The sequence below is a fragment of the Mycolicibacterium sp. XJ2546 genome (assembly GCF_053483195.1).
This window is the reverse complement of record NZ_JBEFRW010000010.1, coordinates 1-111,290: the sequence shown is the minus strand read 5'-3', so window position 1 is coordinate 111,290 and position 111,290 is coordinate 1. Positions and strand designations below refer to the sequence as shown.

Annotated in this window: 120 protein-coding genes (1 of these 120 running past the window's edge); 51 read left to right on the top strand and 69 right to left on the bottom strand. The window is 67.3% G+C overall.

The annotated features are described in order from the left end of the window. The 7 genes from ABQE44_RS17465 to ABQE44_RS17435 form a co-directional block, all read right to left on the bottom strand. On the bottom strand, positions 1-206 hold the beginning of the coding sequence (locus tag ABQE44_RS17465) for a helix-turn-helix transcriptional regulator (protein WP_448431039.1). It extends 445 nt beyond the left edge of the window; 206 of the gene's 651 nt are visible here — the first part of the coding sequence; it begins with the start codon at positions 204-206; its stop codon lies off the left edge, out of view. A 132-nt stretch (positions 207-338) separates the two neighbouring features. Further along, a complete protein-coding gene (narI, locus tag ABQE44_RS17460; RefSeq protein ID WP_448391262.1) occupies positions 339-1,067 on the bottom strand; it encodes a respiratory nitrate reductase subunit gamma in 729 nt (242 codons plus the stop codon). Between the two features lies 1 nt (position 1,068). After that, positions 1,069-1,749, bottom strand: coding sequence for a nitrate reductase molybdenum cofactor assembly chaperone (narJ, locus tag ABQE44_RS17455; protein WP_448431037.1), 681 nt, complete (start codon positions 1,747-1,749; stop codon positions 1,069-1,071). After that, a complete protein-coding gene (gene narH, locus ABQE44_RS17450; protein WP_448431035.1) occupies positions 1,746-3,407 on the bottom strand; it encodes a nitrate reductase subunit beta in 1,662 nt (553 codons plus the stop codon). The genes narJ and narH overlap by 4 nt, the downstream gene beginning before the upstream one ends. Before the next feature lie 34 nt (positions 3,408-3,441). Continuing rightward, complete coding sequence (locus ABQE44_RS17445; protein ID WP_448431033.1) at positions 3,442-7,140, bottom strand: nitrate reductase subunit alpha; 3,699 nt, start codon at positions 7,138-7,140, stop codon at positions 3,442-3,444. Beyond that, the gene (locus ABQE44_RS17440) at positions 7,137-8,363 is read right to left on the bottom strand and encodes a nitrate/nitrite transporter (RefSeq protein ID WP_448391390.1); all 1,227 of its coding nucleotides are present in this window, start codon (positions 8,361-8,363) and stop codon (positions 7,137-7,139) included. The genes ABQE44_RS17445 and ABQE44_RS17440 overlap by 4 nt, the downstream gene beginning before the upstream one ends. Before the next feature lie 79 nt (positions 8,364-8,442). Further along, positions 8,443-9,516, bottom strand: coding sequence for a tellurite resistance/C4-dicarboxylate transporter family protein (locus tag ABQE44_RS17435; protein WP_448391258.1), 1,074 nt, complete (start codon positions 9,514-9,516; stop codon positions 8,443-8,445). A 129-nt stretch (positions 9,517-9,645) separates the two neighbouring features. On the opposite strand from ABQE44_RS17435, the gene ABQE44_RS17430 reads away from it, so the two are divergent. Further along, positions 9,646-10,713 carry a cytochrome D1 domain-containing protein gene (locus ABQE44_RS17430; RefSeq protein ID WP_448431031.1) on the top strand — a complete coding sequence of 356 codons (1,068 nt, stop codon included), beginning with the start codon at positions 9,646-9,648 and terminating at the stop codon, positions 10,711-10,713. A gap of 12 nt (positions 10,714-10,725) precedes the next feature. Here the strand turns inward: ABQE44_RS17430 and nusB are convergent, their stop codons facing one another. Genes nusB through ABQE44_RS17415 form a run of 3 tightly spaced genes read right to left on the bottom strand, consistent with a single transcriptional unit; the run spans position 10,726 to position 12,907 of the window. After that, positions 10,726-11,244 carry a transcription antitermination factor NusB gene (gene nusB, locus ABQE44_RS17425; protein WP_448431029.1) on the bottom strand — a complete coding sequence of 173 codons (519 nt, stop codon included), beginning with the start codon at positions 11,242-11,244 and terminating at the stop codon, positions 10,726-10,728. Beyond that, entirely contained in the window at positions 11,237-11,800 is a 564-nt protein-coding gene (gene efp / locus ABQE44_RS17420; RefSeq protein ID WP_448391255.1) for an elongation factor P, read from the bottom strand. Before efp ends, nusB begins: the two co-directional genes overlap by 8 nt. An 18-nt stretch (positions 11,801-11,818) precedes the next feature. Continuing rightward, positions 11,819-12,907, bottom strand: coding sequence for an aminopeptidase P family protein (locus tag ABQE44_RS17415; RefSeq protein WP_448391254.1), 1,089 nt, complete (start codon positions 12,905-12,907; stop codon positions 11,819-11,821). Between the two features lie 33 nt (positions 12,908-12,940). Here ABQE44_RS17415 and ABQE44_RS17410 point away from each other — a divergent pair, with 33 nt between their 5' ends. Together ABQE44_RS17410 and ABQE44_RS17405 are read left to right on the top strand one after the other, a co-directional pair. Further along, positions 12,941-13,486: a B-4DMT family transporter gene (locus ABQE44_RS17410; protein ID WP_448391253.1), complete on the top strand. Its 546-nt coding sequence runs from the start codon at positions 12,941-12,943 to the stop codon at positions 13,484-13,486. Positions 13,487-13,508: 22 nt separating this feature from the next. Beyond that, the gene (locus ABQE44_RS17405) at positions 13,509-14,405 is read left to right on the top strand and encodes a hypothetical protein (protein WP_448391252.1); all 897 of its coding nucleotides are present in this window, start codon (positions 13,509-13,511) and stop codon (positions 14,403-14,405) included. Here the strand turns inward: ABQE44_RS17405 and aroQ are convergent. Genes aroQ through aroC form a run of 4 tightly spaced genes read right to left on the bottom strand, consistent with a single transcriptional unit; the run spans position 14,333 to position 17,733 of the window. Next, a complete protein-coding gene (aroQ, locus tag ABQE44_RS17400) occupies positions 14,333-14,797 on the bottom strand; it encodes a type II 3-dehydroquinate dehydratase (RefSeq protein WP_448391251.1) in 465 nt (154 codons plus the stop codon). The genes ABQE44_RS17405 and aroQ overlap by 73 nt on opposite strands. Then, positions 14,794-15,882, bottom strand: coding sequence for a 3-dehydroquinate synthase (aroB, locus tag ABQE44_RS17395; RefSeq protein ID WP_448391250.1), 1,089 nt, complete (start codon positions 15,880-15,882; stop codon positions 14,794-14,796). Before aroB ends, aroQ begins: the two co-directional genes overlap by 4 nt. Beyond that, the gene (locus tag ABQE44_RS17390; RefSeq protein ID WP_448391249.1) at positions 15,875-16,522 is read right to left on the bottom strand and encodes a shikimate kinase; all 648 of its coding nucleotides are present in this window, start codon (positions 16,520-16,522) and stop codon (positions 15,875-15,877) included. The genes aroB and ABQE44_RS17390 overlap by 8 nt, the downstream gene beginning before the upstream one ends. Then, a complete protein-coding gene (gene aroC, locus ABQE44_RS17385) occupies positions 16,522-17,733 on the bottom strand; it encodes a chorismate synthase (protein ID WP_448391248.1) in 1,212 nt (403 codons plus the stop codon). Before aroC ends, ABQE44_RS17390 begins: the two co-directional genes overlap by 1 nt. 118 nt (positions 17,734-17,851) lie before the next feature. On the opposite strand from aroC, the gene ABQE44_RS17380 reads away from it, so the two are divergent. The 5 genes from ABQE44_RS17380 to ABQE44_RS17360 are packed head-to-tail and all read left to right on the top strand — an operon-like array spanning position 17,852 to position 20,204. Beyond that, positions 17,852-18,361: a DUF1097 domain-containing protein gene (locus ABQE44_RS17380; protein WP_448391247.1), complete on the top strand. Its 510-nt coding sequence runs from the start codon at positions 17,852-17,854 to the stop codon at positions 18,359-18,361. After that, positions 18,361-19,098 (top strand): nitrile hydratase subunit beta, encoded by a 738-nt coding sequence (nthB, locus tag ABQE44_RS17375; RefSeq protein ID WP_448431027.1) that lies wholly within the window; start codon positions 18,361-18,363, stop codon positions 19,096-19,098. Before ABQE44_RS17380 ends, nthB begins: the two co-directional genes overlap by 1 nt. Next, entirely contained in the window at positions 19,095-19,715 is a 621-nt protein-coding gene (gene nthA / locus ABQE44_RS17370) for a nitrile hydratase subunit alpha (RefSeq protein WP_448391245.1), read from the top strand. The genes nthB and nthA overlap by 4 nt, the downstream gene beginning before the upstream one ends. Continuing rightward, complete coding sequence (locus ABQE44_RS17365) at positions 19,712-20,002, top strand: nitrile hydratase accessory protein (RefSeq protein ID WP_448391244.1); 291 nt, start codon at positions 19,712-19,714, stop codon at positions 20,000-20,002. The genes nthA and ABQE44_RS17365 overlap by 4 nt, the downstream gene beginning before the upstream one ends. After that, positions 19,995-20,204: a CbtB domain-containing protein gene (locus ABQE44_RS17360; RefSeq protein ID WP_448391243.1), complete on the top strand. Its 210-nt coding sequence runs from the start codon at positions 19,995-19,997 to the stop codon at positions 20,202-20,204. Before ABQE44_RS17365 ends, ABQE44_RS17360 begins: the two co-directional genes overlap by 8 nt. On the opposite strand, the gene ABQE44_RS17355 is transcribed toward ABQE44_RS17360, so the two are convergent. From ABQE44_RS17355 to ABQE44_RS17310, 10 genes are all read right to left on the bottom strand, one after another. Beyond that, entirely contained in the window at positions 20,201-20,803 is a 603-nt protein-coding gene (locus ABQE44_RS17355; RefSeq protein WP_448391242.1) for a TetR/AcrR family transcriptional regulator, read from the bottom strand. The two genes, ABQE44_RS17360 and ABQE44_RS17355, sit on opposite strands and share 4 nt — an antisense overlap. A gap of 20 nt (positions 20,804-20,823) precedes the next feature. Beyond that, positions 20,824-21,300, bottom strand: coding sequence for a nitroreductase/quinone reductase family protein (locus ABQE44_RS17350; protein WP_448391241.1), 477 nt, complete (start codon positions 21,298-21,300; stop codon positions 20,824-20,826). 5 nt (positions 21,301-21,305) lie between these two features. Continuing rightward, entirely contained in the window at positions 21,306-21,797 is a 492-nt protein-coding gene (locus tag ABQE44_RS17345; RefSeq protein WP_448431025.1) for a DUF3237 domain-containing protein, read from the bottom strand. Next, positions 21,794-22,162, bottom strand: a complete 369-nt coding sequence (locus ABQE44_RS17340) for a nuclear transport factor 2 family protein (protein WP_448431023.1) — start codon at positions 22,160-22,162, stop codon at positions 21,794-21,796. The genes ABQE44_RS17345 and ABQE44_RS17340 overlap by 4 nt, the downstream gene beginning before the upstream one ends. A 69-nt stretch (positions 22,163-22,231) precedes the next feature. Then, positions 22,232-22,660 carry a prepilin peptidase gene (locus ABQE44_RS17335; RefSeq protein ID WP_448431021.1) on the bottom strand — a complete coding sequence of 143 codons (429 nt, stop codon included), beginning with the start codon at positions 22,658-22,660 and terminating at the stop codon, positions 22,232-22,234. Positions 22,661-22,763: 103 nt separating this feature from the next. Further along, complete coding sequence (locus tag ABQE44_RS17330; RefSeq protein WP_448431019.1) at positions 22,764-23,588, bottom strand: shikimate dehydrogenase; 825 nt, start codon at positions 23,586-23,588, stop codon at positions 22,764-22,766. Between the two features lie 5 nt (positions 23,589-23,593). Then, positions 23,594-24,838 carry an endolytic transglycosylase MltG gene (locus ABQE44_RS17325; RefSeq protein ID WP_448391236.1) on the bottom strand — a complete coding sequence of 415 codons (1,245 nt, stop codon included), beginning with the start codon at positions 24,836-24,838 and terminating at the stop codon, positions 23,594-23,596. Continuing rightward, complete coding sequence (ruvX, locus tag ABQE44_RS17320) at positions 24,831-25,346, bottom strand: Holliday junction resolvase RuvX (RefSeq protein ID WP_448391235.1); 516 nt, start codon at positions 25,344-25,346, stop codon at positions 24,831-24,833. The genes ABQE44_RS17325 and ruvX overlap by 8 nt, the downstream gene beginning before the upstream one ends. Positions 25,347-25,350: 4 nt before the next feature. Beyond that, positions 25,351-28,044, bottom strand: coding sequence for an alanine--tRNA ligase (gene alaS / locus ABQE44_RS17315; RefSeq protein ID WP_448431017.1), 2,694 nt, complete (start codon positions 28,042-28,044; stop codon positions 25,351-25,353). A gap of 126 nt (positions 28,045-28,170) precedes the next feature. Next, positions 28,171-28,602 carry a secondary thiamine-phosphate synthase enzyme YjbQ gene (locus ABQE44_RS17310; protein WP_448391233.1) on the bottom strand — a complete coding sequence of 144 codons (432 nt, stop codon included), beginning with the start codon at positions 28,600-28,602 and terminating at the stop codon, positions 28,171-28,173. A gap of 94 nt (positions 28,603-28,696) precedes the next feature. Between ABQE44_RS17310 and ABQE44_RS17305 the strand changes: the two genes are divergently transcribed. Beyond that, positions 28,697-29,008 (top strand): GlsB/YeaQ/YmgE family stress response membrane protein, encoded by a 312-nt coding sequence (locus ABQE44_RS17305; protein WP_448391232.1) that lies wholly within the window; start codon positions 28,697-28,699, stop codon positions 29,006-29,008. 195 nt (positions 29,009-29,203) lie between these two features. Here the strand turns inward: ABQE44_RS17305 and ABQE44_RS17300 are convergent, their stop codons facing one another. From ABQE44_RS17300 to ABQE44_RS17290, 3 genes are all read right to left on the bottom strand, one after another. Beyond that, positions 29,204-30,532, bottom strand: coding sequence for a replication-associated recombination protein A (locus ABQE44_RS17300; RefSeq protein ID WP_448391231.1), 1,329 nt, complete (start codon positions 30,530-30,532; stop codon positions 29,204-29,206). Positions 30,533-30,552: 20 nt separating this feature from the next. Beyond that, complete coding sequence (locus ABQE44_RS17295; RefSeq protein WP_448431015.1) at positions 30,553-31,404, bottom strand: DUF3097 domain-containing protein; 852 nt, start codon at positions 31,402-31,404, stop codon at positions 30,553-30,555. Positions 31,405-31,501: 97 nt separating this feature from the next. After that, a complete protein-coding gene (locus ABQE44_RS17290; protein WP_448391229.1) occupies positions 31,502-31,978 on the bottom strand; it encodes a winged helix-turn-helix transcriptional regulator in 477 nt (158 codons plus the stop codon). A 93-nt stretch (positions 31,979-32,071) separates the two neighbouring features. On the opposite strand from ABQE44_RS17290, the gene ABQE44_RS17285 reads away from it, so the two are divergent. Further along, positions 32,072-33,253: a thiolase family protein gene (locus ABQE44_RS17285; RefSeq protein WP_448391228.1), complete on the top strand. Its 1,182-nt coding sequence runs from the start codon at positions 32,072-32,074 to the stop codon at positions 33,251-33,253. A gap of 9 nt (positions 33,254-33,262) precedes the next feature. Here the strand turns inward: ABQE44_RS17285 and ABQE44_RS17280 are convergent, their stop codons facing one another. Continuing rightward, the gene (locus ABQE44_RS17280) at positions 33,263-33,685 is read right to left on the bottom strand and encodes a nitroreductase family deazaflavin-dependent oxidoreductase (protein ID WP_448391227.1); all 423 of its coding nucleotides are present in this window, start codon (positions 33,683-33,685) and stop codon (positions 33,263-33,265) included. Between the two features lie 55 nt (positions 33,686-33,740). Between ABQE44_RS17280 and ABQE44_RS17275 the strand changes: the two genes are divergently transcribed. Next, positions 33,741-34,532, top strand: coding sequence for an SDR family NAD(P)-dependent oxidoreductase (locus tag ABQE44_RS17275; RefSeq protein WP_448391225.1), 792 nt, complete (start codon positions 33,741-33,743; stop codon positions 34,530-34,532). Here the strand turns inward: ABQE44_RS17275 and aspS are convergent. After that, a complete protein-coding gene (gene aspS, locus ABQE44_RS17270; RefSeq protein ID WP_448431013.1) occupies positions 34,529-36,295 on the bottom strand; it encodes an aspartate--tRNA ligase in 1,767 nt (588 codons plus the stop codon). The two genes, ABQE44_RS17275 and aspS, sit on opposite strands and share 4 nt — an antisense overlap. 78 nt (positions 36,296-36,373) lie before the next feature. Between aspS and ABQE44_RS17265 the strand changes: the two genes are divergently transcribed. The 9 genes from ABQE44_RS17265 (at position 36,374) to ABQE44_RS17225 (ending at position 45,988) form a co-directional block, all read left to right on the top strand. After that, positions 36,374-37,261 (top strand): oxidoreductase, encoded by an 888-nt coding sequence (locus tag ABQE44_RS17265; protein WP_448431012.1) that lies wholly within the window; start codon positions 36,374-36,376, stop codon positions 37,259-37,261. A gap of 72 nt (positions 37,262-37,333) precedes the next feature. Next, positions 37,334-38,047 carry an adenylate/guanylate cyclase domain-containing protein gene (locus ABQE44_RS17260; protein WP_448431010.1) on the top strand — a complete coding sequence of 238 codons (714 nt, stop codon included), beginning with the start codon at positions 37,334-37,336 and terminating at the stop codon, positions 38,045-38,047. After that, positions 38,044-40,485 carry an ATP-binding protein gene (locus ABQE44_RS17255; RefSeq protein ID WP_448431008.1) on the top strand — a complete coding sequence of 814 codons (2,442 nt, stop codon included), beginning with the start codon at positions 38,044-38,046 and terminating at the stop codon, positions 40,483-40,485. Before ABQE44_RS17260 ends, ABQE44_RS17255 begins: the two co-directional genes overlap by 4 nt. A gap of 110 nt (positions 40,486-40,595) precedes the next feature. Then, positions 40,596-41,099 carry an SRPBCC family protein gene (locus ABQE44_RS17250; RefSeq protein ID WP_448431006.1) on the top strand — a complete coding sequence of 168 codons (504 nt, stop codon included), beginning with the start codon at positions 40,596-40,598 and terminating at the stop codon, positions 41,097-41,099. A gap of 40 nt (positions 41,100-41,139) precedes the next feature. Further along, the gene (ypfJ, locus tag ABQE44_RS17245; protein WP_448431004.1) at positions 41,140-42,030 is read left to right on the top strand and encodes a KPN_02809 family neutral zinc metallopeptidase; all 891 of its coding nucleotides are present in this window, start codon (positions 41,140-41,142) and stop codon (positions 42,028-42,030) included. Beyond that, complete coding sequence (locus ABQE44_RS17240; protein ID WP_448391218.1) at positions 42,023-43,669, top strand: DUF885 domain-containing protein; 1,647 nt, start codon at positions 42,023-42,025, stop codon at positions 43,667-43,669. The genes ypfJ and ABQE44_RS17240 overlap by 8 nt, the downstream gene beginning before the upstream one ends. A 41-nt stretch (positions 43,670-43,710) precedes the next feature. Continuing rightward, complete coding sequence (locus ABQE44_RS17235) at positions 43,711-44,382, top strand: MBL fold metallo-hydrolase (protein ID WP_448391217.1); 672 nt, start codon at positions 43,711-43,713, stop codon at positions 44,380-44,382. A gap of 16 nt (positions 44,383-44,398) precedes the next feature. Further along, positions 44,399-45,145, top strand: coding sequence for an SDR family oxidoreductase (locus ABQE44_RS17230; protein ID WP_448391216.1), 747 nt, complete (start codon positions 44,399-44,401; stop codon positions 45,143-45,145). Positions 45,146-45,160: 15 nt separating this feature from the next. Next, entirely contained in the window at positions 45,161-45,988 is an 828-nt protein-coding gene (locus ABQE44_RS17225; protein WP_448391214.1) for a mycofactocin-coupled SDR family oxidoreductase, read from the top strand. Positions 45,989-46,070: 82 nt separating this feature from the next. Here ABQE44_RS17225 and ABQE44_RS17220 read toward each other — a convergent pair whose 3' ends face one another. After that, positions 46,071-46,967 carry an acyl-CoA thioesterase gene (locus tag ABQE44_RS17220; protein WP_448431002.1) on the bottom strand — a complete coding sequence of 299 codons (897 nt, stop codon included), beginning with the start codon at positions 46,965-46,967 and terminating at the stop codon, positions 46,071-46,073. 84 nt (positions 46,968-47,051) lie between these two features. On the opposite strand from ABQE44_RS17220, the gene ABQE44_RS17215 reads away from it, so the two are divergent. The 4 genes from ABQE44_RS17215 to ABQE44_RS17200 all read left to right on the top strand — a co-directional run bounded on the left by ABQE44_RS17215 (position 47,052) and on the right by ABQE44_RS17200 (position 51,476). Then, entirely contained in the window at positions 47,052-47,717 is a 666-nt protein-coding gene (locus ABQE44_RS17215; protein WP_448391212.1) for a TetR/AcrR family transcriptional regulator, read from the top strand. Between the two features lie 111 nt (positions 47,718-47,828). Continuing rightward, the gene (locus ABQE44_RS17210) at positions 47,829-49,052 is read left to right on the top strand and encodes an amidohydrolase family protein (RefSeq protein WP_448391211.1); all 1,224 of its coding nucleotides are present in this window, start codon (positions 47,829-47,831) and stop codon (positions 49,050-49,052) included. A gap of 25 nt (positions 49,053-49,077) precedes the next feature. Next, a complete protein-coding gene (locus tag ABQE44_RS17205; RefSeq protein ID WP_448431000.1) occupies positions 49,078-50,223 on the top strand; it encodes an acyl-CoA dehydrogenase family protein in 1,146 nt (381 codons plus the stop codon). Further along, on the top strand, positions 50,220-51,476 hold the full coding sequence (locus ABQE44_RS17200) for an acyl-CoA dehydrogenase family protein (RefSeq protein ID WP_448391209.1): 1,257 nt from the start codon (positions 50,220-50,222) through the stop codon (positions 51,474-51,476). Before ABQE44_RS17205 ends, ABQE44_RS17200 begins: the two co-directional genes overlap by 4 nt. 85 nt (positions 51,477-51,561) lie before the next feature. Here ABQE44_RS17200 and ABQE44_RS17195 read toward each other — a convergent pair whose 3' ends face one another. Further along, a complete protein-coding gene (locus ABQE44_RS17195; RefSeq protein WP_448391208.1) occupies positions 51,562-52,578 on the bottom strand; it encodes an Rv2578c family radical SAM protein in 1,017 nt (338 codons plus the stop codon). A 170-nt stretch (positions 52,579-52,748) separates the two neighbouring features. Between ABQE44_RS17195 and helR the strand changes: the two genes are divergently transcribed. Both helR and ABQE44_RS17185 read left to right on the top strand, forming a co-directional pair. Next, positions 52,749-54,980 (top strand): RNA polymerase recycling motor ATPase HelR, encoded by a 2,232-nt coding sequence (gene helR / locus ABQE44_RS17190; protein ID WP_448430998.1) that lies wholly within the window; start codon positions 52,749-52,751, stop codon positions 54,978-54,980. A 26-nt stretch (positions 54,981-55,006) separates the two neighbouring features. After that, positions 55,007-55,909, top strand: coding sequence for a haloalkane dehalogenase (locus ABQE44_RS17185; protein ID WP_448430996.1), 903 nt, complete (start codon positions 55,007-55,009; stop codon positions 55,907-55,909). 7 nt (positions 55,910-55,916) lie between these two features. Here ABQE44_RS17185 and ABQE44_RS17180 read toward each other — a convergent pair whose 3' ends face one another. After that, a complete protein-coding gene (locus ABQE44_RS17180; RefSeq protein ID WP_448430994.1) occupies positions 55,917-56,339 on the bottom strand; it encodes an Rv2576c family protein in 423 nt (140 codons plus the stop codon). Between the two features lie 138 nt (positions 56,340-56,477). On the opposite strand from ABQE44_RS17180, the gene ABQE44_RS17175 reads away from it, so the two are divergent. Beyond that, positions 56,478-57,023, top strand: a complete 546-nt coding sequence (locus ABQE44_RS17175; protein WP_448391204.1) for a hypothetical protein — start codon at positions 56,478-56,480, stop codon at positions 57,021-57,023. Here ABQE44_RS17175 and ABQE44_RS17170 read toward each other — a convergent pair. The 3 genes from ABQE44_RS17170 to ABQE44_RS17160 all read right to left on the bottom strand — a co-directional run bounded on the left by ABQE44_RS17170 (position 56,980) and on the right by ABQE44_RS17160 (position 59,522). Further along, positions 56,980-57,306 carry a hypothetical protein gene (locus tag ABQE44_RS17170; RefSeq protein ID WP_448430992.1) on the bottom strand — a complete coding sequence of 109 codons (327 nt, stop codon included), beginning with the start codon at positions 57,304-57,306 and terminating at the stop codon, positions 56,980-56,982. The genes ABQE44_RS17175 and ABQE44_RS17170 overlap by 44 nt on opposite strands. A gap of 276 nt (positions 57,307-57,582) precedes the next feature. Next, positions 57,583-58,848 (bottom strand): histidine--tRNA ligase, encoded by a 1,266-nt coding sequence (hisS, locus tag ABQE44_RS17165; protein WP_448430990.1) that lies wholly within the window; start codon positions 58,846-58,848, stop codon positions 57,583-57,585. Further along, a complete protein-coding gene (locus tag ABQE44_RS17160) occupies positions 58,845-59,522 on the bottom strand; it encodes an MBL fold metallo-hydrolase (protein WP_448430988.1) in 678 nt (225 codons plus the stop codon). The genes hisS and ABQE44_RS17160 overlap by 4 nt, the downstream gene beginning before the upstream one ends. 105 nt (positions 59,523-59,627) lie before the next feature. On the opposite strand from ABQE44_RS17160, the gene ABQE44_RS17155 reads away from it, so the two are divergent. Both ABQE44_RS17155 and ABQE44_RS17150 read left to right on the top strand, forming a co-directional pair. Beyond that, complete coding sequence (locus ABQE44_RS17155) at positions 59,628-60,509, top strand: peptidylprolyl isomerase (RefSeq protein WP_448391200.1); 882 nt, start codon at positions 59,628-59,630, stop codon at positions 60,507-60,509. A gap of 12 nt (positions 60,510-60,521) precedes the next feature. Further along, positions 60,522-61,535 (top strand): peptidylprolyl isomerase, encoded by a 1,014-nt coding sequence (locus ABQE44_RS17150; protein WP_448430986.1) that lies wholly within the window; start codon positions 60,522-60,524, stop codon positions 61,533-61,535. Between the two features lie 3 nt (positions 61,536-61,538). Here ABQE44_RS17150 and ABQE44_RS17145 read toward each other — a convergent pair whose 3' ends face one another. Both ABQE44_RS17145 and ABQE44_RS17140 read right to left on the bottom strand, forming a co-directional pair. Next, the gene (locus ABQE44_RS17145; protein WP_448430984.1) at positions 61,539-62,114 is read right to left on the bottom strand and encodes a carboxymuconolactone decarboxylase family protein; all 576 of its coding nucleotides are present in this window, start codon (positions 62,112-62,114) and stop codon (positions 61,539-61,541) included. Continuing rightward, the gene (locus tag ABQE44_RS17140; RefSeq protein ID WP_448391196.1) at positions 62,111-62,425 is read right to left on the bottom strand and encodes a carboxymuconolactone decarboxylase family protein; all 315 of its coding nucleotides are present in this window, start codon (positions 62,423-62,425) and stop codon (positions 62,111-62,113) included. Before ABQE44_RS17140 ends, ABQE44_RS17145 begins: the two co-directional genes overlap by 4 nt. 111 nt (positions 62,426-62,536) lie before the next feature. Here ABQE44_RS17140 and ehuB point away from each other — a divergent pair, with 111 nt between their 5' ends. From ehuB to ehuA, 4 genes are read left to right on the top strand one after another with little or no spacing between them, the layout of a single operon-like run. After that, positions 62,537-63,430, top strand: a complete 894-nt coding sequence (gene ehuB, locus ABQE44_RS17135) for an ectoine/hydroxyectoine ABC transporter substrate-binding protein EhuB (RefSeq protein WP_448391195.1) — start codon at positions 62,537-62,539, stop codon at positions 63,428-63,430. 10 nt (positions 63,431-63,440) lie between these two features. Continuing rightward, a complete protein-coding gene (ehuC, locus tag ABQE44_RS17130; protein ID WP_448391194.1) occupies positions 63,441-64,157 on the top strand; it encodes an ectoine/hydroxyectoine ABC transporter permease subunit EhuC in 717 nt (238 codons plus the stop codon). A 3-nt stretch (positions 64,158-64,160) separates the two neighbouring features. Further along, the gene (gene ehuD / locus ABQE44_RS17125; RefSeq protein WP_448391193.1) at positions 64,161-64,820 is read left to right on the top strand and encodes an ectoine/hydroxyectoine ABC transporter permease subunit EhuD; all 660 of its coding nucleotides are present in this window, start codon (positions 64,161-64,163) and stop codon (positions 64,818-64,820) included. Position 64,821: 1 nt separating this feature from the next. Next, positions 64,822-65,595 carry an ectoine/hydroxyectoine ABC transporter ATP-binding protein EhuA gene (ehuA, locus tag ABQE44_RS17120; RefSeq protein WP_448391388.1) on the top strand — a complete coding sequence of 258 codons (774 nt, stop codon included), beginning with the start codon at positions 64,822-64,824 and terminating at the stop codon, positions 65,593-65,595. Between the two features lie 33 nt (positions 65,596-65,628). On the opposite strand, the gene ABQE44_RS17115 is transcribed toward ehuA, so the two are convergent. The 14 genes from ABQE44_RS17115 to ABQE44_RS17050 form a co-directional block, all read right to left on the bottom strand. Further along, complete coding sequence (locus ABQE44_RS17115; protein WP_448391192.1) at positions 65,629-68,004, bottom strand: RelA/SpoT family protein; 2,376 nt, start codon at positions 68,002-68,004, stop codon at positions 65,629-65,631. 46 nt (positions 68,005-68,050) lie between these two features. Then, a complete protein-coding gene (locus ABQE44_RS17110) occupies positions 68,051-68,590 on the bottom strand; it encodes an adenine phosphoribosyltransferase (protein ID WP_448391191.1) in 540 nt (179 codons plus the stop codon). Further along, positions 68,587-70,236 carry an ABC transporter substrate-binding protein gene (locus ABQE44_RS17105; protein WP_448391190.1) on the bottom strand — a complete coding sequence of 550 codons (1,650 nt, stop codon included), beginning with the start codon at positions 70,234-70,236 and terminating at the stop codon, positions 68,587-68,589. The genes ABQE44_RS17110 and ABQE44_RS17105 overlap by 4 nt, the downstream gene beginning before the upstream one ends. Positions 70,237-70,242: 6 nt before the next feature. Next, entirely contained in the window at positions 70,243-71,508 is a 1,266-nt protein-coding gene (secF, locus tag ABQE44_RS17100) for a protein translocase subunit SecF (protein WP_448391188.1), read from the bottom strand. Positions 71,509-71,511: 3 nt separating this feature from the next. Next, entirely contained in the window at positions 71,512-73,299 is a 1,788-nt protein-coding gene (secD, locus tag ABQE44_RS17095; protein WP_448430982.1) for a protein translocase subunit SecD, read from the bottom strand. A gap of 71 nt (positions 73,300-73,370) precedes the next feature. Then, positions 73,371-73,697, bottom strand: coding sequence for a preprotein translocase subunit YajC (yajC, locus tag ABQE44_RS17090; RefSeq protein WP_448391186.1), 327 nt, complete (start codon positions 73,695-73,697; stop codon positions 73,371-73,373). Positions 73,698-73,982: 285 nt separating this feature from the next. Further along, positions 73,983-74,291, bottom strand: coding sequence for a cytochrome P450 family protein (locus tag ABQE44_RS17085; protein ID WP_448391184.1), 309 nt, complete (start codon positions 74,289-74,291; stop codon positions 73,983-73,985). Positions 74,292-74,507: 216 nt separating this feature from the next. Beyond that, the gene (locus tag ABQE44_RS17080; protein WP_448391183.1) at positions 74,508-75,215 is read right to left on the bottom strand and encodes a hypothetical protein; all 708 of its coding nucleotides are present in this window, start codon (positions 75,213-75,215) and stop codon (positions 74,508-74,510) included. A 311-nt stretch (positions 75,216-75,526) separates the two neighbouring features. Then, entirely contained in the window at positions 75,527-76,438 is a 912-nt protein-coding gene (locus tag ABQE44_RS17075) for an alpha/beta fold hydrolase (RefSeq protein ID WP_448391182.1), read from the bottom strand. Between the two features lie 46 nt (positions 76,439-76,484). After that, positions 76,485-77,123, bottom strand: a complete 639-nt coding sequence (locus ABQE44_RS17070) for a hypothetical protein (RefSeq protein ID WP_448391181.1) — start codon at positions 77,121-77,123, stop codon at positions 76,485-76,487. A 13-nt stretch (positions 77,124-77,136) separates the two neighbouring features. Continuing rightward, a complete protein-coding gene (gene ruvB / locus ABQE44_RS17065; protein WP_448391180.1) occupies positions 77,137-78,201 on the bottom strand; it encodes a Holliday junction branch migration DNA helicase RuvB in 1,065 nt (354 codons plus the stop codon). Next, on the bottom strand, positions 78,198-78,785 hold the full coding sequence (gene ruvA, locus ABQE44_RS17060) for a Holliday junction branch migration protein RuvA (protein WP_448391179.1): 588 nt from the start codon (positions 78,783-78,785) through the stop codon (positions 78,198-78,200). The genes ruvB and ruvA overlap by 4 nt, the downstream gene beginning before the upstream one ends. Further along, the gene (gene ruvC, locus ABQE44_RS17055; RefSeq protein ID WP_448391387.1) at positions 78,782-79,357 is read right to left on the bottom strand and encodes a crossover junction endodeoxyribonuclease RuvC; all 576 of its coding nucleotides are present in this window, start codon (positions 79,355-79,357) and stop codon (positions 78,782-78,784) included. The genes ruvA and ruvC overlap by 4 nt, the downstream gene beginning before the upstream one ends. Positions 79,358-79,440: 83 nt before the next feature. Continuing rightward, on the bottom strand, positions 79,441-80,043 hold the full coding sequence (locus ABQE44_RS17050) for a TetR/AcrR family transcriptional regulator (protein ID WP_448391178.1): 603 nt from the start codon (positions 80,041-80,043) through the stop codon (positions 79,441-79,443). 67 nt (positions 80,044-80,110) lie between these two features. Between ABQE44_RS17050 and ABQE44_RS17045 the strand changes: the two genes are divergently transcribed. Beyond that, positions 80,111-80,974, top strand: a complete 864-nt coding sequence (locus ABQE44_RS17045; RefSeq protein WP_448430980.1) for an alpha/beta fold hydrolase — start codon at positions 80,111-80,113, stop codon at positions 80,972-80,974. 60 nt (positions 80,975-81,034) lie between these two features. Here ABQE44_RS17045 and ABQE44_RS17040 read toward each other — a convergent pair whose 3' ends face one another. Continuing rightward, positions 81,035-81,793: a YebC/PmpR family DNA-binding transcriptional regulator gene (locus ABQE44_RS17040; protein ID WP_448391176.1), complete on the bottom strand. Its 759-nt coding sequence runs from the start codon at positions 81,791-81,793 to the stop codon at positions 81,035-81,037. A gap of 32 nt (positions 81,794-81,825) precedes the next feature. Next, positions 81,826-82,473, bottom strand: a complete 648-nt coding sequence (locus ABQE44_RS17035; RefSeq protein WP_448391174.1) for a TetR/AcrR family transcriptional regulator — start codon at positions 82,471-82,473, stop codon at positions 81,826-81,828. Between the two features lie 61 nt (positions 82,474-82,534). Between ABQE44_RS17035 and ABQE44_RS17030 the strand changes: the two genes are divergently transcribed. Beyond that, complete coding sequence (locus ABQE44_RS17030; RefSeq protein ID WP_448391173.1) at positions 82,535-84,256, top strand: CocE/NonD family hydrolase; 1,722 nt, start codon at positions 82,535-82,537, stop codon at positions 84,254-84,256. Positions 84,257-84,301: 45 nt separating this feature from the next. Further along, entirely contained in the window at positions 84,302-85,513 is a 1,212-nt protein-coding gene (locus tag ABQE44_RS17025; RefSeq protein ID WP_448430978.1) for an acyl-CoA dehydrogenase family protein, read from the top strand. 58 nt (positions 85,514-85,571) lie between these two features. Here ABQE44_RS17025 and pdxT read toward each other — a convergent pair whose 3' ends face one another. The 12 genes from pdxT to ABQE44_RS16965 form a co-directional block, all read right to left on the bottom strand. Beyond that, entirely contained in the window at positions 85,572-86,156 is a 585-nt protein-coding gene (pdxT, locus tag ABQE44_RS17020; RefSeq protein ID WP_448391171.1) for a pyridoxal 5'-phosphate synthase glutaminase subunit PdxT, read from the bottom strand. After that, positions 86,153-86,992 (bottom strand): acyl-CoA thioesterase II, encoded by an 840-nt coding sequence (gene tesB, locus ABQE44_RS17015; RefSeq protein WP_448391169.1) that lies wholly within the window; start codon positions 86,990-86,992, stop codon positions 86,153-86,155. Before tesB ends, pdxT begins: the two co-directional genes overlap by 4 nt. A gap of 9 nt (positions 86,993-87,001) precedes the next feature. Beyond that, the gene (gene pdxS, locus ABQE44_RS17010; RefSeq protein ID WP_448391168.1) at positions 87,002-87,913 is read right to left on the bottom strand and encodes a pyridoxal 5'-phosphate synthase lyase subunit PdxS; all 912 of its coding nucleotides are present in this window, start codon (positions 87,911-87,913) and stop codon (positions 87,002-87,004) included. Between the two features lie 66 nt (positions 87,914-87,979). After that, positions 87,980-89,014 carry an NUDIX hydrolase gene (locus tag ABQE44_RS17005; protein ID WP_448391167.1) on the bottom strand — a complete coding sequence of 345 codons (1,035 nt, stop codon included), beginning with the start codon at positions 89,012-89,014 and terminating at the stop codon, positions 87,980-87,982. 16 nt (positions 89,015-89,030) lie between these two features. Further along, positions 89,031-90,191: a glycosyltransferase family 4 protein gene (locus ABQE44_RS17000; protein ID WP_448430976.1), complete on the bottom strand. Its 1,161-nt coding sequence runs from the start codon at positions 90,189-90,191 to the stop codon at positions 89,031-89,033. After that, entirely contained in the window at positions 90,191-91,123 is a 933-nt protein-coding gene (locus tag ABQE44_RS16995) for a phosphatidylinositol mannoside acyltransferase (RefSeq protein ID WP_448391165.1), read from the bottom strand. Before ABQE44_RS16995 ends, ABQE44_RS17000 begins: the two co-directional genes overlap by 1 nt. Beyond that, on the bottom strand, positions 91,120-91,800 hold the full coding sequence (gene pgsA / locus ABQE44_RS16990) for a phosphatidylinositol phosphate synthase (RefSeq protein ID WP_448391164.1): 681 nt from the start codon (positions 91,798-91,800) through the stop codon (positions 91,120-91,122). The genes ABQE44_RS16995 and pgsA overlap by 4 nt, the downstream gene beginning before the upstream one ends. Continuing rightward, positions 91,797-92,375, bottom strand: a complete 579-nt coding sequence (locus ABQE44_RS16985; protein WP_448391163.1) for an ATP adenylyltransferase — start codon at positions 92,373-92,375, stop codon at positions 91,797-91,799. The genes pgsA and ABQE44_RS16985 overlap by 4 nt, the downstream gene beginning before the upstream one ends. Further along, positions 92,372-94,426, bottom strand: a complete 2,055-nt coding sequence (gene thrS, locus ABQE44_RS16980) for a threonine--tRNA ligase (RefSeq protein ID WP_448430975.1) — start codon at positions 94,424-94,426, stop codon at positions 92,372-92,374. Before thrS ends, ABQE44_RS16985 begins: the two co-directional genes overlap by 4 nt. Before the next feature lie 73 nt (positions 94,427-94,499). Continuing rightward, complete coding sequence (locus tag ABQE44_RS16975) at positions 94,500-94,925, bottom strand: TIGR02611 family protein (protein ID WP_448391161.1); 426 nt, start codon at positions 94,923-94,925, stop codon at positions 94,500-94,502. After that, the gene (locus ABQE44_RS16970) at positions 94,922-95,533 is read right to left on the bottom strand and encodes a PaaI family thioesterase (protein ID WP_448391386.1); all 612 of its coding nucleotides are present in this window, start codon (positions 95,531-95,533) and stop codon (positions 94,922-94,924) included. The genes ABQE44_RS16975 and ABQE44_RS16970 overlap by 4 nt, the downstream gene beginning before the upstream one ends. Positions 95,534-95,563: 30 nt before the next feature. Continuing rightward, a complete protein-coding gene (locus ABQE44_RS16965; RefSeq protein ID WP_448391160.1) occupies positions 95,564-96,433 on the bottom strand; it encodes an aldo/keto reductase in 870 nt (289 codons plus the stop codon). 133 nt (positions 96,434-96,566) lie between these two features. Between ABQE44_RS16965 and ABQE44_RS16960 the strand changes: the two genes are divergently transcribed. The 3 genes from ABQE44_RS16960 (at position 96,567) to ABQE44_RS16950 (ending at position 98,847) form a co-directional block, all read left to right on the top strand. After that, positions 96,567-97,064 carry a DUF1990 domain-containing protein gene (locus ABQE44_RS16960; RefSeq protein WP_448430973.1) on the top strand — a complete coding sequence of 166 codons (498 nt, stop codon included), beginning with the start codon at positions 96,567-96,569 and terminating at the stop codon, positions 97,062-97,064. A 44-nt stretch (positions 97,065-97,108) separates the two neighbouring features. Further along, positions 97,109-97,831: a GAF and ANTAR domain-containing protein gene (locus tag ABQE44_RS16955; protein ID WP_448430971.1), complete on the top strand. Its 723-nt coding sequence runs from the start codon at positions 97,109-97,111 to the stop codon at positions 97,829-97,831. Between the two features lie 140 nt (positions 97,832-97,971). Beyond that, the gene (locus ABQE44_RS16950) at positions 97,972-98,847 is read left to right on the top strand and encodes a L,D-transpeptidase (protein WP_448430969.1); all 876 of its coding nucleotides are present in this window, start codon (positions 97,972-97,974) and stop codon (positions 98,845-98,847) included. Between the two features lie 154 nt (positions 98,848-99,001). On the opposite strand, the gene ABQE44_RS16945 is transcribed toward ABQE44_RS16950, so the two are convergent. Then, the gene (locus ABQE44_RS16945; protein ID WP_448430967.1) at positions 99,002-99,472 is read right to left on the bottom strand and encodes a hypothetical protein; all 471 of its coding nucleotides are present in this window, start codon (positions 99,470-99,472) and stop codon (positions 99,002-99,004) included. 401 nt (positions 99,473-99,873) lie between these two features. On the opposite strand from ABQE44_RS16945, the gene ABQE44_RS16940 reads away from it, so the two are divergent. From ABQE44_RS16940 to ABQE44_RS16910, 7 genes are all read left to right on the top strand, one after another. Further along, a complete protein-coding gene (locus tag ABQE44_RS16940) occupies positions 99,874-100,275 on the top strand; it encodes a phage holin family protein (RefSeq protein ID WP_448391152.1) in 402 nt (133 codons plus the stop codon). Next, positions 100,272-100,571: a DUF3618 domain-containing protein gene (locus ABQE44_RS16935; protein ID WP_448430965.1), complete on the top strand. Its 300-nt coding sequence runs from the start codon at positions 100,272-100,274 to the stop codon at positions 100,569-100,571. The genes ABQE44_RS16940 and ABQE44_RS16935 overlap by 4 nt, the downstream gene beginning before the upstream one ends. Before the next feature lie 491 nt (positions 100,572-101,062). Further along, positions 101,063-102,223 carry a tyrosine-type recombinase/integrase gene (locus ABQE44_RS16930; RefSeq protein WP_448430963.1) on the top strand — a complete coding sequence of 387 codons (1,161 nt, stop codon included), beginning with the start codon at positions 101,063-101,065 and terminating at the stop codon, positions 102,221-102,223. A 149-nt stretch (positions 102,224-102,372) separates the two neighbouring features. Next, the gene (locus ABQE44_RS16925; protein ID WP_448430961.1) at positions 102,373-102,600 is read left to right on the top strand and encodes an excisionase family DNA-binding protein; all 228 of its coding nucleotides are present in this window, start codon (positions 102,373-102,375) and stop codon (positions 102,598-102,600) included. 108 nt (positions 102,601-102,708) lie between these two features. Then, positions 102,709-103,977 (top strand): AAA family ATPase, encoded by a 1,269-nt coding sequence (locus tag ABQE44_RS16920; protein WP_448430959.1) that lies wholly within the window; start codon positions 102,709-102,711, stop codon positions 103,975-103,977. Between the two features lie 740 nt (positions 103,978-104,717). Next, positions 104,718-105,053, top strand: coding sequence for a hypothetical protein (locus ABQE44_RS16915; protein WP_448430957.1), 336 nt, complete (start codon positions 104,718-104,720; stop codon positions 105,051-105,053). Next, on the top strand, positions 105,050-105,397 hold the full coding sequence (locus ABQE44_RS16910; RefSeq protein WP_448430955.1) for a flagellar hook-length control protein: 348 nt from the start codon (positions 105,050-105,052) through the stop codon (positions 105,395-105,397). Before ABQE44_RS16915 ends, ABQE44_RS16910 begins: the two co-directional genes overlap by 4 nt. A 63-nt stretch (positions 105,398-105,460) precedes the next feature. Here ABQE44_RS16910 and ABQE44_RS16905 read toward each other — a convergent pair whose 3' ends face one another. Next, positions 105,461-105,673, bottom strand: coding sequence for a CDGP domain-containing protein (locus ABQE44_RS16905; protein WP_448431121.1), 213 nt, complete (start codon positions 105,671-105,673; stop codon positions 105,461-105,463). Between the two features lie 216 nt (positions 105,674-105,889). Here ABQE44_RS16905 and ABQE44_RS16900 point away from each other — a divergent pair, with 216 nt between their 5' ends. The 3 genes from ABQE44_RS16900 to ABQE44_RS16890 are packed head-to-tail and all read left to right on the top strand — an operon-like array spanning position 105,890 to position 108,032. After that, positions 105,890-106,144: a hypothetical protein gene (locus tag ABQE44_RS16900; protein ID WP_448430953.1), complete on the top strand. Its 255-nt coding sequence runs from the start codon at positions 105,890-105,892 to the stop codon at positions 106,142-106,144. Then, positions 106,141-106,404, top strand: a complete 264-nt coding sequence (locus ABQE44_RS16895; protein WP_448430951.1) for a hypothetical protein — start codon at positions 106,141-106,143, stop codon at positions 106,402-106,404. Before ABQE44_RS16900 ends, ABQE44_RS16895 begins: the two co-directional genes overlap by 4 nt. Beyond that, positions 106,401-108,032: a terminase large subunit domain-containing protein gene (locus ABQE44_RS16890; RefSeq protein WP_448430949.1), complete on the top strand. Its 1,632-nt coding sequence runs from the start codon at positions 106,401-106,403 to the stop codon at positions 108,030-108,032. Before ABQE44_RS16895 ends, ABQE44_RS16890 begins: the two co-directional genes overlap by 4 nt. Before the next feature lie 151 nt (positions 108,033-108,183). Here ABQE44_RS16890 and ABQE44_RS16885 read toward each other — a convergent pair whose 3' ends face one another. Continuing rightward, a complete protein-coding gene (locus ABQE44_RS16885) occupies positions 108,184-108,885 on the bottom strand; it encodes a recombinase family protein (protein ID WP_448430947.1) in 702 nt (233 codons plus the stop codon). Continuing rightward, complete coding sequence (locus ABQE44_RS16880; RefSeq protein WP_448430945.1) at positions 108,882-109,115, bottom strand: hypothetical protein; 234 nt, start codon at positions 109,113-109,115, stop codon at positions 108,882-108,884. The genes ABQE44_RS16885 and ABQE44_RS16880 overlap by 4 nt, the downstream gene beginning before the upstream one ends. Before the next feature lie 585 nt (positions 109,116-109,700). On the opposite strand from ABQE44_RS16880, the gene ABQE44_RS16875 reads away from it, so the two are divergent. Next, positions 109,701-110,411, top strand: a complete 711-nt coding sequence (locus ABQE44_RS16875) for a hypothetical protein (RefSeq protein ID WP_448430943.1) — start codon at positions 109,701-109,703, stop codon at positions 110,409-110,411. Beyond that, positions 110,408-111,223 carry a hypothetical protein gene (locus ABQE44_RS16870; RefSeq protein ID WP_448430941.1) on the top strand — a complete coding sequence of 272 codons (816 nt, stop codon included), beginning with the start codon at positions 110,408-110,410 and terminating at the stop codon, positions 111,221-111,223. The genes ABQE44_RS16875 and ABQE44_RS16870 overlap by 4 nt, the downstream gene beginning before the upstream one ends. The last annotated feature ends 67 nt before the right edge of the window (positions 111,224-111,290 follow it).

Here is a 111,290-nt window from a genome sequence, read left to right as displayed (position 1 = left end):
ACGGCGCGAAACATCGACGGCGGGCGGCCCGGCCCGCGCCGCTCGGGTTCGACCTGTTCGGCGCGGCCGTCGGCGACCAGCGTGTCGAGGTGAAACCGGACCGTGTTGGGGTGCACGTCGAGCTTGTCGGCGATCGCGACGATGCTCATCGGCTCGTCGGTGGCGCGCAGTGTCGCGAGCACATCTTCGCGACGACCGGCAGACATGCCCGGAAGTTTATCCAAGTTTACTCGTAACAACGAAACATCGGGAAACCGGGCTCGAATGTGGGTTTGTGGGACGCCGTCGAGCCTCAGCGCGTGGCACAACCCCACACTCGCCGGGCAGAGGCCGTGGCGTCACCAGCCGCGGCGTTGCGGATGCGATCCGACCAACTCGCCCTTACCCGCCACGTCGCGGCTGCGGTACACGATGTAGGGGCGGAACAGATAGGCGATGGGTGCGCTGAACACGTGTACGAGCCGGGTGAACGGCCACAGGCAGAACAGCACCAGCGCGATCATCACGTGGATGTGGAACCACAACGGCGCGGTGACCATCAAATCCCCACGGGGCTGCAGAATCCAGATGGACCGGAACCACGGTGACACCGACTCGCGGTAATCATGTTCGGCGCCAACGGGTGTGGCCCCGATCAGCGTGCAGGCCAGTCCCGCCACGATGGCCAGCACCAGCACCGCGTACATCACCTTGTCGTTGACCGTGGTGGCCAAGAACACCGGGCCGGTGGTGCGCCGCCGGTACACCAGCAGCGCGATGCCGCCCAGCGTGGTGATCCCGGCGATCGCGCCGAGCACCATGGCCTGCAGATGGTAGACGTGGTCGCTCATCACCAGGTCAGTCCACGACTCGGGGATCACCAGGCCGATGATGTGCCCGACGATGACCACCAGGATGCCGAAGTGAAACATCGGGCTGCCGATGCGCAACAGTCGCGATTCGTAGAGCTGTGACGATCGCGTGGTCCAGCCGAACTTGTCGTAGCGGTACCGCCACCATGTCCCGATGGCGACGACGGCCAGCGTCACGTACGGCACCACGTCCCAGAAGATCACCCAACCCGACATGTCAGCGAGCTCCTTCGGTAGCGCTTCCGCCAACACCCGCCCGACGGGGCGGCACGGTCAACGTGAACGGTTCCAGCCCAACGGCTTCGGCGGGCGGACCGGCCTCGGCTAGCCGCTGGGCGCGCTGGGTCTCCCGGTCGGTGGGGTGCGGCAGCGTGGTGCGCACCGCGGCGACGGCGGGTGCGTACGGCGAACCGGTGTCGTGAAGCGACGTATAGAGCACGTCGATCGGGACGCGGTGCTCCACCAGGAGACGACGCCCGCTCACCGGGTCGACGGTCGCGGCGAACTCCAGCACCACCGGAAGGTAGTCGGGGGCTTCCTTGCACGGCGGCGCTACGCCAGCATCGCGGTACGCGGTGTTGAACGCCAGCATGTGTTGGCCGCGGTTGCGAGTGTCGCCGGCGGTCCAATAGGTCAGATACATTGTCGAAGAGCGCCGCATGTCGAAGGTTTCGACGTAACGGGCGGCCGCGGTGGTCGCATCGGTGTGCCGCAGCGCCGCAGCGGTGCGGCCGAGCAGCGTCGCGGCCGGGTCACCGATGTGCGCCAGCAGTTCGTCGACGGTGTGCAGACGCTCGAAGCACCGGTCGTCGGGATAGCACAGCAGCAACGACGCCGCCTGCCATACCAGCCGGTCGGTCAACGTCGCCGAATCCGGTTTGCGGCCCAGGAGCTTCATTCCCCGCCCCCTTCGCCGGGGAACAGCCCCGACGGCACCCCGCGACCGTCCCAGTTGAGCAGGTTCACCCGCGAGGGTCGATCGGCGTTGGCGGCCATACCGTCGGCGGTCTGGCGGTGCTGCAGGGCGTGAAAGGTCTCGACCGCGACCGGTACCGGCCCGCCGCTGGCCTCGCCGAACGGGCCCGATTCATACATGCCCGGGCCGCCTTCGAATGACAGCGAGCACCCGAGTTCGGACTCTTCGGGCGGGTTCTGCTCGTCGACGGCGTAGGCGGTCGGGATGACGTAGCGCTCGTCATATTTGGCCAGCGCCAGCAGCCGGTACATCTCGTACATCTGTTCCTCGGTCATCCCGACCGATTCGGGGATATGCGGCTGGGTTTCGCGGCCGAGGTTGATGTCGCGCATATAGGAGCGCATCGCGGCCAACCGCTGCAGCACACCCTCCACAATGTCGGTGTCCCCGGCAGTGAACAGCCCCGCCAGGTATTGCATCGGGATGCGCAGCGCCTCCAGCGCGCCGAACAGGTTGCCGAGTTCCTCACCGTCGTGGCCGTCGCGGGCGACCGCGTCGACCACCGGCGACAGCGGCGGGATGTACCACACCATCGGCATGGTGCGGTACTCCGGGTGCAGCGGCAGCGCCACCTGATACTTGTGGATCAGCGCGTATATCGGGGAACGTTGCGCGGCTTCGATCCACTCGTCGGAGATGCCTTCGGCGTGTGCCCCGGCGATCACCTCGGGGTCGTGCGGGTCCAACAGGATCGACTTCTGCGCCTCGTAGAGGTCGGTGTCGTGTTCCACCGTGGCGGCTTCCAGCACCCGGTCGACGTCGTAGAACACCACACCGAGGTAGCGCAGCCGGCCCACGCAGGTCTCCGAGCAGACGGTCGGCAGGCCGACCTCGATACGCGGATAGCAGAACGTGCACTTCTCGGCTTTGCCGGTCTTGTGGTTGAAATACATCTTCTTGTAAGGACATCCGGACACACACATCCGCCAGCCGCGACAGCGGTCCTGGTCGACGAGCACGATGCCGTCCTCGCTGCGTTTGTACATTGCGCCCGACGGGCACGACGCCACGCAGGACGGGTTCAGACAGTGTTCGCAGATGCGCGGCAGGAAGAACATGAACGTCTGCTCGAGTTCGAGCTTGATGTCTTCGCTGACCTGTTTGAGCACCGGGTCGCCGGGCACGATCTCCGGTGATCCGCCGAGGTCGTCGTCCCAGTTGGCCGACCACGAGATGTCCATCGGTTCACCGCTGATCAGGCTGCGCGGTGGGGCGACGGGCATCTGGTCCGACAGCGGCGCCGACATCAGGTTGTCATAGTCGTAGGTCCACGGCTCGTAATAGTCCGAGATGTTCGGCATCTTCGGGTTGGCGAAGATCCGGAACAGTTTCGACAGCCGCCCGCCATCACGCAACCGCAGCCTGCCCTTGCGGTCGCGGATCCACCCGCCCCGCCAGCGTTCCTGGTCTTCGTACTGTCTCGGATAGCCCTGCCCGGGCCGGGTCTCGACGTTGTTGAACCAGACGTACTCGGTGCCGGGACGGTTGGTCCATGCCTGTTTGCACGTCACCGAACAGGTATGGCACCCAATGCATTTGTCCAGGTTCATCACCATGGCCATCTGCGCCATGACCTTCATCTGATGCCTCGCTCTCCACGTTTCGCTTGGCGCACTAGAAGACCACCTCCTGGCTTCGCCGCCTCACGACGGTCACTTCGTCACGCTGATTCCCGGTCGGTCCGAGATAGTTGAACGCGAACGCGTTCTGTGCGTAGCCGCCCGCCAGGTGGCTCGGTTTGATCAGCAGCCGGGTCAGCGAGTTGTGGATACCCCCGCGCTTACCGGTCGTCTCGGACAGCGGCACGTCGATGGTGCGCTCCTGGACGTGGTACACGAACACCACCCCGTCGGGCATTCGATGGCTGACGATCGCCCGACACACCAGCACGCCGTTGCGGTTGACGGCCTCCACCCATTCGTTGTCTGCCACACCGATTTTCGCGGCGTCACCGGGGCTCATCCACATCGTCGGTCCACCGCGCGACAGCGACAACATCAACAGGTTGTCCTGATACTCGGAGTGAATCGACCACTTGGAGTGCGGCGTGAGGTAGCGCACCGTCAGGCCCACCCCCTCCGAGCCGATCTGCGATTCGCCGAACAGCCGGTTCATGTCCAGCGGCGGCCGGTAGATCGGCAGCTGTTCGCCGAGTTCCTCCAACCAGTCGTGGTCGAGGTAAAAGTGCATCCGACCGGTCAGCGTGTGAAACGGCTTGAGTTCCTCGATATTGACGCTGAACGGCGCGTACCGCCGGCCACCGGTTTCACTGCCCGACCACTCCGGGCTGGTGATCACCGGCACTGGGCGGGCCTGTGTGTCGGCGAAGGTGATTCGGCGCTCCTCGCTGCCCTCCGCCAGGTGCGCCAGCCGACGGCCAGTACGTCGCTCCAGGTCACGGAACCCGTCCACGGCGAGGCGACCGTTGGTGGTGCCCGACAACGCCAGGATCACCTCGGCCATCCGCTCGGCGGAGGTGACCGCCGGCCGTCCTTCGGCGACACCGGAGTTCATCACACCGAACTTGGCGGCGAGCTCGTCGACCTCCTTGTCCGGGTGGAACGTCACGCCCTTGGTGGTCAACCCGAGTCGGTCCACGAGCGGCCCCAGCGTCAGCCATTTGTCGATGACGGCGGGGTAGTCCCGCTCGACCACCGCCAACGGACCCATCGTCTTGCCCGGCACCGGGGTCTCCCCGGTTTCGCGCCAATCATGTTCGGTGCCACCGGGATAGGCCATCGCACCGGGTGTGTCGTGTTGCATGGCGCCCATCACGACGTCGGTGCGCTTCCCGAGATGTTTGGCCGCCAGCGCGCTGAACGTCCGCGCGATCGCCCCGAACGCCTCGTAGTCGGACCTGGTCTCCCACGGCGGGTCGATGGCGGCGTTGAACGCATGCACGTACGGGTGCATGTCGGTGCTCGACAGATCGTACTTTTCGTACCAGGTGGCGGCGGGAAGCACCACATCCGAGAGCAACGTGGTCGATGTCATCCGGAAGTCGATCGACATCAGCATGTCCAGCTTGCCCTCGGGGATGTCCTCGGTCCAGGCAACACCGTTGGGGCGCAAGTTATCCGGCGCGGGATCGGCTTGCAGGTTCGAGTCGGTGCCCAGCAGGTGGCGCAGGAAGTACTCGTTGCCCTTGCTCGACGAGCCGAGCAGGTTCGAACGCCAGACGCTGAGCACCCGGGGCCAGTTCCCCGGGTTGTCGGGGTCGGTGACGGCCAGCTTGAGCTCGCCCGACGCCAGTTGTTGTGCGACGTAGTCGCCAATGTCCTGTCCGGCCTCGCGCGCATCGTCGGCCACATCCAGGCAGGACCGGTCGAACTGCGGGTAGAACGGGCTCCACCCCATCGCCGACGCGGACGCCAGCACATCCATCGTGTGGCGATCTTTGAACCTGCCGCGCCCGGTCGGGCTGGCCAGCGCGTCGGCGCGGTAGCCGTCATAGCGCCACTGGTCGGTGTGGACATACCAGTACGACGTGCCCGGCATCTGCCGCGGCGGGCGCGACCAGTCGGTGGCCATCGCCATCGTCGCCCACCCGGTGACCGGCCGGCACTTCTCCTGGCCGACATAGTGCGCCCAGCCGCCACCATTGCGGCCCATCGACCCGGTCAGCAGCAGCATCGCCAGCACCGCGCGGTAGGTCGCGTCGCCGTGGAACCACTGGCAGATCCCGGCGCCCATGATGATCATCGACCGGCCGCCGGACTCCTCGGCGTTGCGGGCGAACTCCTTGGCCACCCGAATCGCCTGGGCCGCAGACACTCCGGTGATCGACTCCTGCCACGCTGGGGTGTAGGGGTGCACGGGGTCGTCGTAACCGGACGGCCACTGTCCCGGCAACCCCGGCCTGACCACCCCGTACTGCGCCAGCATCAGGTCGAACACCGTGCACACCAGGTGCTCCCCTACCCTGCGCACCGGCACGCCACGCGTCAGCGTGGCTGCCTGCCCGTCGATGCTGTCGAAGCGCGGCAGCACCACCTCGGCCACCTCACCCTGCTCACCCGGTGCGGGCGCGACGGTCAGCGCGGGTGCCACCTCACCGAGATCGAGGTTCCACTTCCCCACGCCGTCGTCGCCGTAGCGGAAGCCGAGCGAACCGTGCGGCACCACGACCGTGTCGGTGACACCGTCGAGCACGACCGGTTTGAACGCGGCGTTTTCCCGGTCGGAGAACCCTTCGCCCAGGTCGGCGGCGGTGAGGTTCTTACCGGGCACCAGCGCGCCGTCGCGCTCCTCGAGCTTGACCAGGAACGGCAGATCGGTGAACTTCTGCGCATAGTCGACGAAGAACGGAACACGTTTGCGCACATAGCATTCGGTGAGGATCACCTGCCCCATCGCCATGGCCAGCGCACCGTCGGTACCGGCGACACAGGGCATCCACTCGTCGGCGAACTTGGTGTTGTCGGCGTAGTCCGGGCTGATCGCCACGACCTTGGTGCCGCGGTAGCGCACCTCGGCCATCCAGTGCGCGTCGGGGGTGCGGGTCACCGGGACGTTGGAGCCCCACATCATCAGATAGGCCGCATCCCACCAGTCACCGGACTCCGGCACGTCGGTCTGGTCACCGAACACCTGCGGTGAGGCCACCGGCAGGTCGGCGTACCAGTCGTAGAACGACGTCATCACCCCGCCGAGCAACTCGATGAAACGCGACCCGGCCGCGAACGACACCATCGACATCGCCGGGATCGGCGAGAACCCGGCGACCCGATCCGGGCCGTACTGCTTGATCGTGTGCACGTGGGCGGCGGCGATCATCTCGGTCGCCTCGGCCCAGCTGACCCGCACCAGCCCGCCCATCCCGCGGGCCCGTTGGTATCGGCGTCGCCGCTCGGGGTCGGACTGGATGTCGGCCCACGCCAGCACCGGATCGCGCAGGCGCGCCTTGGCTTCCCGGTACATCTCGACGAGCACGCCGCGCGCGTAGGGATAGCGCACACGGGTCGGCGAATAGGTGTACCAGGAGAACGCCGCCCCGCGGGGGCATCCGCGCGGCTCGTACTCGGGCCGGTCCGGGCCGACCGAGGGGTAGTCGGTCTCCTGGGTCTCCCAGGTGATGATGCCGTCCTTGACGTAGACCTTCCACGAGCAGGAACCCGTGCAGTTGACGCCGTGGGTGGAGCGAACGATCTTGTCGTGGCTCCAGCGGTCGCGGTAGAAGACGTCGCCTTGACGGCCACCGCGTCGGGTGATGGTGCGCCCGTCGGCGGAGACCTCGCCGGGGGTGAAGAAACGGCCGCTGCGTTCGAGGAGTTCCTCGATCCGGCCGCCGGTGCGCGGCGGTGTGGTGGTCATTGGGTGGCCTCCTTGCGGGCTGCCGTCGGTTCGTGCGCGTGTAGCCGAAGCGCGGTGTAGGTGAACGCGACCAGCGCTGTGGCCACCAGCAGCACCAGCCCTGTCGAGTAGTCGTTGTCGACGTGGTCGTAAGTGGCGCCCATCACCAGCGGCGGGAAGTAACCGCCCAGACCGCCTGCGGCGGCGACGACGCCGGTGACCGAGCCCACCGACTTCGCAGGCGCCCGCAGGGCGACCCAGGCGAACACGCCGCCGGTGCCGATACCGAGGAAGACCGCCAACGTGATGAAGGTCGCCGCCGACCACACGTCCGGCGGCGGCTGGAACATCGCGATGAACGCCAGCAGTGCGGTCCCCGCGAACGACGTCAGCACCACGTATTTCGGTCCGAACCGGTCGGCGAGCACGCCGCCGACGGGGCGGGCCAGCACCGCGGCGAGCGCAAAGCCGGCCGTGCGCGCGCCCGCGTCGACAGCCGAGAAACCGTAGATGGTCTTGATATACGTGGGCAGGTAATTGCTGAACGCGACGAAGCCGCCGAAAACCACCGCATACAAGAACGACATCTCCCACGTGACGCGTAGCTTCGCGGCCGCCGTCAGCTTCGGCAGCACCTTGTCGGTGTTCGGCACGAACGTCGGCGAGTCGTGCATGGCCACCAGGCACAGCACCGCGGTCAGCGCCAACGCCACCGCGATGATGACGTGGGTGGGAAACAGCCCGAACCAGCCGACGAACCGCGGAGTGAAGAATGCCGATAGCGCGGTGCCGACCATGCCCATGCCGAACACGCCCGTCGCGAAGCCGCGCCGCGACGCCTCGTACCAGTTGTTGGCGAACGGGATGCCGACGGCGAAGATCGTGCCGGCGATGCCGAGGAAGAAACCGCACACCAGCAACGCCGGGTAGGAACCGGTGGCCCCCGCCGCGCCCACCGCAAGCACCGGAACGATGGACGCCAGCGAAATCGCGATGAACATCACGCGACCGCCGAACCGGTCGGTGAGCGAGCCGATGACGATCCGGCCCAACGATCCGACCAGGATCGGTGTCGCCACGAGCATGGACGCCTCGGTGCTGCTCAACGACAGCTCCCCGGCATATGACGTCGACAGCGGGCCGATCATGTTCCAGGCCCAGAAGTTGATGGCGGAGACCCACGTTGCCAACGCCAGGTTGACGATGCGTTGTGCGCCGGCGTTCGGCGTGGTCGCCGTGTTCACCATCCCAGACAACCATCGAATGCTGAACTCAGTACCGTTTTGGCGTAAACCGATGTGGCCCTAGGAATCAGAAGATCGCCTAGCTATCGCGTACCGCATGGACCCGGACGGTGGTGAGCAGGTGGTACATCATCGCCGCGAACGTGCAAGCCCATGCTGCCAGCGCGATCCAGATCTCGACACCACCGATCGCTGCCACCACCGGCAGCTGATCGGCCTGCCCGAGGTAGAGCGAGCCCACGCCGTACATGCCCAGCGGGAAGATGACGCTCCACATCGTCGCGTCGTAGCGCAACGGGATCTTGTGGATGAAGTGCCGCCAAATGCCCCCCGCGATCAGCGGCGGGATCAGCCAGCTGCCGAAGGCCCAGAAGGTCACCGACGCGCCAGCGATGAGGCCGCGGGTGGCAGCAACCATTGGGGCATCGGCCATCTCGACGATTCGAGCCCCGGCGAGCACGGTGATCGCGGTGGCGCCCATGGCCACCCAGTACGGCGGGGTCAGATCTTCGGGCAGGAACGGGTACAGCATCACCCGGACGATGACGAGCACGGCAACCACCGCGTACAGGAACACCCCCACCGACCAGGAGAACACGGCGATCAACGCCAATTCCCGCTGGCCAGAACCGAGTTGGGGCTGTAGCACCGCGGCCAGCACCGCGACGGACTGGCTGGCGACCACCCAGATGAACCACGCACCGTTGGCGACGTGCAACGTCGGGCGCAACCGGTGCCCGAGGACCGCGGTCCACGGCACGACGTAGCCGAGGACCACCCAAGCCACCACCGCGACGACTAACAGCGTCAGCGCGGTCCGGTAGTGGGCGTCGAGGGCCAGCCGGGCGCCGAGCACGTTGGTGGCCGCGACGAACGTGAACATGCCGAACCCGCGGCGCGGGTCGGCGAGGTCGGCGCTGAACTCGGTGCGGAAGGCCAGAACGCGCGCCAAGCTCAATACGACGAGAATCGCGTAGGCGATGCAGGTGAGCCACAGCAGGGCGACCGAGACGGCGTCTGCGGCCTTGTACTGCATGGCGATCGACACGATCCCGGTTGCCATGACCAGCGCGAAATAGCCGGGGTGCAAGGTCCGTACGGCCTTGCGCACACCCGATTCCGGCTGCGTCGGTGTCGAGCTCCGTTTCGACATGCGCACCTGAGCCTAACGACCTTGCCGGGCCGACCGCGGCAACGGCGGCCACTGGCGTTGCGCCGCGCGGCGGGCCATGCTGGGCATTGGCTGAAGGAGATGATGTCAGTGCGGTTTCGCGTCGCCATCGTGTCGGTTGTCCTCCTGGTCGCAGGAATGCTCGCGGCGTGCGCCGAGCAGACCGGTGAACCCAACGAGCAGGGCCAACCGCAGCCCGCGGTGTCCGGCTCGGTGTGGGTCGCCAACGAGGGCGCCGACAGCCTCTCGGTCGTCGACGCCGCCACCGATGCGGTCGTGATGACGATCGAGGGCGTCAAGGCACCCCACAACGTTCAACTGGGTTCCGGTGGGGACATCGCCTATGCGGTGAGCGGCAGTACCAACACGGTGGTCGCGATCGACGCCGCGGCGTATGCGGTCAAGGCCGTGGCCCCGACCGGGCCTGCGCCCGCGCATGTGATCGAGGCCCCGAACGGCAACGTGTATGTGACCAACGCCGGAGACGGCACGGTGTCGGTCTATCGGGGTGCGGAGTTGACGCCCGTGGCCACCATCGACGTGGGCGGTATGCCGCACGGACTTCGGGCGGCGGCCGACGGTTCGGTGATCGTCGTCGCCAATATGGAAGGCCGGCTCGATCTGATCGACCCGACGACCCATTCGCGCACCGGCTCCGTGCCGGTGGGCACCGAACCGGCACAGGTCGGCGTCTCCGCCGACGGCCGCTACGTCTACAGCAGCGTCAGCGAGCCCCCGAAGGTGGTGAAGGTCGACCTGACCACGCAGAAGGTGGTCGGCAGCACGGACGTTCCGACACCGCCGGTGCAGGTGTACTTGAGCGGCGAGGAAGACGCGGTGCTGAGCGCCAACCAGGGAACCGCCGAAACGCCCGGCCGTACCGTTTCGGTGATCGACACCGAGACCATGACACCGCGGGCGGTCGTCGAGGCCGGATCAGGGCCGCACGGTGTCGTCATCGAAGACACGGCGACGCGGGCCTGGGTGACCAACACGTTCGACGACACGGTGTCGGCCATCGACCTGGACGAGGCGTCGGTGACGGCGACCATCCCGGTCGGCCACGAGCCCAACGGCATCAGCTATTCGCCACGACCACCCGCGCCGGCGTCCGCACCCACCACGACCTTGAACCTGCCCGCACCCGAGCAACCGTCCGACCACGGCCATGGGCACTAGGCCGGATGGGCGCTACTCGCGGTCGCCCCGCACGGCTCGGGCGGCGGCCCGGATCTGCGGCGTCACGAGCATCACCTGACCCAGCACGCCGTTGACGAAACCCGGTGAGTCATCGGTGGACAGGTGTTTGGCGAGCTCGACGGCTTCGTCGACGGCCACCGGTTCGGGCACGTCGTCGGCGTGGAGCAGTTCCCACACCGCAACCCGCAGGATCGCGCGGTCGACGGCGGGCAGCCGGTCCAGGGTCCAGCCCTGCAGGTGCGCCGAGATCAGGTCGTCGATGTGCGCGGTGTGCTCGGTGACGCCGCGGGTCACCGTCACCGTGTACGGGTTCAGCGGTGCGACGTCGGATTGCTTGTCCGCCAAGGCATTGCGCGCATCGGCGGCCTCGGCCGGGGTGATGTTGCGCGCTTCGGCTTCGAAGAGCAGGTCGACGGCGCGTTTGCGGGCCTGATGCCGCCCACGGTCGGGTCGACCAATCTGGCCGGAGTCGGGCCGACCAATCTGGCCGGCGTCGGGCCGATCAGGCATTCACCCTGCCGAGGTAGCTGCCATCGCGGGTGTCGATCTTGAGTTTGTCGCCGGTGTTGATGAACAACGGCACCTGGATCTCGGCGCCGGTTTCGACGGTGGCCGGCTTGGTGCCCGCGCTGGAGCGGTCGCCCTGCAGCCCGGGTTCGGTGTGGGTGACCTCGAGTTCCACCGAGACCGGCATCTCCAGGTACAGCGGCGTGCCGTTGTGGAAGGCGATCTGCACCGGCATGCTTTCCAGCAGGTAGTCGGCGGCGTCGCCGACCATCGACTCGGGCAGCGGATTCTGTTCGTAGTCCTCGGAATCCATGAACACGAAGTCGGAGCCGTCGCGGTAGAGGTAGGTCGCATCACGGCGGTCCACGGTCGCGGTCTCGACCTTGACGCCGGCGTTGTAGGTCTTGTCGACGGTCTTACCGGACACCACGTTCTTGAGCTTGGTCCGCACGAAAGCCGGGCCCTTGCCGGGCTTGACGTGCTGGAACTCGACGATCTGCCACAGTTGGCCGTCGATCACCAGGACGAGGCCGTTCTTGAAGTCGGCGGTCGTTGCCACAGTCGGTTGTACTCCTGTTCAGAGGATGGCCAGTTCCTTGGGGAACCGGGTGAGCAAGTCGGGTGTGCCCGATTCGCCAACGACGAGCGTGTCCTCGATGCGGACGCCGCCACGGTCGGGCAGATAGACACCGGGCTCCACGGTCACCGCGGAACCAGCAAGCAGTGTACCGGCGGACGCCGCACCGATTCCCGGCGCTTCGTGGATCTGCAACCCGACGCCGTGGCCGAGGCCGTGGCTGAAGTTGTCCGCATAGCCGGCGTCGGCGATGACCTGCCGCGACGCCGCGTCCACCTCGCGCAGCGACGTGCCAGGGACCAGGGCCTCGCGCCCGGCGCGCTGCGCCGCGGCGACCAGGTCGTAGATCTCGCGCTGCCAGTCCGCGATCGGCCCCAGCACGAAGGTGCGCGTCATATCGGAGTGGTAGCCGCTGACCAGGGCACCGAAGTCGATCTTGACGAAGTCGCCGGCCGCCAGCACCGCGTCGGTGGGCCGGTGATGCGGGATCGCCGAGTTCGCCCCGGCAGCCACGATGGTCTCGAACGAGGGGCCGTCGGCGCCGTGGTCCAGCATCAGCGATTCCAGCTCGCGGCGCACCTCCTTTTCCGTGCGGCCCGGCCGCAGCCCGCCGCGCTCGACGAGGTCGGCCAGTGCGGCGTCGGCTGCCTCGCATGCCAGCCGCAACAACGCGACCTCACCGGCATCCTTCACCTCGCGCAGCCCTTCCACCGTGCCCGCCGCCCGCACCAGTTCGACGTCGTCGCCTGCCGCGTCGGCCAGCGCGGTGTGCGCGTCCACGGTCACCACGTGGCTTTCGAAGCCCAGCCGGCGCACCCCGTCGGCGGCGGCGCGGCGCGCCAGGTGCGGTCCGCATGCCCGGTCGATGACGATTTCGGCGTCGGGGACCTGCTGGGCGGCTTGGGTGCGGTAGCGCCCGTCGGTGGCCAGCACCGGCGCTTCTTTGTCCACCCGGACCAGCAGCGCCGCGTTGGATCCGGTGAAGCCGGCCAGGTAACGCACGTTGACCAGGTTCGATATCAGCATGGCGTCGAGGTCTGCGGCGGCGAGCCGGTCACGCAACCGGGCCCTGCGCTGTGAAATAGTCACAGCTGATGAAGCTACTCGCTAAGGTGAACCCCCATGAGTAAGTGGTTGCTGCGCGGACTGGTGTTCGCGGCCCTGATGGTGATCGTGCGATTGCTGCAGGGAGCGATGATCAACGCGTGGGAAACCAAGGCCGGTTTGATCAGCGTCGTGCTGGTCGTGCTGTACGCCATCGCGGTGTTCGTGTGGGGGGTGGCCGACGGCCGCGCCGACGCGAAGGCCAACCCCGATCCGGACCGCCGCGGCGACCTGGCGATGACGTGGCTGCTGGCCGGCCTGTTCGCGGGCGTGGTGAGCGGGGTGGTGGCGTGGTTCATCTCGCTCTTCTACCAGGCGCTCTACGTCGAAGCGTTGATCAACGAGGTCACCACGTTCGCGGCGTTCACCGCGCTGCTGGTGTTCGTACTGGCCATCGCCGGCGTCGCGCTCGGGCGTTGGCTCGTCGACCGCAAGGCCGACCAGACCCCGCACCTGCGCCACGGCGATGACGACCGCGCGGACACCGACGTGTTCGCCGCCGTCCGCGCCGACGACACCTCCGGGGTCCAGACCAGCGAAGTGCGCCGTGAGGACCAACCCTGAGCGAGGCTGATCGCCGCCCGCTGTGAACCCGGACGAGTTCTGCACGTCCGACCAGTGGAGCGTGCTGTCGTCGGCGGCCTCGAATTCCCAACTCGCCGGGGTCCTCGGCGGGTTTCTGATCACCGCCATCGCCCTGCTGTTCGACAAGAACACCCGCGAAGGCGTGCACACGCTGGCGTTGTTCTCCTCCGCCGTGCTGGTGTTGATGCTGGACAGCTTCCTGTTCAGCCTGATCACCGGAACCCAGGTGCCCGACGGCGCCCGACGCGCCACGTGTGCGATCGCATGGACGCAGGGCGCGGTGTCGACGGGGATGCTGGCCGCAGGCGCGGTGGCGTTGTTCGGCGGACTGGGCTGGATGCTGGCCAGCCACGCCGTCAACAAGGTCACCGACCAGGACGCCGACGACGTCCGCGCGTATTGCTTCATGGCCGAACTCGGCGGTTGGCTGACGTTCGCGGCCGCGATGACGGCGACGTTGATCGTGTCGGAAACGTCGATCGACTATCTGCGGTTCATGTTGGGCCACCGACCCGCGCCGTGGATCGAGGGCACCATCATCGTCGCGTGCGCGGTGTTCATCGTGGCCGATTTCGCGCTGGTGTCGCTGCGCACCCGGGCCTTGCGGAAGTCGTTGTCCAACATCGCCGAACCCACGCTGCTCGAGTTGCGTTCGATCAAGTTCGCGACGGTCGGGACCGTCGTGCTCGCGATCGGCGGGTCGTGGTTGGCGGTCAGCTTGGCGCGCATTCCCGACGACTGGCTGACGGCCCCACGCTTCGTGATCGTCGTGTGCGTGCTTCTGCTCACGCTGGCGCTGCCGACGATCATCTCGACCGCGATCTGCTATTCGGTGCCCAGCACCGCCGAAGGTCCTTCGGCATCCAGGCTGGCCAGGTACCGCAGGGCGAGCGCGTAGCCCTGCACGCCCAAGCCGACGATCACACCGGTCGCGACCGCGCTGAGGTAGGAGTGGTGCCGAAACTCTTCGCGTTTGTGCACATTGGAGATGTGCACCTCGATAAGCGGCGCGCGCAGCTCGGCGCAGGCGTCGCGCAACGCCACCGAGGTGTGGGTGAGCGCCCCGGCGTTCAGGATCACCGGATCACCGGCGTCGGCGGCGGCATGGATGAAGTTCAGCAGCTCGGCCTCGCTGTCGCTTTGCCGCACAACGGCTTTGAGATTGAGCTCCGCGGCCTCGCGTTCGATCAGCGCCACCAGATCCTGGTAGGTGGTGCTGCCGTAGACGTCGGGTTCGCGACGGCCCAGCCGGCCGAGGTTGGGTCCGTTGAGGACCAGGACCGTGGTCATGGGCGTGCTCCCTCCGCGATCTCCGAGTACGCCGCGGCCAGCAGCGACGGATCCGGGCCCTCCAGGCGGCCCGGCTTTGCGAGCCCGTCGAGCACGACGAACCGCAACACACCCGCGCGGGTCTTCTTGTCTCCGGCCATGTGCTCCAACAGCTGCGGCAGCGCATCGGGGTCATAGCTGACCGGCAGCCCCAACGCGGTCAGGATCGACCGGTGCCGATCGGCGGTGTCGTCGTCGAGACGCCCGGCGAGCCGGCCCAGTTCGGCGGCGAACACCAACCCAACCGATACCGCGGCACCGTGGCGCCACTGGTAGCGCTCGCGGCGTTCGATGGCATGCGCCAGCGTGTGGCCGTAGTTGAGGATCTCGCGCAGTTGCGATTCTTTCTCGTCGGCGGCCACCACCTCGGCCTTGACCGCGATCGCCCGCCGGACCAGTTCCGCCAGCACCGCGCCCTTCGGGTCCAACGCGGCCTCGGGATCGGCCTCGATCAAGTCGAGAATCACCGGGTCGGCGATGAAACCGGCCTTGACGATCTCGGCCATGCCCGCCACCAACTCGTTGCGCGGCAACGTTTCCAGGGTGGCCAGGTCGACGAGCACCGCGGCAGGCTGGTGGAACGCCCCCACCAGGTTTTTTCCGGCGTCGGTGTTGATGCCGGCCTTGCCGCCGACCGCGGCGTCGACCATGCCCAGCAGCGTGGTGGGCACGTGCACGATGTCGATGCCGCGCAGCCAGGTGGCCGCGGCGAACCCGGCGACGTCGGTGGCCGCTCCCCCGCCGAGGCTGACGATCGCGTCCTTGCGGCCGATGCCGATGCGGCCGAGCACTTCCCAGATGAACCCGACTACCGGCAGGTCCTTGCCCTTCTCGGCGTCGGGGATTTCGATACGGTGCGCGTCGATTCCCTTGTCGGCCAGCATGCTTCGGATCGCCTCTGCGGTCTGCGCCAGCACCGGCTGGTGCAGGATGGCAACCTTGTGCCTGCCCTGCATCGTCTGCTCGAGTTCGTTGAGCAGACCGGTCCCGATGATCACCGGATACGGCGGATCGACGTGCACATCTACGGTCACGGGTTCAGTCACGGTTGGCCTTCGGGTTGCGAGCGGCGAGCGTCGCGGGCGACGGCGGCGCGGCGGTGCTCGGTTCGGCGGTCAGCGACGACGGTCCGCGTCGCCACGGCGGGCGGCGCCGTCGGCGCGGCGGAGGGGGTGCGTCGGGATCCTCCAGCCGGGTCACGATGTAGCGCACGACCGCGCCGGGATTGCGCCGGTTGGTGTTGACGCGCATGGTGGCCACCCGCCGGTAGAGCGGAACACGTTGGGCCATCAGCGCTTTGAATTTCTCGCTGCGGTCACCACCGGCCAGCAGCGGACGCACCGTGCTGCCGCCGGTGCGGCGCACCCCCTCGGCGGCGCTGATCTCCAGGTAGATGACCATGTGGCCGTTGAGCGCGTCGCGCACCCCTGCGGTGGTGATCGCGCCGCCGCCCAGCGACAGGATGCCGTCGTGGGTCTGCAGCGCGTCGCGGATGACCTCTTCCTCGATGCGGCGGAATTCCTGCTCGCCGTTAGTGGCGAAGATGTCGGCGATGGTGCGTCCGGTCTTCTGCTCGATCGCGACGTCGGTGTCGAGCATCGTGAGGTCCAGCGCCTTGGCGAGCCGGCGTCCGATGGTCGACTTACCCGAGCCGGGCAGGCCGACCAACACCGCTTTGGGAGCCATCAGCCCGACGCCTGCACCGGCGGCGCGGACGGTTCGCGGTCCCGCACCGTGCGCAGGTAGTTGTCGATGTTGGCCCGCGTCTCGGTCAGCGAGTCGCCGCCGAACTTCTGCAGCGCCGCTCGCGCCAGCACCAGGGCCACCATGGTCTCGACGACCACCCCGGCGGCCGGTACCGCGCAAACGTCCGAACGCTGGTGGATGGCGACGGCCTCGCCGCCGGTGGCCATGTCGACGGTCGCCAGCGCGCGCGGCACGGTGGAGATCGGCTTCATCGCCGCGCGCACCCGCAGTGGCTGGCCGTTGGTCATGCCGCCCTCCAGGCCGCCGGCCCGGTTGGTGGAGCGCACGATGCCGTCGGCGCCGGGATAGATCTCGTCGTGGGCGGCGCTGCCGCGGCGGCGCGCGGTCTCGAAGCCGTCGCCGATCTCGACACCCTTGATCGCCTGGATGCCCATCACCGCGCCCGCCAACTGGCTGTCGAGCCGGCTGTCGCCGCTGGTGAACGAGCCCAGACCGACCGGTAGGCCGTGCGCCACCACCTCGACGACGCCCCCGAGCGTGTCGCCGTCGCGCTTGGCGGCCTCGATCTCGGCGATCATGGACTTTTCCGCCTCCTCGGCATACGCGCGCACCGGGCTGGCGTCGATGGCGGCCAGATCCGACATCTGCGGCGGCGGACCGTCGTAGGGGTCCGATGCTCCGATGGAGATGATGTGGGACAGCACGTCGATGCCGAGGGCCTGCTTGAGGAACTGCTTGGCGACGGTGCCTGCGGCGACGCGGGCCGCCGTCTCGCGGGCGCTGGCGCGTTCGAGCACCGGGCGAGCGTCGTCGAAGCCGTACTTGAGCATGCCGGCGTAGTCGGCGTGCCCGGGCCGCGGCCGGGTCAGCGGCGCGTTGCGCGCGGAGTCTTCCAGCTCGGCCGCGTCGACGGGGTCGGGCGCCATCACCGTCTCCCACTTCGGCCATTCGGTGTTGCCGATCTGGATCGCGATCGGGCCGCCCAGCGTGACGCCGTGTCGCAGCCCGGCCAGCATGGTGACCTGGTCCTGCTCGAACTTCATCCGGGCGCCGCGGCCGTAGCCCAGCCGGCGGCGGGCCAGCTGCGCGGCGATGTCCGCGGTGGTCAGCTCGACCCCGGCAACCATGCCTTCGACCACGGCCACCAGCGCGCGGCCGTGGGATTCACCAGCAGTGGTCCATCGCAACACGCAGCCATTCTCTCATGGCGATTTCGGCGCGTTTCCGGTCGCTGAGGGGGCGTTGGCGCGCCGAAATCGCAACACGGGCGTCACGCGAGCGAAACAGGTACGCGTCACAGTGTTGCGCATGGAATCCCGAACCGCATTGACCTTGAGCATCGGCGTCCTCGGTGGCCTGGCGGTGGTAGTCACCGCGGAGGTCATCACGGTGCCGATCTGGGTGGTGTTCTTGGCGTGGGCGTCGTTCTTCTTCGTCGGTGGCGCGGTCACCGGCTGGGTGCGCTCGCTGTCCTGCAACCTCGCCGGCGTGCTGATCGCCTCGGCCAGCCTGTATGCCGCGGAGTTGATGGGCGCAAGCCTGTGGGCGACGGCGTTCGCCGTGGGTGTCGGCAGCGCGCTGATGGTGGCGGTGTCCCGGGTGCCGCTGTTGTCGACGACGCCGGCGGTGGTGGTCGGGTTCGCCAGCACGGTGTCCACGGTGGCAGGCACCGGCAACACCATCACGGTGACGTCGGTGTCGCATCCCGGGCTGGTCGCCGCGACGGCGTGCCTGCTGGGCGCGTCGTTCGGGCTGCTGTCCGAATTCGTGGCCAACGCACTGACTCGTGAGCCCGCGGCGGAAGGCAGCCCGGCGTAATGAAACTGCAGCATTATCTCGGAGGCCTCGAGGGCCTGCCGGAGCCGTTGAACTTCGAGAAGCGGGTGTTCGTCGAACCGTGGGAGAAGCGGATCTTCGGCATCCACGTCGCGATGATGGGATTGTCCAACCATCTCGGCTCGGCGTTGGCGCAGTATCCGATCGACGAGGTGCCGACGGCGTTCAAGGACGAATGGACCTGGGCCAGCCTGCGCACCGGCGCCGAGGCGATGAACCCGTTCGACTACTTCAAGTTTCGTTACTACGAGAAGTGGTTGGGCGGAATCACCCAGTTCTTCATCGACCAGGGCTACGTCACCGAGGACGAATTATATTCGCGCCAAGAGCAGTTGGCCGCAGAGGGCGTGCCATCGTCGCCGGACCCCGCCCCTGCCATCGATGATCAGGTCATCGACTATTTGCGCAAGGGTGACAGCCCACGCCGCGATATCGCCCATCCGAAATTCAGTGTCGGCGACCGGGTCCGAGTCACCAACGTGCCCGCGGCAGCGCACACCCGGCTGCCCGGCTACCTCCGCACACGCGAGGGCACGATCGAGCGGATCTTCGAAGGCGACTACGGCTATTTCGTCCACACCGGCGACGGGATCGGTGATCCGATGCCGATCTACATCGTCGCGTTCGGGCCCGAGGAGTTGTTCGGAGAACGCGCCGAAGACGGCCCGCTGACGATCTACGCCGAACTGTTCGAGGCATATCTGGAAGGAGTTCGATGAGCGACCAGTTCCACTATCCGGACGACCGGGAATCCTCCAGCGCCGCTAAAGTCGCTGCACTTGAGTCACTTCTGATCGAGAAGGGGGTGATCACCGGCCAGACCGTGGACAAGGTGCTGTCCTACTTCGAGTCGGAGATGACACCGCTGAACGGACGCAAGATCGTGGTCAAGGCGTGGACGGACCCCGAGTTCGCCGCCCGCGTGGTCCTCGACACGCCCGCGGCGATCGCCGAACTCGATCTCCCCGACGGCATGGCGGGCGCGGAGGGTGAGCATCTGCAGGCCGTCGCCAACACACCCGGGGTGCACAACCTGATCATCTGCACGCTGTGCTCGTGTTTTCCGTGGCCGGTGCTGGGCCTGCCGCCGTACTGGTACAAGGATCCGGTCTTCCGGTCACGGGCGGCACGCGAGCCGCGCAAGGTGCTCAGCGAAATCGGGGTGGAGCTGCCCGCTGATACCGAGATCAAGGTGTGGGACAGCAGCGGACATTCACGCTGGTTTGTCATCCCCGAGCGTCCTTCGGGCACCGAGAATTTCACCGACGAAGAGCTGATGGAGCTGGTGACGACGGAGTCCATGATGGGCGTCGCGCTGGCGGGCAAGGCCGCGTGATGCTGCACGAGACCTGCCGGACCGACCAGGCCGCGCCGCAGTTCGATCACGAGTGGCAGCGCCGGGCGTTCGGGTTGGCGTTGGCGCTCTCGGAGTTCCGCCACTTCGACTGGAGTGACTTTCAGCAGAGCCTGATCGAGACGATCGGCCGGTGGGAGAACGCGCCGGAGACCGACCGAGGCGACTGGGAGTACTACGACCACTGGGTGGCCGCGTTGGAGAAGGTGATCGACGATCACCGACTGCTGACGGCGCCCGCGAGAGCCCACGGAGACGACCATGGCTGAGACCACACCCTTGGCCCGCACGTCGATCGGCATCGCCGGTCTGGCCGCGGCCGGCTGGCTGACCGCGACCACGTTCGTCGCGTTGTTGGTGCTGTATTTCGTCGGGCTCGATCAGGGTGCGACGTCAGTGTTCGGGTCCAGCACCGTCATCCACGAATTCGTGCACGACGCAAGGCATCTGCTGGGCTTCCCATGCCACTAGTGCAGCGCCAGCGCGGCCAGCACGCGGTCGATCTCGGCGAGGGCCTGGCGGTGGGCGGCCTTCTGGTCGTCGGCGCGGGCGACGATCATCGCGGTCTCACACAGCGCGCCGTAGAGGAAGTTGGCCAGCGGACCCGTCGGTCGCCGGGCGATGCGGCCGGCGTCGATCGCGTTGGCGATGCCGCGCTCCATCATCTGCAGCAGCGGAGCCTCCAGGCGGCGGACCTGTTCCCAGCCGATCGCCGCGGACGCGTCGAGCAGCATGATCCGCTGCAGCCCGGGATCGAGGCACTCGTCGAGAAATGCGCGGCAGCCGGCCGCGAACGCGTCCCACGGATCCTTCTTGCGGCCGTAGGCGGTCGCCACCGGCGTCATGATCTGCTCGACCTGACGGGCGAACACGGCCTCGAACAGCTGCCGCTTACCTTTGAAGTGGTGATAAACCGCGCCCTTGGTCACCTCGGCGCGGGCGGCGACCGCGTCCAGCGACGTCGCGTCGTAGCCGTCCCGGGCGAACAGTGCGCGTGCGGCGTCGACCAGCGCGGCGGTGGTCGCCTCGGTGCGCTGCGCCTGGGTGCGTCGTGCCGTGTTCGTCGCCACAGCATGACGATAGCCCGGGCTCATCCCGTATTCGGTTCCAAGGCGATCAGCGGCAGCGGCCGGTCGGTGAACGCGGCATAGTGCTCGGCCTGCGGGTACATCTGCACGAATCGTCGCAGCAGCCGGTCGTACTCGGCGCCCTTTAGTTCGCGGGGCCGCACCGTGCGCCGCTGGCGGCCGACGATCACCTCGCCGCTGCCGGCCGCCTTGAGGTTGAGCCACCACGCGGGTGTACGCGCGGCGCCGGCGTTGGCGGCCATCACCACCAGCGCGTCGCCGTCGCGCAGATAAAGCACCGGTGTGCTTCGGTTTGCACCGGTGCGGCGCCCGACGGTCTGCAGCACCAGCACCGGAGCGCCCGCGAACCAGCGGGGCAGGAAGCGGCCCCCGCTGATCCGGTACAGGTGGGCGTGCATTCGCGACATGGCGCGCTGGGCGCGCGGCCACCGGCGCACCACCCGATTGGATTGGCGGGCAAGGCGTTGGTGGTCGGGCATCGTGGTCAGCGCACCCGGTAGACGCGGTAGTCGATGTGGTTGGGCGACAAGATGTTGTAGCCGACGGCCACCACCTCGCTGAGCCAGTCGTAGCGTTCGTCGGCGGTCTCGAAGCTCGGCGTGGTCCGCACGTAGGTCTCGTCGAACCCCAACACCTCGCCCGCTGCCAGCCGTTCCATCCCGTCCGCCGGGATCTTGATGACACCGCCGGCGCGGTAGTGGATCAGCGCGCCGTCGTGGCTGCGCAGCGTCGCGCGTACATCGACCCGCCCGACACCGTCGCTGCCGACCATCAGCCAGTCACCGCCGCCGGGCAGGATCTCGCCGCGCAACCGGGGGCCGTCGATGACGCCGCCGGTCGTGTGGAAGGTCAACCGGGTGCCCAACGGTGTCGGGATCGCCTGTGCCGGTTGCAGATTGACTCCCATGTCGAAGAGGTGTTCCACCGGTAGCGCGGTCAGCATCGGCAGCTGCTCGACCGGCGTCGCGGCGGTCATGCCGTCTTCTCCAGCGCCGCATGAAGTTGCGTCGCGTCGATGAAGGTGTCCTTGCGGGCCACCAGGCCATCGGGTGACACGTTGACGATATCGAGGCAGTCGAACCGGATGTCGCCGGAGATCAGCGCCCAGTCCAGCACCCAGTGGTCTTGGCCGTAGAGGACGCGGTAGACCTCGAACGAGAACTGCGGAAACTGCTCGAAGAGTTCAGCGAAGGCGGTCCGGGCGTTCTCGCGTCCGACGACGGGCTCGCCGCCCATGTGCGTCCAGAACCGGGTGTCGGCGGTGTGCAGCGCGACGATCGCGTCGGGGTCGCGTGCCGCCCATGCGGCGAAGTAGCGCTCAGAGATGGCCTTGGGATCCACGGTGGCTCCGTTTCCTTTAGTTACATACTTTAAGTAGGTATTAACCTACCATGGGTAGGTAACGGCGGTCTAGAGCACCGCGAGCGATACCGCCGCCGCGGCGGCCAGGCACATCGAAGGGCCGTGCGGCACAGTGGTTTCACCACGGCGAACCGCCGTGACGATCGCCAATCCGGCGGTCAGCAGCGGTGCCCCCAGTGCCGCCAGCGCCCAGACATCGACGCCGAACGCTCCGGTCAGCGCCCCGACACCGGCCGCAAGCTTCACATCTCCAGCGCCCGTCGCCGTCGGCGCCAGCAGGTGCACGGTCAGATACAGCGCGAACAACGTGACGGCGCCCGTCGCCGCCGGAAGGCCCCGTCCCGCCAGCGTCGCCCCCGTGAGAATCGCCACCGCGCCCGGCACCGTCAACCAGTTCGGTAGCCGGCGTTCGGTGATGTCGAAGATGCACAGCGCCGCCAGCCACGCCAGCACCGCCGCGCACGCCACCGCCCCCACGTGCGAAGGCTAACGCGGTCAGCGGGTACCGCTATGCGCCGATTTTCTGCGCCAGGGTCGTGGATTAGCCCCGTGCCACAGCCTTCCGGCAGAAATGGGCGCCCTAATGCGAGTCGAGCGCGGCCCGCATCGCTTCCCTGGGCGCGGGCATTCCGGTGAACTGCTCGACCTGAGCGAACGCCTGATGCAGCAGCATCTCCAGACCGCTGATCACCCGGCCGCCGGCGGCGGAGACCGCGGCGGCCAGCGGCGTCGGCCAGGGGTCATAGATCGCGTCGAGCAGCACGGCAACACCGGCGACTGTGTCCGCGTATCGCGCGGCGACATCGGCGGGGATGGTGTTGACCACCACATCGATCCCGGTCAGTTGTGTGCCCAGTACGGCCCAGCGGGTCTCGAGGCCCAGCCGGGTGCCCAAATCGACCAATGGGCGGGCCTTGTCGGGGTTGCGTGCCACGATCGTGATGTCCTGCACGCCGAGTTTGGCCAGACCGGCGACGACGGCCGGTGCGGTGCCCCCTGAGCCCAGCACCGCCGCCCGGCCCGACGCCGCGCCCAGCGCCCCGGCGACACCTTCGACGTCGGTGTTGTCGGCGCGCCAGCCGTCGGCAGTCCGCACCAAGGTGTTGGCCGAGCCGACCAGTTCGGCGCGCGGGGTCCGTTCGTCGGCGAAGCGCAGCGCCGCGAACTTGCCCGGCATCGTCACCGACACGCCGACCCATTCCGGCCCGAAACCGCCTACCACAGAAGGCAATTGCTCGGCCGTGCACTCGATACGCTCATACGTCCAGCCGGCCAACCCCAGCGCGTGGTAGGCGGCCAGGTGCAGCTGCGGGGACCGCGAATGGCTGATCGGCGACCCCAGCACGCCGGCTTTCCGGCGATTTGTGTGCGATTTGTTGCGCTCAGCGCGCTTAAACGCACACAAATCGCTTACCTCGCGGAGTCGAGGACGCCATTGCCCATGGCCAGCTCGATGTTCGCCAGGTGCTGCTCGTAGTCGCGGGTGAACAGGGTGGTGCCCTGCATGTCGATGGTGACGAAGTACAGCCAGTCCCCCGCCTCGGGCCGCTCGGCAGCGGTCAGCGCCGGCTGCCCCGGTGAGCAGATAGGCGTGGCCGGAAGACCGGGCCGCACATAGGTGTTCCAGTCGGTGTGCTGGGCGCGGTCGGCGTCTGTGGTGGCCACCTCGATGCGGTCGAGCGGATAGTTCACCGTCGAGTCGAACTCCAGCGTGCGGTTCACGGCCAGCCGGTTGTAGATGACGCGGGCGACCTTGCCGAAGTCCTCGGGGGTGGCTTCGCGTTGCACCAACGACCCGACGGTGAGCACCTGATAGGGCGACATGTTCATCGCCATCGCGGTGTCGAGCAGCCCGCCCTGGGCGTACTGGTTTGCGCTGGCCGCGATCAGCGTCGACAAAATTCCTTCCGGGGACGCCGACGGGTCGATGTTCCACATGCCGGGCGCGATCAGCCCCTCCAGCCGGCGGTGGTCCGGGCCCAGCGCGGTGACGGCATCGGTTGCCCAGTCCGGCACCGACAGCGCCGCAGGCGGGGCGGCGGTCGCGATGTTCTTCAGATCCTCTGCCGATACGCAGCGACGTTCCCCGTCGAGATCCACGCACGTGGCACGCGAGATCAGCGACAGGATGCCGTCGGTGACCGCGTTGGTCTTGACGTCGCGCACGTCGTCGAGCTGACGACCCTCGGGGATTACCAGCTTGCCCACCCGGTTCTGCGGATCGGTCAGGCGCTCAACGGCATTGGAGGCCGGTATCTCGGTGCGGACCTTGTAGAAGCCGGGCTGAATCGACGAGATCGCGGTGTTGCCTTCGGCGGCGTTGAGGAACGCCCCGACTGTCGCGACGACGCGGTGCTCCTGAAGCGTCTGCCCGATCGCGGTGGTGGAGTCGCCGTCGTGGACCTGGATGACCACGTCGTTGACGCCCTCGCCGGCGTAGTCGTTGCCGGTGCCGAAGAAGGAGTGCCACAGCTTGGAGCCCAGGAACACCGCAGCGACCGCGATCACGATCAGCGTTCCCAGCGTCAACCCGCCGACGATCCGACGCTTGCGCCGGCTCCGCGCCTCGCGGATCCGGTCGGCGCGCGTCCTGCGGCGCCTCGGCGGACCGACCGCGACGGGCTCTGCACGTCCGCGGCTCCATTGGTCAGACATCCCCAACCTCTCCGTGCTGGCCCCTCGCAGTGCGGCGTTGATCCAACCAGTTCTGCAGAATCCCCACCGCGGCCGCCTGGTCGATCACCGATCGCTGACCCTTGGCGCGGATCCCGGCTTCGCGCAGCGACCGCTGCGCCACGACGGTGGTGAGACGTTCATCGGCCAACCGCACCGGCGTCGGCGCGACCCGGCGGGTCAGCGCGTCGGCAAGCGCGACGGCGTCCTGAGCCGACGTGCCGGAGCGGTCGGCGAGCGTGCGGGGCAGGCCCACCACCACTTCGACCACGTCGAGTTCGTGGACCAGCGATGCGAGCCGGCGGATATGGCGGTCGGTGCGGTCGCGCCGCACGGTCTCCAGCGGGGTGGCCAGGATGCCGTCGGGGTCGCTGACCGCCACCCCGATGCGCACGGTGCCCACGTCGACGCCGAGCCGTCGTCCGGGGCCGGGGTCCGGAGGATCGAGGGCACGTCCGGGCCGATCGGGTAGGCGGTCGGTTTGGGCCACGAGGTCAGCTCCGGTCTATCTCTGCGCGCAACGCGGCCAATGCCGCGTCGATCCCCGCCGCCCCCTTGCCAGAACCCTGCGCCAGTTCGGCCTTGCCGCCCCCGCGGCCGTTGACCGGTGCTGCCAGCTGCTTGACCAGGTCGTTGGCGCGAAGACCGAGGTCCTGGGCCGCCTGGTTGACCGCCACCACGAACGGGACGCTGTCGTTGTCGCCCTCAGCGATCAACGCGACGACCGCCGGGTCACTGCCCAGCTTGCCGCGGATGTCACCGACCAGGGTGCGCAAATCAGCGGCCGACATCCCGCCGGCCATCCGTTGCGCCACGACTCGGACCTTACCGATAAGTTCAGCGCCCGCGGCGGCATTGGCCGCGGCGGCCTTTGCGTTGGCCAGCCGCATCCGGTCGAGTTCCTTTTCGGCCGCGCGCAGCCGCTCCACCAGGTTGGCCACCCGTGCGGGCACTTCTTCGGACGGCACCTTCAGCGTCGACGCCAGACCCGCCATCAACGCGCGCTCCTTGGCCAGATGGCGGTAGGAGTCCAGGCCGACATAGGCCTCCACCCGGCGCACACCCGAGCCCACCGACGACTCACCCAGGATCGTCACCGGGCCGATCTGCGCCGAATTGCGCACGTGCGTGCCGCCGCACAACTCGAGGGAGAAGGGTCCGCCGATCTCGACCACGCGGACCTCGTCGGGGTAGGCCTCGCCGAACAGCGCCATCGCGCCCATCGCCTTGGCCGTCTCCAACTCGGTGGTGAACGAGTGCACCGCGTAGTCGGCCTCGACGGCCTGGTTGGTCACCTCTTCGATCTGGTGGCGCTGGTCTTCGGTGAGCGCGCCCTGCCAGTTGAAGTCGAACCGCAGGTAGCCCGGCCGGTTCAGCGAACCGGCCTGGACGGCGTTGGGGCCCAGCACTTGTCGTAGCGCCGCGTGCACCATGTGGGTGCCCGAGTGGCCCTGGGTGGCGCCGTGGCGCCACCGCGGGTCGACGGCGGCGACGACGGTGTCACCCTCGACGAACTCGCCCGATTCGACGTTGACGCGGTGTGCCCACAGCGTTCGGGCGATCTTCTGCACATCGGTGACGGCGGCCTTCGCCGAGGCGGATGCGCCGGTGCCGGTGATGTCGCCCTCGTCGGCGATCTGCCCGCCCGACTCGGCATAGAACGGTGTGCGGTCGAGGATCAGCTCGACGTGCTCGGAGCCGGCCGAGGTTTCGCGGTTGACGACGGGAACCCGTCGCCCGTCAACGAAGATCCCAAGAATCGTTGCCTCAGAGACCAACTCGTCGAACCCGGTGAACTCGGTGGGCCCGGTGTCGACCAGATCGCGGTAGGCCGACAGGTCCATGTGGGCCTGCTTGCGCGCGGCCGCGTCGGCCTTGGCCCGCGCGCGCTGCTCGGCCATCAGACCGCGGAACCCCTCCTCGTCGACGGACAGGCCCGCCTCCGCGGCCATCTCGAGGGTCAGCTCGAGCGGAAAGCCATAGGTGTCGTGCAACGTGAACGCGTCCGCACCGGACAGCACCGTCGCGCCGGAAGCCTTCGTCGCGCCGGCGGCCTCCTCGAACAGCCGCGATCCCGAGGCCAGCGTGCGGTTGAACGCGGTCTCCTCGGCCACCGCGATGCGTTGGATGCGGTCGAAGTCGCTGACCAGTTCCGGATAAGACGGGCCCATCGCGTCGCGCACCGTGGCCATCAGGTCGGCGACGATCGGGTCTTCGATGCCCAGCAGCTTCGCCGACCGGATGATGCGGCGCAGCAGCCGGCGCAGCACGTAGCCGCGGCCGTCGTTGCCGGGGCTCACCCCGTCAGCGATGATGATTGCCGCGGTGCGGCTGTGGTCGGCGATGATCCGGTAGCGCACGTCGTCATCGTGGTTGCCCTGGCCGTACCCGCGCGGGGCGAGGCCGGCGACCAGGTCGATGACCGGGCGCACGAGATCGGTCTCGTAGACGTTGTCGACATCCTGCAGCAGACACGCCACCCGTTCCACGCCCATACCGGTGTCGATGTTCTTGCGCGGCAGCGGCCCGAGGATCTCGAAGTCCTCCTTGGAGGTGCCCTCGCCGCGCTCGTTCTGCATGAACACGAGATTCCAGATCTCGATGTAGCGGTCCTCGTTGGCTTCCGGCCCACCCTCGATGCCGTATTGCGGGCCGCGGTCGTAGTAGATCTCCGAGGACGGTCCGCACGGTCCGGGGATGCCCATCGACCAGTAGTTGTCGGCCATGCCGCGACGCTGGATCCGCTCGCCGGGTAGGCCCGCGACCTCCTGCCACAGCGCGACGGCCTCGTCGTCGTCGACGTAGACGGTGGCCCACAGCCGCTCGGGGTCAAAACCGTAGCCGCCGTCCTCGACCGGGTTGGTCAGCAGCGTCCAGGCAAATTCGATCGCGCCCTGCTTGAAGTAGTCGCCGAACGAGAAGTTGCCGGCCATCTGGAAGAAGGTGTTGTGCCGGGTGGTGACCCCGACCTCGTCGATATCGGGGGTGCGGATGCACTTCTGCACGCTGACCGCACGCTTCCACGGCGGGGTGCGCTGGCCGAGGAAGTAGGGGACGAACTGCACCATGCCGGCGTTGACGAACAGCAGGTTGGGGTCGTCGAGGATCACCGATGCGCTGGGCACCTCGACGTGGCCCGCGTTCACGAAATGATCGAGGAAACGCTTCCTGATCTCGTGTGTCTGCACGTTGCTACTGTCCTCGCCGTCGTGTGTTGTTCTGCAGGTACCTGCGACTATGCGACCGCACTACAGTACCGGTCGCGGTTGGCGGTCCTGAAAGGTCAACGAACGGGCGCGGCTGGCAGTGCCGCCTCAGGCTCGATTGGATGTCGCCGACTCCGCGGCTCCGGCGACGAAGCTCAACCGCACCGAACGCCGCGGGTTGTCCCGGTTCAAATCGACGAGCACGACGCTCTGCCACGTTCCGAGCAGCGGCTCACCGCCCTGCACCGGCAGCGTCACCGACGGTGACACCAGCCCGGGCAGCACGTGGTCGGCGCCGTGACCGGGTGAGCCGTGGGCGTGTCGGTAGCGATCGTCGCGGGGCAGCAGCCGCTCCAGCGTGTCGACGAGGTCGTGGTCGGAGCCCGATCCCGTTTCGATGATCGCCAGGCCGGCGGTGGCGTGCGGGACAAACACATTGCACAGGCCGTCACCGCGGGAACCGCAGAAGTCGCGCACCGCGTCGGTGAGGTCGACGATGCGGTCTCGGGTCGTGTCGATGGTCAGCACGTCGGAGTCCACGCCTTCGAGCCTACGAGGCCGCCGAGCATTGACGCCCGCGTTTATTCGGCGAGGGCGCCGGGTATCGCACTCCCACGCCCGACTTGGAGGACATATGACCATCACCGGAGTCATCACGGCAATACTCATCGGCATCGTGGTGGGTGTACTGGGCCGCCTGGTCTTGCCGGGCCGCCAACCGATCGGCTTTCTAGTTACCATCCTGGTCGGCATCGTCGCTGCGTTCATCGGCACCGCGCTCGCCAGGGCGCTCGGTATTCCGACCGCGACGAGCGGTATCGACTGGTTGGAACTGCTTGTCCAGGTGGTCGTCGCGGCGATCGGCGTGGCGCTGGTAGCCGCGCTGATGGGCCGGAGGAACACCGGTGTGGTGGGCACGCGCCGCGGCGGAATGCTGCGGCGGTAGCCGCCAAAGTCGGGGTGTACGTTGCCGTCGGGGTCGGCGGATCGGGGTGGAGCGCGTCCCCCCAGCGCGTCCCTCGGTCACCGCGCCGCCCCGGCGGCAACCCATTTTGCCGTTGTATGACGCCGAAAGGGACAAACCGGCGGGAACGTGCGAGAGAAATCCACCGAAACGTTGGTCTCGGCGGAAGTAAGTACGTCAGCGCTTGCGGCGGATGATCGCCCGTAGCTTCTCCAGGCGGGCGGAGATCTCACGTTCGACGCCGTGGTTGGTCGGCCGGTAGTAGTCGACGCCAACCAGTTCGTCGGGCGGGTACTGCTGTGCGACAACACCGTCGGGGTCGTCGTGGCTGTATTTGTAGCCGATCGCGTTGCCCAACTTCTCGGCGCCGGAGTAGTGCCCGTCGCGCAGATGGGTCGGCACCAGCCCGGCCTTGCCCGCACGCACGTCGCTCATCGCGGCGCCCAGCGCCGTGGTGACCGCGTTGGATTTCGGCGCCGTGGCCAGATGCACAGTGGCGTGCGCCAGGGTCAGCTGCGCCTCGGGCATGCCGATCAACTGCACCGTCTGCGCGGCGGCGACGGCGGTCTGCAACGCGGTCGGATCGGCCATGCCGACGTCTTCGCTGGCCAGGATCATCAACCGCCGGGCGACAAAGCGCGGGTCCTCCCCCGCCACCAGCATCCGGGCCAGGTAGTGCAGCGCCGCGTCGACGTCGGATCCGCGGACCGATTTGATGAACGCGCTGATGACGTCGTAGTGCTGGTCACCGTCGCGGTCATAGCGCACCGCGGCCTGGTCCAGCGACTGCTCGATGGTCGCGACGGTCACCTCCTGCTCGGTTTCCGATGCCACCTCGAGCGCGGTCAACGCGCGTCGCGCATCACCGGCCGACAGCTGCACCAGCAGGTCGACGGCCTCGTCGGTGACCTTGACCTTGCCGCCGAGCCCTCGAGGATCCGCGATGGCGCGGCGCACCACGGTGCCTACCGCGTCGGCGTCCAGCGGCTGCAGCTGCAGGATCAGCGACCGCGACAACAGCGGCGCGACCACCGAGAACGACGGGTTCTCGGTGGTGGCCGCGACCAGCAGCACGACGCGGTTCTCCACCGCCGACAGCAGCGCATCCTGCTGGGTCTTGGAGAACCGGTGCACCTCGTCGATGAACAGCACGGTCTGCTCGCCGTGGGCGGCCGCGCGCCGTGCGACGTCGATGACCGCGCGCACTTCCTTGACGCCCGAAGACAGCGCCGAAAGCGCCTCGAACCGACGGCCGGTGGCCCCCGAGATCAGCGCGGCAAGCGTCGTCTTCCCCGTGCCCGGCGGGCCGTACAAGATGACCGAGGCGGCGCCGGAGCCCTCGGCGAGCCTGCGCAGCGGCGAGCCCGGTTGCAGCAGGTGGTCCTGGCCGACCACTTCGTCGAGGGTGGCCGGGCGCATCCGCACCGCCAACGGCGTCGACGCCCCGACCGGGCCGCCCGCGGTGACGCTCGGCTCACCGGGGACGTCGAACAGACCGTCGGACACGATCCCTGCTTACCACGCCGCTACGACGGCGGCGCGGCTGTCACGAAGTCGATCAGCTCCTCGACGCGCCCGATGAGCGCCGGTTCGAGGTCGTTCCAGTCGCGCACTCGGCCCCGGATGCGCTGCCACGCCCGGGCGACGTCGGCCTGCTCGGTGTGCGGCCATCCCAGCGCCCGGCACACCCCCCGCTTCCAGTCGACGCCTTTGGGGATCACCGGCCACGCCGAGATGCCCAGCCGGGCCGGTTTGACCGCCTGCCAGATGTCGATGAACGGGTGCCCGACCACCAGCGTGTGGTCGCCGCCGGGCCCGCGGCGGACCGCCTGCTCGATCTGGCTGGCGATGCGGGCCTCCTTCGAACCGGCGACAAGATGGTCGACGAGCACACCGAGCCGGCGGTGCGGCGCCGGCTCGACGTCCTCGACGATGGCCGCGAGATCGTCGACGCCGCCGAGGTGTTCGACGACGACGCCCTCGATGCGCAGATCGTCGCCCCAGACTTGTTCGACGAGTTCGGCGTCGTGGCGGCCTTCGACGTAGATGCGGCTGGCGCGGGCAACTTTGGCTCGCGCGCCCGGCACGGCCACCGAACCCGAAGCCGTGCGGGTGGTCTTCGGTGCGGCCCGCTTGGGCGCGGTGAGGATGACGGGCCGGCCGTCGATGAGGTAACCCGGCCCGATCGGGAACGGCTTTCTGCGTCCGCGACGATCCTCGAGTTCCATTCGGCCGTACTCGATCCGGACTACCGCGCCGACGTATCCGGTCTGGGCATCCTCGACCACCAGACCCATCTCCACCGGCTGCTCGGTGGAGCGCAGCCTGCCGGGATGCGGGTTGTTGGCCAGGATGTCGGAACCATAGCGATCAGCCACCGGGTGATCGTAGGGTCATCGACGCCTGCCGAATGTGCGGAGTCACCCGCGACACGCCGGTGGCGGCGTATGAGGCCGCACATTCGCCGCGGCGACGCTACGTCCGCCGCCTGCCGATCCGGACGGAAAGCTCGTCGGGCGGGACGACGTGGCCGGCGGCGCACCGGATCTGCACCGTCGCCTCGGCACCGCATCCCTTGTGCGCCAGGCGCAGCGGGGTGCGATTGGGCAGATGCCGTCGCCCCCACTCGAACATCGCCCACACCACCGGCATGAACTCGCGGCCCGCGTCGGTGAGCACATACTCGTCGCGGCTGCGCTGCCCGGGCTCCCGATAGGGCCGCCGGACCAGCAGACCCGCCTCGACCAGGTCGTTCAACCGTGCGGCGGCCGCGGCTTTGGTGATCCCGACGCGCCGCCAGAAGTCGTCGAACCTGGTGGTGCCGTAGTAGGCCTCGCGCATGACGAGCATCGCCGACTTCGTCCCGAGCACCGCCATCGTCTTTTCGATCGGACACTCACCCACCGCCGACCAGGCGTCCCGGTCGGCCAACCGCCCCTCCAGCACTGTCATGGAAGTCACCCTACCTCTGGGTTGTTCTTACTATACCCAGAGTGTATAGCTGAGTATAGGAAGCATTACTCAGCGTGGAGTGAGGAGAAAGCCATGACGGGACATTCGGGCCGCGACGCGGTCATCGTCGACGCGGTACGCACACCGATCGGAAAGGGCAAGGCCAACGGAGCGCTGCACGACGCGCTGCCCGTCGACCTCCTCGCCCACAGCCTCAAGGAACTGGTGGCGCGCACCGGAATAGACCCGGGCCAGATCGACGACGTCATCGCCGGCGCCGTCACCCAGGTCGGCGATCAAGCGGCCAACATTGCCCGCAACGCCGTGCTGGCCGCAGGATTTCCGGAGACGGTGCCCGCCACCACCATCGACAGGCAGTGCGGCAGCAGCCAACAGGCGATCCACTTCGCCGCGCAGGGGGTGCTCTCCGGCGCCTACGACATCGTGGTGGCCGCAGGTGTCGAGTCGATGTCGCGGACGCCGATGGGATCCAGCGTGCTACCCGGCAGCGACCCGTTCGGGGCGATGGCGCACCGCTATCCTGAAGGCCTTGTGCCGCAGGGCATCAGCGCCGAGCTGATCGCCGCCAAGTGGGGCCTGTCCCGTCAGCAACTCGATGAGTTCGCCGCGAGCAGCCACGAGAAAGCCGCCGCCGCTACGAAAGAAGGCCGCTTCGACAATGAGCTGACCCCGATCGCCGGGCTGGTCACCGACGAGATCATCCGCCCGGGCACGACGGTGGACACCCTCGCCACGTTGCAGCCCGCGTTCTACAACCCGGCGTATGAGCAGCGGTTCCCGCAGATCGGCTGGCAGATTACCCCGGGTAACTCGTCACCGCTGTCGGACGGCAGCGCAGCGGTGCTGATCGCCAGCAGCGAGGTGGCCGCGCGGCTGGGCCTGCAACCGCTCGCCCGCATCCACTCGATGACCGTCGTAGGCTCCGATCCGCTGTACATGCTGACCGGCGTCATTCCCGCGACCGAAAAGGTGCTGCAGCGTGCAGGTTTGACGCTCGAGGACATCGATCTGTTCGAGGTCAACGAAGCCTTCGCCCCGGTGGTGCTGGCGTGGGCCCGCGACGTCGGCGCCGACCTGGCCAAGACCAACGTGCACGGCGGCGCGGTCGCGATCGGTCACCCGTTGGGCGCCAGCGGCGCACGCCTGATGACCACGCTGGTCAACGCGCTGGAGCAGCGCGGCGGCCGGTACGCGTTGCAGACGATGTGTGAGGGCGGCGGCATGGCCAACGCCACGATCATCGAGCGGCTCTAGTCGGGGAAATCACGCTCTCTGGAGCTCGAAGACCGGGATGACCCGCCTCGTCTTGGCTTGGTATTCGGCGAACACCGGTGCCAGCTCGATGAGCTTCGGGTAGAGCTCATCGCGCTCGAGCCGGGGTAGCTCACGAGCGACGGCGTCGTACTCGGTGGTGCCCACCTCGATGCGCACCCGGGGGTTAGTCCGGAGGTTATGCACCCAGGCGGGATCCTTGTCCGCGCCCGCGTACGACCCCACGATGAACATCTTGTCCTCGACGGTGAAGTAGGCCAGCGGCGACAGCCGCGGCTGACCGGATCTCGCGCCGATGGTGTGCAGCAGCAGGAGGTGGCCGCCTTCAAACGGGCCGCCGACCTTGCCGTTGTTGGCGCGGAACTCGTCGACGATGCCGGCATTGAACGCTTTCAAGTCGGGAATTTCGGTCACGCGGTGTTGAGCGCGCAACGGCTCGGTGTTATTCCCCAGGCTCCATAATGAGCGGATGCGGGTGATTATCACGGGCGCCAACAGCGGCGTCGGCAAGGCGACGGCGGCGGCGCTGGCCGCGCAGGGACACAGCGTCGTCATCGCGTGCCGGACGATCGCCAAAGGTGAGCAGGCCGCCGCCGAGATGGGCGGTGACGTCGAGGTGCGCCACCTCGACCTGGCCGACTTGGCCAGTGTGCGGGCGTTCGCCGACTCGGTGGAAAGCGTTGACGTGCTGGTGAACAACGCCGGCGTGATGGGTATGCCGTTGACGCGCACCGCCGACGGGTTCGAATCCCATTTCGGCATCAACCACCTCGGGCACTTCGCGCTGACGTGTCTGCTCGGCGCGAAGATCAGCGACCGGGTGATCTCGGTGGCCAGTGCCACGTACCTGTTCACCCGCCTTCACCTCGACGACCTCAACTGGCATCACCGCAAATACGCGAAGTGGAGCGCATACGGCGAATCCAAGCTGGCCAACCTGCTGTTCGTCACCGAGCTGGCCGCCCGCGGTGTGCGCGCATACGCCACCGACCCCGGCGCCACCGACACCGACATCACCCGATCACTCGGGATGGGTGAGCATCAACGGATGCGGCGGCTGTTGCACACCCCGGCCCAGGGCGCACGGGCCAGCCTGCAGGCGGTGACGACCGACCTGCCCAGCGGCACCTATCTGGCGCCGCGGTTCAACCAGATCGGCCCGCCCAAGGTGACCCGGTTACGGCCGAAGGCACGCGACCGGGCGATGTCGCGCCAATTGTGGGATGCATCAGTCAAACTCACCGGATGTGACTGGGACTAGTCGGGTTTCGGCTTGGCGTCGATACCGGACTCCTTGCGCTGCTGCGGCGTGATCGGCGCAGGCGCACCGGTCAACGGGTCGAGGCCGCCGCCGGACTTGGGGAACGCGATCACGTCGCGGATCGAGTCGGTGCCCGCGAGCAACGCGGTGATCCGGTCCCAGCCGAACGCGATCCCGCCGTGCGGCGGTGCGCCAAAGGTCAAGGCGTCTAAGAGGAATCCGAACTTCTCCTGCGCTTCGTCCGCGCCAATGCCCATCGCCTTGAACGCGCGCTCCTGGATGTCACGGCGGTGGATACGAATCGACCCGCCGCCGATCTCGTTGCCGTTGCACACCAGGTCGTAGGCCTCGGACAGCACACTGCCCGGGTCGGTGTCGAGGAGGTCGACGCACTCGGGCTTCGGCGCGGTGAACGCGTGGTGCAGTGCCGTCCACGCGCCGGATCCGACCGCGACGTCACCGTGCGCGGCCGCTTCGTCCGCCGGCTCGAACATCGGGAAGTCGACCACCCAGACGAACGCCCAGGCAGCTGTGTCGATCATGTCCAGCCGCTTGGCGATCTCGACGCGGGCCGCGCCCAGCAGCGCGCGTGAGGACTTGGCCGGTCCGGCCGAGAAGAACACGCAGTCCCCCGGTGACGCGCCGACGGCCCCGGCCAGCCCTTCGCGTTCGGCTTCGGAGAGGTTCTTGGCCACTGGGCCGCCCAGCGTGCGGTCCTCGTTGACCAGCACATAGGCCAGTCCACGGTGGCCGCGCTGTTTGGCCCATTCCTGCCAGGCGTCAAGTGTGCGCCGCGGCTGCGACGCCCCACCCGGCATCACGACAGCGCCGACGTAGGGCGCCTGGAACACCCGGAACGGGGTGTCCTTGAAATAGTCGGTCAGCTCGACGAGTTCGAGGCCGAACCGCAGATCGGGTTTGTCGGTGCCGAACCGGCGCATCGCCTCGGCGTAGGTCATCCGCGGTAGCGGCGTGGGCACGTGATAGCCGATCAACGCCCACAGCGCGGTCACGATCTCCTCGGAGATCGCGATGACGTCCTCGGTGTCGACGAAGCTCATCTCCATGTCGAGCTGGGTGAACTCCGGCTGGCGGTCGGCGCGGAAGTCCTCGTCGCGGTAGCACCGCGCGATCTGGTAGTAGCGCTCCATGCCCGCCACCATCAGCAACTGCTTGAACAGCTGCGGGCTCTGCGGCAGCGCATAGAACGTCCCGGGCTGCAGCCGCGCGGGCACCAGGAAGTCGCGCGCCCCCTCCGGCGTCGACCGCGTCATCGTCGGCGTCTCGATCTCAACGAAGTCATGGCGCGCGAGCACCTCACGCGCCGCCGCATTCACCTTGGAGCGCAACCGGATTGCGCTGCCGGGTCCCTCCCGCCGCAGGTCGAGGTAGCGGTACTTGAGGCGGGTCTCCTCGCCGGGCTGCTCGTCGAGTTGGAACGGCAGCGGTGCGCTCTCTCCCAGCACCGTCAGCGACGTCGCGTTGACCTCGATCTCGCCGGTGGGAATCTCGGGGTTCGCGTTGCCCTCGGGCCGGATCTCGACGACGCCGTCGACGGCGATGCAGAACTCCGCGCGCAGCCGGTGGGCCACCTCGAGCACCTCGGGTTCGCGGAACACCACTTGCGACACCCCGGATGCGTCGCGCAGATCGATGAAGATGACCCCGCCATGGTCGCGGCGGCGTGCCACCCAGCCGGCCAACGTCACCTTCTGACCGGCGTCGGCGGGCCGCAACGACCCGGCGGCGGAACTGCGCAGCACTGAAACTCCTGAGGAAATCGGCTGATGGGACAACTGCCCAAGTGTAAAGGTGTCGTTTTGCCCGGTAGCTTGGCCTGCGTGCGCACCACCATCGCCGTCGTCGGCCCCGGCGCGATCGGCTCCACCGTGGCGGCGCTGCTGCATGCGGCCGGCCACCAGGTGATGTTGTGCGGGCGCACACCGCGTGCCGCGATCGAGGTGAGGCCGGAGAACGGCGCGCCGATCGTGGTGCCCGGGCCGGTACTGACCGACCCGGCGCGCGTCGACCGCCCGGTCGACGTGGTGCTGCTGGCGGTCAAGGACACCCAGAACGCCGGCGCGGCGCCCTGGCTGGCCAGGTTGTGCGACGAACGCACCGTGATCGCCGCGCTGCAGAACGGCGTCGAACAAGTCGAGCGTGTCGGACGTTACTACCCCGCGTCGACGGTCGTGCCTGTGGCCGTGTGGATTTCGGCAGAACCGGCACCGCGGGGCCACATCCGGTTGCGCACAGCGGCGCGGCTGGTGCTGCCCGAGCTCCCCGCCGCGCACACGATCGTCGACCTGTTCGAGGGCAGCGCGGTCGCCGTCGAGATCGATCCGAACTTCCTCAGCGCGGCGTGGCACAAACTTCTCGTCAACGCGGTTGTGGGGTTCATGGTGCTGACCGGGCGCCGGGCCGGCATGTTCCGCCGCGACGACGTGGCCAGCCTGGCGCGCCGCTATCTCGCCGAGTGCCTGGCCGTGGCGCGCGCCGACGGCGCGAAGTTGGGCGAGGAGGTGATCGAACAGGTCGTCAACCTGCTCGCCAAGTCGCCGGATGACATCACCACGTCGATGCTCACCGACCGCCAGGCTGGGCGGCAGTTGGAGTGGGACATCCGCAACGGCGTGATCCTGCGCAAAGCGGACGAGTACGGCCTCGCCACCCCGATCAGCGACGTGATCGTGCCGCTGCTGGCCGCCGCGAGCGACGGGCCCGGATAATTTCACAGGCCGCGCCGAACGGCGATATCGTTTTCCGGCACGATCGAGCGACGGCCTCCCGGAGGCGGGCGGATGAAAGCACCGGCGCGCTGCCCCACCTGCGCTACCGAAGCGCGTGTCGGCGCCCGGTTCTGCGACAGGTGCGGAACACCGCTAGACCAGCCTCACATCGCCGAGTACAAGCAGGTGACGGTGCTGTTCGCCGACGTGGTCCGGTCGATGGACATCGCCGCGGCGCTAGGCCCGGAACGGCTGCGGGAAGTCATGACGGAGCTCGTGTTCCGCGCCACAACCGTCATCCGCAGCTACGACGGCACCGTGAACCAATTCACCGGCGACGGAATCATGGCGCTGTTCGGCGCTCCGCGAGCATTGGAGGATCACGCTCGTCGGGCATGTCTGGCCGCGCTCGACGTCCAGAAGGAGGTTCGTGTGCTGGCCGCGGAGACCGCTCGCAGTGACGGGATCTCACTGCAGCTGCGGATCGGGCTCAACTCCGGCATGGTTGTCGCCGGCGACATCGGTCCCGACGCTCTCGCCTACACGGCGATGGGTGAGCACGTCGGAATGGCCCAACGGATGGAATCGGTCGCGCCCCCCGGTGGCGTGATGCTCAGCGATACGACGGCCAGGTTGGTCGACGGCGACACACGGCTCAGCGAGCGACTGTTCGTGCGGATCAAAGGGGCATCCGAGCCGGTGACCGCACGCCGGCTCCTGGCCGTCGGCGACCATCGCCGCGCAGGCAGCGCACGACCCCGCTGGTGGGCCGAGGTCGAGAAATGAGCGTGATAGCGGCCGCGTTCGAGGAGGCGATCAGCGGCCGCGGGCGCGTCATCGGAATCAAGGGCGCACCCGGGATCGGCAAGAGCCGGATTACCCAGGAAGCTGTGGCAAGAGCTGCGAACCGCGGCCTCGACGTCTATTCGGCGTACTGCGAATCGCATTCCAGCCAAATTCCATTCTTCGCCGCCGCCGAGCTACTGCGCTCCTTCTTCGGTGTGGACGGGTTGGACCCGGCTGATGCCGCGCTCAGGGTCCGAACCAAGGTGCCCAAAGCTGATCCCGAGGATCTCGACCTCCTTCACGATCTGCTCGGTATCGGTAACCACGGCGCAGGCAGTGGTATCGACCCGGACGCGCGCAGGCGTCGGCTCGCCAGATTGCTCGCCGCGGCTCTGCTGGCACGCACTGAACCCGCTCTGTATGTGATCGACGATGTTCAGTGGATCGATGCCGTAAGCGAATCGCTACTCACCGATTTCCTCTCCACGGTTCCGAAAACGGCTGCGCTGGTTCTGATCACGTACCGCCCCGAGTATCGCGGCGTGCTGAGCCAAACAGGCGAAACAGGTGTGGCCGCTGACGTGATCCCGCTGAGCCCGCTGGACCGCTCGCAGACATCGACCCTGTTGGCCGAGTTGTTGGGGTCAGATCCGTCCGTCGCACAGATCGCCGAGCGCGTAGCCGACCGCGGCGCAGGCAACCCGTTCTTCATCGAGGAGATCGTGCGTGATCTGGCTGAGCGCGGGATTCTTGACGGCGGGCGCGGCGCCTACGTCTACCGCGGCGACGGTGAGGTCAGCGTTCCGCCGACCGTCCAGGCCACCATCGCCGCCCGCATCGATCGCCTCGGCGCGGCCGCCAAGCGTACGCTCAACGCGGCATCGGTGATCGGTTCGTCGTTCGGGGTTCGGCTGCTGAGTGCACTCGATGTCACCGAGGTGGCCGAGCTGATCGATGCCGAGCTCGTCGAACCTGTGTCGATGTCGGAGTACGCATTCCGACATCCGTTGATCCGCGCGGTCGCCTACGAGTCGCAGCTCAGGTCGAGCCGTTCACAGCTGCACCGGCAGGTCGCGGCCGCCGTCGAACATCAGGATCCGTCGTCAGTGGACAAGAATGCCGCCCTGATCGCGACGCACCTCGAGGCAGCGGGCGACCTTCACGGGGCCTTCGATTGGCACATGCGGGCCGGGACCTGGTCAGTGCACCGCAATATTGCCGCCGCGCGGATGAGCTGGGAGCGGGCGCGTGCGGTGGCAGAAATGCTGCCCGGAGACGATCCCGACCGGTTGTCAATGCGTATTGCCCCGCGAACCTTGTTGTGCGCCACCATCTGGCGCGTCGGCGGGAGCCTTGCCGACGTGGGCTTCGAAGAGCTGCGCGAGCTCGCGACAGCGGCAGATGACAAGCGATCGTTGGCGCTCGGGATGACGGGGCTGGTGCAGATGCTCAACTTCTACGGTAAATATTCCGAAGCGTCGCTGCTGGCCACTGAGTTCGTCGACCTGCTGGAATCTATCGACGATCCCGAAATTACCGTGGCACTGATGTCCATCCCGATCATTGCGAAGTGGGACGCGGGCGAAATGGCCGAAGCCTTGAGACTGGCAGAACGCGCCATCGAACTCTCCAACGGCGACCCTTGTATGGGCAACATGATCATCGGTTCGCCGCTTGCATTTGCCCTCGTACTCCGCGCGTCAGCGGCATCCATCCTCGGAATCGACGGGTGGAAGCAGGGTTACGATCGAGCCATCGAGCTGGCCCGTGCGGTGGACAGGTTCACCTTCTGCGCCACGGTGATGTTCAAGTACATCGCGGTTGAGAATTGGGCGTTGCTTCCCGATGACGCGGCAATGCGCGACACCGCTGAGGCATTGGCAGTCGCGCAGCAATTCGGCGACGACTTCTCGCTGACGACTTGCGAATTCGTGCGTGGCACGGTGTTGGTGCGGCGCGACGACACTGATCGCGAACACGGGTTCGAACTACTCGCCAGGTGTCGGAAGGTGGCACTAGACCACCGCTTCACGGTCATCGCAGCATGGTGCGCCGACCTTGACGTCGCCGCGGAGAAGATACGGACGGGTGACTTCGATACGGCGATCGACCTGTGCCGCGGCGTCCTCGAGGAGCAGGTCCGCGGGGGCGAGATGATGAATCGAGGATGGACCACCACGGTGCTTGTTGACGCGCTGCTTCGGCGTCGAGGCCCGGGAGATCTCGAACAGGCCCAAGCGGCCGTAGATCGGTTGGCCGCCATGCCGACCGAACCCGTTTACCTCTACCACGAGCTACCCCTGCTGCGGATGAGGGCAATGCTGGCGCAGGCGCGCGGTGACGACGCTACCTATGCCGACCTCCGTGAGCGCTACCGTGTCCGTGCGGAGGAGGTCGGCATGGAGGGCCATATCGCGATCGCTCGTGCGATGGACTAGACACCGAAACCGACGAAATGGTCGATTCACCCGCCCGAAAACCAGCCAAAGCGTCGGTTCGGCGCACCTGCCTGGAACGGCCCCCGGCTAGACATGGTCGCCTAGGGTGTATGGCCATGCACGTATGCGAGCGCGTCGGCCTGGACTTCATCGACGACGCACCGTTTCGGTTCGTCAGCACCGTCGACCTGGCGATCACCCCTGAGCAGTTGTTCGAGGTGCTCGCCGACGCCGAATCCTGGCCGCAGTGGGCCAGCGTGATCACCAAGGTCACCTGGACCAGCCCGGAGCCGCGTGGTGTCGGCACCACCCGCACCGTGCACATGCGCGGCGGCATCGTCGGCGACGAGGAATTTCTCGCCTGGCAGCCCTACAGCCACATGGCCTTTCGGTTCAACGAAGCCTCGACGAATAGCATCGCGGCGTTCGCCGAGGACTACCGGGTGGTGAAGACCCCGGGCGGTTGCCATCTGACTTGGGTGATGGCGATGAAGCCCAACGGCGTCGCGGCCCGCCTCGGCATGTCGCTGGGGCGGCCGGTGATGGGCTGGATGTTCCAGAAATTCCTGTACAACCTGCGCGACTACTCGAACAAGCGCTACCAGGTCTCTTGATCCACCCGCTCCGCCGCGAGGGTGTGCAAAGCTGGTCGGCATGACCTTCAACGAGGGCATGCGCATCGACACCAGCACCACGTCGAGCAGCGGCGGCGGGCGCGGTCCTGGCCGAGGTATCGCGATCGGCGGGGGTGTCGGCGGCCTCCTGGTCCTCGTGGTGGCCCTGTTCCTCGGGGTCGATCCCAGCACCGTCATGCCCGAGCAACAGTACGGCAACGCCGACGTCGCGGCCCCGGGTTTCGATCTGAGCCAGTGCCAGACCGGCGCCGACGCCAACGAGATACCCGAGTGCCGCGTGGCAGCCACCGGTAACTCACTCGACGGGGTGTGGTCCCAGCAGATGCCCGGCTACACCCGGCCGCACGTTCACCTCTTCACCGGCAGCGTCGACACTCGTTGTGGCCCAGCGACCAGCGAGGTCGGACCGTTCTATTGCCCGGCCGATCAGACCGCCTACTTCGATGTGGACTTCTTCAACGTCCTGAGAGACCAGTTCGGCTCCAGCGGCGGCCCGCTGGCACAGGAGTACGTGGTCGCCCACGAGTTCGGGCACCACATCCAGAACCTCACCGGCGCCCTGAGACAGTCGCAGGGTCCCGGCGCGGCGGGCCCGACGGGCGGCGGTGTGCGCACCGAACTGCAGGCCGACTGCTACGCCGGCGTGTGGGCGCACCACGCGGCCATCACCACACAAGAAAGCACCGGCGTGCCGTTCCTGGAACCGTTGAGCGACAAAGACATCAACGACGCGCTGTCGGCCGCGGCAGCGGTGGGTGATGACCGCATTCAGAAGAAGGCCACCGGTCAGGTCAACCCTGAGGCGTGGACGCACGGCTCGGCCGCGCAACGGCAGAAGTGGTTCACCGAGGGTTACCGCACCGGCGACCCGAACAGCTGCGACACCTTCGCCACGAGCGATCTTGGTTAGGACACCTTCGGCGGTCGATGCCGTCGCTGAACGCTACCTGGAGCGTAGTGCTGCGCTTGATCCTTGTGCAGCAAGCAAGTTGGGCATCACCGGCCATGACGACGACATCACCGACTACTCCCCCGACGGTGTCGCCGCGCGCGCCGAGGCGGCCCGAAGCGCGTTGCGCGAACTCGACGGCACACAACCGGCCGACGATGTGGACCAGGTCACGATCGCCGCGATGCGCGAGCGGCTCGGAGTGGCAATCGAACTGAACGACGCCGGCCTCGACGTCGGGACGTTGAACGTGATCGCCTCACCACTGCAGTCGATGCGCAACGTCTTCGACCTGATGCCCACCGAAACCGAGGACGACTGGGCGCTGATCGCCGTGCGACTGTCCCGGCTGCCCGACCGCGTCGGCGGCTATACCGACGCGTTGCGCGCCGCGGTGGCGGCCGGGCGGGCACCTGCGGTGCGCCAGGTCGCGCGCGGCATCGAGCAGGCCACCGGCATCCAGCAGTTCTTCGTCGACATGGTCGTCGACGCCGTCCCCGATAACGCGGCGCTGCAGGAGGATCTGCATCTGCACGCGGCCAACGCCGCCTATGCCTACCGTGAACTGGCCAGAACTCTGGGCGACGAGGTCGCCCCGTACGCGCGGGTCGACGACGCCGTCGGCGTCGACGAGTACCGGCTGTGGTCACGCTCGTTTCTGGGCGCGACGGTCGATCTCGAGGAGACCTACCAGTGGGGTCTCGAGCAGCTGGAAGACATTGTCGCCGAACAGCAGTCCCTCGCACACCAGCTCTACCCGGAAGCCACTGTGGCCGATGCGCTGCTGAGCCTCGACGAAGAGGAGCGCTACCTCGTGCACGGGGTCGACGCGCTGCAGGCCTGGATGCAGGACCTCTCCGACCGGGCCGTCGAAGCGTTGGCCGACACCCACTTCGATATCGCCGCCCCCCTGCGGCGGTTGGAGTGCCGGATCGCGCCCACGCACACCGGCGGCATCTACTACACCGGCCCGTCGGAAGACCTGACGCGGCCGGGCCGGATGTGGTGGTCGGTACCGCACGGCGTCGACACGTTTCACACCTGGCGCGAAACCACAACCGTGTACCACGAGGGTGTGCCCGGCCATCATCTGCAGATCGGGCGTGCCGTGGTGTTGGCCGACCGGCTGAACCGGTGGCGTCGACTGGGCTGCTGGGTGTCGGGTCACGGTGAGGGCTGGGCGTTGTACGCCGAGCGGCTGATGGCGGAGTTGGGCTGGCTCGACGATGCCGGTAAACGGTTGGGAATGCTTGATGCTCAGCGCTTCCGGGCCGCCCGGGTGTGTATCGACATCGGGGTGCACGGTGGAATGACCGCGCCCGACGGCGGGGTGTGGGATGCCGAGCGGGCATGGGATTTCCTGCGTACCCACAGCGCGATGAACGACGAACATCTGCAGTTCGAACTGGACCGCTACCTGGGCTGGCCGGGTCAGGCCCCGTCGTATGCGATCGGGCAGCGGATCTGGCAGCAGCTGCGCCATGAAGCCCTCAGCTGCGGCGTTTCGCTCAAGGAGTTCCACAGCCGCGCGCTGGATCTGGGTGGTTTACCGTTGGACGTGCTCAGATCGGCGCTGATGAGCGATTTCGCGACGAGCTGATCCGCTGTGCTCGGCGCCCGCCGAGCTCTAGCGTCATGGTCATGGACACCGTGACCGTCACGCCCCACCTCACCATGCTGCGCGTGCACGGCTGGCAGGTCTATGTCTGGACCGACGGGGAGTCGGTGACGCTGATCGACACCGGCGCGCCCGGATCCGGTGTAGACATCGCGGCCGCGGTGCCCGGCGTCGACCGAATCGTGTTGACGCACGGGCACGTCGACCACGTCGGATCCGCCGCCGAACTGCGCAGCACGACGGGCGCCGCCGTGTTCGCCGGCGCAGGCGATGCGGACGCGATCCGCACCGGCACCGCCCTTCCGCCACCGGTGTTCGAAGACTGGGAAGTGCCGATCCACCAACGTGTTTCGGCGGGCCTACCCGAGGCAGCGCCGCCGGTGGCCGTCGATCAGGAACTGGTCGACGGCGACGTGCTCGACTTCGGCGGCGGCGCCGAGATCCTGTCGGTGCCCGGCCACACCGAAGGCAGCATCGCCATCCACCTGCCGCGGCACCGGGTGCTCTTCACCGGCGACACCGTCGCCAACGTCGGCGCCGTCATGCTCGGCACCTTCAACCAGGACCGTGACCGCACTGTCGCCTCGTTTCAGCGGTTGGCGGGCCTCGATGTCGAAACCGCCTGCTTCGGGCACGGTGACCCGATAGCGTCGTCTGCCGGCTCACGGATCCGTGCAGCCGCGGCGGCCCTGTAGTCGAGGAGGTCACACCATGCGTATCGGCGTCGCGGGCGCGACGGGCAACATCGGCGCCCGCACGGTCAGCATCCTCGAGCACGAAGGCCACGACGTGGTCCGCATCAGCCGCTCCCTCGGCGTGGACCTGGTCAGCGGCGACGGTCTGGACGAGGCGCTCACCGGCGTCGACGCGGTCCTCGACGCGATCAGCGCGCCGCCCACCGACCGTGAGCAGACGCAGACTTACTTCGGCACCACCACAGGCAATCTGCTCGCGGCCGAGCAGCGCGCCGGGGTGCGCCACCACGTCTTGCTGTCGATCGTCGGAATCCACGACATCGAGGGCAACCCGCACTATGCGGGCAAGCGCGAACAGGAACGGCTGGTCACCGAAGGGCCCGTGCCGTGGACGATCGTGCCCGCCACGCAATTTCACGACTTCGCCGCGATGGTCGCCGGGTGGACCGAACAGGACGGGGTCTCGACGATCGCTCCCCTGTTGGTGCAGCCGATCGCACCGGACGACATCGCCCGGGTGCTGGCCGAGGTAGTCACGGGCGAGCCCCGAGGCCGCTATGTTGATGTGGCCGGCCCGGAGACCCAGGATCTGGTCGACATGGCCCGGCGCACGCTCGATGCCCGGGGCCGTCGGGTCAAGCTGGTGCCGACGTGGTCGGGCATGTTCGGGGTTGCGATGGCCGGAAATGCATTGCTGCCGGGTGAGAATGCTCGCATCGAGCCGACCACGTTCGATGACTGGCTCGCCGCCGGCGCCGACTGACAGGAGATCCCACCGATGACAAACCCCGCCGCCCCGCTGGCCGGCAAGGTCGCCTACGTCACGGGTGCGGCCCGCGGACAGGGCCGCTCGCACTGTGTCCGACTGGCCCGCGCGGGCGCCGACATCGTCGCGATCGACGCGTGCGGCCCGGTCGCCGAGCACAACGGCTATCCCCCCGCGCTGCCCGAGGACCTCGCCGAGACCGTGAGCCTGGTCGAAGGTGAGGGCCGCAAGATCGTCGCCGACCGGGTCGACGTCCGCGACGCCGCCGGACAGCAACGGGTGGTGTCCGACGCGATCGCACAGTTCGGCCGCCTAGACATCGTCGTCGCCAACGCCGGGGTGATGAATTGGGGCCGGCTGTGGGAGATCTCGGCCAAGCAGTGGCAGGACGTGCTCGACGTCAACCTGACCGGTGTGTGGAACACGATCAAGGCCGTGGTGCCGCCGATGATCGAGGCGGGCAACGGCGGGTCGATCATCACGATCAGTTCAGCCGCCGGCATCAAAGCCGTTCCGGGTTGCGGGCACTACTGCGCCAGCAAGTTCGGTGTCGTCGCGTTGACCAACTCGCTGGCGGTCGAACTCGGCGAGTACGGCATCCGGGTCAACTCGGTGCATCCGTACGGCACCGACACCCCGATGGGTAACGACACCTCGATGTGGCAGACCTTCGCCGACCATCAGACCTACATCCACAGTTTCTCGCCCGGCGCGCTGCCGACCGACTCGCTGGCCGACCCCGACCTGATCTCCGACATCGTGCTCTGGCTGGCCAGCGACGCGTCGTCGCTGCTGACCGCGGCCCAGATCCCCGCGGACAAGGGCTATCTGAAGATCTGACCCCGTTGCGCGAGCAGACGCAAAGTGTTGCTTTTCGAGGCGTCAAGAGCACACTTTGCGTCTGCTCGCGCTTGGAAAAGTTCTAGAGACGCGACTGTTCCTTGATCGCGGTGTCGGTGGTGCGCAGCGGTCGGATCAACGCGTCCTGGGCGAACGAGGCGATGAGCTCACCTGCTTCGGTGTGCACCGTCCCGCGCACATACGACATGCCGGCGCCCACTTGCGTGCTCTCATGGCTGTAGAGGATCCAGCCGTCCCAGGTGAACGGCTCGTGAAAGCTCACCGACACCGTCATCGGCGCGGTCGACACGGTGATGTGCGACTGTGCGGTACCGATACCCGCATGCGCCCGCATCGTCGTCGAAATGCCCAGGTGCCCCGTGAAATAAGCGATCAACGCCTTGCCCAGGTCATCGCGTGTCGGGATCGGCTCGTAGTGCAGCCAGGCGTACAACTCCGGCGGTCCCACCTCGTCGGGGCTGTTGACGTCGACCACATCGACCAACCGGACCTGCCGCCCGACCATCGGCATCTCCGAAACGTTCGCGTCGGCAGGCGCCGCCACATCGGGGCGGGGCACGTGGTGCCGGATGACGTCTGCGGTGGGCACGTCGGCAAGCACGGTCACCGTGATGCAGCGCTTGCCGTTCTGTTTGGCCGCCACGATAGCCGTTGCGGTGGAACGTCCTTCGGCGACGACGTCGATTTCCAGCTCCACCGGGCCTGCACCGACCATGACCGCCCGGGAGAACACCGCGTACGCCGAGCGCACCGACTTGTCCGAAAACCTTTTGGCCGCAGCGACAATCGCCTGCGCGAGCACCTGCGTACCCTCGACGACCTGTCGGGCGTCTTCGCCTGCGGGCCCCGTCTGGGCGATGAAACGGTCTTGTCCGTCGGGCTCCACGTCGAACAGGTCGAGCAGTCCTTCAACGGTCCACTGAGCTGCCACGGATGGATGCACTGAATCTGTCGTCATGGGACCGAACACTAACCCGGGCATCCGCAAAAGCGGTAACGTCATTACCAGCCAGTCATCGCGAGCCCCGGAAGGTTGTCCAGCATGCCGAAGAGCACCGGCCGCTCGGCCGGCGCCGCCCGGTCGGCGTCCACCACCGGTGCTGCCGTCGTCGACCAGGAGTCGCGCTCCAAGCGCTTCATGAAGTCCGCGCTGGCGATTCTCGGCGAAACCGGACGTACCGACTTCACGGTGCTCGAGGTGGTCGAGCGCTCCAAGACCTCACTACGCTCCTTCTACCAGCACTTCTCCACAAAGGACGAGTTGCTGCTGGCCTTGATCGACAAGATCATGTCGGAGTCCACCCGCAGGTGGCGCGACGAAACCGCGGGCCTGCCGAGCCGTAAGGCCCTGCGCGTGCTCATCGACCGCATCTGCACCCCGGCCGAATCCACCACCCAGGACAAGGTCAACCGAGGTCTGACGTACTACAACGACCACCTCGCCGAAACCCTGCCGCGCGAGTACGCCCGCGTGCTGTCCCCGCTGCACGAGCTGATCAAAGACATCATCGAGCGCGGCATCGCCGAGGGGGTGTTTCGGCCCGGCCTCGACGTCGACGCCACGGCCGCGCTGATCATGCAGTCCGCGCTGGGCGCAATGCGGCTTCAGGTGTTGGGCGCCGAACTCAACGGCGTGCCCGTCGACGCCGACCACATCTACCAATTCTGTGTCGGCGGCCTGCAATCGGCACCCGACGACGCCACCTGACCTGCGCGGCACCGGCCCCGACGCCACCGGACCGGGGGTGGTGTTTACGCTGGTCCAGACGTGGTAATGTCATTACCAGCATTGCAGAACCAGACTCTCCAGGAGGCGGAAATGGCCCGCAAGCTCCCGTATCCGGTGTTCGACGCCGACAACCACTTCTACGAGCCCAAAGAGGCGCTGACGCAGTTCCTGCCGGATCACCGCAAGAACGTCATCGACTACATTGAGGTCCGCGGCCGGACCAAGATCATGGTGCGCAACCAGGTCAGCGACTACATCCCCAACCCGACGTTCGAGGTCGTCGCCCGACCCGGCGCGCAGGAGGAGTACTTCAAGCACGGCAGCGGCGGCAAGAGCTTCCGCGAGGTGATGGGCAAGCCGATGAAGGCGATCCCGGCGTTCCGCGAACCCGCCGCGCGCCTGGAGGTGATGGACGGGCTGGGGCTGGACTACTCGCTGATGTTCCCGACCCTGGCGAGCCTGGTCGAGGAACGGATGAAGGACGACCCCGAACTCATTCTCGACGTCATCCATGCGCTCAACGTGTGGATGTATGAGACCTGGCAGTTCAACTACGAGGACCGCATCTTCTCCACCCCGGTGATCAACCTCGGCATCGTCGACCGCGCGCTCGAGGAACTCGAGTGGTGCCTCGAGCGTGGCGCCAAGACCGTGCTCGTGCGGCCCGCACCGGTGCCCGGCCTGCGCGGCACCCGCTCGTTCGGGTTGCCCGAGTTCGACCCGTTCTGGGACGCCTGCGTCAAGGCCGGCATCCCGGTCTCGATGCACGCCTCCGACTCCGGATACGCCGAATACCTCAACGACTGGGAGCCTGCCGACGAGTTCCTGCCGTTCAAACCGACAGCGTTCCGGATGGTGTCGATGGGCAAGCGGCCGATCGAGGACTCGATGGCCGCGCTGGTGTGCCACGGCGCGCTGACCCGCAACCCCGATCTGCGAATCCTGTCGATCGAGAACGGTGCGGACTGGGTTCCCTACCTGTTCAAGCAGTTCGAGGGCACCTACAAGAAGATGCCGCAGGAGTTCCCGGAGGATCCGATCGAGGCGTTCAAGCGCGGGGTCTACGTCGCGCCGTTCTGGGAGGACGACTTCGCGCAGATGGCCGACCTGCTCGGCATCGACCGGGTGATCTTCGGTTCGGACTGGCCGCATCCCGAGGGCCTGGCCGAACCCACCCACCTGATCGACGACCTGCAGGCGCTCGACGAGGAGGGCCAGCGAAAGATCATGGGCGGCAACATGATCGATTTGTTCAAGGTCCCCAACGAGATTGTCCACAACCCGGACGTGCCGCCTCTCGTCATCCCCGCCTGACCCTCGAAGAGGTAAAACCGACTCCATGACCGACGCCGCAAACCCCGAGGTCCTGCTTTTCGCCTCGACCACGCAGGCCTTCCTCGAAAAGGAGGCGTCGCTGAGCCGACTGCGCGAACTGCACGACGCCGGCACATCGTTCGACACCGGCTGGTGGCGTCGGGCCGCCGAACTGGGCTGGACCAGCCTGCTCGTACCCGAGGACGTCGGCGGCGGCAGCGTGTCCGGAGACGGGGTGAAGGACCTGGCGCTGGTTGCCGAACTCGTCGGCAAGGTCGTCGCGCCCGGCCCCCTGCATCCGGTCAGCACGGTGCTGGCTGCGCTGGCCGAGGTGCCCGAAAACCACGGCGACACAATCGAATCACTGGTATCCGGTGAAGCGGTCGCGTCGTGGGCGGTCTACGAGCCCGGGAAACCGTGGTCACCGATGACGCCCTCGGTCACCGCCACCGCAACCGGCAGCGGCTTCCGTGTCGACGGCGTGAAGGATCGCGTCGAAGCCGGCGCCGACAGCGCCGTCCTGCTGGTGGTCGCCGAATGCGACGGTGCCGTGCGCCAATTCCTGGTACCCGCCGACGCGGCGGGCGTGCGCGTGGAACCGCAGCGCTCGATCGACATGGTGAAGACCTACGCCCGTGTGCATTTCGACGGCGTCGAGGTCGACGGCTCAGCGCTGGTCGGGTCGGCCGAGCAGACTCCCGCGATCATCGCGCGGCAGAACCAGATCGCCGTGGTGCTCCAGTGCGCCGAGATCGTCGGCATCCTGAACACGGTGTTGGGCTTCACCATTCAGTGGGGATTCGACCGGCATTCGTTCGGCCGCCCGATCGGCTCGTATCAGGCGCTCAAGCACAAGTACGCCGACCTGAAGATCTGGTTCGAGGCATGCCGGGCGGCCACCAATGCGGCGGTGGCCGAGGTGGCGGCACGTTCGCCGGGTGCGGAGATGGCGGTCAGCGTCGCGAAATCCTATTGCGCAGAACACGCTCCCGGGATGTTGCAGGACTGCATTCAGTTACACGGCGGCATCGGCGTGACCTGGGAGCACGACCTGCACCTGTACCTGCGTCGCGCCACGTTGTACCGCTCGATGTTCGGCACCCCCGAAGAACACAACCTACGCGTCTACGCACTGACCAAAGAGGGCCGGGAATTGGAGCACGCCGGATGACCGAAACTGCTGCGGCGCCAACAGAAACCACGGAGTCGGTCGAGGAGTTCGCCGCGCGTGCCCAAGCGTGGCTGGCAGAGAACATGCCCTCGATCGACCCGAACAACCCGCCCGAGCACGACCGGGGTGAAGAGGAACCGTGGCTGCGCGCCCGTGAGCTGCAGAAGAGGCTCGCCGACGGCGGATTCGCCGGCATCTGCTTTCCCAGGGAGTACGGCGGCCTCGGTCTCCCGATCGCCTACCAGAAGGCGTTCGACGCGGTCTCCCGCTGCTACGAGCTTCCGGTCATCCTCAACACGCCGACCTTCACGATCTGCGCGGCCACCATCCTGGACACCGGCAGCGAAGAGCAGAAGCGCCAGCACATTTCGGCGGTGCTGCGTGGCGACGAGGTCCTCGTCCAGCTGCTTTCTGAGCCCAGCGGCGGCTCCGACCTCGCCGGCGTCATCACCCGCGCCGACCGCCAGGGCGACAAGTGGGTGATCAACGGCGCCAAGACGTGGAGCACCAGCGCGTTCGCCGCGGACTACGGGTTGATGCTGGCCCGCACCGACTGGGATGTCCCCAAGCACGAGGGCCTGACCATGTTTCTGGTGCCGATCAACAGCCCGGGCATCACGCTGCGCCGCATCAAGCAGGTGAACGGTTCGGTCGAGTTTTGCGAAGAGTTCTTCGACAACCTCGAACTCGGCGACGACGCCGTCGTCGGGGAGGTCAACGGCGGCTGGCAGGTGGCGTCGCGGCAGCTCTACCACGAGCGGCGCGCGGTCGGAGGCGGCTCGGAGTTCGCCAGCGGCGTCGGCGCCGAGGGCAAATCCGATGTGCCCACCGACTACGTGGCACTGCTGGAGGCGACCGGCCAGGCCGACAGCGAACGCGCCCAGGAGATGGCCGGCCGCGCGCTGGTGCACCGCGCCGTACGCGAGCAGCTCATCGAGCACGTCTACCACGGTGTGCTCGACGGTTCGCTGCCGCCGGCGGCCGGTTCGATCATCCGCATCGCGCACGCCGACATCCACCATCTGGAGTTCGACACCGTACTGTCGATCGCGGCCAGCGGTGGCGTCGTGGACGCCGGCGACGATCTGATCCGCCACGGCGAGCGCTACCTGTCCCGCCAGGCCGCCGCGCTCGGCGGCGGCACCACCGAGATTGCGCGCAACATCATCGGTGAGCGGGTGCTGGGCTTCCCCCGGGAGCATGCCGCCGACCGCGGGGTGCCGTTCAAAGAGGTCAAGCGCAACAAGGGCTGAGCCGCAAGGTCGGCGAACAGACGCAGAATGTTGCGTATTCGGGTGCCGCGGGGCCCCTTCCGTGTCTGCTCGCCGGAGAAAGCGGTCAGAACAGCGTCGGTTGCAGCGGTTGGGCAGGCTCGACGGCCGGCGTCGCCGTCGTGCGAAACGAGCGCCGGTCCGGCGCCAGGCCGTGCTTGGCGATCAGCGGGGTCACCCGCTCGTGCAGCATCTTGCGGTAGTCCTGCGGCAGGTACGCCCCGCGCCGGTACAGGTCTCGGTAGGGCGCGACGAGTTCCGGATGCGCCCGCGCGAGCCAGCCCATGAACCAGCCACGCGTCGAGCCCCGCAGATGCAGCCCGAACGCCGTCACCCCGGTGGCCCCGGCGGCGGCGATCTGGGCCAGCAGGGTGTCGAGGTGCTCGGCCGAATCGGTCAGATACGGCAGCACCGGAGCCACCATGACGTGGCAGTCCAGGCCGGCCTCGCGCACCGCGGAGATCAGCCCGAGGCGTGCCTGCGGCGTCGGCGTGCCCGGCTCGACGTCCCGGTGCACGTCGGGGTCGGCCACCGCGAGCGACACCGCGACGCTGACATCGACCCGGCGGGCGGCATCGGTGATCTGCGGCAGGTCCCGCCGCAGCAGCGTGCCCTTGGTCAGGATCGAAAACGGGGTGCGCGAATCAGCCAGCGCGGCAATGATTCCGGGCATCAACGCGTAGCGTCCTTCGGCGCGCTGATACGGGTCGGTGTTGGTGCCCAGCGCGACGGTCTCATGCGACCACGAGGGTCGCGACAGTTCGCGGCGCAGCACCTCGGCCACGTTGGTCTTGACGACGACCTGGCTGTCGAAGTCGGCCCCGCAGTTCAGGTCGAGGTACTCGTGGGTGGGCCGGGCGAAGCAGTAGCGGCAGGCATGCGAGCAGCCGCGGTAGCCGTTGACCGTGTAGCGAAACGGCAGTTGCGAGGCCTTCGGCACCTTGTTGAGCGCTGATTTGCACAACACCTCGTGAAACGTGATGCCGTCGAACTCCGGGGTGCGCACGCTGCGCACGAAGCCGATGCGCTGCAGGCCCGGCAGCGCGCCGTCGTCGACGCTGACGCCCTGACCTTCCCACCGCATATCCACCATTCGAACTGACGTTCGAGCCGATGTCAAGGTGGTCGCGGGCGCGTCGGTAAGCTTGTTGGCAGCGCTCGACCGTTCCCACTCCAAGATAGCGCGCGGCAGGGGGCTTGCGGCAAGACCGGGGTGATGCGTCAAACTCGTTGGCCGAAGCGCAAACTCACGAAATGAGGCATGTGACAACCCGTAAATCGAAGGAACTGCAAGCCGAGCAGAATTATGTGGCCGGTCTCTACGCGCGGCTGGACGCCGAACGCGCCCGGCTCAAGGACAAGTACGACGCCGCGTTGCGCGCCCCCATCGACGCCCAGGACGGCGGCACGCTCGTCGACCGCGACGCCGCGGTGCGGGGGTTGGCCGGGCAGCTGGACCGACTCAACGTCGCCGACCACGGGCTGTGCTTCGGCCGGCTGGACGATCGCACCGGAGAACGCACCTACGTCGGACGTCTCGGGCTGTTCGACGAGACCCACGACTACGAGCCGCTGCTGGTCGACTGGCGCGCACCCGCGGCACGCCCCTTCTACGTCGCCACCGCGGCCAACCCGGAGAACATGCGTCGGCGCCGCCAGTTCCGCACCCTGGGGCGCCGGATCACCGACTTCACCGACGAGGTGTTCGTCGGGCCGGGCGAAGCCACCGACGACGACACCGCCTTCGCGGGTGATTCCGCGCTGCTCGCGGCGGTCAACGCGCCCCGCGGCCCGGGGATGCGCGACATCGTCGCCACGATCCAGGCTGAGCAGGACGAGATCATCCGCCTCGACCACCCCGGGGTGTTGGTGATCGAGGGCGGCCCGGGCACCGGGAAGACCGTGGTGGCGCTGCACCGGGTGGCCTACCTGCTCTACACCCACCGCAAGCGGATGGAAAGCCACGGCGTCCTGGTGATCGGGCCCAACCCGGCGTTCCTGGACTACGTCGGCCGGGTGCTGCCGTCACTGGGCGAGACCAACGTCGTGTTCATGACCGCCGGCGACCTGGTGCCCGGCCTGCACCTCACCGCACAGGATGATCCGCGCGTCGCGGCGGCCAAGGGATCGCTGAAGATGCTCGACGTGCTGGCTGCCGCGGTCGCCGATCATCAACGGCTGCCGCAGAATCCGCTGCCGATCGAACTTTCCGACGTCACCGTGCAGATCGACGGCGCGACCGCCGAGTGGGCGCGGCAGGAGGCGCGCGACAGCGGCAGGCCACACAACGCGGCCCGCGCGGTGTTCACCGAGATCGTCACCTACGTGGTGACCGAGCGGGCGATCGCACGCATCGGGCGGGGCTGGTTGACCCGCGACGACCGCAACGCGTGGGAAGAGCTTCGCGCCGACCTGATCGAAGAGCTTCGCGAAAACCAGGCGTTCACCGCTGCGCTCGACGAGCTGTGGCCGCTGCTGACGCCCGAACGTGTGCTGTCCCAGCTGTATTCATCACCGGAGCGGCTCGCCACAGCAGGTGCGGACCCTGCGCTGCATCGCGCCGACGGCCAGGCCTGGACGGTGTCCGACGTGCCGCTGCTCGACGAACTGGTGGACCTGCTGGGCCGCGACAAGGCCGCGGACCGGGCCGCCGAGCGCGAACGCAGGGCCCGGGCCGACTACGCCGCAGGCGTGCTGGAGCTAATGGTCGCGCGCGAAGACATGATGGAGGACGAGGACCGTCTGATGGCGCAGGATCTGCTGGCCAGCGAGGATCTCGCCGAACGGTTCGTCGAGCGCGACACCCGCGACGTCGCCGAACGCGCTGCGGCGGACCGGGACTGGACGTACGGGCACATCGTCGTCGACGAAGCCCAGGAGCTGTCCGAGATGGACTGGCGGGTGCTGTTCCGGCGTTGCCCCAGCCGGTCGTTCACGGTGGTCGGCGATCTGGCCCAGCGCCGGTCGGCGGCCGGAGCGACGTCGTGGGACGCGATGCTGGAGCGGTATGTGCCCGACCGCTGGGTATACCGGTCGTTGACGGTCAACTACCGCACGCCCGCAGAGATCATGGACGTGGCCGCCGCGCTGCTCGCCGAGTTCGCCCCCGGCGTGCAGCCGCCGGAGTCGGTGCGCTCGTGCGGAACCCGGCCGTGGTCACGACAGGTCAGCGCCGAGGACCTGGCCGGCGCCATCGACGCGTTCATGCGCGAAGAGGCCGGCCGCGACGGCACCAGCGTGGTGATCGGGCCGCCGGGCGTTCCGGGTGCGGTGACCCCGGCCGAGACGAAGGGATTGGAGTTCGACGCCGTCCTGGTGGCGGAACCGCACCGTATCCTCGACGACGGCCAGCGCGGCGCGGCCAAACTCTACGTCGCGCTGACCCGCGCCACCCAACGCCTCGGCGTGCTGCACACCGCCGCGCTGCCGTCGGCGCTGAGCGGCCTCGACACGCTCGCCGCCGCGGGTAACCAGCAGTTGACGTAGCGCGTCGGTTTGGAAAGATGCGCACCATGGCCGGAGCCGAACCCTACGGACAGCTGCAGTACCAGGAGATCCACGGCAGGCGGATGGCCTACGTCGACGAGGGCGTCGCGGTCGACGGCTGCACGATCGTCTTTCAGCACGGCAACCCCACCTCCTCGTACCTGTGGCGCAATGTGATGCCCCACCTCGAGGGTCTGGGCCGGCTGGTGGCCTGCGATCTGATCGGGATGGGCGCCTCCGACAAGCTCGAGGACTCCGGACCGGACCGCTACCACTACACCGAGCAGCGCGACTACCTGTTCGCGCTGTGGGACGCGCTCGACCTCGGCGACCGCGTGGTGTTGGTGCTGCACGACTGGGGTTCGGCGCTGGGTTTCGACTGGGCCAACCGACACCGCGACCGGGTGGCGGGCATCGCCTACATGGAAGCCATTGCCATGCCGATAGATTGGGCCGACTTCCCCGGCCCGGTCCGACCGTTGTTCGAAGGGTTCCGCTCAGCCGACGGCGAAGCGATGATCCTGGAGCAGAACCTGTTCGTCGAAGCCGTCCTGCCCGGCGCCGTGCAACGCCCGCTCACCGACGAGGAGATGAACCACTACCGCGCGCCGTACCTCACCGCCGGTGAAGACCGACGCCCGACACTGTCGTGGCCGCGCAACATCCCGATCGAGGGTGAGCCCGCCGACGTCGTCGCGATCGTGGACGAGTATGGCCGGTGGCTGGCCGGCAGCGACGTGCCAAAGCTGTTCGTCAACGCCGCGCCCGGCGCGATCACCCGCGGGCGGGTGCGGGACTTCGTGCGCACCTGGCCGAATCAGACCGAGGTCACCGTCGCGGGGACGCACTTCATCCAGGAGGACAGCCCCGACGAAATCGGCAACGCCCTCGCCGCATTCGTGCGCGCGCTGCGCGCGGCAAACGATTAGGTCTGCGTCACCAGTTTCCGAGCTGGCAATGCGCGGTGTAGGGGCCGGTGTTCGAGACGACGACCTCACCGTCGACGGCGATCTCGCAGTGCGGGTTCGGTGCGCCCTGCATGGCGTGCACGCCGGTGCTCGCGGTCAGAATCGCCCACTGCGGGTCCTCGAGCGTGGTTTCGAACACCCACGGCGCACCCGGGCCCAGATCGATCTGCTCGCTCCTGAGGTACGCATACGCGTCGGCGTTGTAGGCCTCTTTGCTCGCCGGCTGCGCGATCAGGTAGTTGAGTTTGTAGTCCGCAGTGTTACCCGGTGACGTGAGAGTGTAGCGGACCTGATGGGTGGTCGGCTCCGCGTTCGCGGTGGCCTGACTGACTCCGATGGATGCGGCCGCCAGCGCGAGCGCTGCCCCGACCCGAATTGTCGCAGTTCGCATGTCCCTCACATCGCCGCACCATACCGAATCGTTACACCCCTCGCCTTTTCCGGCGAGCGTGCGTGTTTGCGGCCGACACGCCGACGATCTGGGCGATTTCACGCACGCTCGCAATAAGCGAGGTGGCACGCTGCAGGCGTGGACACGTCATCGCAACCCCGGGTAATCGCTGACACCGGCGGCCTCGTCGTCACTGACGACGGACGCCGCGTCCTGGTCATCGACCGCGGGACCGGGCCGTCGGCGGTGCTGGCCTTCGTGCTGGGCGTGCTCGTGCTCGTCGCCGGCGGCTTCGGCGTCGTCGCGCTGGTGACGGGCACGCCATCGGCGGCGCTGGGCGCGGCGTTGGTGGCGGCCGCTGTCGTGTTGGCGGTGTCCGCCGTCGTCGTGGTGCGCAGGATCCGGCGCAACCGGGGGCGTCCGCTCAACGAATGCCGGCCCGTGGCGGTGATCGACCGCAAGCTCGGTTTGTTCAGCTACCGGGGCGGCGCGATCGTGCAGCTGGATCAGGTGCGCTTCGCGCGTCGACTCCAAATCGGTTCGAGCTCACCGAAATTGGTTGCGGTGACGCCCGGTGGCACGAAGGTACTCAAGCGCGGAAACCCGTTCGACGGCGGCGTCGGCAGCATCGACGAGATCCTCACCGCCGTGGCCCAGAGCTCGGACGCAGGGCATCAGCGCTAGTTCCAGTGGTTCTGGTGCCAGAGCCGTCGGCCCAGTTCGCCCAGAACTTTGCCGAATCGCCCACGTTGACCACACCGTTGGTGACGGTCCAATGGCCGTCGTCGACGGTGAAGGTGTTGGCGGTCGGCGTGGTACCGAAGCTGCCGCCGGCGCCCCACGCGATCGTCGTTACGCCGTAGCCCCAGACCGTGACAGATCCGATGGCGACGGTGCGCCCTGCGCCTGTCCCAGGGGTGACATTCGAGTTCGGAATGCTGTCGCCGTCGGCGTCGCTAACGGTCATCGTGCCCACCGTGCAGGTCCAGAAGGCGCACGCGAGGCCGCCGAAGCCGGTGATCACGGGCGCGTGTTGATCGCGTAGATCGGCACGATGACCGTGAGCTGCGCGGTGGCGCCGGAGTGGCAAATGAAGCCGAGTTTTCTGTGCGGTTCGGCAACCGCACAGTGACCCTGGCGCGAGCGTGCGCAGAATGCGGAAATTTCGCGGCGTGTCTTCTGCAGACACGCACGCTCGCCGGAGAAGGCGAGGCTCGCGGGAGAAGGCGAGACTCGCGGGACTTTAGGTTCGGCCGAGGCGCGCCAGCACTTCGGTGAGCACGTCGTCCGCGGGCACGTCGACCTGCTCGCCGGTGGCCATGCTCTTCAGCCCGATGGTGCCCGCCTCGATGTCGCGGTCGCCGGCCACCAGCGCGATCGACGCGCCGGAGCGGTCCGCGGCGCGCATCGCGCCCTTGATGCCGCGGTCGCCGTAGGCCAGGTCGACGCGTACCCCGGCGGCGCGCAACCGGGCGGCCAACACCACCAGTTCGGCCTTGGCCTGCTCCCCGAGCGGCACGCCGAACACCTGGACCCGCGCGGTGCCGGCGACGGTCTTGCCCTCGGCCGCCAGCGCCAACATCGTGCGGTCGACACCGAGCCCGAAACCGATGCCCGACAGGTCTTTTCCGCCGAGCTGGCTCATCAGCCCGTCGTAGCGCCCACCGCCACCGATACCCGACTGGGCGCCGAGGCCGTCGTGCACGAACTCGAACGTCGTCTTGGTGTAGTAGTCCAGCCCGCGCACCATCCGCGGGTTGATCACGTAGGGCACCGAGAGCGCGTCCAGGTGCGCCAGCACGCTGTCGAAATGCTGTTTGGCGACGTCGGAGAGATGGTCGAGCATGACCGGCGCCTCAGCGGTCATCTCCCGGATCGCGGGGCGTTTGTCGTCGAGAACGCGCAGCGGGTTGATCTGCGCGCGACGGCGCGTTTCCTCGTCGAGGTCGAGCTTGAACAGGAAGTCCTGCAGCCGTTCGCGGTACTGCGGGCGGCAGCTGTCGTCGCCCAGCGAGGTGATCTCCAACCGGAAACCGTCGAGGCCCAGCGACCGGAACCCGGCGTCGGCGATCGCGATCACCTCGGCGTCGAGCGCGGGGTCGTCGACACCGATCGCCTCGACCCCCACCTGCTGCAGCTGCCGGTAGCGGCCGGCCTGGGGCCGCTCGTAGCGGAAGAACGGCCCGGCGTAGCACAGCTTGACCGGCAGCGGCCCGCGGTCCAGGCCGTGTTCGATGACCGCGCGGATCACCCCCGCGGTGCCCTCCGGGCGCAGCGTCACCGAGCGGTCACCGCGGTCGGCGAAGGTGTACATCTCCTTGGACACCACGTCGGTGGACTCCCCCACGCCGCGCGCGAACAGCGCGGTGTCTTCGAAGATCGGCAGCTCAACGTCGCCGTATCCGGCGCGGCGGGCGGCCTCGAGCAGACCGTCGCGCACGGTGACGAACCGCGCCGACTCGGGCGGAAGGTAGTCCGGGACGCCCTTGGGCGCCTGAAATTCAGTCACTGGCTCAAGCCTTCGAGAAACGGGTTGTTGCGGCGTTCGAAACCGATCGTGGACTTCTCACCGTGCCCAGGTAGTACCACGGTGTCGTCGTCGAGCACCAATAGTTTTGTCACGATCGAGCCGAGCAGGTCACGGCCGCTGCTACCCGGCAGGTCGGTGCGGCCGACCGAACCGCGGAACAGCGTGTCGCCGGTGAAGACCACCTCCTGCGGCCCCTCTGCGGTGCGGAAGACCACCGATCCACGGGTGTGGCCGGGGGTGTGGTCGACGGTGACCGTGATGCCGCCGAGTTCGAGTTTGTCCCCGTCGCGGTCCAGTTCGACGAGTTGTCTGGGTTCGCGGAACAGCGCACCGAACGCAGAGCGGGCCAGCCCCGAAAATATGCCCGGCCCGAAGTCCTTGATCGGGTCTGTGAGCATGTAGCGGTCCTCGGGGTGGATGTAGGCCGGGCAGCCGTACATGTCGGCCACCTTCTGCGCCGACCAGATGTGGTCGATGTGCCCGTGAGTCAACAACACCGCCGCCGGGGTGAGGTGGTTCTCGTCGAGGATCCGGCGCAGCGGCGCCATCGCGCGCTGGCCCGGGTCGACGACGATGGCGTCGGCCCCGGCCCGCGGGGCCAGCACGTAGCAGTTGCACGCCAACATGCCCGCCGGAAAGCCGGTGATCAACACGACCTCCAGTTTTCCATCCCGCCACGACGTGGGCCGCAGCGCCACTCACAGCAACGCCTGGCACACTCGTTTCGGACCCAAAGCGACACGAGGAGGACACAGGCGGTGCCGACCAACGAACAGCGTCGTGCCACGGCGAAGCGCAAGCTCGAGCGGCAACTGGAGCGCCGGGCAGAAAAGGACCGCAGGCGCCGCATCTTGACGATCGTCGGCGGGGCCGCCGCGGCGGTCGTCGTCGTCGCCGCCATCGTCGCGACCGTGGTCATCACCAACCGCGACTCCGGCACCGAAACCGCATCGGACACCACCAGCCCGGCGCCGACCACCTCGGCGCCGGCGGCGACCGGTCCCGGCGGCCTACCGCCGTTCGCCGCGCCGGCCGGTCTCGGCGAGAACTGCCAGTACCCGGCGGCGCCGACGCCGGCCGCCAAGGAGGTCGATCCCCCGCGCAGCGGCAAGGTGCCGACCGAGCCGGCGCAAGTCAGCGCCAGCATGTCGACCAACCAGGGCAACCTCGGGTTGATGCTCGACAACGGCAAGTCGCCGTGCACGGTCAACAGCTTCGTCAGCCTGGCGCAGCAGGGCTACTTCAACGACACCCCGTGTCACCGGCTGACCACCAGCCCGTCCCTGTCGGTGCTGCAGTGCGGCGACCCCACCGGGCAGGGCAACGGCGGCCCGGGCTACCAGTTCGCCAACGAGTACCCGACCAATCAGTACCAGCCCGACGATCCCAATCTGATGGAGCCGGTGACCTATCCGCGCGGCACGCTGGCGATGGCCAACGCCGGCGCCAACACCAACGGCAGCCAGTTCTTCCTCGTGTACCAGGACTCGAAGCTGCCGCCGAACTACACGGTGTTCGGCACCATCGACGAGACGGGGTTGGAAACGCTCGACAAGATCGCCGCGGCCGGGGTCGCCGGCGGCGCTGAGGACGGTCCGCCGGCGCAAGACGTCCAGGTGACGTCGATTCTGCTGGACTGATGCGGTGATGCGGTGACCGGCCCGCCGGTTGGCTATCCGCCGCCGGGTGGCTACCCGCCGGAGCAATTCGGCTACGGGTCTGGCTACGGCCACCCCCCTGGCTATCCCCCGCCCAGAGGCACCAACGGGCTGGCGGTCGCGTCGCTGGTGTGCGCGTTGCTGTTCGCGCCGCTGGGCATCGTGTTCGGGCACCTGTCGCTGTCGCAGATCAAGAGGACCGGCGAAGAGGGCCGCAACCTCGCCATCGCGGGTCTGGTCATTGGCTACCTGATCACGGCGGTGACGGTGATGGTGATCGTCGTGAGCGTGCTGTTCGTCCTGTTCTTCGCCAGCGCCCTCGAAGACGTCGACCTGTATCCGGATTCGCCCCGCTACACGGTGGCACCGCCCGCCGAGCTGCCCGCGTTCGACCCGCCCGCGACGCTGGGGTCCAACTGCCAGTACCCGGCCACCATCGAGCGCGCCAGCAAGCCCGTGGAACCGCCGAGCGTGGGTCGGGTGGCGACGGATCCGACCCGCGTCGACGCCACGGTCGTGACGAACCAGGGCGACATCGGGGTGCAGCTGCACAACGCCGAGGCCCCGTGCACCGTGCATAACTTCACCAGCCTGGCCCGGCAAGGATTCTTCGACGACACGACCTGTCACGCGCTGACCGCCACCGCGTCGCTGCACGCATTGCGGTGCGGAGATCCGACCGGCAAGGGCACCGGCGGACCCGGCTACCAGTTCCCCAACGAATACCCCACCAACCAGTACCGGCTCAACGACCCGGCGCTGCGGCTTCCGGTCCGATATCCGCGCGGCACGTTGGCGATGGCCAACAGCGGGCTGGGCACCAACGGCAGCCAATTTCTGTTGATCTTCGACGATTCGCCGATACCGCCCAAATACACGGTGTTCGGCACCGTGGATGCCGCCGGGCTGGCCGTGCTGGAGAAGATCGGCGCGCAGGGTGTCGCCGGCGGCGGCGACGACGGCAGGCCGGCGATCGACGTGACGATCGAGTCGGTGCAGGTCGACTAGGTTCTATCGGTACCCGCGCTTCAACAGGTACCGCGCACCGGCGGTCATGGCCTCGGCGCTGGCCAGGTCGAAGCCGAAGGCGTCGGCCAGCCGGTCGGTGATGTTGAACGCCAGGCACACCGCCAACGCGTCGCTGATCTGCTCGGGTGAAACTCCCTGGGCCAGTACGGAACACACGTCATCGGCAGCAACGTGGTGTTCGCGCGTCAGCTTTCCGAGAAGGCCGAGGGTGGCCCGCAGCCCGTCGTCGATCGGTGCGGTCGATAGATCGGCCAGCGTGGCCGCGACCTTCTCGTCGTCGCCGTACCACAGCCCCGACGTGGCCGAGTGTGCGGCAATGCAGAACTGGGTTTGGTTGACCTGCGACACGTAGGCCGCCATCAGCTCACGGTCGCCGACCGACCAGGCCGAGGGTCCGCGCATCGCCTCATGGGTGAGGTCACCGGCGCCGTAGAACTCCGCGCGGTACATCGCCAGCTTCACCGCGTCGACGACCGGCTGCCGCGACACCAATCGCACGAGCGCGAACAAGGCTTTGGTGCGCAGGCGGTGGCCCCGCTCGAGAACGGTGAGCCTCATCGCTCGCGACCCTGGGTCGCCGCGGCCAGCGCCGCCAACGCGGTTTCGTACTGACGGCTCGCCTGCCCCACGGCGGCGGCCACCACGATTTCGAAGATCTGATCCTCGCTCAGGCCGGCGATCCGCGCGTCGGCGATGTCGTCGTCGGTCACCGCGTGGGCGCGATGGGCCACCTTCTCGGTCAGAGTGCGCAGCGGCTCGGGTAGGCCCGCGTTGTCGAACGCGGCGCGGCGCAGCGCCGACGGCGCCTGTCCCCCGTCGCCGAGAACGCGGGCGATCAGCGCGTGGTGCAGTTCGGTGATGTCAACCATTGTCAATCGTCCCAGAACGCCACTCTTTGACCCGTTCAGACGATACGCCTACGTTCAGATCACCCCGGTTGATACGAACGTGAACGTGTGAATGCGAAAAGGATATCCATGGTGAACTCGACACGGCGGAACTTCTCGAGGATCGGAAAGGCAACCGGGGTGCTCGCGCTCAGCGCGTTGCTCGTGCTCACCGGCTGCTCGCGGGTGCCGGAGGGCGGTGAAGGCGGCACCCTGCAACGGGTCAAGGACGACAACTCGATCAAGATCGGCATCGCGGGCGAGGTGCCCTACGGCTACACCGCCGACGGTGAGGTCACCGGCGAGGCACCAGAAGTGGCCAAAGCGGTGTTCGCCGCGATGGGTATCGAGAACGTCGACGCCACCCAGGTCGAGTTCAGCCAGTTGATCCCGGCGCTGAATGCAGGCCAATTCGATATGGTCGCCGCGGGGATGGCGATCCTGCCGGCGCGCTGCAACAACGCGCAGTTCTCCGCGGTCGACTACGTGACCCCGACGGCGATGCTGGTGCCGCAGGGAAACCCGGAGCAGGTCAACAACTTTGACGATGTCAAGGCAAAAGGTGTCAAGCTCGCGGTGCTGTCGGGCACCGTTGAAGAGGCGGTCGCCCACGATCTGGGCATCCCCGCAGGCGACATCCAACCGTACGCGGGCCAGCCCGAGATGCTGCAGGCGCTGCTGGACGGGCGCGCCTACGCCGGCGCGTTGACCGACATCTCGCTGCGCCGGATGCTGACCGACAACCCGAACGCACCGCTGGAGGTCACCGAAGGCTTCGTGCCGGTTGTCAACGGCGAGAAGCAGATTCAGGCCGGTGGCTTCGTCTTCCGCCAAGGCGACGACGCGTTGGTCGAGGAATTCAACACCGAGCTGAAAAAGCTGCACAGCAGCGGTCAGTGGCTCGAGATCGTGGAGCCGTTCGGGTTCACCGAGGACAACCTGCCGCCGGAGGACCTGACCACCGAGCAGTTGTGCGAGGCGGCCTGAGGCGTTCTTGATGCCCGACAACATCGGACTGTTCGTCGAGACAATCTCCTCGGGGCTGCTGCTCACCGTTGCGGCGACGGCCGGCGGCATCCTCATCGCGACGGTGTTGTCGTTCGGGTTCGGGCTGGCGATGCTGTCGGGTAACCGGGTGGTGCGCGCGTTCGCCCGGATGTACGTGGAGATCTGGCGCGGCACCTCCGAGGTGGTCCAGCTGATGTGGATCTACTTCGTGTTGCCGGTGCTCGTCGGGTTCCAGATCATTCCGCTGGCCGCCGGCATCATCGTGCTCGGGCTCAACCACGGCGCCTATGGTGCCGAGATCGTGCGGGGTGCCATCTCGTCGGTGCCCAAGGAGCAGTACGAAGGGGCGGTCGCACTGAATTTCACCCGCACGCAACGGATGTTGCGCGTCATCCTGCCCCAGGCCCTGGTCGAAATGGTGCCGCCGTTCAACAACCTTTTCATCCAGCTGCTCAAGAACAGCTCGCTGCTGACGATCATCACCGTGCACGAGATGACGTATCAAGCCCGCGAGGTGCTGATCGACCGGTTCATCTCGCAAGCGGCCACCATCTGGACCATCGTGTTGCTGTTCTACCTGGCGCTAGCCGTGCTCATCACCCTCGGCATGCGGGTGCTCGAACGCTGGACTGCCAAGCTGGCGGGGCGCAGACCACCGCAGCGCCGCGGCCTGATGGCGACGCTGGCGACTCGGCGGGCGGGCTGAGCTGTGCTGTGGGACTGGGAATTCGCGTGGGAGGTGCTCCCGAAGATCGTCGTCGACGGGCTGCGCATCACGATCGTCGCTACGGTCGCCGGCTCGATCCTGGCCTACACCCTGGGGCTGGTGCTGGCGCTGCTGCGACGCTCACCCATCCGCGTCGTCAGCACCGCCGCCTGGGCCTTCATCGAATTCGTCCGCAGCACACCTCTTTTGGTGCAGATTTTCTTTTTCTTCTTCGTGTTGCCCGACTTCGGGTTGATGTTCGACCCGTTGACCACCGGCATCATCGCGATCGGACTGCACTACTCCACCTACACCGCCGAGGTGTACCGGGCCGGGATCGAGGCGGTGCCAGCCGGGCAATGGGAGGCCGCCGTCGCGCTCAACCTGCCCCGCCACCGCGTCTGGACCGCGGTGATCCTTCCGCAGGCCATCCCGCGGGTGCTTCCGGCACTCGGCAACTACACGATCTCGATGCTGAAGGAGACACCGCTACTGTTGATGATCGGCGTGCTCGACATCGTCGGTGTGGCAAACCAAGTGGGCTCGCGCGCGTTTCGCTACGTCGAGCCGATCACGATCGCCGGCGTGCTGTTCCTCGTGCTGAGTTACTCGGCATCCCTACTGGTGCGATGGATGGAGCGGCGTGTCCAATACACCGGCTGAGATGATCCGCTTCGACGACGTCGTGAAGCGCTTCGGCGACACCAGCGACGCCGCCGTGATCGACCACCTGAGTTTTTCGGTGCCGCACAGTCAGTTCGTCGCGCTCATCGGGCCCAGCGGTTCGGGCAAGACGACGATCCTTCGGCTGCTGATGACGTTGGAGCGCGTCACGTCGGGACGCATCGTCGTCGGCGGGCAGTGTCTGACCCACATGACCCGCCGCGGCAATGAGGTGCCGGCCGACGAGAAGCACCAGCGGCAGGTACGCAAACGCATCGGCATGGTGTTTCAACAGTTCAACCTGTTTCCCAATATGCGGGTGCTGGAGAACATCACCGAGGCGCCAATCCGCTCGCTCGGTTTGTCGCGCGCCGAGGCCGAGGACAGGGCCCGGGAACTGCTGGAGATGGTCGGGCTGGCCGACAGGGTCAGCGCACGGCCCTACCAACTGTCCGGTGGCCAGCAGCAGCGGGTGGCCATCGCCCGCGCGCTGGCCATGCAGCCCGACGTGCTGCTGCTCGACGAGGTCACCTCGGCGCTGGACCCCGAACTGGTAGCAGGCGTTCTGGCGCTGCTGCGAGACATCGCCGCCACCACCGACATCACATTTTTGTGTGTGACGCATGAGATGGACTTCGCCCGCGACGTCTCCGATCGGGTGATCATGCTCGATCACGGCCGCATCGTGGAGGACGCGCCGCCGGACAAGTTGTTCACCGACCCGGAAAACGACCGCACCCGCGCGTTTCTCAAAGCGGTGCTGGAGCGGCGTTAGGCGCGAACCAGACCGTGCCGAGCGGGCAAGAAACTAGGCCGCCGAGGTCACCCGGTAGACGTCGTAGACGCCCTCGACGTTGCGCACCACGTTGAGCACGTGCCCCAGATGTTTTGGGTCGCCCATCTCGAAGGTGAACCGGCTGATCGCCACTCGATCGTTGGAGGTCGTCACCGACGCCGACAGGATGTTGACCTTCTCGTCGGCGAGCACCCGGGTCACATCCGACAACAGCCGGTGGCGGTCCAGCGCCTCGACCTGGATAGCGACCAGAAACACCGACGACGGCGACGGCGCCCACAGCACCTCGATGATGCGTTCGGACTGTTGTTGCAGCGATGCGGCGTTTGTGCAGTCGGTGCGGTGCACGCTGACCCCGCCGCCGCGGGTGACGAAACCCATGATGTTGTCACCGGGCACCGGTGTGCAGCACTTGGCCAGCTTGGTCAACACGCCCGGCGCGCCGGGCACCGAAACACCGACGTCCTCGGAACTGCGCTGGCGCACCGGCATGGTGGCCGGGGTGGACCGCTCGGCGAGTTCGTCGACGGCTTCCTCGTCGCCGCCGAACTGGGCCAGCAGCCGCTGCACGATGTGACGTGCCGACACGTGGCCCTCGCCGATCGCGGTGTACAGCGCCGACACGTCGGCGTATCGCAGATCTCTGGCCAGACCGGACATCGACTCGGCACTGACCAAGCGCTGCAACGGAAGTCCGCCTCGGCGTACCTCCCGCGCGATCGCGTCCTTCCCGGCCTCCAGCGCCTCCTCGCGTCGCTCCTTGGCGAACCACTGCCGGATCTTGGCCTTCGCGCGCGGCGACACCACGAACGTCTGCCAGTCGCGTGACGGCCCGGCGTTGGGTGCCTTGGACGTGAAAACCTCGACGACTTCCCCGTTTTCGAGTTTGCGTTCCAGTGCGACCAGCCGGCCGTTGACCCGCGCGCCGATACAGCGGTGGCCGACTTCGGTGTGCACGGCGTAGGCGAAGTCCACCGGCGTCGACCCCGTCGGCAGCGTGATCACGTCGCCCTTCGGGGTGAACACGAAGATCTCTTGTACGGCGAGGTCGTAGCGCAGCGACTCGAGGAACTCGCCGGGATCGGCGGCCTCCCGCTGCCAGTCGAGCAGTTGGCGCATCCACGCCATGTCGTCGATCTCGGCGGCGGCGTGCGGATGCGGGACACCGTTGCGGCCCTTGGACTCCTTGTAGCGCCAGTGCGCGGCGATCCCCCACTCGGCGGTCTTGTGCATGTCGTGGGTGCGGATCTGGATTTCCAGCGGCTTGCCTTCGGAGCCGACGACGGTGGTGTGCAGCGACTGATACACCCCGTAGCGCGGCTGGGCGATGTAGTCCTTGAACCGGCCGGCCATCGGCTGCCACAACGAGTGCACTACGCCGAGCGCGGCGTAACAGTCGCGGATCTCGTCGCACAGGATCCGCACCCCGACCAGGTCGTGGATGTCGTCGAAGTCGCGGCCCTTGACGATCATCTTTTGGTAAATCGACCAATAGTGCTTGGGCCGGCCCTCCACCACCGCGTTGATCTTCGAGGCGTTGAGCGTGGCGATGATCTCGTCGCGCACCTTGGCCAGATAGGTGTCGCGCGACGGCGCACGGTCGGCGACCAGCCGCACGATCTCGTCATACTTCTTGGGATGCAGGATCGCGAACGACAGGTCCTCGAGCTCCCACTTGACCGTGGCCATACCGAGTCGATGAGCCAGCGGCGCAATGACTTCCAGCGTTTCGCGGGCCTTGCGGGCCTGTTTCTCCGGTGGCAGGAAACGCATCGTCCGCATGTTGTGCAGCCGGTCGGCGACCTTGATGACCAAGACGCGCGCATCGCGGGCCATCGCGATGATCATCTTGCGGATGGTTTCGCCCTCGGCCGCTGTGCCCAGCGCGACCTGGTCCAGCTTGGTGACGCCGTCGACGAGGTGGCCCACCTCGGTGCCGAACTCCTCGGTCAACGCCGCCAGCGTGTAACCGGTGTCCTCGACGGTGTCGTGCAGCAGCGCGGCGATCAGCGTGGTGGTATCCATGCCGAGTTCGGCCAGGATGTTGGCCACCGCCAACGGGTGGGTGATGTAGGGGTCACCGGAGCGGCGCATCTGGTCGGCGTGGCGCTCCTCGGCCACCGCGTAGGCCCGCTGCAGCAACTGCAGGTTGGCCTTCGGGTAGAACTCCTTGTGCACCGCGACCAGCGGTTCGAGTACCGGGTTGACGGCGCTGCGCTGTGCCGTCATCCGGCGGGCCAGCCGGGCCCGCACCCGCCGCGACGCGCTGGTCGCCGTCTTGGAGGTGTCGGTCTTGGGCACCTCCATCGGCTGGGTTTCGGGCGACTCCGCCTCGGGAGGCGACTGCACAGCCTGACCCGTGCGGGAAGGATCTCCGCTGGAAGCCATCGTCACCTCCTGTCCGGCGAGAACGTCCAGACTTCGAGGATATCGTTCACACGGTGTGCAGGGACGTCACCGTGAGTCCCGGCAGCGCGGCGCGGCCGTCGAGCGCCGTCAGTTCGAGCACCATCGCGGCGCCGGTCACCGTCGCACCCGCATGTTGCAGCAGTTTCACCGTCGCGGCCGCGGTTCCTCCGGTGGCCAGCACATCGTCGATGATGAACACCGAACGGCCGGTGAGCTCGATGCCCTCGGCGGGGATCTCCAGCACCGCCGTGCCGTACTCCAGCGCATAGGTTTCGCTGCACACCGGCGGCGGAAGCTTGCCGCCCTTGCGCACCGCCAGCACCCCGGTGCCCAGCCGGATCGCGACCGCCGCCGCCAGCAGGAAGCCACGTGCGTCGATCCCGGCCACCAGTTCGACGCCGCCCGCCAGCTGGGCCAGCGCATCGGTGACCACCGCAAGGCCGTGCGCGTCGGCCAGCAGCGGCGTCAGATCCTTGAACTGGATGCCCTCCTCGGGGAAGTCGGGCACCTCGCGCAACATCGACGCGATCAGCGCCGAGACGTCCTGGACACCGGATTCGGTCATCGCGACAGCGTCCAACGGTCCATATTCCACCCCGCACCCCAGCGCGTGGGATTGCTCTCCACGGCGAACATCTTGTTCGACGTCAACACGGTGCGCTGCTGCCGGTACAGCGGAAGGGTGGGCATGTCTCCCCACAGGATGGCTCCGCCCTCACCGAGTAGCCGGGCGGCTTCCTTGGGGTCGGCCGTCACCGCCAGCGTCGCGATGATCTCGTCGACGCGCGGGTTGGCGTAACGCGACAGGTTGTTGCCGTTGGCCGAATGCAGGGCGTAGGCGTCCACGGCAGACGATCCGCTCGACCCGCTGCCCGGCGCCCCTCCGGTGGTGGCGATCAGCACGTCGATTTCGTTGTTGCGCAATGTCATCGGTCCCGTCGTCTCTGTAGCGACGTCCTGCACCGTGATGCCCGCCGGCGCACATGCCTGGGCGATGGCGCCGACCGCCGCGGCCAGCCGCGGGTTCGGGCTCAGGTAGCCGATGCGCACGGTCAGCGGTTGGCCGTCGATCGCGGCGCGCGCGGCGTCGGGATTGGCGGCGACGAACCCGCTGCCCTCGGCGGCGCCTTCGACGGCGCTGTAGGCGTCTTCGGTGGCCGGGTTGAGCCGCGCGTTGATGATGGGCACCCCGGCGTTGCGGGCGATCGCGTCGCGCGGGGTGCAATGGGCCAGGGCTCGGCGTGCCGGGGTGGCGGCCAGCGGGCCCTCGGGGGCGAAGATCAGCTGCTCGATCGACGCCGACGGCGACTCGGTGCGCACATAGTCGTCGGGCGGGTTCAGCGTGCCCGATGACCCGGTCGCGATGTCGACGACGTCGTAGGCGCCTTCGTTGACCCGGTCCTGCATCGCGTCGGGATGAGGATGCACGGTGACTTTCTTGGTGACCGGCGTTGCGCCCCACCACTTCTCGTTGGCGACGAGCACGACGGCGCCGTCCTCGGTCACCGAGTCGAGCTTGTACGGGCCCGATGAGGGGAACTTCTTGAGGTCCAGATCGGGGGTGAGCTCCCAGGTGCTGTTCCAGACCTGCGCGATGCGTTCGATCGTCGGTCCGTCGTTGTCGGCGATCGCGGTGGCCACCCCGCCGTCCGGCAGGCCGAGCACGTCGGCGATGACGTGCGACGGCATCATCGACGTCGCGCTGAACAACTGGCCGTAGTCGACGAACCCGCGCTCCGGAACGAACGACACCCGGGCCTTCTTCTGCCCGGGTGTGCACTCGACACCGGCGATGTCGCTGTAGCCGGCGCGGCTGGCCGCGTCGAAGCCTGGAAAGCGCCCGGACTGCGACGCCCACGCCAGCACCATGTCGTCGCAGGTGACGGGCTTTCCGTCGGAGTAGACCGCATCGGCGTTGATCTCGTAGTCGAGCAGCAGCGGGCTGCGTCCGACCACGGAAACCGAGCCGAAGTCCTGATCGCCGACGATCTGGCCGTCCGGTCCGTGATAGCTGAAGCCGGTCAGTACACGGGCGAAGGCCTGCGGAGCCGCCGACGCGGCCCCCTCGACGGTGTTGGTGTTGAACGTGGTCAACGGTCCGTCGACGGCGTAGTCGACGCTGTCGGCGGGGCTGCGCGAACACGACGCCAATCCCGCGGCCAGCAACAGCACAGCCGCCAGGACACCACCGCGCCGGCACCGGCCAGTCATCTCCGGCTACCGCCGCCGCGTGTTGCGCTTACCCGACGGTCGCCCCGTTCGGCTGCTTGTCGGCCGTACCGGACGGGCGCCCGGTGCCGGCTTGTCCGGTGCGGGGGTGCTGGTGGCCACCGATGCCGCCGCGACGGTCTCCGGCTGCTCCTCGGTGCCGCTGTCGGTGTCGGTGTCGGTATTGGCGGCGGCGGCCTTGGCCTCGACGCCTTTGCGGCGGTTCATCACCCGGCGGGTGTGGTTGCGCACCAGCTCGGTGCGCTCACGCATGGTCACCAGCAGCGGGGTGGCGAAGAAGATCGACGAATAGGTTCCGACGATCACACCGACCAGCTGCACCAGCGCCAGGTCCATCAACGTGCCGACGCCCAGCAGCCACACCGCGATCACCATCAGCGCCACGATCGGCAGCACCGAGATCACGCTGGTGTTGATCGACCGCATGAAGGTCTGGTTGACGGCCAGGTTGGCCTGTTCGGCGAAGGTGCGCCGGGTGGTGTGTTCGAAACCGTGGGTGTTCTCCTCGACCTTGTCGAACACGATGACGGTGTCGTAGAGCGAGAAGCCCAGGATCGTCAGCAGGCCGATCACCATCGCCGGGGTCACCTCGAACCCGACGATCGAGTACACGCCCGCGGTGACGATGAGGTCGAATGCGAGCGCGGCCATCGCCGCGATTGACATGTAGCGCTCGTAGCGCACGGTGATGTAGATGGTCGCCAGAACGATGAACACCACCAAGGCGATCAGCGCCTTCTGGGTGATCTGACCGCCCCAGGTTTCCGAGACCGCCGAATCGCTGATGGCCAGCCTGCTCGGAACGCCGTCGGCATTGAGCGGTTTGAAGGCGTCGAACAGCGCGGTGCGCAGTTCTTCGGTCTCCTCGTTGGTGAGGTGCTCGGAGCGGATCTGCACGGTGGCCGATCCGCCGCTGCCGACGAGGACCACGGATTCGGGGACCTTGTCCAGCGTCTCGGTGAACACGTTTTCGACCTGCTGCACCGAGATGGTGCCCGTCTCGGTCGCCGCGGGGACGGCGACCTTGGTGCCGCCCTCGAAGTCGATGCCCAGCGTGAACCCGCGCAACAGCATGCTGGCGATGCACACCGCGACGATGACGCCGCTGATCGTGAACCACAGCTTGCGCCTGCCGACGACCTCGAACGCGCCGGTGCCGGTGTAGAGGCGGACGAAGAAGTTGTGCTTCGGCGTCCCGGATTCCAGGCTCGGCGCCTCCACGGCGGCCGATTCGGGTGAATGCTTAGCGGCCATATGTCAGTCCCGTCCCGTCGCGTGCGCCGCCACTCGTCGTTCCCGGGCGATCTGCTGCACTGCACCGAGGCCGTTGAACGCCGGCTTGGCGAACGTCGTCGACTTCGACGCCAGGTACACCAGCGGCCAGGTCACCAGGAAGACGACGGTGACGTCGAGCACCGTCGTCAGGCCCAGGGTGAACGCGAACCCCTTCACCTGTCCGACCGCCAGGATGTACAACACCACCGCGGCCAGCAGCGTCACGGCGTTTCCGGACACAATCGTCTTGCGGGCCCTGGCCCAACCGCGTGGTACTGCGGACCGGAACGAACGGCCTTCGCGTATCTCATCTTTGATGCGTTCAAAGAACACCACGAACGAGTCGGCCGTCATACCGATACCGATGACCAGACCCGCGATGCCTGCGAGGTCCAGCGTGTAACCGATCCACCGGCCGAGCAGCACCAGTATCGCGTAAACCATTGCGCCGGAAGCGACCAGCGACAGCGCTACCAGAACTCCCAGCAGTCGGTAGAACAGCAGCGAGTACAGCAACACCGCCGCCAACCCGACCGCGCCGGCGATCAGACCTGCCCGCAGCGAGGACAATCCCAGTGTGGCCGAGACCGTTTCGGCTTCTGAGGACTCAAACGACAGCGGCAACGAACCGTATTTCAGGACGTTGGCCAGTTCGCGCGCCGATTGCTGGTTGAACTGACCGGTGATCTGGGTGCGGCCGCCCGGAATCGCCTCCTGGATCGCCGGTGCGCTGACCACCTTGGTGTCGAGCACGAACGCGGTCTGCGTGCCGACGTTGGCGGCGGTGAAGTCGGCCCAGGTCCTGGAGGCTTCGCTCTTGAACTGCAGATCGACGACGTATTCGCCGCGCTGCTGGTCCAGGCCCGAGTCGGCGTTCTCGATCTGCTCACCGTTGATGATCGACGGCGCCAGCAGGTAGACCTCGTCGCCGTCGGTGGAACAGGTGATCAGCGGCAGGTTCGGGTCGTCGTGGCCGGCCAGCACATCGTCTTCATCGCAGCGGGTGGCCTGGAACTGCAGCGCCAGAATCTGGATCTGCTGGTCGTTGCTCTGCCGTAGCTGCTTCTCATCGGCGATGCGCTGCTCCAGGGGCACGTCCTCCGGGGAGGTCGGCGTCGGGCTGGGTGACGGCGCCGGTGGCGCTGGGCTGGGCGCCGGGCTGGGCGTCGGCGTCGGCGCAGGTTGAGCCGGCGGTTCCTGCGGGTACGGGCGCGGCTGTGGCGCGGGTGCCTGCCCCTCCCCCTCGGGCGCGGGCGCCGCCGGAGCGCCCGGTTCAGCCGGCGCGGTCGGCGGGGTCCCGGGCATTCCGGGTGCGCCGGGGGGCGCTCCCGGCGCGCCGGGCATACCGAACGGCGAGCCCTCGGGCGCTCCCGCCGGCGGCTGCTCCATCGCGGGAATGGCGTGGATGACCGGACGGATGTAGAGCCTGGCGGTCTGGCCGAGGTTGCGCGCGTCGCTGGTGTCGCTGCCCGGCACGGTGATGACCAGGTTGTTGCCGTCGATGATGACCTCAGAGCCCGAGACGCCAAGACCGTTGACGCGGTCGTTGATGATCTGCTGGGCTTGGTTGAGCGCCTCGCGGGTCGGCGGTGAGCCGTCGGGTGTGCGCGCGGTAAGGGTCACCCGGGTGCCGCCCTGCAGGTCGATGCCGAGTTTCGGCTGAGCCTGTTTGTCCCCCGTCAGGAAGACAAGGGAGAAGGCGCCGATGAGCAACGCCAGAAAAAGCGTCAGATAGCGGTAGGGGTGCACCGGCGCCGAAGACGATGCCACGTTTCAGGGTCTCCTAGAGGTCAGTTCGTCAGCACCGCAGAGCGTACGTGCTCTTGCTGAGTCCTCAGTTGTCAGTCTTTGTTGTTGGGGCTCTCGGTGAGCTCGGAGGCGCTGTCGGTGTCCTCGTAGTCGTCGTCGAGGTCGTCCTCGATGCGGTCGCGTACGGCCAGCTTCATCCAGGTTGTGACGACGCCGGGGGCGATCTCCAGGTCGATGGTGTCGTCGGAGATCGCGGTGATGGTGCCCTGCAGACCCGACGTGGTGTGGATCCGGTCCCCGATTTGGAGCGAATTGTGCAGGTCGATGGTGGCCTGCATCGCCTTCTTCTGGCGCCGCGACGCGAAGAACATGAACGCGCCCAGCACGATGAGCAGAGGCAGGAAGATGACGAGGTCCATGAAGGTAACTGTCTTTCGTGTAGGTCTTGTGGTCACGGCGCGCAGACGGCAGGCCAAAGCGCCTCGTAAGTGACCAGTGTGCCATTGTGCCGGGTGACGCCGATGGACGCACCTGTCGCCCTCCCCGGTACGACGAAATCCGTTCCCGATCCCGCATTCAGGCAGTGATGCCGTCGCCCGGCCCCCTGTTTTATGGCCGAATCGGTGGCTTCGGGCTGATCTTGTGACGGCTTGCGGAGCGGGAGCCGCGCTGAACGCGGGTGCGGCTCCACAAATCGCGGGTTCTTAGAAGACGCCGTCGGCCATCAGGGTGGCGACGAAGCGGTAGATCTCCTCGGCGGTGAGTTCCACGCCGTCGGCCTCGAAGTCGATCAGCTCCGACAACAGGTCGTCGGTGGGCTTCCAGCACCGCTCGGCGATCTTTACATCGACGTACTGGAAGAGGGCTTCTTCATCTCGCGGCGCCATCGGAGCCGAAGCCCAGCGGGCGAACATCGGCCAGTCCTCTTCGGGAAAGCCGAACGCCTCGCACAGCGCGGTAGCCGAATTCTGGCGTGCAACAACAGAACTGGTGACGCCAGGCCTGTCAGGCATAGGTGGACTCCTTGGAAAACGCGACTAGAACTATCGGTATAACCTTTAGATAGGCAGGCTATCTTCCGGATATCCGGGTCACCGTCACGCAGATCACATGAGGCGGGTGAACCTCGTCCCATCCAGAGCGGCGCTGCGATCCACGTCACCCGCACACGAAACGGCGCAAAGCGCCCGTGGGCACTTTGCGCCGCTGTCGCGTTTTCCGAGAGTCGATTACCGGTGCGCGAGGTGCCCGCCACGGTGGCCGCGCGAGCGGAACCGGTCCATCAGACCCCGCTTGCGTGGTTGCGCGGTGTCCGCGGTGGGCCCGATGACCTCGGTGTGCTGATCCGCCGTGGCCGGCGCGGGCTCGTCGACGCGGTCCGTGGTGTCGACGCGGTCCGTGGTGGTGGGCGCGGCGACGGCGGCAGCCGTCGTCGAATGGTGGTCCGCCCATTCGACGTCGCGCACGCTGCGCACCGAGATGCGGCCCAGCGCGGCGGCACCCAGGAACACGATCAGCGCACCCAGGCCGTAGAAGTAGGTCAGCTCCAACGCCACCCGCTTGGCCTCCGTGGCCGCGACGGGCACGCCGGCGTCGCCGATGGCCAATGGACCGGCCAAGGCGCGGCCGATCACGAACCAGGCACCACCCGCGACGGCAAGCCAGCCGCCGAGCATGGCTGTGGCACGGTTGCGCGACACTAGCAACAGCAGACCGCCGATCACGGTGACCACACCGGGTAGCACCTGCAGCCAGCCGCGTCCGGTGGTCCAAGTCCAGGCCTGGTCAGGGCTGAACGCGAAGTTGAACAGCGGCCCGATGAACGGAATCAGCGCACCCCACGCGCCTAACAGAATCAACAGCAACCCGCTTGCCGCGCCCCGACTGCGGGGCATGTGCAAACGGCCGCCTTTGGTCGGTACACGCGTCTCGGTCATGATGCCTCCTTGGTGGTCCCTGGCTGAATACCCACGCGCTGGGCCCGGTAACCGGGCATTACCACGTTGGGCGGTATGCAGCACGACGGCCGGGGTCATCGCTGGGACGCGCTGATGGAAGCCACCGTGCATCTGCTCGACCTCGCCACCGGCGGTCGGCGGCGTCGAACCGTCACCCGAGGCGCTGACGGCCACCCGCGATCTGCTGATCGCCGTGCCGGATGCCACGGCCGCGGTCGAGGTGCTCGCCGGACGCGCCGCCTTGCACACGGCGCTGCCCGCGATTCGCTGACTTCGGTGTCCCGCCCGGGTCACGCACCGGCGCGGACCCGGTCGACGACGCCGATGATGTTGTCGGCGACGAACTTCGGCTCGTAGAGCATCAGGTTGTGGCCGCTGCCGGCAGCGATGACGTTGGTGGTGCCGAGCGCCTCGGCCAATTTGGTGTTGGCTTGGTGGATTTGGGCCAGCGTGTAGTTGTCGGGTGTGAGCGTCTCGGGCGGCACGAACTTACCGGCGCTCAGCACGATCGCCGGAACGCGCGGCAGCGGCGGCGCGGACTCGATTCGGGCGAACGCGTCGCCGCCCAATATGCCCTCTCCGCCGGGTTCGGCCGGCGCCATGATGTCGCGTTCGAATGCGGCGTTCTGCGCGGGGGTGCCGAGGGAGGGCAGGAACTCCGACACCGCGTCGACCATCACGATGCCCGCCACCAACTGCGGGTGTGTCCTCGCCAGCAGGTCGAGCACGAGGCCGCCGTAGGAATGCGCGACGAACACGAACGGCCCCGGCAACTGTGCCGCCCCGAGCAGGGCGAGCACGTCATCGACGTCCTGTTGGACGGTATGAGGTTGCGCCACGTCGGTCGACCGGTCGGCACCATCGGGCCGGGTGTTCGGCCGGTCATAGACACATGTCCGGCTCACCTTTGCGACGCTCGGCTGCACCGCGCCGGTACTGGGCACCAGTTGGGCCTGTGTGATGATGTCGTACGGTGACCGCCGGATCGGATCATCCTGTGGCACAATATAGTTCCACGCTTCTGCGTAGCTGCCCTTGCCGGGGATGACGAACACCGTCGGCGTACCGGCGCCCTGGCAGTCCAGATACAGCGACCGGTGGTCGCCGATGCCGACTGAGCCCGACGGGACGGGATCGGCGGAGCTGTGAGCGCACCCGGCAACGACGAGAACCGCCAGCAGCGCAGCCTGGATTCGCCTCACACAGCGACGCTACAGCGTGACGGCGACGCCCAACAGCACCAGAGCATCACACCCCCACGCTTTCCACTCGCACGACCGGCGGCAGGGCCAGCATGAACACGCCCGTCAGCGCGATCCACGCGGCGGTGGTGTAGGCGGCGGGCAGCCCGATCCAGGTGTGCAGCAGCGCAGGCACGCCGAGCACGGCGAACACCGCTGACCATTTCGGCAGCACGGCGGTTCGCCAGACGACGTAGGCGGTCGCGAAAACCATTGCGGCTGCGCCTAGTTGGCTGTAGTGGTACAGCCATATCGACAGCCCGAGGAACGGCTGCGCGAACTCCGTCACGGTCACGTCGTCGAATTGCACGATCGCCGCTGGCACCGCCACCTCGGCGGCCAGGCCCGCGGCCATCAATGCGAGGAACACCGTGCCGCCGATGATCGCGGTGTACACCGCCCCGGTGGGCCCGGCGGCCGACCGTAGCGTCGCGGTCAGCACCCCCAGGAACAACATGCCGAATATGACGTGCAGCAGCGGCAGGGTGCCGTTGGCGGTGAGAAACGATGCGGCGCTGCCGAAGTAGGTCTGCACGCGGCCGGGATCGTCGGGCGTTTCCGGAGAACCGACGAGGTAGGCGGGCACGATCGCCGCCGCTGACGCGATACCGCACAGCCCGCCGACCCGGATGGTTCCGCTTCCCATCGAAGAACTCCCGCTATTCGAATAGGCCGGGCTGGCCCAAGCCGTTGACGCCACTGGGTGGGGTTATGCCCAGGTGCGTCCACGCCGCCGCGGTGGCCACCCGGCCCCGCGGCGTGCGCGCGATCATCCCGGCGCGTACCAGAAACGGCTCGCACACCTCCTCGACCGTGGCGGCCTCCTCCCCGACCGCGACGGCCAGCGTGGACACCCCGACCGGGCCACCGCCGAAACTCCTTGTCAACGCGGACAGTACGGCCCGGTCGAGTCGGTCCAGGCCGAGCTCGTCAACGTCGTAGACCTCCAGCGCCGCCTTGGCGATATCCCTGGTGATGATGCCGTCGGCTCGCACCTCGGCGTAGTCGCGGACCCGGCGCAGCAGCCGGTTGGCGATGCGCGGGGTGCCGCGGGAGCGGCGGGCGATCTCGGTCCCGGCGTCGGCGCCCAGTTCGATGCCCAGGATGCCCGCGGAACGCTTGAGCACCAGTTCGAGCTCGGCCGGCTCGTAGAAGTCCATGTGCGCGGTGAAGCCGAACCGGTCGCGCAGCGGCCCGGTCAGCGCACCGGAGCGGGTGGTGGCGCCGACGAGCGTGAACGGCGCGACCTCCAACGGAATGGACGTCGCCCCAGGGCCTTTCCCGACGACCACGTCGACGCGGAAGTCTTCCATCGCCAGATACAGCATTTCCTCGGCCGGGCGGGCGATGCGGTGGATCTCGTCAATGAACAACACGTCGTGCTCGACGAGGTTGGACAGCATCGCGGCCAGGTCGCCCGCGCGTTCCAGCGCGGGCCCGGAGGTGACCCGCAGCGACGACCCGAGTTCGGCGGCGATGATCATCGCCAGCGACGTCTTACCCAGTCCGGGCGGACCCGACAGCAGGATGTGATCGGGTGTGCCGCCGCGGTTCTTGGCGCCCTCGATGACCAACTGAAGCTGTTCACGCACCCGGGGTTGGCCGATGAACTCGCCGAGGGAGCGTGGTCGCAGGCTGGCGTCGATGTCGCCTTCTCCGACGGTCAGCGCCGGCGACACCTCGCGGTCGTCGGGATCCTGCTCGGGGTCGTCGAAGCGGCTCACTTCTTACCCAACATGGACAGCGCCGCCCGCAGCGCGGTCGACTGGGTGGCCTCGGGGTCGTTGGCCAGCACCTTGTCGGTGGCCTCCTCGGCCTGTTTGGCCGCAAAGCCAAGGCCGACAAGGGCTTCCACCACCGGGCCGCGCACCGAGTGCCCGTTGAGCGCGGTGTCACCCGACGGGGTGACCGCGCCCATCTTGTCGCGCAGGCTGAGCACCATGAGTTCGGCGGTTTTCTTGCCCACCTTGGGGATTCGCGTCAGCGCCGTGATGTCGCTTTCGGCGATGGCCTGGCGCAGGGTGGGGCCGTCGTACATGGCCAGCGCACCCAGCGCGATGCTCGGCCCGATACCGGAGACCCCGAGCAGCGTGAGAAACAGGTCGCGCGCATTGCCGTCGGGAAAGCCGTACAGCGTCATCGAGTCCTCACGCACGATCATCGCGGTGATCAGCCGGGCCTCGCTGCCGCGGCGCAACGTGGCCAGCGCGGACGGTGTCGCCATCACCTTGTAACCCACCCCGGCCGCCTCGATGACGACGTGGTCGAGCGCGACGTCGAGAACCTCGCCGCGTATGGATGCGATCATCGTGCTGCTTTCACTCTGGCCTGCTGGGTCTTCAACTTCGCCTGGTACTTGCGCTTCTGCTCGGCGGCCAGCGCCTCTGCGGCGGCCATCCGCGCGATCATCGGGGCGCGCCAGCAGTGACAGATCGCCAGCGCCAACGCGTCGGCGGCATCGGCGGGCGTCGGCTTGGTCTGCAGCGCAAGGATTCTGGTGACCATCGCGGTGACCTGCGCCTTATCAGCGTTACCGTTGCCGGTGACCGCGGCCTTGACCTCGCTGGGCGTGTGGAAGTGCACGTCGATGTCGCGTTTGGCCGCGGCCAGCGCGATGACGCCGCCGGCCTGCGCGGTGCCCATCACGGTCGACACGTTGTGCTGGGAGAACACCCGCTCGATCGCGATGACATCAGGGTGGTGGGTGTCCATCCAGTGTTCAACAGCGTCGCTGATGACGAGTAGTCGGTGGTGCAGAGCCTGATCCGACGGGGTGCGTACCACGTCCACATCCAGCGCGATGACCTGCCGGCCCGTACCGCTCTCGATGACCGAGAGGCCACAGCGCGTCAACCCGGGGTCGACACCCATCACCCGCACGGCCGCTCCTTCTGTGAACACCTGTTCGAGAGCTTAACGGGAGAACCCGACACTCTCGGGCAGACACGCTCGGGGCCGGGCCGCTACGAGCGCGCCTCCGCGCGGTCCAACGGCCGCAGTGGCGTGCCGCGGTACTGCGGGGCCAGTGCGCGCCCCGCCGCCAGCAGCGGTTCGGTGCTGCGCAGCGTGCGCGCGAGGATGAACGCGCCTTCCAACGCGCCCACCAGGGCCAGCGTCACGCCGCGGGCCTGCGGTGCGTCCAGACCCCGCCCGACGAAGTAGGCGGTGCCGCCGTCGATCCACGCGTCAAACACCGAGGCTGACGTGGCGCGGAGCTCCTCGACCGTGTCGGCGACCTCGGCGGCGACGGTGCCGACCGGGCACATGTTGGCAAAACCGGTGCCCGCCATGTGCTCGGCGGCCTGCGTGTAGACGGCCTCGATCGCCTCCCCGAGGTCGGTGTGCTCGTCGACGATCGACGGGATGAGCAGCGCGTAGGCGGCCCCGGCGTTGATCAGCGCCTCCCGGGCGATCTGCACCTTGCCGCCGCGGAAATGGTGGTACAGCGAGCCGATGGGCGCACCCGCGGCCTCGGCGATGTCCTTCATGCCGACCGCGCCGTAACCCTTGCGGCGCATCAGCTCGGCGGCCGCCGTCAGAATCGCCTCCCGGGTGGACCTTGCCATTCTCGCCCCCTTCCTACAGACTAGAGTATACGTTCTAGAATCACCGTTCTAATCAGAAGAGGCCGCCATGAGCTCCGTCGACGTCACCGCAGGCACCATCGAGTACCGGCAGGAGGGCGATCCGGACGGCCCGCCGGTGGTGCTGCTGCACGGGGTGTTGTTCAACGACACGCAGTGGGATTTGGCGCTGCCGCTTCTGCCGCGGGGATTTCGTTACCTGCTGCCGGTGCTGCCGCTGGGTGGGCACCGCGTCCCGATGCGCGACGACGCCGACCTGACGATGCCTGGAATGGTCAACATCGTCGCGGACTTCCTCGACGCCCTCGACCTCGCCGACGTCACACTCGTGGTCAGCGACTGGGGTGGGCCGCTGTTTCTCACCGACATGGGCCGCGACAAACGCGTGGCGCGGCTGGTGATCTGCCCGTCGGAGGCGTTCGACAACTTTCCGCCGGGCTTTCCGGGCAAGATGGCCTGGCTGGCCAGCCGCACCACCGGCACGGTGGCACTGGCGCAGCGCCAGCTCAGGATCGGCTGGCTGCGACGGCAGTTCTTCATGCTCGGCCAGATGACGAAAAAGCCTGTGCCCCAGCATATTGCCGAGAACTGGACCAATGCCGCGCTGGCCGACAAGCGCATTCGGCGCGATCTGCTGAAGTACTGCCGCACCAAGTTCGACGACCGGGAGTTGATCCGTGCGACCAACCGGCTCGCGGACTTTGACGGCGACGCCCTGGTGCTGTGGAGCCGCAACCCCGTCATGCCCGTCGCGCACGGCGAGCGGCTAGCCGCGCTGTTACCGAAGGCGCAGTTGCGATATGTCGACGACGCCTACGTGCTCGTCATGCTCGACAACCCCGAAGCCACCGCCGCCGCGCTGGCCACCTTCTTGCTCACCGAAAGGGACAGCCGGGCCGGAAAGTACGAGTAGAACCGCGCCAAAACGTCGATCGCGGCGGGGTTGGGGCTATGCGGCGGGGAAAACGCGCAGCTAGTCCTCGTCGTCGAGTTGGGCCGCGACGTCGTCGGGGATGTCGATGTTGGTGTAGACGTCCTGCACGTCGTCGAGGTCCTCGAGCGCGTCGACCAACTTCATGATCTTGCGCGCACCCTCGAGGTCGACGGGCACGGTCACCGACGGCTCGAAACCCGCCTCGGCCGAGTCGTAGTCGATGCCGGCGTCCTGCAACGCGGTGCGCACCGCCACCAGATCGCTGGGCTCGGAGATCACCTGGAAGCTGTCGCCGAGATCGTTGACCTCTTCGGCGCCGGCCTCGAGCACCGCGGTCAGTACGTCGTCTTCGCTGAGCCCGTCCTTGTCTAGCGTCACCACGCCCTTGCGGGAGAACAGATAGGCCACCGAACCGGGATCGGCCATGTTGCCGCCGTTGCGCGTCATCGCCACCCGCACGTCGCCGGCCGCGCGGTTGCGGTTGTCGGTCAGGCACTCGACCAACACAGCGACGCCGTTGGGGCCGTAGCCCTCGTAGGTGATGTTCTGGTACTCCGCGCCGCCGGCTTCCTCACCGGCGCCGCGGCGACGCGCGCGCTCGATGTTGTCGTTGGGCACCGAGTTCTTCTTGGCCTTCTGAATGGCGTCATACAGCGTGGGGTTGCCGGCCGGGTCGCCACCACCGACGCGCGCGGCCACCTCGACGTTCTTGATCAGCTTGGCGAACATCTTGCCGCGGCGGGCGTCGACGATGGCCTTCTTGTGCTTGGTGGTGGCCCACTTGGAATGGCCGCTCATTCAGGTGGTACTCGCTCTCTAAAAAGTCGTACTCAACGTCCGGCCGACGAGTCTACGTGCATCGATGCGATAACCGACGGCGAGCGGATGGGTCCGGAAATGTAATGCTGCAGATTGGGCGCAACCGCAACGACGATCTCCTCCGGGCTCATCGACGCGATCGGCTCAATTTTCCAGATGTAGCGCATCATCGCCAATCCCATGATCTGCGACGAGATCAGGCCGCTGCGCACCTTGCGGTCGCGATCGTCGACGCCCAGCTGCGCTACGCCGATCAGGCTGCTTTCGACGATCCCCCGCAGCTTTTCGCGGGTGCCCTGATCGTGCGCTGCGGTCTGCAGCACCGACCGCAGCACCGGACCGACCTCCTCGTCGGCCCAGGCGCCCAGCATCAGACGCAGCAACGCGGCGCCGAGTTGGTCCACCGGCGTGGTCCACGCTCTGGCGACGTCGTCCAGCCACCCCTGCGGCGGATTTGTCGCCGCGTCGAGCAACCCCTCCTTGGATTTGAAGTAGTGGTAGACCAGCGCGGGATCGACGTCGGCCGCGCGCGCCACCGACCTGATCGTCGTGCCCGCCCAGCCGGTCTCAGCGAACGCTTCGCGCGCCGCGGCCAGGATCCGCGCCGCCAGCACGCCGCGTTCATCGCGCGGACCCGGAGCCGCCGGCTTCTTCGACATGTACCGATTCTAGCTCGTATTTCACGTTGCGTTGAGACTAGTTTCATCGTAGCGTGAAACTATGCCCGCATCGGAACGCGTCCTCAACGGTCCGCAAACCACCGGCCGCACCTACCGCAACTTGAGCCGGCCGCAGTTCGGGATCCGGCGCGACGCCAACGTCGCCGTGTTGATGCGCGACGGCGTCACGCTGCTCGCCGACGTCCACCGCCCCGCCGAGAAGGGCAGGTATCCGGCGCTGGTCGCGGCGTCGCCCTACCCCCGCCAGATGCAGAACCTCGGGGCGCCGGCCGGGTTCATCGAAGCGGGTGCGACGGACTTCTGGGTGCCGCGCGGCTATGTCCACGTGATCGCCAACGTCCGCGGGACGGGCGGGTCCGGTGGAACGTTCGGGTTCTTCGACCCGCAGGAACGCCGCGACATGTTCGACCTCGTCGAGTGGGCGGCCGCGCAGCCGTGGTGTGACGGCAACGTCGGCATGATCGGCATCAGCTACTTCGCGATGACGCAGTTGGAGGCGGCGGTCGAGCGGCCACCGCACCTCAAGGCGATCTTCCCGGTCGCCGCGACGGCCGATCTGTACGAGGGCGCCTCACACCACGGGTTGGCCAGCACGTCGTTCATCACCCCGTTCCTGTCGATGATGGGGCTCACGTCTGACCGCAGCGACGCGTTCTGGCGGCGCAACCCGGTGATCGCGCTGGCGCGCCGGATCCTGGCCAACCCCCGCCTGCACCGCAGGTTCGCCACGATGAACGGCGAGTCGGCGGTCACGATGATGCGCCAGCTGCTCAAGCTGCCGCACAGCCCGCACCCGTGGGACGACCTGTTCCTCCACGTCGTCGTCAAACATCCGCACCGCGACCAGTGGTGGCAGGAGCGCAATCTGCTGCCGCTACTCAAGGACGTCGACATCCCGGTGTATCTGGGCTGCGACTGGGAGAATGTTCCCCTGCATCTGCCTTCGACGTTCACCGCGTGGAACGCGTTGGCGGACAACGCTGATGTGCGCATGGGCATGCTGGGCCAGTTCGGTCTTACCTGGCCGTGGGAGAGCCTGCACCACGAGGCGCTGGCCTGGTACGACCACTGGCTCAAGGGCGCCGACACCGGGATCATGGACGGCCCGCCAGTCCGCTACGTGCTGCCCGGCGCCGACGGCTGGCACACCGCCGAGTCGTGGCCACCGCCCGTCACCTATCGTGCGTTTGCCCTGCGCGCCGACGGCGCACTGTCCGAGGATGACGGCGAACCCGGCGCACGCGACTACCTGGCGCTGGGCGCCGGCCTCAACCGCGCCAGGCCCAGCACGATCGATCCGCCGTCCGCGCTGACGTGGGCCACTGCTCCCCTGCCGGCCGCGCTCGACGTCGTCGGCGACATCGAGTTGCGCCTGACCGCGACTGCCACAGCGTCGGACACCGCATGGCTGGCCACGTTGCAGGACGTCGCGCCCGACGGCGAAGTCACCGACGTGACCGCCGGATGGCTGCGCGCGAGCCTACGGACGGTCGACGACGCGGCAAGCCGTGACGGGGCGCCCGTGCTGCCGTGCACCGACGCCGTCGCGGTGCCCGTCGGACAGGATGTCGAGTACCGAATCCCGTTGGTGCCCAACGCACGTCGCTTCGGCCGCGGGCACCGCATACGCATCGTCTTGACCAGTGACGACCAGGACCCGCAGGCGCCGGCGATCATGAACTTCCGGCATGCCAGCGTCGGCACCAGCAGCCTCAATACGGTTCGGTCCTCATCGCGATTGCTGCTGCCCGTGCTGGTTTGACGGCACAATTTCACATCGAACTTACTCCGCAGTAAGATACCGGCCATGTCGTTCTCGTTGGAACTTTCTCCCGATCTCATCCACGTCCGGGACTGGGTGCATGACTTTGCCGCCAACGTGATCCGACCCGCCGCCGCCGAATGGGACGAGCGGGAAGAGACGCCGTGGCCGATCATCCAGGAGGCCGCCAAGGTCGGCATCTACTCCATGGAGTTCTTCGCCGAGCAGTCGGCCGAGCCGTCCGGGCTGGGGATGCTGACCGCGTTCGAGGAGATGTTCTGGGGCGACGCCGGAATCGCGCTGGCCATCCTGGGCACCGGCCTGGCGGCGGCCTCACTGGCCGCCAACGGCACCCCCGAGCAGGTCGGTGAATGGGTGCCGCAGATGTTCGGCACGGTCAACGAGCCCAAGGTCGCCGCGTTCTGTTCATCGGAACCCGGCGCCGGGTCCGACGTCGGCGCCATCCTGACCCGTGCCCGCTACGACGAGGCCACCGACGAGTGGGTGCTCAACGGCACCAAGACCTGGGCCACCAACGGCGGCATCGCCGAGGTGCACGTCGTTGTGGCCACGGTGTACCCCGAACTGGGCACCCGCGGACAGGCCACCTTCATCATCCCTCCCGACACCCCAGGGTTCCGGCAGGGCCAGAAGTTCCTCAAGCACGGCATCCGGGCGTCGCACACCGCCGAGGTGGTGCTCGAGGACGTCCGCATCCCCGGTCGCCTGATCGTCGGCGGACGCGAGAAGTTCGAGGAGCGCATCGCGCACATCCGCGAGGGCAAGAGCGCCAAGAGCCAGGCGGCGCTGGCCACGTTCGAACGCACCCGGCCCACGGTCGGAGCGATGGCCGTCGGCGTCGCGCGCGCCGCCTACGAGTACGCGCTGGACTACGCCCTGCAACGCGAGCAGTTCGGCCGCAAGATCGCCGAATTTCAAGCCATCGCCTTTAAATTGGCCGATATGAAGGCCCGTATCGACGCCGCGCGTCTTCTGGTGTGGCGCGCCGGGTGGATGGCCCGCAACGGCAAGTCGTTCGACAGCGCCGAGGGGTCGATGGCCAAACTCGTCGCCAGCGAAACCGCGGTCTATGTCACCGACGAGGCGATCCAGATCCTCGGCGGCAACGGCTACACCCGCGAGTATCCGGTCGAGCGGATGCACCGCGACGCGAAGATCTTCACGATCTTCGAGGGCACCAGCGAAATTCAGCGCCTGGTGATCGGCCGCGCGGTCACCGGCCTACCACTGCGCTAACAGGTGATTTCGGCGCGCTGACGACCCGTCAGCGGGCATGAGCGCGCCGAAATCCCAGTCAGAGCGCGTCGACGAACAGCTTGTGGATGCGGCGGTCGCCGGTCATCTCGGGATGAAACGCCGTCGCGAACACCCGGCCCTGCCGCACCGCGACGACGTGGCCCGCCGCCTCGGCGAGCACCTGTACGCCCGATCCGACACGTTCCACCCACGGCGCCCGGATGAACACCGCGTGCACCGGCTCATCCAGCCCGTCGAACGCGATGTCACCCTCGAACGAATCGACCTGACGACCGAAAGCGTTGCGCCGCACGGTCATATCGATCGCCTTCAACGGTGTGGCCTCGCGTCCGGCCGCTCCGGCGTCCAGGATCTCCGACGCCAACAGGATCATGCCGGCACACGATCCGTAGGCGGGCATCCCCTCGGCCAGCCGGGCGCGCAGCGGCTCGAGCAGCTCGAGTTCGGCGAGCAGATGGCTCATCGTGGTGGACTCCCCACCCGGGATCACCAGCGCATCCACGCTTTGCAGCTCGCGCAACCGTCGAACCGTCGACGCCTCAGCCCCGGCTTCACGCAGCGCCGCGAGATGCTCCCGGGTGTCGCCCTGCAGCGCCAACACACCGACGTGCGGCGCGCTCATCGCTGGTAGTCGCGCTGGTAGCGGGTCAGGCCCTCCTGCATCACCGCAGCCACCATCTCCCCGTACTGGTTGAAGATCTTGCCCTGGCACAACGAGCGCCCACCCGAGGCCGACGGCGAGGACTGGTCGTAAAGCAGCCACTCGTCGGCCCTGAACGGCCGCATGAACCACATGGCGTGGTCCAGCGACGCGACCTGCAGGTGCCTACGCACCTCGGGGTAGTTCACCTGCGCCGAACCCAGCAGCGTGAGGTCGCTCATGTAGGCCAGCGCGCAGATGTGCAGCACGTGGTCGTCGGGCAGCGGATCGCGGTGCCGAAACCACACCTGCTGCTGGGACGCCTTGCCGGGCAGCAGCGTGAGTTGATCGCGCGGTACCAGCCGCACATCCCACTCCGCGAACTGCGCAAACCCCGCGTCATCGAACGCCCCGCCCTTGGAGATGAAGCTCGGCAGGTCGTCGGGCGGCGGCGCAGTGGGCGCGGTGTCCTGGTGCTCGATACCGCTCTGGTCGGTCTGGAAGGACGCCGACATCGAGAAGATGGTCTCGCCGTGCTGGATGGCGTTGACGCGGCGGGTGACGAACGATCCGCCGTCGCGCAGCCGTTCGACGATGTACACCGACGGGGCGCGGGCGTCACCGGGACGCAGGAAGTATCCGTGCAGCGAGTGCACCTGAAACGATGGGTCCACTGTGCGCACCGCCGACACCAGCGACTGGCCCGCTACATGACCGCCGAAAGTGCGCTGAAAATAACCGGATTCGGGACTGAACACACCGCCGCGGTAGATGTTGACCTCAAGCTGCTCGAGATCAAGTATTTGTTCGATCGCCACGAGACGTATCTACCAGCCGCGATCAGCGAGCCGGTGCGGGGCCGCAACACCCTCCACGTTGAGGCCGACCATCGGCTCCCCCAGCCCTCGCGAGACCTTCGCCAGCACGTCGGGGTCGTCGTAGAAGGTGGTGGCCTTGACGATCGCAGCGGCACGCGCCGCCGGATCGCCGGATTTGAAGATGCCGGAGCCGACGAAGACACCCTCGGCGCCCAGCTGCATCATCATCGCCGCATCGGCCGGGGAGGCGATACCGCCCGCGGTGAACAGCGTCACCGGCAGCTTCCCGGCCCGGGCCACCTCGACCACCAGATCGTAGGGCGCCTGCAATTCCTTTGCCGCAACGTACAACTCGTCTTCAGACATCGACGTCAGACGCCGGATCTCGCCGCCGATCTGACGCATGTGGGTGGTCGCGTTGGACACGTCGCCGGTGCCGGCTTCGCCCTTGGAGCGGATCATCGCCGCCCCCTCGGTGATGCGGCGCAGCGCCTCGCCGAGGTTGGTCGCACCGCACACGAACGGCACGGTGAACTTCCACTTGTCGATGTGGTGAGTGTAGTCGGCCGGTGTGAGCACCTCGGACTCGTCGACGTAGTCGACACCGAGGCTCTGCAGGATCTGCGCTTCGACGAAATGGCCGATGCGGACCTTGGCCATCACCGGGATGGTGACCGCCGAGATGATGCCCTCGATGAGATCAGGATCACTCATCCGGGCGACCCCGCCCTGGGTGCGGATGTCGGCTGGCACGCGTTCCAGGGCCATCACGGCCACTGCGCCCGCCCCCTCGGCGATGCGCGCCTGCTCGGGGGTGACCACGTCCATGATCACGCCGCCCTTGAGCATTTCGGCCATGCCGCGCTTGACTCGTGCGGTTCCGGTCTGCGACACGGACCCCTCGTTGGCCGCGGTTTCCACTGCTATCTCCTCCAAGTCGCTACTGATCCACTCTAATGCGGCCGCAAAACCGGTTATTCCGCAGCATCAGCGGATCGATTGCAGCTGTCGCCGCGGCATGCCGTCCCGCGCGTCGGCCAGCGCGTTGGCTTCGACCAGCAGCTCGCCGAGCTGCACGGGGTACACCGCTTCCCCGCTGGCGACCAGCTCTTGGATCATTGTCTCATCGCACCAGCGGTAACCGTGAATGTAGGACCGCTCCAGCCCCGTGCGGCCGTCCGGCGACGGTTCGAAACGGCGGGTGCGGTGCACGAAGAACATCTCCTGGCTGCGGATCACCGACCCGTTGAAGTCGATCACCGCATCGCGGCGCCACACCGGCCCGATCATCTGCTCGGCATCGACCCGCAGGCCGGTCTCCTCATCCACTTCACGCGCGGCGGTCTCCTGAAGCGTCTCCCCATGTTGCACGGCGCCGCCGACCGTGAACCACCAGCGCGGCGCTGGGCCCTCGGCGGCGTCGGTGATCGCCGGATCGGATCCGCTCAACAGCAGCACCGCCCCGGTCTCGTCCAACAACACCACCCGCGCCGACACCCGGCGGCTGACCGCCGGGGTGGTTTCTGCCCGCTCGGCGATCTCGAAATACGTTGGCAGCGCGGCTGTTCCGCCCAGCCGCAGCGCCCGTACGACGGGGCGCTCCCGCAGCGCGAGGGTGTCGCGGACGGCGTCGTTGTGGAAGCGACGCGCCAATAGCACCCGCGCCTCGGCGTCGGCGAGTTCGGCGACCAGTGCGACGGGCAGCGCCGCCGGATCGACCATCGCCAGCGCCGCGGACAGTTCGTTCTCGGCGGCCTCGCGCGACCACCGGGGGGCGCGTTCGGCCGCGTCGGCCAACGCGGCCAGCCGTTTGCCCTGCGGTCCGCCGCCGTAGGCGTCGGCGGCCACCGCCCTGGCGACGACGGCGCGCCGGGCCAGCGCACTGTCCAGGGACTGCCAGGACAGGTCGTAGCGCACGTGCAGGCGGTCGAGCCGGTTGGCCGTCTGGATCGCCCAACCGCCGATCGCCAGCAACGCGGTGAGCAGCACCGCGAGCGCGATCACCACGATCCAGGTGGTCAATTAAAACCCCCGGTCACTACGTTCTCCCCTGCTGCGCGTGGACCCCGGCCCGCGTACCAGCCACCTGCACCTTGATGCCGGCCCCCGCCACCGTCTCGTAGACCCGCATGATCTGGCGCGCCACCACCGACCAGTCGTAGCGCCGCACCGCGTCCGCGCCCGCCTCGATGTAGCGCTCGCGCACGCTGTCGTTCTCCAGCACCTCGATCAGGCCCTTGGCGAGCGCGGCGTCGTCGTCGATCGGCACCAACCGGCCGACCGCACCGTCCATCAGCACCCGCCGAAACGCATCCAGGTCGCTGGCCACCACCGGGGTCCCGGCCGCCATCGCCTCCACGAGCACGATGCCGAAGCTCTCGCCGCCGGTGTGGGGTGCGCAGTACACGTCGGCGCTGCGCATCGCCGACGCCTTTTCACCGTCGTCGACCTGACCGAGAAACCGCAGGTGACCGGCTAGCTTGCCGGCGTCTTGGCGCAGTTCGTCGGCGTCGCCGCGGCCCACCACGAGGATCTCGATGTCCTCGAACCGCTCGACCAGCGCCGGTAGCGCCCGCAGCAGCACGGCCATGCCCTTGCGCGGTTCGTCGTACCTGCCGAGGAACAGCACCGACTTGCCCGGCCGCGGGTAGCCCTCCAGGAGCGGCGCCGAGGCGAACGCGCCGACGTCGACGCCGTTGGGGATCTCGACCGCGTCGCTGCCCAGCGCCTCCATCTGCCAGCGCCGCGCCAAATCCGACACCGCGATGCGGCCGACGATCTTCTCGTGCATGGGCCGCAGGATCGGTTCAAACACACTGAGCGTCAACGATTTTGTCGTCGATGTATGAAAGGTCGCGACGATCGGGCCTTCGGCGATGTTGAGCGCCAGCATGGACAGGCTGGGTGCGTTGGGTTCGTGCAGGTGCAGCACGTCGAAGTTGCCGTCGGCCAGCCAGCGTTTGACCAGCCGGTGGGTGGCCGGCCCGAATCGCAGTCGCGCCACCGAACCGTTGTACGGGATGGGTACCGCGCGGCCGCCCGAGACCACGTAGTCGGGCAGCGTCACATGCGGTGAGAACGGCGCCAGCACGCTGACGTCGTTGCCGCGGGCGCGCATCACCTCGGCCAGTTGCAGCACATGGGACTGCACGCCCCCGGGCACGTCGAACGAATACGGACACACCATCCCGATGCGCATCAGGTCGCTCCCAGCTTGGCGCGCCGCTCGGCGGGCAGGTCGGCCAGCCATTGCGGCTGCATCATGTGCCAGTCTGCCGGGTGCGCGGCGATGTTGCGGGCGAACCGGTCGGCCAGCGCCTGGGTGATGGCGGTGACGTCACCGGAGGAGGTGTCCACCGCCGGATACACCCCCATGCCCCAGCCGTCACCCTCGAACCAGCAGTGCGCGGGCAGCAGCGTCGCACCGGTTTCGATCGCCAGCTTCGCCGGACCGGCGGGCATGCGGGTGGGCTCGCCGAAGAAATCGACCGTGACGCCGTTGCGGCTGAGGTCGCGCTCGGCCATCAGGCACACGATGTGGTTGTCGCGCAGGCGTTCACGCAGGATCTCGTACGGTGGCCGCGGGCCGCCGGAGGACGGCAGCACCTCGAAACCCAGGCTCTCCCGGTAGGCGACGAACCGGTTGTAGAGCGATTCAGGCTTGAGGCGTTCGGCGACGGTGGTGAACGAGCCGTGGTTCTGCACCAGCCACACTCCGGCCATGTCCCAGTTACCGCTGTGCGGAAGGGCAACCACCACACCGCGGCCCGCCTCCAGCCCCGCCCACACCCGGTCAACGTCATGCACGAAGAGCTCACGTCCGACAGCTTCGTGGTCCATGGTTGGCAGCCGGAACGCCTCACGCCAGTACCGGGCGTAGGAGGCCACCGATGCCCGGATCAGCCCGTCGGGCACCCGGTCGGGCGTCACGCCGAGTACCCGGGCCAGGTTCTTGCGCAGCTGTTGTGGCCCGGCGCCCCGCGCGGCGTAGTGTGCGCCTGCGTTGAAAGCGTTGCGCGCCGCGAACTCCGGCATGGCGCGGACCAGCCGCCAACCGGCCGCGTAGCCCCAGTCCGACAACCGTCCACTCAACGGGTTGCCCGTCCGCGGTTCCGGCTGGGTGCTCGTCACGCGTTCTCCTCCCCCTGATCCCCTGGGGGGTGGTGTTGTTTGGTGTCGGGTTTGGTCAGCAGATCCATTGCGCCGGGCGAGGTGCGCACGCTGTGCACCCGCTGCCCGAGCGTGATGAGGCTGGTGATTGCAAGCACCCACATGGCCACGTGCAGCAGCCACGGCACCGCGAAAAGGCCGGATAGGCCCGCGCCGGCCAGCACGATGATCAACCGCTCCGGCCGCTCGATCAAACCGCCCTCCGCGGAGAGCCCGCTGGCCTCGGCGCGGGCCTTGATGTAGGAGATGACCTGCGAGGTCACCAGGCAGATCGCGGTGGCCACCACCAGCGATGTGCTGTGCAGCCCGAAGGCGGCCCACCACAGCAGCCCGCAGAAGATCGCGCCGTCGCCGATGCGGTCGCAGGTGGCGTCGAGCACCGCACCGAAGCGGGTGCCGCCGCCGCGTTCGCGCGCCATCGCCCCGTCGAGCATGTCGGCGAGCACGAAGAAGAACACGGCCACCGCGCCCCACCACAGCTGCCCGATGGGAAACAGCGTGAGCGCGCCCAGCACGGAGCCCGCCGTGCCCAGGATGGTGATGGTGTCGGGCGTGAAACCCACCCGCAGCACGCCTTTGGCGATCGGCTTGCTGAGCTTCTCGTAGGCCGCGCGGGTCATCAGGTAGAAGTTGCTCACTGCTGCCTTGCCCACTCCGTTGCCAGCAGTTGCCGGGTCTCGCGCAACAACTGCGGCACCACTTTGGCCCCGCCGATGATCGTGATGAAGTTGGCATCGCCGATCCAGCGCGGCACCACGTGCATGTGCAGGTGCTCGGCCAGCGAACCACCCGACACCTGACCGAGGTTGAGCCCGACGTTGAAGCCCATCGGGTTGGACACACTCTTGATGACCCGGATCGCCTTCTGGGTGAACGCCATCAGCTCGGCGCTCTCGGCCTCGGTGAGGTCCTCCAGCTCCGAGACCCGACGGTAGGGCACCACCATGAGATGGCCCGGGTTGTAGGGGTACAGGTTCAGCACCACGTACACCTGCTGGCCACGCGCCACCATCAGGCCGTCCTCGTCCGAGAGCGTCGGGATCTCGGTGAACGGCCTGGATTCCCTGGTGTTTTCGCGCCGCATCGGAGCTTCGGCGATGTAGCTCATGCGGTGCGGTGTCCACAGCCGCTGCAGGTGGTCGGGTTCACCGGCGCCCTGGTCGACGATCGTGCGGTCCTCGGGTCCGTCGCGCAGGTTTTCGTCACTGGTCACGAGTGGTCGCCCACCTTGAGCAGATCGGCGGTGGGAGCGGCATTCTCGCGGCTGGTAACCCAGTTGACGATGGCCTCCACGGCGTCATCGCGGGGCACCCCGTTGACCTGGGTGCGGTCACCGAAGCGGAAGCTGACCGCCCCGGCGTCCACGTCGCGGTCCCCCGCCACGAGCATGAACGGCACCTTCTGGTTGGTGTGGTTGACGATTTTCTTGGCCATCCGGTCGTCGCTGCTGTCGACCTCGGCGCGGATGCCGCGCAGTTTCAGTTGCGCGGCAACGTCGTTGAGGTAGGCGATGTGGTCGTCGGAGACGGGGATGCCGACCACCTGCACGGGCGCCAGCCACGCCGGGAAGGCCCCGGCGTAGTGCTCGGTGAGGATGCCGAAGAACCGCTCGATCGATCCGAACAGTGCGCGGTGGATCATCACCGGACGCTGACGCGAGCCGTCGGCGGCGGTGTACTCCAACTCGAAGCGCTCGGGGAAGTTGAAGTCCAGCTGGATGGTCGACATCTGCCAGCTGCGCCCCAACGCGTCCTTGACCTGCACCGAGATCTTGGGACCGTAGAACGCGGCGCCGCCAGGGTCGGGGACGAGCTCCAGACCCGATGCGGCGCCGACCTCGGCGAGCACGTTGGTGGCTTCCTCCCAGAGGTCGTCGGAGCCGACGAACTTGTCGGGGTCCTTGGTGGAGAGCTCGAGGTAGAAGTCGGTCAGGCCGTAGTCGGCGAGCAGATCCAGCACGAACCTCAGCAGCGAGGTCAGCTCGTCGCGCATCTGGTCGCGGCTGCAGTAGATGTGCGCGTCGTCCATCGTCAGGCCGCGCACCCGGGTCAGCCCGTGCACGACCCCGGAGAGCTCATAGCGGTAGACGGTGCCGAACTCGAAGAGCCGCAACGGAAGTTCGCGGTAGGACCGCCCGCGCGACCGGAAGATCAGGCAGTGCATCGGACAGTTCATCGGTTTGAGGTAGTAGTCCTGGCCCGGTTTGCGCACCGTGCCGTCCTCGTTGTACTCGGCGTCCAGATGCATCGGCGGGAACATGCCGTCGGCGTACCAGTCCAGGTGCCCGGAGATCTTGAACAGCTCGGCCTTGGTGATGTGGGGGCTGTTGACGAACTGGTAGCCCGCTTCGCTGTGCTTGCGCCGCGAGTAGTCCTCGAGTTCGCGGCGGATGATACCGCCCTTGGGGTGGAAAACCGCTAAGCCCGAACCGATTTCGTCGGGAAAGCTGAACAGGTCGAGTTCGGCACCGAGCTTGCGGTGGTCGCGGCGCTGGGCTTCCTCGATCAGCTCGAGGTGGCGGTCGAGGGCTTCCTGGGACTCCCAGGCGGTGCCGTAGATCCGCTGCAGGCTCGGGTTGTCCTGGTTGCCACGCCAGTAGGCGGCCGAGCTGCGGGTGAGTTTGAACGCCGGGATGAAGCGAGTCGTCGGGATGTGCGGGCCGCGGCACAGATCGCCCCACTCCCGTTCCTTGGTGCGGGGATTGAGGTTGTCGTAGGCGGTCAGCTCGTCGCCGCCGACTTCCATCACGTCGGGGTCTCCGGACTTGTCGTCGACGAGTTCGAGTTTGTACGGCTCGTTGGCAAGTTCTTCGCGCGCTTGGTCTTTGGACTCATAGACCCGGCGCGCGAACAGCTGGCCTTCCTTGACGATTTGGCGCATCCGCTTCTCGAGCGCCTCCAGATCCTCCGGGGTGAACGCGCGCTCGACGTCGAAGTCGTAGTAGAAGCCGTCGGCGATCGGCGGGCCGATGCCCAGCTTGGCCTCCGGGAACAAATCCTGGACGGCCTGGGCGAGCACGTGTGCGGTGGAGTGGCGCAGCACGCTACGGCCGTCCTCGCTGTTGGCGGGCACCGGCGTCACCTCGACGTCGGCGTCCGGCGTCCACGACAGGTCACGCAGCCGGCCCGCTGAGTCGCGGACGACGACGATCGCGTCGACGGCGCCGCGGCTGGGTAGCCCGGCTTCCCGCACCGCCGCCCCCGCGGTGGTCCCGGCAGCGACCCGGATCGGGGCTGCGGGGGCGTGGTTGACGGCGGCGCTCATCGGTGACTCTCCAAGCTCTCGGGGGAAGTGCTCCACACAACTCAAGACGCGACCATGCTATCTAGGCGAGCGCTCAGGATCCCAAGCCAATGGGGCTGTTCAGCCAGGTCCACTCGATACCGACTAGCCCGGCGCCCCACGACAGCGCACCCAGCAGCCACAGCGTCACCCACACGATCAGCGCGGTGAACAGCCCGCCGAGCGCCTGCACGGCCCAGTGCTGCTGGTGAAACCAGGCCATCACCTCGTCGTAGCGTCTGCGCACGACGAGAAGGAGGTTCCGGGCCCACACGAACTCGGTGGACAGGATGCCCAGGCCGACGAACACGATGGCCCAGCCCGGCCCGGGATACGGGATGGCGATGATCCCGACGGTCAGCACCATCAGGCCGATGGCCCCGACGATGATGCGGTACGCGAACTCGACCCGGCGACGTCCGCGCAGCCGTTCGCGCCACCGCAGCCAGCGCGGCGCCTCGCGGTCGGTCTGCTCGGTCACGGTTGGCCGGGTTTGAGCTTGACGAACAGCGCCTCGGCGTCGGCGAGCACGGTGTCGCCGTCGAGCACGCGGCCCTCGATGAAGATCTTTCGTCCATCGACGCGTTCGACGCCGGCGTCGACCGTCAACTCCTTCTCGATCGGCACGATCTGGCGGTAGTTGACGTGCAGGTACGCGGTGCGCTGTTTGTGGCCTTCGGTCAACCGGAATGCGGTGTAGCCGAGCACGGAGTCGAACATCTGCGCAATGCAACCGCCGTGCACGGCGCCGTTGCGGCCGAGGTGGAATCGGCGGAAGCGCACGAAGCCGCCGATCCGGCCGTCGTCGGTCTTGTGGTACTCCCCCGGGACGCCGAGCACGCTGCCGCGGTTGGGTAGGTCCATTCGTCGGCCCGACGGTGACGTCCACTCGTCGACCTCGTAGGGGCCCAGCAGCTGGGAGACCTTGTCTAGCAGGTCGGCGGCTTCGGTGATCACCTGGTCGGGAGCGTCGACCGCGCGGGCGTGGTCCTGAAGGGTGCGGACCCCTTCGACAAACCGGCCGTAGTCCGGCCCGCCCTTGGTGGTCGGCTGCGGCGGATTGAACCCACCGCCGGGATGTGCGTCGATGCTCACCCGCTTACCGTATTGCCTGGCGCGTTACCCGGCGGAACCGGCTTTGCTCAGCGTTTCGAACTCGGCGTCGGACAGCTCGATCGCCGCCGCGGCGACGTTCTCCTCGAGATGGGCGACCTTGGAGGTGCCGGGTATGGGCAGCATCACCGGGGAGCGCTTGAGCAGCCACGCCAGCGCCAGCTGCGACGGCGACGCGTCGTGGTCGGCGGCGATGCGCTGCAGCGGGCCGTCGGGGGCCGCCAACGGCCCCGCGGCCAGCGGAAACCACGGGATGAACCCGACGCCTTGGGCTTCGCAGGCCTCCAGCACCGGTTCGGCGGTGCGCGTGGTGAGGTTGTACATGTTCTGCACCGTCACGATGTCGGCGACTTTGCGGGCGGCCTCGAGCTGTTCGACGGTGACCTCCGACAGCCCGATGTGGCGGATCTTGCCTTCCTGCTGCAACGCGACGAGCTCGCCGAGCTGGTCTTCGGCCGGGAACTTGTCGTCGATGCGGTGCAGCTGAAACAGGTCGATGGTGTCGACTCCGAGGCGGCGCAGGCTCATCTCGCACTCCTGACGCAAATACGCCGGATAACCCAGCACCGGCCATACGTCGGGGCCGGTGCGCAGCAGACCGGCCTTGGTCGCGACGACAACCCCCTGGTAGGGGTGCAGCGCTTCGCGGATCAGTTCCTCGGAGATGTAGGGGCCGTAGGAGTTGGCGGTGTCGATGAAGTTGACGCCGAGCTCGACCGCGCGCCGCAGCACGCGGAGGCATTCGTCGCGGTCGGCGGGCGGGCCCCAGGTGCCCGGCCCGGTCAGCCGCATGGCGCCGTAGCCGAGCCGGTTGACGACCAGATCGCCGCCGAGGGTGAACGTTCCCGATGCCTGCGCGATGCTCTTGGTGCTCATGTAGACGAACGTACGCTGCGGTGCCCCACCCCACCGCGCCGAATGTGGGGTTGTGTCACGGGTTCGCGCCGTCAGGCGTGACACAACTCCACACTCGGCGAACGAAGTGTGTTCGACGGTAGCGTCTGGTCTGGTGAGACTCAGTGAGCTCGCGGCACTGCCGTTGACCTACGCCGAGGTGGGCGCCACCGCAGGACCGTTGCCGGCGGGTTACCACCATGTGCAGAAAAGCGCCGTCATCGGCGCGGGCCGTGCGCGTTTCGAGGAGGCCGCAGCTGCGGGGATGCGCTGGGGCATGCTGCGCGGCGCCGGTGTCCGGGTCGAGGCGACGACGGAGGTCGCGCAGGTGGGCGCGGAGGCGATCGTCCATCTCGGACCGGTGGGCGCGCCATGCCGGGTGGTCTACGTGGTCGACGAAGCCGATCGGCGGGGCTTCGCCTACGGCACCCTGCCCGGTCACGCCGAATCCGGTGAGGAGCTGTTCCTGGTCCGCTACGATCCCGACACCGACGAAGTGTTCGCGGAGGTGACGGCATTCTCCCGGCATGCCACCTGGTGGAGCCGGCTGGCATCACCGGTCACCTCGTTGGTGCAGCGGATCGTCACAGAGCGGTATCTGCAGGCTCTTTGACCTCCGGTGCGCACAACCTGTGATAGCTGACGGAGGACGGTCCAATGGAGACGGTTGACGGATCCAAGGGCGCGCAGGACGCGCATCTTCGCATCGCGGAGATCGTGCAAAGCCTCTACAGCCGGCCCGACACCGATTCGGCCACCGTGATCGCCGAGTTGGCCGAGCACGCCGTCGTCGAGATTCCCGGCGCCCAGTACGCCGGCATCACCGTCACACGCAACGCCAAGCACATCGACACCACCGCGGCGACCCATCTGTGGCCGGTGCTGTTGGACAAGATCCAGCAGCGTCATCGGGAAGGCCCGTGCCTGACCGCGGCGTGGGAGGAAAAGGTCATCCACGTCGCCGACCTCGAGACCGAGGACCGGTTCCCGCGCTACCGTCGGGATGCGTTGGCAGAGACGCCGATTCGTTCGATTATGGCGTTTCAGCTGTTCATTGCCGGTGAAACGATGGGGGCATTGAACGTCTACGCCGAATCACCAAATGTGTTCGGAGAAGAGGCCAAGAAGCTCGGCCTGATCTTTGCGACCCATTCCTCGGTGGTGTGGAATTCGGCGCGTCGCGACGAGCAGTTCAAGCGGGCCCTGGCCAGCCGCGACACCATCGGCCAGGCCAAGGGCATGATCATGGAACGTTACGGTGTTGATGCCGTACGGGCTTTCGACTTGTTACGCAAGATTTCTCAGGAATCCAACGTGCCGCTGGCACAGGTCGCCGAAGAACTCGTCGAAAAGACGCAGTCACCGGAGCCATCAAAGTAGCCGCTGACCGCTGATTGACGGGCCGTGGCCGAACCGTGACTGAGACTTAACCGAATCGCTCACGCGCCCTTACCCATCCATCGAGAACGCACCCATAGCATCGAATTGACACTCGAGAAATTTCAAGGGAGCCCAATTCCGTGCGTGGCGTTGTTCGGTGTGTTCTTGTTGCCGTCGTAGTCGCTACCAGCGCGGTCGCCGGCCCGGCTGGTACCAGCCTGGCCGCGGCGAACCGTTCGCTGACAAGCGTCATCACGTCCGTCTTGCCATCTCCGGATCAAGTCGTCGGCGTGGCACACCCCGTGGTGGTGACGTTCAGCGCGCCGATCATCGACAAGCGCGCCGCGGAACGGACGCTCAATATCACCTCCTCACCTGCGATGACGGGTAAGTATGAATGGCTCGACAGCCAGGTTGTGCAGTGGACGCCCGATGAGTTCTGGCCGGCACACAGCACGGTGTCGCTCTCGGTGGGCGGCGTGCCGAAACGAATCGTGACGGGCGCTGCCGTCGTCGCCGTGGCCAACATCGAAGAGCACACGTTCACCGTGACCATCGACGGAACCGAGGCCGGACCGCCGCCCATGCTGCCGGCACCGCACCACCGCCCGCACTTCGGCGAGCCCGGGGTTTTCCCGGCGTCGATGGGCAGAGATGAATATCCGACACCGGTCGGCACCTTCCCCGTGCTTTCCAAAAAGCGTGACGTGGTTATGGATTCGAGCAGCGTTGGCATTCCCGTCAGCGCCGAGGACGGTTATCTGCTCACTGTCGATCACGCGGTGCGTCTCACCACCCGCGGCATTTTCGTGCATGCCGCCCCGTGGGCTGAAAACTCGATGGGATATGAGAACACCAGCCATGGCTGCATCGGCCTGAGCCCCCATGACGCCGAGTGGTACTTCGACGTCGTCAAGGAGGGCGACCCGGTTATCGTGCAGCAGAACAGCGTTGAGATCCCTCGCCCGGTGGAGCCGAAGGCTCCCGTCGAGGTACCCCGGATCGTTTCCGGCTGACGGACTCTCGCGCTTCAGCCCTGTGCCCCACCCCCGGTGTGCCGGTCGTGCTGGCGCGCCCAGTGTTGATTGCATGTTGTGCAATGAGTTTGGCCCGGCGGTGAGTTGATACTCGCCGCCGGGCCAAAGCCGGTAGTGGGTTAGTTGTGCGTGATCAGCCTGCAGGGCCGGGCATGATCGGCTGGCCGGGCACCGGGGCGCCCTCAGGGGCCGGTCCCGTGACCTGTCCCTTACCGCCTGCGCCACCCATCTCGGTGATCGGAGCCACCGGAGCGAGCGGAGCACCCGCGGCCGCTATCGGAGCGGCAGCCGGCGGCGGAACCACTGGCGGCACCACTGGCGGCGGAACCAGCGGCGGCACCAGCGGCGGCGGAACCACTGGCGGAACTAGTGGCGGCGGGACGACCGGGGGCGGAACCACCGGAACCGGTCCCGGCAACGCCATCGGAACGCCAGCCATATCGGTAAGCGGCAGACACGCACCCGCCGGCGCCGGGGCCTCCCCAGCCGCCGTCTCGACACACTCGTAGCCGCCAGCCGACGCTGTCGGGCTCAACGCCATGGCTACCCCGCACAACCCAGCCCCAACAACGGCTGTGATGTTGACTCGATCAAAGACCGTCATCGACGTCGATCCCTTCATTTACCTTCAGATATCCGCACTCACTCATGCAGCAGACCTGCATGCCGTACCGGAGTCGCGGTTATGCGACCGCGTAAATTATCAGCACCGAAACGACGCCGACGCGCCACGCCGCACCGCACCGTTTCCAAATGGTGACCCGTATGGAAGGGCAGAGTGTCCTTCCGCCCGGCTTTCGGCTTCCCACACTGCTTTATACGACGGAATTCGCTTAGCCGCACCGCTTTTGGGTTACTCAACCGATGCGAACCCGAGTCGCAATCGTCATCGACGGCAGGACGAAATTGTGCCCACCTGGCATGCCTGGGACCGCTCGACGTTTGGTTCGGCCACATGGGGGCATTTCTGTTCTACAGAGCAATCAAGTCTGAGGTTGGTAAGTGATGGCTGTGGAATCCAAGCCCAGCGCCGACGCGTCGATCGGCGAGTTGATGGGCCAGTTGTCGACACAAACGTCGCGGCTGATCCGCGACGAGATGCGGCTAGCGCAGAAAGAGTTCCAGGAGTCGGCCAAGCACGCCGGGATCGGCGCCGGCCTGTTCAGCGTCGCCGGCCTGCTCGCGTTCTTCGGCGTGGCGACGTTCATCACGGCCGGCATCGCGGCGCTCGCGCTGGTGCTGCCGGTCTGGGCGTCGGCGTTGATCGTCGGTGCGGTGTTGTTCATCGCGGCGGGGATTGCCGCGCTGATCGGACGCAAACAGACCGACGAGGTCACGCCGGCGGCGCCGCGGACGGTGGAGACGGTGAAGGCCGACATCGAAGAGTTGAAAGGTGCCCGCTCATGACCACACCTGACCCCGGTCGCCCCGAGCCGGGCCCCTCGGCCGACATCTCTGACATCGAGGCCGACATCGAGCAGACCCGCGACGAGCTCGGGCAGACCGTCGCAGCGCTGTCATCGAAGCTCGACGTCAAGGAACGCACCAAGGAGAAGGTTGCCGACACCAAGGAGCGGGTCGCCGAAAGGGCGGACACGCTCAAGCACACCGCGACCGACAATCCGTCGCGCACGGTTCCGATCGCCGCGATAGTGGTGCTCGCGCTGCTGGCGGGCATCGTGGTGTGGAGGCGACGGCGCTAGCGCAGACACAACAGTCCGCGGCTGCCGAGCAACGCTAGTTGACGCAGCCAGGTGGGAGGGCGAGGCCATCGCCAAGAAATAAGTGGGTGCTACCGCAACATTAGAACCCACTTATTCGGATATCTGGGTGTAATGCCCCGGGGATCCCCTTGGCGGCCACGCAGCTATATCGCGGCGATCAGCGCAAATTTCACGGATCTCGCTGTCAAAGTACCGTCCGACGTGCTCGCCGACGCTGAGGACGCCAGTCGCGAGGTCACCGCGGCCGAAGGTCAGCAGCGCAGGGCCCCGGTCTAGCGCTAATGGTTTTGCCTGTGGTCCCGACTGGGATCGAACCAACCGTTCAAGGCGTTTCCATCGCGGAATTGACCTCCCCGAATAGCGCAAAACGCCCGGTCTGCCAGTAACAACGCAGGTAATTCGCTGTTGGACTGTGTAGGGTTCTGTGTAGGTCACTATTGCACGGAAATTGCACGAGCCGGAGGGACACGATGGCGAGGAAGCGGGCCGCAGCGGTACGGACACGCCGAGCGTTCGGGCGGCTACGTCAGCTCCCGTCAGGTCGATGGCAGGCCAGCTACCCACACCGCGGGGACGTCTACACAGCACCGGCGACCTTCCCGACGAAGTCATCAGCCGAGCACTGGCTCAAATCTGAGGACGATCTGATCGACCTGGACAGGCGCACACCAGGCACCTGGTCACCTCCGGCCGAGCGGGCCACCAAGGCCGAGGCAGCTCGCCTGACGTTCCGCAAGTATGCCGAGGGCTGGCTCGCACAGCGCAACATCGCACCGCGCACGAGGGAGAACTACAGGTATCACCTCAAAGACAACATCTATCCGGGCCTGGGTGATCACGTGCTGACCGAGATCACCCCAGAGGACGTGCGGCTGTGGTTCACAGGCCTGGACACCGAGCGCGAGACCCGCAACGCGCGGGCCTACGGCGTCCTGACGGCGGTGCTCAACACCGCGGTGGACGACGGACTGCTGGACCGCTCCCCCGCCCGCATCAAGGGCGCCTCGGCCGTCAAGCACACCAAGCGCTCGGTGATCCTGCTGGAGGCTGACGAGCTGGCGGCCCTAGCCGACGCGATGCCCGAGAGCCTTCGTCTCACGGTGCTGCTGGCCGGATGGTGCGGGCTGCGCCGCGGTGAACTGCTCGCGCTCACTCGCGCCGACATCGCCAAGGATGGGTCGACGGTGCGCATCGACAAGGGCGTGGTTCTGGTCAATCGGCGCTACGTCCTCGGCCCACCCAAGACGCGCGAATCGAAACGTACCGTGACGGTGCCGACCCACTTGCGTCCTGCAGTTCTGGCTCATCTCGCCAAACACGTCAGCAAGTCGCGAGACGCGCTGCTGTTCCCTGACCCGGTGACGGGCGGGTTCCTTACCGAGGGTCGATTCCGCGGGCCGTTCTTCGCCGCCCGAGAGGCGATCGGACACCCCGAGTTGCACTTTCACGACCTGCGGCACTTCGGTGGCGTCATGGCTGCGGTGGCCGGTGCGACCACCAGAGAGGTCATGGACCGCCTGGGCCACACCACCAGCTCGGCGGCCATGCGCTATCAGCACGTCGCGGCCGGGCGCGCCGACCTGCTCGCCGACCGACTTTCGGCGCTGGCCACGACCCCGAAATCGGAATAAAGACTCTACCGTCCGCCACTGCGAATACTTCTGCGCTACAGCGATTCTCACGCATCTGTGCGGAATCTGATGTATGCTCACCCGTGACGGCAGGGCGTACCCAGCCAAAGGGGATTGAACCCTAGCGCTAGGTGCAAAGGACCACCGCGATGCCTACCCGTCCAAACACCCCCGAATACGAATCCCTGCAACGCGCCGCTGTGCGCACGGGGTTCTCGGTATTCACCTTCCGCGAGTTGGTGAACAGCGGGAAGCTGCCCGCCTATCGCCTTTCCGACAAGCCTGGCAGCGCCATCCGCGTCAGGATCTCCGACGTCGACGCCCTGATGAAACCCGTTATCCCCGAGGCTGTATACGCCGACCGCGCAATCAACTAGCCGCCGAACGACATCGGGGCCCGGGCTCAACTGACGCCAGAAAACGACGCCCGCCCGGGAGGCAACCGGGCGGGGCGACATACCGCTCAACATCCGTAGGAGGATGCCATGAATCCTAGCAACGGCAGAGGCGCTCACGCCGACCACGAGGAGGAAGATCGCGATGGCGTTGGGCCTGACGGGTTGTTCGTCAACGTAGCGGCCGTTCTCGACGGCGACGGTACCCCCAAGGCCTCGCCCTCGGTTCTCACTCGCAGCGACGGCAAGTGTCTTTTCTACCGCGGCAAAGCGAACCTGATGTTCGGCGATCCGGAGACCGCCAAGACCTGGATTGCGCTGGCCGGGGGGGCCGAAGTAATCCACGCCGGAGGTCGGTTCGTCTTTGTCGACATGGACCACAACGGCGTGGAGACCACACTGGAGCGGCTACACATGATGGGCATCGACAACGCGGTGCTCGCCGACCCCGCGCGGTTCCTGTATGTGGAGCCTGAGGATAAGGACCATCTGTGCGCCGCCGTCGCGGCCTTGTCCGGGTGGGGTCCGGACATGGCGCTGCTGGACAGTGTGGGCGAGTTGCTGCCTCTGATGGGTGCCAGCAGTAACTCCAACGACGAAGTGACTACGGCGTTCCGGGATGTGGTGTCACCGCTGGCGAAGGCAGGTGCGGCGGTGGTTCTGATTGACCACCTGGCCAAGAACGCTGAATCGCGGCGGCTGGGACCGGTGGGCGCCTACGGCAAGACCCGCATCTTCAATGGCGCAATGGTGCGAGTGTTCCGGGTCGAGCAGTTCACGCCCGGACAGGGAGGGGTGTCGTCGCTGTGGATTCATAAGGACCGTCCGGGCGCGGTGCGCCGTGAAACGGCAGCCCCCGACACCGGCAATGATGACGGCGACACCGACGAGATCAAGCGCGACAACCTGCGTCGCTGGGGTGTCTTCAGAATGACCAGCACACCCGTGACGAACCGCGGGAAGCCGGAGCTCGATACCGAGGGTTACCCCCGGGAGTCGGTCTCGTGGGAGATCCTGCGCCCCAAGGGGCTCCACGGCGTAGCGGCCGGCGCCGATATGCGAGACCCCCGCAAGGGCGGAAGGCCTCCCGGCAACGGTGTCACCGACGTCGGTTCCCCGAAATACGAGATGGCAGTCGCAGCCAACATTGTGGAGCTGTGCAAGCTCATGCGCGAGGGCCGGATCAACGCCAAGACACCGAAAACCGCAGTGCACAAAGACTTCATCAAAGGCTCGCGGGAGCCGTTCACGGGCGCCTGGGAGCGGTGGGTCGGTGCCGGGCGTCCCGACGACCCGAGCGCAGTGTCGGCGCTGACTCCCGTCGATCCGTTCGACGTGTCCTTCGACGTCCCGGCGTAGGCAGTGATGCCGTCATGAAAACCTCCACCCCTATGCGTCGAGGTTTTCATGACGGTGCCAGGTCAGATTTTGTTCTTGCTGCTCAAAGGTTTTCGTGACGTACGCGCAGTTTTCGCAGGACGCTTGGCATTTGTGCTGGTCCGAGGTTTTTGTGATTTTGAGCTGTCAGTGCCGGGTTTTATGACGGACTGAATGCCGTTCGCGCAGTCAGTTAGCTGAGCGGCAGTTTCGGCTGCAGCATCACGTTGTCCCTGATCAGAGGTTTTCGTACTGAAAAATCCGGTTTCCCCTGGTTGAGGTGTATTGGCGCTGGTCAGGGGTTTCCGCGAATTTCCAGAGGTTTTCGTGCCGGTGCAGGTCAGAGGTTCTCCTGGCGGAAAACCGGTTTTCATGACGGACGCAGCAAATGTCGATCTTCGCACAGCTCAGCGAATGTTTTCGTTCGTCACGAAAACCTCTACGCCTATACCAAAGGGTAGGCAGGAAAGCGGATTCACCAACGAATTGACGTGTGGGCTGTGTATCGGTGCTCCTGTTGCGCGCTCGCGCCCGACTCCTTCACCCCTTGAACGCAGAATGTTCGCATGGCACCCGTTGGTCCTCACCGAGACGCGAGACTCCGTGCTGCCCAGGCGCTACAACTGCGCGCGAAACGTAGGACGTGGGCCGAGATCTCAACAGAGCTCGGTTTCAGATCCCGCGACGGCGCACGCCTGGCTGTGGGCCGACTGGTCAAGTCGATGGCGCCGGACCTAGCCCTTGAGCGGGCGGTAGCCACAGAAGCGTTGCGCGTGCAGGAGTCGGGTCTGTACGGACGTTTCGAGGAGGCCCTCGACAACGGCGACGACGACACCGCGGTGTCGCTGAGCAAGGAACTCCGGTCGTTGGTGGCCTATCGCGCCAAGCTCAACGGAATGGAGATGCCCGTGCGCACCGAAGTCGACGTGACGGTGCATCAGTCGGCGACGGCCATCATCGACCGAATGGAAGCCGAACTGTTGGCGCTTTCTGCGCGGCAACCGAATCCACAACCGGCGCTCGGCGCTGTCATCGAAGGGGAAGTGATCGAGCCATGACGACCACCGAAGACGTGATCAAGTCGGCCGCAGCCGTCGCACGACACACAGCCGAGGGCCGGCTGCGCCCCGAGGAACTCGACGCGGCGGTGGCCGAGGTGTGCAAGACACTGTTCGGCACCGTCGTCGGTACCGAGGACCCACTGTTCGGACTCCAGGTCGACGTCACCCGGCAAGTATTGGCCGCCGGCGGGATCGCTCTCACGGAATTGCAGGAGTGGGTCTCAGTGCTCAAGCGTCGTGGTGAGGGCACGACCACACCAGACGAACCGGTTTCATTTGCGAGCGTGGACTACAGCCCCGATTCCGGCGATCCTGGCGGCGAGTCCGAGGCCGATCTGTAACCCGAGAGCCGTTGGGACTCAGCAGTGTTCGGTAGGCGGACACATTGTGGGCTGCGAGTCCTCCTACGGCTGCAGGTGATTTTGCGGCGCCCACGGGTAGGGATCTTGTCCGGGTCCGGGGACGTCGTAGCAATTCCCTGATGTTGGCGAGTATCCGGTGATGTAGCCGTTGTTGTACGACGGAAGTGGCTGGTTGTAGAAGCAGCGCCGCCATGAACCGTTCTCGCGGATAGGCCCGTCGCAGTAGGACACCAACGGTCGAGGCTCGCAATACATGTCGTTGTCAGCGCCAGCGGGCGCCGCCAAGGTGACGCCACTTGCTGCCATTGCCGACGCGACAATGACGAGTTTAAGTTTCACGATTTCCCCTCCGGCGCCGCGGTACAGCAACCTCACAGGAACGATAACGGGCAGGTAGGAAACTTGTCCAGCTACAGCGAGTGCTGACTTGCTGCCAGGGCGCGTGCACCATGGCCTGTCACAGTTCAGGCTGTGACAGTTCAAAATCGTGACACCCGTAGTGGTTACGCGCATCCCAACACTCGGCCAGCGTCGTCGTGGCGCGGCCGGATCGCAGTCATGGGCAGCAGGGGCGAAGTCGACGGGCCGCGGGTTGATGAGTGTCGCTTCGCACTGTCCTGGCACCGCCTCGCCGAGGCGATCAACGCCGAAGTCAGCGCCGGGTTCCTCTCCGATGAACAGGCAGCGGAACTGATCAACCAACTACCGGGAGGAGCAGCACCGTGACGACGAACTCCAGCAGCATCGAGGTCCAGGCGGTGACCCCCGAGCAGCTCGATCAGGCGATTCTCGCCGCTCTACATTCAACGCCCGACGGGTGCGGGTGGTGGCGCGACTTGCGCAAACAGCTTCCCGAGTCGACCTTTTGGCCACCGGTTATGAGCCTTGTTCGTCTGGTCGAGGCCGGCCAGGTCCACGCGACGAAAATCGGTGGGCGCGACTTCGTGTGCCTCGCCATCGAACCCCAGCGGCGGGGCACAGCATGAGTCGGACGAAGGCGCCAGACGGTTCTGGCGCCCTGGTGCGCACGCTGGTCGCCGCGGGGGCGGTGGCCGCAGTCCGTGCCCGACGCCGACCGGCGTCCCCGGCAGCGTTGGCGAAGTACCTGGACCCGAAGTTCGTAATCGTGCCGACGATCTGCCTCTTGAGTGACATCGCCGTGCGGTCGGTGACGCAGCCCGATCAACGCGACATTGCGACTCTTCCACCTCGCTCGGGCAAGTCGCGGCTGCTGTCGATCTGGACCGTTGTCTGGGCGCTGATGCGAAACCCCGACATACAGATCATGCTCGTGAGCTATTCAGACGAGCTGGCGACCACGTTTAGCCGTGAGGCGCGCCAGATCGTCAACGAGCACAGCGAGTTCCTCGGATTCCGCATCAGTTCCGATAAGTCGTCGACGTCGAGATTCCGTATCGAAGGTCGCGCGGGGCAGGTGATCGCGGCGGGTATCGGCTCGGGCCTCACGGGCCAAGGTTGTAACTTGCAGCTGCTCGACGACATTCTCAAGAACGCTAGCGAGGCCGATTCCGCGGCCCATCGTCGCCGTATCTGGCACGAATACGGTGCGACCTTGGCACCCCGTATCCACCCATTCGGGTCAATCCTGCTGGTACAAACCCGATGGGACGTCCAGGACCTCGCAGGCCGGCTACTCGAAACAGAGCCAGACGTGTGGAACTACACGAACGTACCGGCCGTCGCGGAGGTCGGCATTCCCGATGCCCTGGGACGTGAGCCTGGGGCGGTCATGACCTCGGCCCTGGGATACACCGCCGACCACTTTGCGGCGGCGCGGCGCACGTCGGGCGAACGAGCTTGGTACGCGCTCTATATGGGCAGTCCGACGACGCCCGAAGGTGGATTGATCAAGGCCGCGTGGCTGGACGATTGGCGGTTGTCGACAGCACCGCACCGGCCGGTGCGCGTGGTTGTGGGCGTCGATCCGAGTGACAGCGGATCGGGCGATTCCTGCGGCCTGGTGGCGGCGTCGATCACGTCGGACGGCACGGTGGCACTACTGGCAGATCAGTCGTCGCCGATGACCAGCGAGCAATGGGCCAGCGCCGCCGTCCGGTTGGCCGTCGAGACCGGCGCGAGCCATATTGCCATCGAGGGATTTAGTGCACGTTCGACGTATGTCCGCGTGGTCAACGAGGCGCTGAAACGAGCACGGACCACCCGGCAGATCAAGGTGTCGTCCTGGCCTCCGAAGGGATCTGGTCGGGGAGGCGGTGACGCCATCGCGCGGGCCAGCGCACTGCTGCAAGCGTTGGAAACAGGTACGTGTCGCGTTGTGGGCCACTGGCCCGAGTTCGGGGAGCACGCGGTGCAATGGCAGGTTGGGGCGCACTGCCCGGACGAAGTGAGTGCCCTGGTCGTCGCTCATGACGTGCTCGTGGACTCGCTCGCGGGTCGGGTCACCTTCACCAACCCGGCCGCGCATGGTGGCCTGCGGGACCGTGGCGACACCCGATCACCCATAGAGCAACGTCTCGGATCGCGGCCTGGCCTGGCCAGCGTGACGGCGTTGAACCCGAGGATCCGCAGGCGCATCAGCGATGGCAGCTATGACCCGCTCGGGTACTCGCGCACGACGCGGCGCGGTTTCTGATCGGGGCGGCGTGACGGGACCGGCGTTGCGCAGTTGGTGCGCGCGACCGGCCCCGTCGCAATTGAAGGCCTGCCCGTGTCGGCGCCCGGTGCTGATCGCCGTTTTGGGGGCTCACTGTGGAGTTGTCAAGGTGCAGTGAAGTGAAGTCAGCTCACGCCATCGCGTCTGCGCGCAGCCGCGCGGCGTCCTGGCCGTCGAGCACGACACGCACCGTCGATGCGTGCCACCGCCCGCCTGCGGCGGTGGGCACGGCGTCGGCGGTCAACGTGGCGGCGATCGAGCGCAGCGACGCACCGCCCGCGCGGGCCGCGAGGATGCGCTCGACAACCTCGGCGGGCAGGTTCGACGGCCGGCCGAGGCGCACACCCTGTGCACGTTTGACGGCCAGGGCCTCGCGGGTGCGTTGGGAGATCAGGCGCCTCTCCAGTTGGGAGAACACCGCCATCATCGAGGCGGTGGCCTCACCTGCGGGTGTGCTGGTGTCGATGGCGAGATCGCAGGTCACCAGCTCCCACCCGCCACGGCGAGCACGCTCCATCAGCTTGGCGGTGTCGAGCACCGAGCGAGAGATCCGGTCCAGCTTGGCAGCGAGTAGCCCGGCCGCGTCGCCCAGCTCGACGGCGGCCACGGCAGCGGCCAGGCCGGGGCGGTGCTCGATGCCCTTGCCTCCCGAGATCCCTTCGTCGGAGTACCAATGGACCACGGTCCAGCCGCGGCGCTGCGCCTCAGCACTGATCGTTGCGCGCTGGGCGTCGAGACCGGCGCCACTGTTGACCTGCTCATCGGTGGACACCCGCAGGTAGGCCACGACGGTCCCGGCCGGGGCGGTGCGGGTGCGACGGGGCGCGCTCATACCAAGGTCTCCAGCGCGTGGGCCGACCCGATGCACACCTGATCGCATGCCTCGCACTCCCAGTAGCCGGCCTTGTTGACCTTGCCCGCATCGCAGAGGTATCCGACGCTTTCCACGAACGCGCTCACGCGCTCGTAATCGGTGTCAACGTCCTGCAAATCGAACGCTGAGTAGTCATCGTTGACGATGGCCGGGCCGCAGGTGTCACAGACGTGATAAACGACGGGCATGGTGGTTCCTCTCGGTGGGGGCAGCGGGGAGCAAACAGCGTCACCGACGAGAGACGCCACCGCGTAGACGCTCGGCTCGGCGCCAAGAGTCACTCGGTGAACATTATTCGACCGATTTGTGTACGCATGGCCTGAAAATACCGTCCGGTCACAGCGATCCACAGCGAACAGGTACGGGGGGCCAACCGCGCCCAAAATTTCCCAAATTTGGACTCCGAAATCCAAGACTCTACCGTCGATAGACGTCAGATACGTTGCAAGACAACGCCTTAAAGCACGGCGGTCTAGACACGCCGTCAGCGCCGCAGCACCGTAGCGGTGCACCAGCATGTGGTCTCATACCGCTATGACCGTTGCAACAGCATCCGATCCGGCATCGCGGACAGCGTCGAGCTGGTCGTCGTCACTGGCTGCGCTCAAGAGCCGAGGCGTCCCCGATTCCGATCCGAGGATCGCAGAGTGCCACGCCGCCTTGGCGTTCTGGAGGTGCCGAACTGTCATCGACCGGGAACGTGGGAATCTGTCGCCTGAGCACATTCCTGCACTGGCTGACATGTTGCGCCACGCGCATGGGGCGGTGACCCGATGAAGGCCCCGATGCTCCTCCGGCGCGGTGGCCGCAAGTCACCAAGCGCCATGGCGCCGAGCAAGGTGTACTCCCAGAAGGAACTGCGTGAGCGGCGCCGTTCCGGTCTGCGGGTGACCTACAGCGGCGGGTTCGACCTTGCCGCTGAGATCGCCGACATCTGCGGCCCCTTGGCGCGCCGGGCCAGTCGGTTGCCCAACCCGCAGGTATGCGCCGGCCGCATCGGCGATCTGGTCGACGCAGTTCATGGTGAACTGCTCTCCGCCGTCGTGGGCTGGCTCGAAAAGATCAAAGCCGACGAGCACCTCGAACAGGTAGCCGCTGACCTGGATTCGGCGAGCAAGACCGCCGCAGTCCAACACCTGATGGACATCGCGCCGCGTCCCGAAGAACCGGCGATCGGCCCCGATGCGGTCTGCTCGGGGCGGTGGGCAGCCGACCTCATCGAGATCGCCCAGCCCTACACCGCCCCGCTCGCCGACCTACTGGCCCGCGCGCTCCCGCCCGACGCCGTCGAGCTGCGCGGCGTCGTGTCGAGATCAGAGAGGCTGTGTGACCTGCTTCGCGAAGTCGACACCGCCGCGCGCCAGTTGGAGATCCGCATCGAGAAAGCCCAACAGGCAACCCAACGCCGCCCGCCGCGTCAGACCCGCGCCGACGCTGCACGAGAAGCACTCCACAAGATGGGAATCGAGGTACCCGCCCCATGACCACCGCACTTCTGCCCGTCGAGTTCACCCCTCCACTAGTCGCACCGGCCAGTCCCTACGGATTGAACGCCGCGACCACCTGGACCGAGGCCGCCGAAGGCGAAGCCCTGCACTGGTTGCCCTCCGGGGTCCAGTTCCGCACCAAGAACTTTCTCGGCGATGGCACCTTTGGGATCTGGGGCGCGCCGTGGTGCGTGAGCCCCGACGACCTGGACCCCGAAGACGATCTCAAAACCGGGGGCCCGCATGAGGACGACGACCCCGACCCCTATCTGCCCATCACCACATTTGCGTTCGACCGCCTCCAGGAATGCGGGAACTTGTCCGAATTCGATAGGCGCGAGGTCCGGGAGCGTGCCGAACAGACCTTCGCCTTGAAGGAACCCGTCGCTATCGAAGTCGATTTCACCGCTCGTCTGTTGACTGACGCACCGAGCCCGACCGCCGTCGATGATCTGGTGGGAGCAGTCGGCCACCTGGAGGAAAGCTTCGCCGCTACCGGCACCACCGGCTTGATCCACGCCCGCGTCGGGCTGCTCGCCCGCGCCGAGCACCTGCGGATGATCGTGCGCGATCCGGCCGAACCAGGAGTGCTACGCACGCCAGCGGGCTTGCGTTGGGTGTTCGGTGCCGGGTACGCAACCCCGTTGGGTGACACTGTGATCGGCACGAGTCTGACCTATGGCTGGCGTGGCGAGGTGACGGTGCGAGAGGCGATCCAGTACCAGCGCAATCAGTTCGTCGCCATCGCCGAACGATCGGTCATCGTCGGATACGAGGCGCTGATCGGCGCCGCGGAGATCACGCCATGATCGCCGTGGGGGGGGGGGGGGGGGGGGGGGGGGGGGCGGGGCCGCGCCCGCGCCCCCCCGGCCCCCC

Bases quoted from the DNA above. Each gene is read 5' to 3' on its own strand.
- narI (WP_448391262.1), bottom strand. From the start codon at position 1,067: ATGTCGGGTTGGGTGATCTTCTGGGACGTGGTGCCGTACGTGACGCTG.
- narJ (WP_448431037.1), bottom strand. From the start codon at position 1,749: ATGAAGCTCCTGGGCCGCAAACCGGATTCGGCGACGTTGACCGACCGG.
- narH (WP_448431035.1), bottom strand. From the start codon at position 3,407: ATGAAGGTCATGGCGCAGATGGCCATGGTGATGAACCTGGACAAATGC.
- ABQE44_RS17445 (WP_448431033.1), bottom strand. From the start codon at position 7,140: ATGACCACCACACCGCCGCGCACCGGCGGCCGGATCGAGGAACTCCTC.
- ABQE44_RS17435 (WP_448391258.1), bottom strand. From the start codon at position 9,516: ATGTCGAAACGGAGCTCGACACCGACGCAGCCGGAATCGGGTGTGCGC.
- nusB (WP_448431029.1), bottom strand. From the start codon at position 11,244: ATGCCTGATCGGCCCGACGCCGGCCAGATTGGTCGGCCCGACTCCGGC.
- ABQE44_RS17410 (WP_448391253.1), top strand. From the start codon at position 12,941: ATGAGTAAGTGGTTGCTGCGCGGACTGGTGTTCGCGGCCCTGATGGTG.
- aroQ (WP_448391251.1), bottom strand. From the start codon at position 14,797: ATGACCACGGTCCTGGTCCTCAACGGACCCAACCTCGGCCGGCTGGGC.
- ABQE44_RS17390 (WP_448391249.1), bottom strand. From the start codon at position 16,522: ATGGCTCCCAAAGCGGTGTTGGTCGGCCTGCCCGGCTCGGGTAAGTCG.
- ABQE44_RS17380 (WP_448391247.1), top strand. From the start codon at position 17,852: ATGGAATCCCGAACCGCATTGACCTTGAGCATCGGCGTCCTCGGTGGC.
- nthB (WP_448431027.1), top strand. From the start codon at position 18,361: ATGAAACTGCAGCATTATCTCGGAGGCCTCGAGGGCCTGCCGGAGCCG.
- nthA (WP_448391245.1), top strand. From the start codon at position 19,095: ATGAGCGACCAGTTCCACTATCCGGACGACCGGGAATCCTCCAGCGCC.
- ABQE44_RS17360 (WP_448391243.1), top strand. From the start codon at position 19,995: ATGGCTGAGACCACACCCTTGGCCCGCACGTCGATCGGCATCGCCGGT.
- ABQE44_RS17350 (WP_448391241.1), bottom strand. From the start codon at position 21,300: ATGCCCGACCACCAACGCCTTGCCCGCCAATCCAATCGGGTGGTGCGC.
- ABQE44_RS17345 (WP_448431025.1), bottom strand. From the start codon at position 21,797: ATGACCGCCGCGACGCCGGTCGAGCAGCTGCCGATGCTGACCGCGCTA.
- ABQE44_RS17325 (WP_448391236.1), bottom strand. From the start codon at position 24,838: ATGTCTGACCAATGGAGCCGCGGACGTGCAGAGCCCGTCGCGGTCGGT.
- ABQE44_RS17305 (WP_448391232.1), top strand. From the start codon at position 28,697: ATGACCATCACCGGAGTCATCACGGCAATACTCATCGGCATCGTGGTG.
- ABQE44_RS17290 (WP_448391229.1), bottom strand. From the start codon at position 31,978: ATGACAGTGCTGGAGGGGCGGTTGGCCGACCGGGACGCCTGGTCGGCG.
- ABQE44_RS17285 (WP_448391228.1), top strand. From the start codon at position 32,072: ATGACGGGACATTCGGGCCGCGACGCGGTCATCGTCGACGCGGTACGC.
- ABQE44_RS17275 (WP_448391225.1), top strand. From the start codon at position 33,741: ATGCGGGTGATTATCACGGGCGCCAACAGCGGCGTCGGCAAGGCGACG.
- ABQE44_RS17260 (WP_448431010.1), top strand. From the start codon at position 37,334: ATGAAAGCACCGGCGCGCTGCCCCACCTGCGCTACCGAAGCGCGTGTC.
- ABQE44_RS17255 (WP_448431008.1), top strand. From the start codon at position 38,044: ATGAGCGTGATAGCGGCCGCGTTCGAGGAGGCGATCAGCGGCCGCGGG.
- ABQE44_RS17250 (WP_448431006.1), top strand. From the start codon at position 40,596: ATGGCCATGCACGTATGCGAGCGCGTCGGCCTGGACTTCATCGACGAC.
- ypfJ (WP_448431004.1), top strand. From the start codon at position 41,140: ATGACCTTCAACGAGGGCATGCGCATCGACACCAGCACCACGTCGAGC.
- ABQE44_RS17235 (WP_448391217.1), top strand. From the start codon at position 43,711: ATGGACACCGTGACCGTCACGCCCCACCTCACCATGCTGCGCGTGCAC.
- ABQE44_RS17230 (WP_448391216.1), top strand. From the start codon at position 44,399: ATGCGTATCGGCGTCGCGGGCGCGACGGGCAACATCGGCGCCCGCACG.
- ABQE44_RS17225 (WP_448391214.1), top strand. From the start codon at position 45,161: ATGACAAACCCCGCCGCCCCGCTGGCCGGCAAGGTCGCCTACGTCACG.
- ABQE44_RS17220 (WP_448431002.1), bottom strand. From the start codon at position 46,967: ATGACGACAGATTCAGTGCATCCATCCGTGGCAGCTCAGTGGACCGTT.
- ABQE44_RS17215 (WP_448391212.1), top strand. From the start codon at position 47,052: ATGCCGAAGAGCACCGGCCGCTCGGCCGGCGCCGCCCGGTCGGCGTCC.
- ABQE44_RS17210 (WP_448391211.1), top strand. From the start codon at position 47,829: ATGGCCCGCAAGCTCCCGTATCCGGTGTTCGACGCCGACAACCACTTC.
- ABQE44_RS17205 (WP_448431000.1), top strand. From the start codon at position 49,078: ATGACCGACGCCGCAAACCCCGAGGTCCTGCTTTTCGCCTCGACCACG.
- ABQE44_RS17200 (WP_448391209.1), top strand. From the start codon at position 50,220: ATGACCGAAACTGCTGCGGCGCCAACAGAAACCACGGAGTCGGTCGAG.
- ABQE44_RS17195 (WP_448391208.1), bottom strand. From the start codon at position 52,578: ATGCGGTGGGAAGGTCAGGGCGTCAGCGTCGACGACGGCGCGCTGCCG.
- helR (WP_448430998.1), top strand. From the start codon at position 52,749: ATGAGGCATGTGACAACCCGTAAATCGAAGGAACTGCAAGCCGAGCAG.
- ABQE44_RS17185 (WP_448430996.1), top strand. From the start codon at position 55,007: ATGGCCGGAGCCGAACCCTACGGACAGCTGCAGTACCAGGAGATCCAC.
- ABQE44_RS17180 (WP_448430994.1), bottom strand. From the start codon at position 56,339: ATGCGAACTGCGACAATTCGGGTCGGGGCAGCGCTCGCGCTGGCGGCC.
- ABQE44_RS17170 (WP_448430992.1), bottom strand. From the start codon at position 57,306: ATGACCGTTAGCGACGCCGACGGCGACAGCATTCCGAACTCGAATGTC.
- ABQE44_RS17145 (WP_448430984.1), bottom strand. From the start codon at position 62,114: ATGAGGCTCACCGTTCTCGAGCGGGGCCACCGCCTGCGCACCAAAGCC.
- ABQE44_RS17140 (WP_448391196.1), bottom strand. From the start codon at position 62,425: ATGGTTGACATCACCGAACTGCACCACGCGCTGATCGCCCGCGTTCTC.
- ehuC (WP_448391194.1), top strand. From the start codon at position 63,441: ATGCCCGACAACATCGGACTGTTCGTCGAGACAATCTCCTCGGGGCTG.
- ehuA (WP_448391388.1), top strand. From the start codon at position 64,822: ATGATCCGCTTCGACGACGTCGTGAAGCGCTTCGGCGACACCAGCGAC.
- ABQE44_RS17115 (WP_448391192.1), bottom strand. From the start codon at position 68,004: ATGGCTTCCAGCGGAGATCCTTCCCGCACGGGTCAGGCTGTGCAGTCG.
- ABQE44_RS17110 (WP_448391191.1), bottom strand. From the start codon at position 68,590: ATGACCGAATCCGGTGTCCAGGACGTCTCGGCGCTGATCGCGTCGATG.
- ABQE44_RS17105 (WP_448391190.1), bottom strand. From the start codon at position 70,236: ATGACTGGCCGGTGCCGGCGCGGTGGTGTCCTGGCGGCTGTGCTGTTG.
- secF (WP_448391188.1), bottom strand. From the start codon at position 71,508: ATGGCCGCTAAGCATTCACCCGAATCGGCCGCCGTGGAGGCGCCGAGC.
- yajC (WP_448391186.1), bottom strand. From the start codon at position 73,697: ATGGACCTCGTCATCTTCCTGCCTCTGCTCATCGTGCTGGGCGCGTTC.
- ABQE44_RS17085 (WP_448391184.1), bottom strand. From the start codon at position 74,291: ATGCCTGACAGGCCTGGCGTCACCAGTTCTGTTGTTGCACGCCAGAAT.
- ABQE44_RS17080 (WP_448391183.1), bottom strand. From the start codon at position 75,215: ATGACCGAGACGCGTGTACCGACCAAAGGCGGCCGTTTGCACATGCCC.
- ABQE44_RS17070 (WP_448391181.1), bottom strand. From the start codon at position 77,123: ATGGGAAGCGGAACCATCCGGGTCGGCGGGCTGTGCGGTATCGCGTCA.
- ruvA (WP_448391179.1), bottom strand. From the start codon at position 78,785: ATGATCGCATCCATACGCGGCGAGGTTCTCGACGTCGCGCTCGACCAC.
- ABQE44_RS17050 (WP_448391178.1), bottom strand. From the start codon at position 80,043: ATGGCAAGGTCCACCCGGGAGGCGATTCTGACGGCGGCCGCCGAGCTG.
- ABQE44_RS17045 (WP_448430980.1), top strand. From the start codon at position 80,111: ATGAGCTCCGTCGACGTCACCGCAGGCACCATCGAGTACCGGCAGGAG.
- ABQE44_RS17040 (WP_448391176.1), bottom strand. From the start codon at position 81,793: ATGAGCGGCCATTCCAAGTGGGCCACCACCAAGCACAAGAAGGCCATC.
- ABQE44_RS17035 (WP_448391174.1), bottom strand. From the start codon at position 82,473: ATGTCGAAGAAGCCGGCGGCTCCGGGTCCGCGCGATGAACGCGGCGTG.
- ABQE44_RS17030 (WP_448391173.1), top strand. From the start codon at position 82,535: ATGCCCGCATCGGAACGCGTCCTCAACGGTCCGCAAACCACCGGCCGC.
- ABQE44_RS17025 (WP_448430978.1), top strand. From the start codon at position 84,302: ATGTCGTTCTCGTTGGAACTTTCTCCCGATCTCATCCACGTCCGGGAC.
- pdxT (WP_448391171.1), bottom strand. From the start codon at position 86,156: ATGAGCGCGCCGCACGTCGGTGTGTTGGCGCTGCAGGGCGACACCCGG.
- ABQE44_RS17000 (WP_448430976.1), bottom strand. From the start codon at position 90,191: ATGCGCATCGGGATGGTGTGTCCGTATTCGTTCGACGTGCCCGGGGGC.
- thrS (WP_448430975.1), bottom strand. From the start codon at position 94,426: ATGAGCGCCGCCGTCAACCACGCCCCCGCAGCCCCGATCCGGGTCGCT.
- ABQE44_RS16965 (WP_448391160.1), bottom strand. From the start codon at position 96,433: ATGAGCACCAAGAGCATCGCGCAGGCATCGGGAACGTTCACCCTCGGC.
- ABQE44_RS16955 (WP_448430971.1), top strand. From the start codon at position 97,109: ATGGAGACGGTTGACGGATCCAAGGGCGCGCAGGACGCGCATCTTCGC.
- ABQE44_RS16945 (WP_448430967.1), bottom strand. From the start codon at position 99,472: ATGACGGTCTTTGATCGAGTCAACATCACAGCCGTTGTTGGGGCTGGG.
- ABQE44_RS16940 (WP_448391152.1), top strand. From the start codon at position 99,874: ATGGCTGTGGAATCCAAGCCCAGCGCCGACGCGTCGATCGGCGAGTTG.
- ABQE44_RS16935 (WP_448430965.1), top strand. From the start codon at position 100,272: ATGACCACACCTGACCCCGGTCGCCCCGAGCCGGGCCCCTCGGCCGAC.
- ABQE44_RS16930 (WP_448430963.1), top strand. From the start codon at position 101,063: ATGGCGAGGAAGCGGGCCGCAGCGGTACGGACACGCCGAGCGTTCGGG.
- ABQE44_RS16925 (WP_448430961.1), top strand. From the start codon at position 102,373: ATGCCTACCCGTCCAAACACCCCCGAATACGAATCCCTGCAACGCGCC.
- ABQE44_RS16920 (WP_448430959.1), top strand. From the start codon at position 102,709: ATGAATCCTAGCAACGGCAGAGGCGCTCACGCCGACCACGAGGAGGAA.
- ABQE44_RS16915 (WP_448430957.1), top strand. From the start codon at position 104,718: ATGGCGCCGGACCTAGCCCTTGAGCGGGCGGTAGCCACAGAAGCGTTG.
- ABQE44_RS16910 (WP_448430955.1), top strand. From the start codon at position 105,050: ATGACGACCACCGAAGACGTGATCAAGTCGGCCGCAGCCGTCGCACGA.
- ABQE44_RS16905 (WP_448431121.1), bottom strand. From the start codon at position 105,673: ATGTATTGCGAGCCTCGACCGTTGGTGTCCTACTGCGACGGGCCTATC.
- ABQE44_RS16890 (WP_448430949.1), top strand. From the start codon at position 106,401: ATGAGTCGGACGAAGGCGCCAGACGGTTCTGGCGCCCTGGTGCGCACG.
- ABQE44_RS16885 (WP_448430947.1), bottom strand. From the start codon at position 108,885: ATGAGCGCGCCCCGTCGCACCCGCACCGCCCCGGCCGGGACCGTCGTG.
- ABQE44_RS16880 (WP_448430945.1), bottom strand. From the start codon at position 109,115: ATGCCCGTCGTTTATCACGTCTGTGACACCTGCGGCCCGGCCATCGTC.
- ABQE44_RS16875 (WP_448430943.1), top strand. From the start codon at position 109,701: ATGAAGGCCCCGATGCTCCTCCGGCGCGGTGGCCGCAAGTCACCAAGC.
- ABQE44_RS16870 (WP_448430941.1), top strand. From the start codon at position 110,408: ATGACCACCGCACTTCTGCCCGTCGAGTTCACCCCTCCACTAGTCGCA.